The 113,434-nt window shown below is 69.7% G+C and carries 104 protein-coding genes and 2 tRNA genes (2 of these 106 only partly in view); 76 read left to right on the forward strand and 30 right to left on the reverse strand.

All coding sequences use genetic code 11. The features are described 5' to 3' along the window. From ACQQ2N_RS12745 to ACQQ2N_RS12795, 11 genes are all read left to right on the forward strand, one after another. Positions 1–38, forward strand: partial view of a sigma-54-dependent transcriptional regulator gene (locus ACQQ2N_RS12745; protein WP_440221952.1) — the 3' end only. 1,381 nt of this gene lie to the left of the window's left edge; only the last 38 of its 1,419 coding nucleotides appear in the window; the start codon falls outside the window, past its left edge; it ends in the stop codon at positions 36–38. Between the two features lie 56 nt (positions 39–94). Next, positions 95–574, forward strand: coding sequence for a hypothetical protein (locus ACQQ2N_RS12750; protein ID WP_440221953.1), 480 nt, complete (start codon positions 95–97; stop codon positions 572–574). Between the two features lie 35 nt (positions 575–609). Then, a complete protein-coding gene (locus ACQQ2N_RS12755; protein WP_440221954.1) occupies positions 610–1,962 on the forward strand; it encodes a sensor histidine kinase in 1,353 nt (450 codons plus the stop codon). Beyond that, the gene (locus tag ACQQ2N_RS12760; protein WP_440221955.1) at positions 1,959–3,272 is read left to right on the forward strand and encodes a hypothetical protein; all 1,314 of its coding nucleotides are present in this window, start codon (positions 1,959–1,961) and stop codon (positions 3,270–3,272) included. Before ACQQ2N_RS12755 ends, ACQQ2N_RS12760 begins: the two co-directional genes overlap by 4 nt. Then, positions 3,269–3,943: a DUF2238 domain-containing protein gene (locus tag ACQQ2N_RS12765; protein WP_440221956.1), complete on the forward strand. Its 675-nt coding sequence runs from the start codon at positions 3,269–3,271 to the stop codon at positions 3,941–3,943. Before ACQQ2N_RS12760 ends, ACQQ2N_RS12765 begins: the two co-directional genes overlap by 4 nt. 60 nt (positions 3,944–4,003) lie before the next feature. Beyond that, entirely contained in the window at positions 4,004–4,609 is a 606-nt protein-coding gene (locus ACQQ2N_RS12770) for an ECF-type sigma factor (protein WP_440221957.1), read from the forward strand. A 69-nt stretch (positions 4,610–4,678) separates the two neighbouring features. Then, positions 4,679–7,579, forward strand: coding sequence for a protein kinase domain-containing protein (locus ACQQ2N_RS12775; protein ID WP_440221958.1), 2,901 nt, complete (start codon positions 4,679–4,681; stop codon positions 7,577–7,579). A 56-nt stretch (positions 7,580–7,635) separates the two neighbouring features. Further along, entirely contained in the window at positions 7,636–9,759 is a 2,124-nt protein-coding gene (locus ACQQ2N_RS12780) for a S9 family peptidase (RefSeq protein ID WP_440221959.1), read from the forward strand. Positions 9,760–10,087: 328 nt separating this feature from the next. Further along, positions 10,088–10,708 carry an AAA family ATPase gene (locus ACQQ2N_RS12785; protein ID WP_440221960.1) on the forward strand — a complete coding sequence of 207 codons (621 nt, stop codon included), beginning with the start codon at positions 10,088–10,090 and terminating at the stop codon, positions 10,706–10,708. Positions 10,709–10,877: 169 nt separating this feature from the next. After that, positions 10,878–11,600 (forward strand): hypothetical protein, encoded by a 723-nt coding sequence (locus ACQQ2N_RS12790; protein ID WP_440221961.1) that lies wholly within the window; start codon positions 10,878–10,880, stop codon positions 11,598–11,600. A gap of 78 nt (positions 11,601–11,678) precedes the next feature. Next, a complete protein-coding gene (locus ACQQ2N_RS12795) occupies positions 11,679–13,211 on the forward strand; it encodes a DUF4080 domain-containing protein (RefSeq protein WP_440221962.1) in 1,533 nt (510 codons plus the stop codon). A gap of 13 nt (positions 13,212–13,224) precedes the next feature. Here the strand turns inward: ACQQ2N_RS12795 and ACQQ2N_RS12800 are convergent, their stop codons facing one another. Continuing rightward, the gene (locus ACQQ2N_RS12800; protein WP_440221963.1) at positions 13,225–13,677 is read right to left on the reverse strand and encodes a DUF4442 domain-containing protein; all 453 of its coding nucleotides are present in this window, start codon (positions 13,675–13,677) and stop codon (positions 13,225–13,227) included. Between the two features lie 185 nt (positions 13,678–13,862). On the opposite strand from ACQQ2N_RS12800, the gene ACQQ2N_RS12805 reads away from it, so the two are divergent. Beyond that, on the forward strand, positions 13,863–15,290 hold the full coding sequence (locus tag ACQQ2N_RS12805; protein WP_440221964.1) for a M20/M25/M40 family metallo-hydrolase: 1,428 nt from the start codon (positions 13,863–13,865) through the stop codon (positions 15,288–15,290). Between the two features lie 5 nt (positions 15,291–15,295). Next, positions 15,296–15,628, forward strand: coding sequence for a DMT family transporter (locus ACQQ2N_RS12810; protein WP_440221965.1), 333 nt, complete (start codon positions 15,296–15,298; stop codon positions 15,626–15,628). A 175-nt stretch (positions 15,629–15,803) separates the two neighbouring features. Here the strand turns inward: ACQQ2N_RS12810 and ACQQ2N_RS12815 are convergent, their stop codons facing one another. The 8 genes from ACQQ2N_RS12815 to trxA form a co-directional block, all read right to left on the reverse strand. Then, on the reverse strand, positions 15,804–16,748 hold the full coding sequence (locus ACQQ2N_RS12815) for a TrmH family RNA methyltransferase (RefSeq protein ID WP_440221966.1): 945 nt from the start codon (positions 16,746–16,748) through the stop codon (positions 15,804–15,806). A 403-nt stretch (positions 16,749–17,151) separates the two neighbouring features. After that, positions 17,152–17,709 carry a GNAT family N-acetyltransferase gene (locus ACQQ2N_RS12820; RefSeq protein ID WP_440221967.1) on the reverse strand — a complete coding sequence of 186 codons (558 nt, stop codon included), beginning with the start codon at positions 17,707–17,709 and terminating at the stop codon, positions 17,152–17,154. Beyond that, complete coding sequence (locus tag ACQQ2N_RS12825; RefSeq protein WP_440221968.1) at positions 17,706–20,828, reverse strand: efflux RND transporter permease subunit; 3,123 nt, start codon at positions 20,826–20,828, stop codon at positions 17,706–17,708. Before ACQQ2N_RS12825 ends, ACQQ2N_RS12820 begins: the two co-directional genes overlap by 4 nt. 10 nt (positions 20,829–20,838) lie before the next feature. Continuing rightward, positions 20,839–21,921 (reverse strand): efflux RND transporter periplasmic adaptor subunit, encoded by a 1,083-nt coding sequence (locus ACQQ2N_RS12830; RefSeq protein ID WP_440221969.1) that lies wholly within the window; start codon positions 21,919–21,921, stop codon positions 20,839–20,841. Between the two features lie 207 nt (positions 21,922–22,128). Then, the gene (locus ACQQ2N_RS12835) at positions 22,129–23,664 is read right to left on the reverse strand and encodes a DHA2 family efflux MFS transporter permease subunit (protein ID WP_440221970.1); all 1,536 of its coding nucleotides are present in this window, start codon (positions 23,662–23,664) and stop codon (positions 22,129–22,131) included. An 86-nt stretch (positions 23,665–23,750) separates the two neighbouring features. Continuing rightward, positions 23,751–24,851 (reverse strand): HlyD family secretion protein, encoded by a 1,101-nt coding sequence (locus tag ACQQ2N_RS12840; protein ID WP_440221971.1) that lies wholly within the window; start codon positions 24,849–24,851, stop codon positions 23,751–23,753. After that, positions 24,848–25,321, reverse strand: coding sequence for a MarR family winged helix-turn-helix transcriptional regulator (locus tag ACQQ2N_RS12845; RefSeq protein WP_440221972.1), 474 nt, complete (start codon positions 25,319–25,321; stop codon positions 24,848–24,850). Before ACQQ2N_RS12845 ends, ACQQ2N_RS12840 begins: the two co-directional genes overlap by 4 nt. Before the next feature lie 393 nt (positions 25,322–25,714). Continuing rightward, positions 25,715–26,581 (reverse strand): thioredoxin, encoded by an 867-nt coding sequence (trxA, locus tag ACQQ2N_RS12850; protein WP_440225758.1) that lies wholly within the window; start codon positions 26,579–26,581, stop codon positions 25,715–25,717. Positions 26,582–26,738: 157 nt separating this feature from the next. On the opposite strand from trxA, the gene ACQQ2N_RS12855 reads away from it, so the two are divergent. Beyond that, positions 26,739–27,359, forward strand: coding sequence for a hypothetical protein (locus ACQQ2N_RS12855; RefSeq protein ID WP_440221973.1), 621 nt, complete (start codon positions 26,739–26,741; stop codon positions 27,357–27,359). After that, positions 27,356–27,586: a helix-turn-helix transcriptional regulator gene (locus tag ACQQ2N_RS12860; protein WP_440221974.1), complete on the forward strand. Its 231-nt coding sequence runs from the start codon at positions 27,356–27,358 to the stop codon at positions 27,584–27,586. Before ACQQ2N_RS12855 ends, ACQQ2N_RS12860 begins: the two co-directional genes overlap by 4 nt. A 26-nt stretch (positions 27,587–27,612) precedes the next feature. Here ACQQ2N_RS12860 and ACQQ2N_RS12865 read toward each other — a convergent pair whose 3' ends face one another. Next, entirely contained in the window at positions 27,613–28,086 is a 474-nt protein-coding gene (locus tag ACQQ2N_RS12865) for a phasin family protein (protein WP_440221975.1), read from the reverse strand. Between the two features lie 162 nt (positions 28,087–28,248). Next, positions 28,249–29,559: an amidohydrolase family protein gene (locus ACQQ2N_RS12870; RefSeq protein ID WP_440221976.1), complete on the reverse strand. Its 1,311-nt coding sequence runs from the start codon at positions 29,557–29,559 to the stop codon at positions 28,249–28,251. A gap of 191 nt (positions 29,560–29,750) precedes the next feature. On the opposite strand from ACQQ2N_RS12870, the gene ACQQ2N_RS12875 reads away from it, so the two are divergent. Continuing rightward, positions 29,751–32,804, forward strand: coding sequence for a tetratricopeptide repeat protein (locus tag ACQQ2N_RS12875; protein ID WP_440221977.1), 3,054 nt, complete (start codon positions 29,751–29,753; stop codon positions 32,802–32,804). 69 nt (positions 32,805–32,873) lie between these two features. Here ACQQ2N_RS12875 and ACQQ2N_RS12880 read toward each other — a convergent pair whose 3' ends face one another. Both ACQQ2N_RS12880 and ACQQ2N_RS12885 read right to left on the reverse strand, forming a co-directional pair. Further along, entirely contained in the window at positions 32,874–33,626 is a 753-nt protein-coding gene (locus tag ACQQ2N_RS12880) for a glycosyltransferase family 2 protein (protein WP_440221978.1), read from the reverse strand. 311 nt (positions 33,627–33,937) lie between these two features. Beyond that, positions 33,938–35,086, reverse strand: a complete 1,149-nt coding sequence (locus ACQQ2N_RS12885; protein WP_440221979.1) for a hypothetical protein — start codon at positions 35,084–35,086, stop codon at positions 33,938–33,940. 181 nt (positions 35,087–35,267) lie between these two features. Between ACQQ2N_RS12885 and leuS the strand changes: the two genes are divergently transcribed. From leuS to nadD, 7 genes are all read left to right on the forward strand, one after another. Further along, positions 35,268–37,982, forward strand: a complete 2,715-nt coding sequence (gene leuS, locus ACQQ2N_RS12890; RefSeq protein ID WP_440221980.1) for a leucine--tRNA ligase — start codon at positions 35,268–35,270, stop codon at positions 37,980–37,982. Between the two features lie 72 nt (positions 37,983–38,054). Next, positions 38,055–38,555, forward strand: coding sequence for an LPS-assembly lipoprotein LptE (locus ACQQ2N_RS12895; RefSeq protein ID WP_440221981.1), 501 nt, complete (start codon positions 38,055–38,057; stop codon positions 38,553–38,555). Positions 38,556–38,578: 23 nt separating this feature from the next. After that, positions 38,579–39,736, forward strand: coding sequence for an ABC transporter permease (locus ACQQ2N_RS12900; RefSeq protein WP_440221982.1), 1,158 nt, complete (start codon positions 38,579–38,581; stop codon positions 39,734–39,736). Further along, positions 39,733–40,443: an ABC transporter ATP-binding protein gene (locus tag ACQQ2N_RS12905; RefSeq protein WP_440221983.1), complete on the forward strand. Its 711-nt coding sequence runs from the start codon at positions 39,733–39,735 to the stop codon at positions 40,441–40,443. The genes ACQQ2N_RS12900 and ACQQ2N_RS12905 overlap by 4 nt, the downstream gene beginning before the upstream one ends. Then, positions 40,440–41,480, forward strand: coding sequence for an HlyD family secretion protein (locus ACQQ2N_RS12910; protein WP_440221984.1), 1,041 nt, complete (start codon positions 40,440–40,442; stop codon positions 41,478–41,480). Before ACQQ2N_RS12905 ends, ACQQ2N_RS12910 begins: the two co-directional genes overlap by 4 nt. Positions 41,481–41,519: 39 nt before the next feature. Beyond that, positions 41,520–42,542: a DNA polymerase III subunit delta gene (gene holA, locus ACQQ2N_RS12915; protein WP_440221985.1), complete on the forward strand. Its 1,023-nt coding sequence runs from the start codon at positions 41,520–41,522 to the stop codon at positions 42,540–42,542. Further along, positions 42,539–43,186 carry a nicotinate-nucleotide adenylyltransferase gene (gene nadD, locus ACQQ2N_RS12920; protein WP_440221986.1) on the forward strand — a complete coding sequence of 216 codons (648 nt, stop codon included), beginning with the start codon at positions 42,539–42,541 and terminating at the stop codon, positions 43,184–43,186. Before holA ends, nadD begins: the two co-directional genes overlap by 4 nt. Positions 43,187–43,199: 13 nt before the next feature. Here the strand turns inward: nadD and ACQQ2N_RS12925 are convergent, their stop codons facing one another. Next, positions 43,200–43,961 carry an enoyl-CoA hydratase/isomerase family protein gene (locus ACQQ2N_RS12925; protein WP_440221987.1) on the reverse strand — a complete coding sequence of 254 codons (762 nt, stop codon included), beginning with the start codon at positions 43,959–43,961 and terminating at the stop codon, positions 43,200–43,202. A 130-nt stretch (positions 43,962–44,091) separates the two neighbouring features. On the opposite strand from ACQQ2N_RS12925, the gene ACQQ2N_RS12930 reads away from it, so the two are divergent. Beyond that, entirely contained in the window at positions 44,092–45,486 is a 1,395-nt protein-coding gene (locus ACQQ2N_RS12930) for a class II fumarate hydratase (RefSeq protein ID WP_440221988.1), read from the forward strand. Positions 45,487–45,593: 107 nt separating this feature from the next. Then, the gene (locus ACQQ2N_RS12935) at positions 45,594–46,463 is read left to right on the forward strand and encodes a hypothetical protein (RefSeq protein WP_440221989.1); all 870 of its coding nucleotides are present in this window, start codon (positions 45,594–45,596) and stop codon (positions 46,461–46,463) included. A gap of 341 nt (positions 46,464–46,804) precedes the next feature. On the opposite strand, the gene ACQQ2N_RS12940 is transcribed toward ACQQ2N_RS12935, so the two are convergent. Genes ACQQ2N_RS12940 through ACQQ2N_RS12955 form a run of 4 tightly spaced genes read right to left on the reverse strand, consistent with a single transcriptional unit; the run spans position 46,805 to position 49,356 of the window. Then, on the reverse strand, positions 46,805–47,782 hold the full coding sequence (locus ACQQ2N_RS12940) for a hypothetical protein (RefSeq protein WP_440221990.1): 978 nt from the start codon (positions 47,780–47,782) through the stop codon (positions 46,805–46,807). Further along, entirely contained in the window at positions 47,779–48,636 is an 858-nt protein-coding gene (locus tag ACQQ2N_RS12945; protein WP_440221991.1) for an ABC transporter ATP-binding protein, read from the reverse strand. The genes ACQQ2N_RS12940 and ACQQ2N_RS12945 overlap by 4 nt, the downstream gene beginning before the upstream one ends. Further along, the gene (locus ACQQ2N_RS12950) at positions 48,633–49,004 is read right to left on the reverse strand and encodes a GntR family transcriptional regulator (protein ID WP_440221992.1); all 372 of its coding nucleotides are present in this window, start codon (positions 49,002–49,004) and stop codon (positions 48,633–48,635) included. The genes ACQQ2N_RS12945 and ACQQ2N_RS12950 overlap by 4 nt, the downstream gene beginning before the upstream one ends. Positions 49,005–49,008: 4 nt before the next feature. Further along, the gene (locus ACQQ2N_RS12955) at positions 49,009–49,356 is read right to left on the reverse strand and encodes a hypothetical protein (RefSeq protein ID WP_440221993.1); all 348 of its coding nucleotides are present in this window, start codon (positions 49,354–49,356) and stop codon (positions 49,009–49,011) included. A 160-nt stretch (positions 49,357–49,516) separates the two neighbouring features. On the opposite strand from ACQQ2N_RS12955, the gene ACQQ2N_RS12960 reads away from it, so the two are divergent. The 3 genes from ACQQ2N_RS12960 (at position 49,517) to ACQQ2N_RS12970 (ending at position 54,602) form a co-directional block, all read left to right on the forward strand. Continuing rightward, positions 49,517–50,071, forward strand: a complete 555-nt coding sequence (locus tag ACQQ2N_RS12960; RefSeq protein WP_440221994.1) for a glutathione peroxidase — start codon at positions 49,517–49,519, stop codon at positions 50,069–50,071. Between the two features lie 224 nt (positions 50,072–50,295). Continuing rightward, complete coding sequence (locus ACQQ2N_RS12965; RefSeq protein ID WP_440221995.1) at positions 50,296–53,487, forward strand: efflux RND transporter permease subunit; 3,192 nt, start codon at positions 50,296–50,298, stop codon at positions 53,485–53,487. Beyond that, entirely contained in the window at positions 53,484–54,602 is a 1,119-nt protein-coding gene (locus ACQQ2N_RS12970) for an efflux RND transporter periplasmic adaptor subunit (protein WP_440221996.1), read from the forward strand. The genes ACQQ2N_RS12965 and ACQQ2N_RS12970 overlap by 4 nt, the downstream gene beginning before the upstream one ends. Before the next feature lie 34 nt (positions 54,603–54,636). Here the strand turns inward: ACQQ2N_RS12970 and ACQQ2N_RS12975 are convergent, their stop codons facing one another. Continuing rightward, positions 54,637–56,514: an ATP-binding cassette domain-containing protein gene (locus ACQQ2N_RS12975; protein WP_440221997.1), complete on the reverse strand. Its 1,878-nt coding sequence runs from the start codon at positions 56,512–56,514 to the stop codon at positions 54,637–54,639. Between the two features lie 160 nt (positions 56,515–56,674). Between ACQQ2N_RS12975 and ACQQ2N_RS12980 the strand changes: the two genes are divergently transcribed. The 5 genes from ACQQ2N_RS12980 to ACQQ2N_RS13000 all read left to right on the forward strand — a co-directional run bounded on the left by ACQQ2N_RS12980 (position 56,675) and on the right by ACQQ2N_RS13000 (position 60,938). Next, on the forward strand, positions 56,675–57,412 hold the full coding sequence (locus ACQQ2N_RS12980) for an FKBP-type peptidyl-prolyl cis-trans isomerase (RefSeq protein WP_440221998.1): 738 nt from the start codon (positions 56,675–56,677) through the stop codon (positions 57,410–57,412). A gap of 130 nt (positions 57,413–57,542) precedes the next feature. After that, positions 57,543–58,883: a UDP-glucose dehydrogenase family protein gene (locus ACQQ2N_RS12985; RefSeq protein ID WP_440221999.1), complete on the forward strand. Its 1,341-nt coding sequence runs from the start codon at positions 57,543–57,545 to the stop codon at positions 58,881–58,883. Positions 58,884–58,987: 104 nt separating this feature from the next. Then, complete coding sequence (gene gmd, locus ACQQ2N_RS12990; protein WP_440222000.1) at positions 58,988–60,121, forward strand: GDP-mannose 4,6-dehydratase; 1,134 nt, start codon at positions 58,988–58,990, stop codon at positions 60,119–60,121. Beyond that, on the forward strand, positions 60,118–60,330 hold the full coding sequence (locus ACQQ2N_RS12995; RefSeq protein ID WP_440222001.1) for a SlyX family protein: 213 nt from the start codon (positions 60,118–60,120) through the stop codon (positions 60,328–60,330). Before gmd ends, ACQQ2N_RS12995 begins: the two co-directional genes overlap by 4 nt. A 26-nt stretch (positions 60,331–60,356) precedes the next feature. After that, entirely contained in the window at positions 60,357–60,938 is a 582-nt protein-coding gene (locus tag ACQQ2N_RS13000) for a DUF2058 family protein (protein ID WP_440222002.1), read from the forward strand. Positions 60,939–60,992: 54 nt separating this feature from the next. On the opposite strand, the gene phbB (ACQQ2N_RS13005) is transcribed toward ACQQ2N_RS13000, so the two are convergent. The 4 genes from phbB (ACQQ2N_RS13005) to gluQRS form a co-directional block, all read right to left on the reverse strand. Beyond that, positions 60,993–61,739, reverse strand: coding sequence for an acetoacetyl-CoA reductase (gene phbB, locus ACQQ2N_RS13005; RefSeq protein ID WP_440222003.1), 747 nt, complete (start codon positions 61,737–61,739; stop codon positions 60,993–60,995). A 94-nt stretch (positions 61,740–61,833) separates the two neighbouring features. Beyond that, positions 61,834–62,334: a polyhydroxyalkanoate synthesis repressor PhaR gene (gene phaR / locus ACQQ2N_RS13010; RefSeq protein WP_440222004.1), complete on the reverse strand. Its 501-nt coding sequence runs from the start codon at positions 62,332–62,334 to the stop codon at positions 61,834–61,836. Positions 62,335–62,489: 155 nt separating this feature from the next. Next, positions 62,490–63,230: an acetoacetyl-CoA reductase gene (gene phbB, locus ACQQ2N_RS13015; RefSeq protein ID WP_440222005.1), complete on the reverse strand. Its 741-nt coding sequence runs from the start codon at positions 63,228–63,230 to the stop codon at positions 62,490–62,492. Between the two features lie 62 nt (positions 63,231–63,292). After that, positions 63,293–64,165: a tRNA glutamyl-Q(34) synthetase GluQRS gene (gene gluQRS / locus ACQQ2N_RS13020; protein WP_440222006.1), complete on the reverse strand. Its 873-nt coding sequence runs from the start codon at positions 64,163–64,165 to the stop codon at positions 63,293–63,295. 153 nt (positions 64,166–64,318) lie between these two features. Between gluQRS and htpX the strand changes: the two genes are divergently transcribed. Then, a complete protein-coding gene (gene htpX, locus ACQQ2N_RS13025; protein WP_440222007.1) occupies positions 64,319–65,194 on the forward strand; it encodes a protease HtpX in 876 nt (291 codons plus the stop codon). Positions 65,195–65,291: 97 nt separating this feature from the next. Here htpX and ACQQ2N_RS13030 read toward each other — a convergent pair whose 3' ends face one another. Continuing rightward, the gene (locus tag ACQQ2N_RS13030; protein WP_440222008.1) at positions 65,292–67,364 is read right to left on the reverse strand and encodes an EAL domain-containing protein; all 2,073 of its coding nucleotides are present in this window, start codon (positions 67,362–67,364) and stop codon (positions 65,292–65,294) included. Between the two features lie 122 nt (positions 67,365–67,486). Next, the gene (gene epmB / locus ACQQ2N_RS13035) at positions 67,487–68,518 is read right to left on the reverse strand and encodes an EF-P beta-lysylation protein EpmB (protein WP_440222009.1); all 1,032 of its coding nucleotides are present in this window, start codon (positions 68,516–68,518) and stop codon (positions 67,487–67,489) included. 90 nt (positions 68,519–68,608) lie between these two features. On the opposite strand from epmB, the gene efp reads away from it, so the two are divergent. The 6 genes from efp (at position 68,609) to folE2 (ending at position 73,741) form a co-directional block, all read left to right on the forward strand. Then, positions 68,609–69,175 carry an elongation factor P gene (gene efp / locus ACQQ2N_RS13040; protein WP_440222010.1) on the forward strand — a complete coding sequence of 189 codons (567 nt, stop codon included), beginning with the start codon at positions 68,609–68,611 and terminating at the stop codon, positions 69,173–69,175. A 4-nt stretch (positions 69,176–69,179) separates the two neighbouring features. Continuing rightward, a complete protein-coding gene (locus ACQQ2N_RS13045) occupies positions 69,180–70,511 on the forward strand; it encodes a TRZ/ATZ family hydrolase (RefSeq protein WP_440222011.1) in 1,332 nt (443 codons plus the stop codon). Between the two features lie 14 nt (positions 70,512–70,525). Continuing rightward, positions 70,526–71,230 (forward strand): bifunctional 2-polyprenyl-6-hydroxyphenol methylase/3-demethylubiquinol 3-O-methyltransferase UbiG, encoded by a 705-nt coding sequence (gene ubiG / locus ACQQ2N_RS13050; RefSeq protein ID WP_440222012.1) that lies wholly within the window; start codon positions 70,526–70,528, stop codon positions 71,228–71,230. Positions 71,231–71,238: 8 nt separating this feature from the next. Continuing rightward, positions 71,239–71,886, forward strand: coding sequence for a phosphoglycolate phosphatase (gene gph, locus ACQQ2N_RS13055; protein WP_440222013.1), 648 nt, complete (start codon positions 71,239–71,241; stop codon positions 71,884–71,886). After that, positions 71,886–72,725 (forward strand): hypothetical protein, encoded by an 840-nt coding sequence (locus ACQQ2N_RS13060; RefSeq protein WP_440222014.1) that lies wholly within the window; start codon positions 71,886–71,888, stop codon positions 72,723–72,725. Before gph ends, ACQQ2N_RS13060 begins: the two co-directional genes overlap by 1 nt. Before the next feature lie 71 nt (positions 72,726–72,796). Then, positions 72,797–73,741, forward strand: a complete 945-nt coding sequence (folE2, locus tag ACQQ2N_RS13065; protein WP_440222016.1) for a GTP cyclohydrolase FolE2 — start codon at positions 72,797–72,799, stop codon at positions 73,739–73,741. Between the two features lie 48 nt (positions 73,742–73,789). Here folE2 and ACQQ2N_RS13070 read toward each other — a convergent pair whose 3' ends face one another. From ACQQ2N_RS13070 to yidD, 3 genes are read right to left on the reverse strand one after another with little or no spacing between them, the layout of a single operon-like run. After that, on the reverse strand, positions 73,790–74,608 hold the full coding sequence (locus tag ACQQ2N_RS13070) for a M23 family metallopeptidase (RefSeq protein WP_440225759.1): 819 nt from the start codon (positions 74,606–74,608) through the stop codon (positions 73,790–73,792). 14 nt (positions 74,609–74,622) lie between these two features. Then, positions 74,623–75,957, reverse strand: coding sequence for a dihydroorotase (locus ACQQ2N_RS13075; protein ID WP_440222017.1), 1,335 nt, complete (start codon positions 75,955–75,957; stop codon positions 74,623–74,625). After that, positions 75,950–76,219 carry a membrane protein insertion efficiency factor YidD gene (gene yidD / locus ACQQ2N_RS13080; protein WP_440222018.1) on the reverse strand — a complete coding sequence of 90 codons (270 nt, stop codon included), beginning with the start codon at positions 76,217–76,219 and terminating at the stop codon, positions 75,950–75,952. The genes ACQQ2N_RS13075 and yidD overlap by 8 nt, the downstream gene beginning before the upstream one ends. Positions 76,220–76,335: 116 nt before the next feature. On the opposite strand from yidD, the gene dksA reads away from it, so the two are divergent. The 3 genes from dksA (at position 76,336) to ACQQ2N_RS13095 (ending at position 79,680) form a co-directional block, all read left to right on the forward strand. Further along, positions 76,336–77,235: an RNA polymerase-binding protein DksA gene (gene dksA / locus ACQQ2N_RS13085; RefSeq protein ID WP_440222019.1), complete on the forward strand. Its 900-nt coding sequence runs from the start codon at positions 76,336–76,338 to the stop codon at positions 77,233–77,235. 106 nt (positions 77,236–77,341) lie between these two features. Further along, on the forward strand, positions 77,342–78,697 hold the full coding sequence (gene glmM, locus ACQQ2N_RS13090; RefSeq protein ID WP_440222020.1) for a phosphoglucosamine mutase: 1,356 nt from the start codon (positions 77,342–77,344) through the stop codon (positions 78,695–78,697). 47 nt (positions 78,698–78,744) lie between these two features. Then, a complete protein-coding gene (locus tag ACQQ2N_RS13095) occupies positions 78,745–79,680 on the forward strand; it encodes an isopenicillin N synthase family dioxygenase (protein WP_440222021.1) in 936 nt (311 codons plus the stop codon). A gap of 16 nt (positions 79,681–79,696) precedes the next feature. Here the strand turns inward: ACQQ2N_RS13095 and ACQQ2N_RS13100 are convergent, their stop codons facing one another. Continuing rightward, positions 79,697–80,512: an SDR family NAD(P)-dependent oxidoreductase gene (locus ACQQ2N_RS13100; RefSeq protein ID WP_440222022.1), complete on the reverse strand. Its 816-nt coding sequence runs from the start codon at positions 80,510–80,512 to the stop codon at positions 79,697–79,699. 126 nt (positions 80,513–80,638) lie between these two features. On the opposite strand from ACQQ2N_RS13100, the gene tpiA reads away from it, so the two are divergent. From tpiA to ACQQ2N_RS13260, 32 genes are all read left to right on the forward strand, one after another. Further along, positions 80,639–81,403, forward strand: coding sequence for a triose-phosphate isomerase (gene tpiA, locus ACQQ2N_RS13105; protein WP_440222023.1), 765 nt, complete (start codon positions 80,639–80,641; stop codon positions 81,401–81,403). A gap of 8 nt (positions 81,404–81,411) precedes the next feature. Then, on the forward strand, positions 81,412–81,873 hold the full coding sequence (secG, locus tag ACQQ2N_RS13110; protein WP_440222024.1) for a preprotein translocase subunit SecG: 462 nt from the start codon (positions 81,412–81,414) through the stop codon (positions 81,871–81,873). 8 nt (positions 81,874–81,881) lie between these two features. Next, a tRNA-Leu gene (locus ACQQ2N_RS13115) sits at positions 81,882–81,966 on the forward strand. 73 nt (positions 81,967–82,039) lie between these two features. Continuing rightward, positions 82,040–82,396 carry an NADH-quinone oxidoreductase subunit A gene (locus tag ACQQ2N_RS13120; RefSeq protein ID WP_440225760.1) on the forward strand — a complete coding sequence of 119 codons (357 nt, stop codon included), beginning with the start codon at positions 82,040–82,042 and terminating at the stop codon, positions 82,394–82,396. After that, positions 82,387–82,941, forward strand: coding sequence for a NuoB/complex I 20 kDa subunit family protein (locus ACQQ2N_RS13125; RefSeq protein ID WP_440222025.1), 555 nt, complete (start codon positions 82,387–82,389; stop codon positions 82,939–82,941). Before ACQQ2N_RS13120 ends, ACQQ2N_RS13125 begins: the two co-directional genes overlap by 10 nt. A gap of 8 nt (positions 82,942–82,949) precedes the next feature. Beyond that, the gene (locus ACQQ2N_RS13130) at positions 82,950–83,666 is read left to right on the forward strand and encodes an NADH-quinone oxidoreductase subunit C (protein ID WP_440222026.1); all 717 of its coding nucleotides are present in this window, start codon (positions 82,950–82,952) and stop codon (positions 83,664–83,666) included. A 3-nt stretch (positions 83,667–83,669) separates the two neighbouring features. Then, complete coding sequence (locus tag ACQQ2N_RS13135) at positions 83,670–84,923, forward strand: NADH-quinone oxidoreductase subunit D (RefSeq protein ID WP_440222027.1); 1,254 nt, start codon at positions 83,670–83,672, stop codon at positions 84,921–84,923. Continuing rightward, the gene (gene nuoE, locus ACQQ2N_RS13140) at positions 84,920–85,447 is read left to right on the forward strand and encodes an NADH-quinone oxidoreductase subunit NuoE (RefSeq protein ID WP_440222028.1); all 528 of its coding nucleotides are present in this window, start codon (positions 84,920–84,922) and stop codon (positions 85,445–85,447) included. Before ACQQ2N_RS13135 ends, nuoE begins: the two co-directional genes overlap by 4 nt. A 9-nt stretch (positions 85,448–85,456) precedes the next feature. After that, positions 85,457–86,770: an NADH-quinone oxidoreductase subunit NuoF gene (gene nuoF / locus ACQQ2N_RS13145; protein WP_440222029.1), complete on the forward strand. Its 1,314-nt coding sequence runs from the start codon at positions 85,457–85,459 to the stop codon at positions 86,768–86,770. Then, complete coding sequence (gene nuoG, locus ACQQ2N_RS13150; RefSeq protein WP_440222030.1) at positions 86,767–89,103, forward strand: NADH-quinone oxidoreductase subunit NuoG; 2,337 nt, start codon at positions 86,767–86,769, stop codon at positions 89,101–89,103. The genes nuoF and nuoG overlap by 4 nt, the downstream gene beginning before the upstream one ends. Next, entirely contained in the window at positions 89,100–90,155 is a 1,056-nt protein-coding gene (gene nuoH, locus ACQQ2N_RS13155) for an NADH-quinone oxidoreductase subunit NuoH (RefSeq protein WP_440225761.1), read from the forward strand. The genes nuoG and nuoH overlap by 4 nt, the downstream gene beginning before the upstream one ends. 25 nt (positions 90,156–90,180) lie before the next feature. Next, positions 90,181–90,669: an NADH-quinone oxidoreductase subunit NuoI gene (gene nuoI, locus ACQQ2N_RS13160; protein ID WP_440222031.1), complete on the forward strand. Its 489-nt coding sequence runs from the start codon at positions 90,181–90,183 to the stop codon at positions 90,667–90,669. 19 nt (positions 90,670–90,688) lie between these two features. Next, a complete protein-coding gene (locus ACQQ2N_RS13165; protein ID WP_440222032.1) occupies positions 90,689–91,303 on the forward strand; it encodes an NADH-quinone oxidoreductase subunit J in 615 nt (204 codons plus the stop codon). After that, positions 91,300–91,605: an NADH-quinone oxidoreductase subunit NuoK gene (gene nuoK / locus ACQQ2N_RS13170; RefSeq protein WP_440222033.1), complete on the forward strand. Its 306-nt coding sequence runs from the start codon at positions 91,300–91,302 to the stop codon at positions 91,603–91,605. Before ACQQ2N_RS13165 ends, nuoK begins: the two co-directional genes overlap by 4 nt. Positions 91,606–91,609: 4 nt before the next feature. Beyond that, positions 91,610–93,682 (forward strand): NADH-quinone oxidoreductase subunit L, encoded by a 2,073-nt coding sequence (nuoL, locus tag ACQQ2N_RS13175; protein WP_440222034.1) that lies wholly within the window; start codon positions 91,610–91,612, stop codon positions 93,680–93,682. Positions 93,683–93,704: 22 nt separating this feature from the next. After that, a complete protein-coding gene (locus tag ACQQ2N_RS13180; protein WP_440222035.1) occupies positions 93,705–95,213 on the forward strand; it encodes an NADH-quinone oxidoreductase subunit M in 1,509 nt (502 codons plus the stop codon). A gap of 10 nt (positions 95,214–95,223) precedes the next feature. Next, a complete protein-coding gene (gene nuoN, locus ACQQ2N_RS13185) occupies positions 95,224–96,669 on the forward strand; it encodes an NADH-quinone oxidoreductase subunit NuoN (RefSeq protein ID WP_440222036.1) in 1,446 nt (481 codons plus the stop codon). A 160-nt stretch (positions 96,670–96,829) separates the two neighbouring features. Continuing rightward, positions 96,830–96,906: transfer RNA gene (locus ACQQ2N_RS13190), tRNA-Met, on the forward strand. A gap of 148 nt (positions 96,907–97,054) precedes the next feature. Continuing rightward, positions 97,055–97,582, forward strand: coding sequence for a ribosome maturation factor RimP (gene rimP / locus ACQQ2N_RS13195; RefSeq protein ID WP_440222037.1), 528 nt, complete (start codon positions 97,055–97,057; stop codon positions 97,580–97,582). A gap of 34 nt (positions 97,583–97,616) precedes the next feature. Next, on the forward strand, positions 97,617–99,101 hold the full coding sequence (gene nusA, locus ACQQ2N_RS13200) for a transcription termination factor NusA (RefSeq protein ID WP_440222038.1): 1,485 nt from the start codon (positions 97,617–97,619) through the stop codon (positions 99,099–99,101). Between the two features lie 94 nt (positions 99,102–99,195). Next, positions 99,196–101,940 (forward strand): translation initiation factor IF-2, encoded by a 2,745-nt coding sequence (gene infB, locus ACQQ2N_RS13205; protein ID WP_440222039.1) that lies wholly within the window; start codon positions 99,196–99,198, stop codon positions 101,938–101,940. Between the two features lie 62 nt (positions 101,941–102,002). After that, complete coding sequence (gene rbfA, locus ACQQ2N_RS13210; protein ID WP_440225762.1) at positions 102,003–102,344, forward strand: 30S ribosome-binding factor RbfA; 342 nt, start codon at positions 102,003–102,005, stop codon at positions 102,342–102,344. 143 nt (positions 102,345–102,487) lie between these two features. Continuing rightward, entirely contained in the window at positions 102,488–102,964 is a 477-nt protein-coding gene (locus tag ACQQ2N_RS13215) for a hypothetical protein (protein WP_440222040.1), read from the forward strand. Next, positions 102,964–103,665 (forward strand): OmpA family protein, encoded by a 702-nt coding sequence (locus tag ACQQ2N_RS13220; protein ID WP_440222041.1) that lies wholly within the window; start codon positions 102,964–102,966, stop codon positions 103,663–103,665. The genes ACQQ2N_RS13215 and ACQQ2N_RS13220 overlap by 1 nt, the downstream gene beginning before the upstream one ends. Before the next feature lie 10 nt (positions 103,666–103,675). Next, entirely contained in the window at positions 103,676–103,924 is a 249-nt protein-coding gene (locus ACQQ2N_RS13225; RefSeq protein WP_440222042.1) for a hypothetical protein, read from the forward strand. Between the two features lie 9 nt (positions 103,925–103,933). Beyond that, positions 103,934–104,914, forward strand: a complete 981-nt coding sequence (gene truB / locus ACQQ2N_RS13230; RefSeq protein WP_440222043.1) for a tRNA pseudouridine(55) synthase TruB — start codon at positions 103,934–103,936, stop codon at positions 104,912–104,914. A 329-nt stretch (positions 104,915–105,243) separates the two neighbouring features. After that, entirely contained in the window at positions 105,244–105,513 is a 270-nt protein-coding gene (rpsO, locus tag ACQQ2N_RS13235; protein ID WP_440222044.1) for a 30S ribosomal protein S15, read from the forward strand. A gap of 23 nt (positions 105,514–105,536) precedes the next feature. Next, a complete protein-coding gene (gene pnp / locus ACQQ2N_RS13240) occupies positions 105,537–107,633 on the forward strand; it encodes a polyribonucleotide nucleotidyltransferase (protein WP_440222045.1) in 2,097 nt (698 codons plus the stop codon). A gap of 204 nt (positions 107,634–107,837) precedes the next feature. Beyond that, positions 107,838–108,254: a hypothetical protein gene (locus tag ACQQ2N_RS13245; protein WP_440222046.1), complete on the forward strand. Its 417-nt coding sequence runs from the start codon at positions 107,838–107,840 to the stop codon at positions 108,252–108,254. A 148-nt stretch (positions 108,255–108,402) separates the two neighbouring features. Next, positions 108,403–108,726 carry a hypothetical protein gene (locus ACQQ2N_RS13250; RefSeq protein WP_440222047.1) on the forward strand — a complete coding sequence of 108 codons (324 nt, stop codon included), beginning with the start codon at positions 108,403–108,405 and terminating at the stop codon, positions 108,724–108,726. A gap of 316 nt (positions 108,727–109,042) precedes the next feature. Continuing rightward, the gene (locus ACQQ2N_RS13255) at positions 109,043–109,939 is read left to right on the forward strand and encodes a phosphate/phosphite/phosphonate ABC transporter substrate-binding protein (protein WP_440222048.1); all 897 of its coding nucleotides are present in this window, start codon (positions 109,043–109,045) and stop codon (positions 109,937–109,939) included. Beyond that, positions 109,936–111,348, forward strand: a complete 1,413-nt coding sequence (locus ACQQ2N_RS13260; RefSeq protein WP_440222049.1) for a diguanylate cyclase domain-containing protein — start codon at positions 109,936–109,938, stop codon at positions 111,346–111,348. Before ACQQ2N_RS13255 ends, ACQQ2N_RS13260 begins: the two co-directional genes overlap by 4 nt. Positions 111,349–111,352: 4 nt before the next feature. Here the strand turns inward: ACQQ2N_RS13260 and ACQQ2N_RS13265 are convergent, their stop codons facing one another. Beyond that, positions 111,353–112,750, reverse strand: a complete 1,398-nt coding sequence (locus ACQQ2N_RS13265; protein ID WP_440222050.1) for a GntP family permease — start codon at positions 112,748–112,750, stop codon at positions 111,353–111,355. 192 nt (positions 112,751–112,942) lie between these two features. Between ACQQ2N_RS13265 and ACQQ2N_RS13270 the strand changes: the two genes are divergently transcribed. After that, on the forward strand, positions 112,943–113,434 hold the beginning of the coding sequence (locus ACQQ2N_RS13270; protein WP_440222051.1) for a TonB-dependent receptor. It continues 1,755 nt past the right edge of the window; the window shows 492 of its 2,247 coding nt (coding positions 1–492); the start codon lies at positions 112,943–112,945; the stop codon falls past the right edge of the window.

Raw genomic sequence — 113,434 nt, forward strand, 5'->3', positions numbered from 1 at the left:
GGCGCATGGAGAAGTACGGCATCGCGTCCGGCGCGTGACAGCTTCCGTCACCGCGCTGCGTCCTCGTTCGCGACCCCACCGAACGAGGGCGCCGATGGGCGCACGTCTTTCCGCTCCGACGGCACCCCGGCGCTACCGCTGGGGCGCCTACCGCATCGACGTCGCAGCCCGGCTGCTGACCTTCGACGGCGTGCCGATCGCGCTCGCCGACGACGCGTTCGCGGTGATCGCCTGCCTCGTCGCGCGGCGTGGCGCGACGGTCGACGTGGCCGGGCTCGCACGGGCGATCGATCCGGCACGCTCGGTGGCGGCCCCGCGCGTGCACGCCGCGGTGCGTGCCGCACGCCGTGCGCTCAACGACCGCACGCGCCCGCCCGGTGTGATCCTCGGCGCGCCGGCCAGCGGTTACGCCTGGGGCGTGCCGGTGCGTCGTGAGCGGCCACGTGCCGTCGTTCTCCATGCGAGTGCCGACGAGGCTCCGACCGATGCGACCGCGCGTGAGGCGTACGAGGCCGGTGCGGCCTTCGGTGCCGCGCTCGTGCTCGCCGCGGCAGCCTGGTTCGCGTGGCCGTGACGCGTCATCCGCGCACGCCGGCTATGCTTGGCGGCATGGCGTCCACGCGTCCCGTCGTCCGATCCGAATCCGCCGCCACGCGGCTGACCTACGAGGCCCGCCTGCTCGCGGGCGCCCTGCTCGTCGCGTTGCCGGCGCTGCTCGCGCTCGGCATCGTGCTGTGGCGCGACGAGACCACGCACGACTATGCCCCCGCGCTCGTCGGCGGCGTCGTGCTGCTGACCCTCGTGCTCGCGTTCGAGCTGCGCCGGCGTGCCGTGTATCCGCTGCGCACCCTGTCCAACCTGCTCGAGGCGCTGCGCGAGGGCGATTACAGCCTGCGCGGCTCGCGCGCGCGCCGCGGCGACGCGATCGGCGAGGTCGTCGTCGAGATCAACACCTTGTCGCAGACGCTGCGCGAGCAGCGCCTCGCGCTCGAGGAGAAGAGCGCGCTGCTGGCCAAGGTCATCGCCGCGCTCGACATCGCCGTGCTCGCGTTCGATGCCGACGGTTTCCTCAAGCTCGCCAACCCGGCCGCCGAGCGCCTGCTCGGTGCGCCGTTCATCAAGCTCAACGGCCGTTCCGCGAAGGCGCTCGGTCTCGACGACTGGCTCGGTGCTGGTGGCTCGCCGATCCGCGAGCGCAGCTTCGCGGGCGGCAGCGGTCGCTGGGACGTACGCCGCGCGACGTTCCGCGAGGACGGTCGTCCGCACGAGCTGCTCGTGATCACCGACCTCAGCCGTGCGCTGCGCGAGGAGGAACGCCTCGCCTGGCAGCGCCTGCTGCGCGTGCTCGGCCACGAACTCAACAACTCGCTCGCGCCGATCCGTTCGATGGCCGCGACGCTGGCCAAGCTGCTCGCGGTCGAGCCGCCGCCCGAAGACCTGCGCGAGGATGCGACGAGCGCGCTCGAGGTCATCGGTGATCGCGCCGAGGCTCTCGCGCGCTTCATGGCACGCTACACCGCGTTCGCGCGGCTGCCGCCGCCGAGCCCGCGCACGTTCGCGTTCGGCGAGCTCGCGCGCCGCGTCGCCCACCTCGAGCAGCGCCTCGCGGTGCGCGTCGACGCCGGCGAGGACCTCGTGCTCGAGGCCGATCCGGACCAGATCGAGCAGGCGCTCATCAACCTCGTCAAGAACGCCGCCGACGCGGCGCTGTCGACCGGCGGCGGCGTGCGCCTGCGCTGGCATCGTCGCGGTGACTGCCTCGACATCGAGATCCTCGACGAAGGCCCGGGCCTGCCGCCGAGCGAGAACCTGTTCGTGCCGTTCTTCACGACCAAGCCCGGCGGCTCGGGCATCGGCCTCGTGCTCGCGCGGCAGATCGCCGAGGCGCACGGCGGTTCCCTGACACTCGAGAACCGCGACGACACGCGTGGCTGCATCGCCTGCATGAGGCTTCCGGCATGACCGCATCGAACCGGCTCGCGGCGACGCTCGCCATGGGCTCCGCGCTGGCGTTCACGTCGGCCGTAGCCGCGCCCGCGGCTTCCGTGGACGCCTCGTCGCATGTCACTGCCGATGCGGCGCTCGCACGCTGGTGCACCGCATTGCGCCTGCGCGTCGACGTGTTCCCGGGCGACGGGCCGCTGCTGCTGCGCAGCTACGACGCGCCAGCCGAGGGAGTCGGCGAGCCCGCACTCGCGACAGCGGCGTTCACCTACGACAACGCGCTCGCCGTCATGGCACTGCTCGCCTGCGACGCCCCCGCGCAGGCGCGCCGCATCGGTGAAGCGCTGCGTCTCGCCGCAAACGCGACGCGCGACGGTCAGCCGCAGCGCCTGCGCAATACCTACCGTGCAGGCCCGGTGCGCGAGTCGCCGCTGCCGAACGGCTGGTGGGACGACGCGTCGCAGCGCTGGGTCGAGGATGCGTACCAGGTCGGCACCGCGACCGGCAACGTCGCATGGGCCGGCCTTGCGCTCGCGGCACTCGGCCATGCGGACGCCTCGTCGCCGTGGTCGTCGGCGGCGACGCGCCTCGCGGGCTGGGCCGTCGAGCACACACGCGACACGCGTGGCGACGGCGGCTTCGCGGGCGGCCTGCACGGCTTCGACGATGCGCCGCAACGGCTCGCGTGGAAGTCGACCGAGCACAACGTCGACCTGGTCGCGCTGTTCGATGCACTCGATGCCGCGGGCGACGCGGCATGGCGGACGCCACGTGCCGAAGCATGGCGTTTCGTCGAGGCCCAATGGCAGACCGCCGAAGGACATTTCCTCACCGGCACGCTGCCCGATGGCGTGACACCGAACCATGCGACCTCCGGTCTCGATGCGCAGCTGTGGCCGCTGCTGCTGCGCGAGCCGCCGGCCGACTGGCGGCGCACACTGGCTTGGGCCGAAAAAGCGCACGGCGTCGACGGCGGCTTCGATTTCAACAACGACCGCGACGGCGTGTGGATCGAAGGTACGGCGCAGGCCGCGCTCGTGTACCGAGTGCTCGGTGACGATGCCAAGGCACGTCGCGCCCTCGCGCTCGTCGCCGAGGCGACCAGTCCCGGCGGCTTCGTGTACGCGACGCGCGAGGCGAGCCTGACGACCGGGCTCGCGATCGGCCCCGACAGCACGACGGCCGATTTCCTCTACTACCGACGTCCGCATCTCGGTGCGACCGCGTGGGCGATCCTCGCGGCGACGGGTTCGAATCCGTTCGCGTTGCGTGTTCCTACATCGGCGGCCCGCGAAGGCGCGCCTTCGAACGGACGGGACGCACGATGAGCACGGCGGCCTTCGCGCTGCCGCAACCCGCCTCCCGCGCGACGCTGCCGTTCACGCTGCTTGCCATATTCGCGATCGTCTTAGTCGCGCTCGGCCTCTCGCCGGCCATACGCGAGGACTGGCTGCTCGAGAATGCGCTCGTCGTGGTCGCGCTGGCCTGGCTTGCATGGGGGTGGCGACACCAGCGCCTGTCGAACGGTGCCTACGTGCTGCTGTTCGCGTTCGCGCTGTTCCACGAGGTCGGCGCGCACTACCAGTATTCCGACGTGCCCTACGATGCGTGGTTCGCGGCGGTGAGCGGCGGCCGCTCGCTCGACGCGATGCTCGGCTTCGAACGCAACCACTATGACCGCCTCGTGCATTTTCTCTATGGCCTGCTGCTGACGCCGGTCGCGGCCGAGGTGATCCTGCGCCGCGTGGCGATGCCGCCGGCCTGGCGCTTCGTGCTGCCGGTCACGTTCATGATGTCGCATGCGCTGGTCTACGAACTCGTCGAGTGGGCCGCCGCGAGCGTGTTCTCGGAAGGCCTCGGCGAGGCCTATCTCGGCACCCAGGGCGACACCTGGGACGCGCAGAAGGACATGGCACTGGCGACGCTCGGCTCGCTGATCGTCCACCCGCTGTGGCTGTGGCGCCGCGGACATGCCACAGGCGGTCGTGGCCGCCGCTGAGACGCGTCCCGCGCCGGGCGCCGCCGCAGGTATGATCGCGGCTTCGGCGGGGAGTCGCGCATGGCGGAAATCACCGAACTGATCGGCCTGGCCCGCGACGGCGACCGCCATGCGTCCGAGCGCCTGTTCGCCGCGCTGTACGCCGAGCTCAAGCGCGTCGCGCGTGGCCAGCTCGCCGGTGGCGACGCGCCGCTGCACGCTACCTCGCTCGTGCACGAGGCCTACATGAAGCTCGCGCGCGGCGCCGAGGTCGCGGTACGCGACCGCGAGCATTTCTACGCGATCGCCGCACGCGTGATGCGCCAGATCATCATCGACCACGTGCGCGCACGCGATGCCCAGCGTCGCGGTGCCGGCGTGCGCCCCGAGGCGCTCGACAGCCACGCGTTCGCGGTCGCGGCCGAGGAGCGTGGCGACGACGTGCTCGCGCTCGATGCCGCGCTGGAGTCGCTCGCGGCGATGGATCCCGCGCTCGCGCGGCTCGTCGAGCTGCGCTTCTACGCAGGACTCGAACTCGACGAGATCGCCGCGCTGGTCGGTCGCTCGGAGCGCTCGCTCAAGCGCGACTGGCGGCGTGCGCGTGCCTATCTGTATGCGGAGGTCGGCGATGCCGCCGGAGCGCGCATCGCACCGGCCGATGGCCCCGCCGACGACCATCCTGCGTGATCGATGAGGTCCGGCCTCGCCGGACGCATCGCTTCACCCTTGTTTCCGCCACGTCGACACGAGCGCGCGATGACACCTGCCGATCCCGGACGCTGGAGCGAACTCGCCGACCTCTTCGACGAGCTCAGCGAGCTCGATGCAGACGAGCGCGCGAGCCGGCTCGAGTCGCTGCGCGGGCGAGACGCCGCGCTCGCGGCGAAGGTCGAGGCGATGCTGGTCGCGGACGCGGCGACGCAAGGCCTGCTCGAAAGGCCTGTCGATGCGCCTGGCGGTGCCGGGTCCGCCCCGGCTTGGGAGACGCGTGCCGGCGCCGACATCGGGCGCTATCGGCTCGTCGCACCGCTCGGCAGCGGCGGCATGGGCGAGGTCTGGCGTGCCGTGCGTGCCGACGGCGCATTCGATCACGACGTCGCGATCAAGCTGCTCAAGCGCGGCATGGACACGCAGGCGATCCTGCGCCGCTTCCTGCAGGAACGCGCGATCCTCGCGCGGCTGCAGCACCCGCGCATCGTGCGCCTGCTCGACGGCGGCATGAGCACGGACGGTCGGCCGTACTACGTCATGGAGCACGTCGCCGGCGAGCCCGTGACCGCGCACGCCTCGCGGCTCGGCCTCGACGTGCGTGCGCGCGTCGAGCTCGTCGTGGCGATCGCCGAGGCGGTCGGTTACGCGCACGCGCAGCTCGTCGTGCATCGCGACATCAAGCCCTCGAACGTGCTCGTCGATGCCGACGGCGAGCCGCACCTGCTCGACTTCGGTATCGCCAAACTGCTCGAAGACAGCAGTGCGGACACCTTGACCGAGACCGGCGTGCGCGTGCTGTCGCCGGCCTATGCCGCACCCGAGCAGATCCTCGGCGAGCCGGTCGGAACCGCCACCGACGTCTACGCCCTCGGTGTGCTGCTGTACGAGCTGCTGACCGGACGCCTGCCGCACCGGCGCGCGTCGCGTGATCCCCACGTGCTCGCGGCGACGCTCGACGACGAGTCGGTCGAGAAGCCGAGCGCGGTGGTCGCGCGCGACACGGCGACGACGATCTACGCCGTGAACGATCGCACGCGGGCTTCGCGCGAGATCGCGGGTGACCTCGATCTGGTCACGGCGGTCGCGATGCGACGCGAGCCTGCCCGCCGCTACGCGACCGTCGCGGCGTTCGCCGACGATCTGCGGCGCTGGCTCGATGGCCTCCCGATCGCCGTGCGCGGTGACGGGGCGCGCTACCGCATGGGCCGCTTCGTGCGGCGCCACCGCGTCGGTGTCGCCGCGGCCGTCGCGATCGTGCTCGCACTGGTCGCCGGCCTCGGTGTCGCGCTGTGGCAGGCCGGTGTCGCGCACGAGGCGGCGATGCGCGCCGATGCCGACCGCGACCTCGCGCGTCAGCAGCTCGCGCGTGCCGAACGCGTCAAGGAGTTCGTGCTGACGCTGTTCCGCGAACAGGATCCGGCGAGCCGTGCCAGGGTGCTCGCACGCACGCCGCCCGAGCTGATCCGCGACGGCATCGCACAGGTCGACGACACGCTGGCCGGCGATCCCGCGCTGCGGGCCGAACTGTTGCGCGACCTCGGCGAGATCCAGTCCAGCCTCGGCGAGCGTGAGGCGGCCGTCGCGACGCTCGAGCGGGCATGGACGCTGCAGAAGTCGCTCGAAGGGGACCACACCGCAGCGACCGCCGAGGCGCACGCCGCCTATGCGATGGCCGTGCTTGCCGCCGGCGACGGCAAGGCCGCGGAGCCGTTGCTGCGCGATGCGCTGGAGGATCTTCGCGCGACACGTGGCCCCGACCATCCGAAGACGCTCGCGGCCGCGATGGCGCTCGCGCGCATCGATCTCGTGCAAGGCCGCTACGACGATGCGCTCGCATCGATCCGGCACGCGCTCGACGTAAGCATCGCGACACTCGGCGAGCAGCATGTCGAGGTCGCCTCGCGCCTGTACCTGCTCGGTGTCGCCGAGGGCATGATGTCGCGCTACGACGATGGCGTGGCGACGCTGCGCAAGGCGCTCGCGATCGTCGAGGCACGGCTCGGCGCGGACCATGTGCGCACGATCCAGTTCCACACCCAGCTGGGTGACCTGCTGCGCTTCCAGCGCCGCTTCGACGAATCGCTCGTTCACGTCGACGCGGCGCTGCGCATCGCGCGTGCGCAGCTGCCGGCCGGCCATCCGATCATCGGCAGCATGCTCATGCGGCGCGGCGAACAGCTGCGCCGGCTCGGTCGTTTCGACGAGGCCGAGGCACCGTTCGCCGAAGCGGCCACGCTGCTCGGCGATGCGCCCACGCCCGAGCTCGCGCAGCTGCAGCAGGCGCGCGCGCAGCTCGCGATCTCGCAGGGCCGTTTCCCGCTCGCGATCGATCATCTGCGCGGCTGCGTCGCGACGTTCCGCGCGACCACCGGCGAGAGTTCGCACACCTGGCTCGCGACGTTGCTCATGGTCGATGCCATGACCTCGGCAGGGCGTCTCGACGACGCCGAGCGGCTCGGCGCGGAGTCGCTCGCCGCGATCGCGCGCATCGCGGGTCCGGACTCCTACGAACGCACGTTCGCGGCAGGCGTGATCGCGCGCCTGCGCTACGAGCAGGGGCGTTTCGCCGATGCCGTGCCGCTGCACCGCGAGGGTATCGCGTTCCTGTCGAAACTCTACGGCGACGACCATTTCGACACCGCGCAGGAACGCGTGATGCTCGCGCGTGCGCTCGTCGCGGTGGGCGATGCCGCCGGTCTCGACGAGGCCGATGCGCTGCTCGCGCAGGCACAGCCGGTCGTCGAGGCCGCGCAGCGGCCCGGCATGCAGGCCGAGATCCGGCTCGTGCGCGCGCAAGCCCACCTGCTGCGTCGCGAGCCCGCCGAGGCGCGCCGCGAGCTCGATCTCGCCGCCGCGGACGCGACACGTGAGGCCTCCACACGGGCGAGCCTCGAGCGCCGCATCGCCGTGACGCGGCGTCGCGCGGGCATGCCTCCTGTCACTTGATCGCCCCGGCCCGCTCGCGTATCACCGGTCGTTCGATCAATCCGGGGAGCGAACCCATGAAGCGATGGCTGGTGGCACTGGCCTGCGTCGGCGCGGCGAGTGCGCATGCGCAGACGGTCAGGACGATCACGCACGAAGACCTCTGGCAGATGCCGCGTGTCGGTACGCCGACGACGAGTCCCGACGGCCGCCTCGCGGTGTTCCCGGTCACCGAGCCTTCGTACAAGAAGGACGAGTCGGTCAGCGACCTGTGGATCGTGCCGACCGACGGCAGCACCGGCGCGCGCCGCATCACCGCCGACAAGGGCGGTGAGAGCGGTCCGTCGTGGAGCCCGGACAGCCGCCGGATCGCGTTCGCGGCCAAGCGCGGCGACGACAAGCAGGCACAGCTCTACGTGCTCGACCTCGCCTCGGGCGGTGAAGCCCAGCGTGTGACGAAGCTCTCCACCGGTGCCGGCGCGCCGCAGTTCTCGCCGGACGGACGCCAGCTGCTGTTCTCGAGCCGCGTGTTCCCCGACAGCCGCACCGACGCCGACAACGAGCGCCTCGCCAAGGAAGAGGAGGAGCGCAAGTACAAGGCGCGCGTCTACACGGGCTTCCCGATCCGCTACTGGGACAAGTGGCTCGACGACAAGCAGGGCCGCCTGTTCGTGCAGGCGGTCGGGCAGGGCGAGGCACGCGACCTGCTCGCGGGCAGTGCGCTCGTCAAGCTGCCCGGTTACTCGCTCGGCGAAGGTGGCTCTGTGTGGTCGCCGGACGGCCAGTCGGTCGTGTTCGTGGCCAGCCGCAACCGCGACCGTGCGGCGTGGTCGTTCACGAACGCCGACCTGTGGCAGGTGCCGCTCGCGGGCGGCGAACCGCGTCGCCTGACCGGTGCCGAATCGGCGGATGCGGGCGATTCGTACGGCAGTCCGCGCTTCAGCGCCGACGGCAAGACCTTGTTCGCGACGATCACGCCGCGCGACGGCGACCGCGTCTACAACGCGAGCCGCATCGTCGCGTTCGACTGGCCGTCGCTGCGCGAGCGCGGCCGCATCACGCTGCCCGACGACCGTGATGTCGCCGGTTTCGACGTCTCGCCGGATGGCCGCACGGTCTACCTGACCGCCGAGGACGCGGGTCAGGAGAAGCTCTACGCGGCACCCGCGAACGGCGGCCTGGCCAAGCTCGTCGCCGCGCCGAAGCACGGCGTCTACACGGGCCTGAGCATCGGCGGCACGCGCGCGCCGGTGCTCGTCGCGAGCTACGAGAGTGCGACCGAGCCGCCCGAAGTCGTGCGCCTCGACGCCGCCGGCAAGCCGCATCGCCGCCTGACCACGTTCACGACCGCGAAGGCCGCCCAGCTCGACCTCGCGCCGCTGGAGACGTTCTGGTTCGACAACGATCGCGGCCAGCGCATCCACAACATGATGCTGCGCCCGCCGGCATTCGATCCGTCGAAGAAGTACCCGCTGTTCGTGGTCATGCACGGCGGTCCGCACACGCAGTGGCGCGACCAGTGGGTGCTGCGCTGGAACTACCACCTGCTCGCCGCCCAAGGCCACGTCGTGCTGCTGACCAATTACGTCGGCTCGACCGGCTTCGGCGAAACGTTCGCGCAGGCCATCCAGGGCGATCCGCTCAAGGGTCCGGCCGACGACATCAACCAGGCTGCCGACGAGGCGATCAAGCGCTACGCGTTCATCGATGCCACGCGCCAGTGCGCAGGCGGCGCGAGCTACGGTGGCCATCTCGCCAACTGGCTGCAGGGCACGACGACGCGCTACCGCTGCCTCGTCAGCCATGCCGGCCTCGTCAACCTCGAGTCGCAGTGGGGCACGAGCGACGTGTCCTACAGCCGCGAGGTCGCCAACGGCGGTCCGGTCTGGGAGCAGGGCGCCGTGTGGCGCGAGCAGAACCCGATCCGCCTTGCCGCGAACTTCCGCACGCCCGTGCTCGTGACGTTCGGCGAGAAGGACTACCGCGTGCCGATCAACAACGGCCTCGAGTACTGGGCCGCGCTGCAGCGCCAGAAGGTCGAGAGCCGCCTCGTCGTGTTCCCCGAGGAGAACCACTGGGTGCTCAACGGCGAGAACAGCCGCTTCTTCTACAAGGAAGTGCAGGACTGGCTCGGCCGCTGGCTCGGCACGACCCCGCCTGCGGCACCTGCCGAAAAGGCCAGGGACGCGAAGGCGCCCTGATCGGCGTCGACCAGGCGATCGAATCGCCCTCCTTTCCCGCCGTCATCCCGGCGGCTTTCAACAGCCGAATGGCTGGTCAGGCCGGGATGACGCAGCAGAAGGGGGCTGCGCACCCGGGGTCAGGTTCATTTTTCCGCACCGGGGTCAGGTTCATTTTTCCGTAGTGCCGTGTCGAGGATCGGAACCCTTCCGGAAAAATGAACCTGACCCCGGGTCGTGGACCCCGGGTCGTGACCCCAGGCCGTGGTTGCGACGCCGTCGCTGGCGCGGTGGCGCCGCCTCGTGGCAAGGTGCCGTCGCCGGGCGTGGTGCCGGTGCAGGACACGCGATGACCGATGCCCACGAGCCGCTCCACGACCCCGCCATCCCCGCGCCGCGTGCGCCGGAGGCCCAGGTGCTGCCGCCGATCGTCGTCGCCGTGATGGGGTTGCCGGGAGCCGGCAAGAGCCTCGTCGCGCGCGCGATCGAGGATCAGCTCGGCCTGCGCCGCGTCTGCCGCGATGCGATCCGCGCGGCGATGTTCTCGCGCTGCGACTACAGTTTCCTCGAGAAGCGCGCGGCCTACCGCAGCCTGCAGCTCGCACTCGAGATCAACTGCATGCTGCGCGTCGGCAGCGTCATCGACGGCATGACGTTCTCGCGCCGCGACGAACTCGAGCGCATTGCCGAGATCGCCGCCGCGCACCGCATCGTCACGATCCCGCTGCTGGTCGACTGTCCCGTCGACATCGCGCGCGACCGCGTCGCGCGTGACCTGCGCATCGCGAGCCACCTCGCGCGCGACCGCACGCCGGACCTCGTCACCGAGGTGCAGGCGCGACGCGATCCTCCACCCGACGGCACGCTGCGCGTCGACGCCACGTTGCCGGCCGCGCAGATGTGCCGCGAGGCGGTCGCGACGATCACGCGTGCGACCGCCGCGGTCGCGGGATCCGCCGCGAGAGCGTGAGCGTGCTCACGCGCGTGACGAACGAGGGTTCCCATCCTTCGTCGCGTGCGGCATGCTCGGCGACGCGGCCCGACCTTTCGGGATTCCCGCCTCCGCTGCGGCTTCGCCGCTGAAACACCGCTCGCCACGCTCCGTCGTCGCGGGCCTTCCCCATTGCAGGATCTCCATGATGAAGAAGACGTTGCTCGTTGCCTCGCTGTTGCTCGCGTTCTGCGCCACCGCGCAGGCGGAAACCACGTTCAAGCGAGGCGCCGCGCGCTCCGCCGTGCCTGCCGGCACGGTCGGCCAGTCGCTGCCCGAGCGTGGCGGCACGACGATCACGCAGAACACGAGCCTCGCGGCCGTCGCCGATACGGGTGCCGCATGCGCCGACCCGGATGGTTTCACGACCGAGAACAGCTTCTATCGCCGTTTCAACCTCGCCGCCCTCGGTGCGAGCGGCGCGGCGAGCGTGACCAACGTCGACATCGCGATCGAAGCGGCCGACTCGGCGTCGGGCGGCTCGCAGCCGCTGCAGGTCCGCCTCTACACGATTCCGGCCGCGGCGCCGCTGACGCTCGCGAACCTGACGCAGATCGGCACCGCGACCGCTCAGGTGTCCGACCAGTCGCTCGCGGCGCTGTCGGTGCCGATCAGCGGCTCGATCGCCGATGCGGCCGCCACCCACCTGGTCGTCGAGATCCACACGGCCGACGGCACCGCGGCCGGCGACGTCCTCATGCCGGGCTTCAACAGTGCCGGCCAGAGCGCGCCGACCTACGCGTTCGCCGAAGACTGCGGTGACACCGAGATCACCGACCTCGCCGCAGTCGGCTTCGGCCCGTCGCACATCATCATGGCCGTGACGGGTTCGGGTCTTCCGGTCAGCCTGCAGTCGTTCGACATCGACTGATGCACGAGGGCACGGTGCGGGCCGATGCCCGTGCCGTGCCCGCGAGCGCTGGACGCACGCGCGGGCGATAATCGCCACATGCCCGACATCGTCCTCGCCACGCTCAATGCCCGCTACGCGCACGCCGCGCTCGGCCTGCGCTACCTGCGCGCCAACCTCGGCGCGTGGCGCGAGGCGAGCGCGATCCGCGAGTTCGTGATCGGCCAGAAGACCGAGGAGATCCTCGAGAAGCTGCTCGAAGGCTCGCCGCGCATCGTCGGCCTCGCGGTCTACATCTGGAACGTCGAGGAGACGACGCGGCTCGTCGCGCAGCTCAAGGTGGTCGCGCCCGAGGTGGTCGTCGTGCTCGGCGGCCCCGAGGTCAGCCACGAGACCGCCGAGCAGCGCATCTGCGCACTCGCCGATTACGTCGTCACGGGCTGGGGCGACGTGAGTTTCGCGAAACTCGTCGCCGAGCTCATGGCCGGCACGCGTCCGGAGGCGAAGATCATCGCCGGCGTGCAACCGCCGCTCGCGGCGATCGCGTCGCCGTACGCCGAGTACACCGACGAGGACGTGCGCCAGCGGCACCTCTACGTCGAGGCCTCGCGTGGTTGCCCGTTCACCTGCGAGTTCTGCCTGTCCGCGCTCGACAAGACCGCCTGGGCGTTTCCGCTCGACGCGTTCCTCGCCGACCTCGAAAGCCTGTACGCGCGCGGTGCGCGGCGCTTCAAGTTCGTCGACCGCACGTTCAACCTCAAGGTCGACACCTCGCTCGCGATCCTCGGCTTCTTCCTCGGCAAGCTCGAGGCCGCGCCCGACGATCCCGTGTTCGTGCACTTCGAGCTGATCCCGGACCATCTGCCCGAGCGCCTCAAGGAGGCGATCGCACGCTTCCCCGACGGCGCACTGCAGTTCGAGATCGGCATCCAGACCTTCGATCCTGCCGTGCAGGCGCGCGTGTCGCGGCGCCAGAAGAACGAGGTCGCGCAGGCGAATCTCGCCTGGCTGCGTGCGAACACGCGCGCGCACCTGCACGTCGACCTCATCGCGGGTCTGCCCGGAGAGGGCGTCGACAGCTTTGCCGCAGGCTTCGACAAGCTCGTCGCACTCGCGCCGCACGAGATCCAGTTCGGGATCCTCAAGCGCCTGCGTGGTGCGCCGATCGCGCGTCACACCGAGACGTTCGGGTTGCGCTTCAGCCCCGATCCGCCGTACACGATCCTCGCCAGCGACGCGATCGACTTCACGACCATGCAGCGCCTCGTGCGCTTCTCGCGCTACTGGGACATCGTCGCCAATTCCGGACGCTACACGCGCACCCTGCCCGTCCTGCTCGGCGACGCGCCGTTCGCGAACTTCCTCGCGCTGTCGGACTGGCTGCACGCGCGCACGGGCCAGGCGCACGCACTTGCACGCGAACGCCTCGTCGGCCTGCTGCACGCGTTCCTCGTCGAGGTGCGCGGGCTCGATGCGGGCGAGGCCGGCGCGGTGCTGGTCGAGGATTACCGCGCGACCGGCGGGCGCACGCGCTTCGAGTTCGAGCCGCCCGATGCGCCGCGTGCACCGTCGCCGCGCGCACGCGTGGCCGGCGCGACACCGCCGCGCCAGGCGCGCCACCTGCGTTCGTGACGCACCACGCGGATCAGGTCTCGTCGCGCTTGCGACGCACGTAGAGCTGCTTGCGCACGCGCGCGACCACCTCGCCTTCGGCGGTGACCACGTCGACCGGCAGCCAGCGCAACACCTTGGTGCCGTCCGCGGCGCCGGCACGCAGCTCGTCGAGCAGCATGTCGTCGACGCGGAACCAGGCGAACACGTCGGCGCGTCCCGGTGCGACGAACTCGATCTCGGCGGCCTTGTCCCAGACCATGTACTCGCGGCCGAGGCATTCCTTGACGAGGATCATCCAGAACGGATCGGTCATCGCGAACAGGCTGCCGCCGAAGTGCACGCCGACGTAGTTGAGGTTGTACCAGCGCCGCCGCAGTGCGACGCGCGCGCTGCGCCAGTCGTCGCCGACCTCGAGCACACGGATGCCCGTGAACAGGAACGGCGGCCACAGGTTCATGAGGCGGCGCAGGCGCTTGGGCGTCATCGTCGGGGCATCGCGGAAGGGCGGCCAGCGTAGCGTGTCGCCGCGGTGACCGGAATCCAGCAGCGCAGCGTGCTGCACGCGACCGTATCGCACGGAAGGCTGGACGGCCGGAGCATGACGATCGCCACGGCAAGCGCGGCAAGGGCTCTGGCATGATCGATGGCCTCTTCCACGGGAATCCGTCCATGCGCCTGCTGCCGCTCGCGTTCGCATTGTTCGCCACCACCGCCTTCGCCGCGGACAAGCCGACGACGATTCCCGCCACCGCACTCGAGACCGCCGTGCAGCTGCGCGAACGCGGCCTCGCCGACACGCTGGCATGGGACATCACCGAAGGCCTCACGACCGAGATCGGTCCGCGACTCGCCGGCAGCCCGGCCGATGCGGCATCGGTGGAATGGATGGTCGCGAAGTTCAAGGCGCTCGGCTTCGACAAGGTCTGGACCGAGCCCGTGACATACCCGAAGTGGGTGCGCCGCAGCGAGAGCGCCGCGCTCGTCGCGCCGTTCGCGCAGCCGCTGTACGTGACCGCGCTCGGCAACTCGGCCGGCACGCCGGCAGGCGGATTGACCGCCGAGGTCGTGCGCTTCGAGTCGCTCGAGGCGCTCGAAGCCGCCGATGCGGCGACCCTGAAGGGACGCATCGTCTACGTCGCAAACCCGCGCATGCGCGCGCTGGTCACGGGTGAGGACTACGGCAAGGGTTCGCGCGTGCGCACGCGCGGACCGTCGCTCGCCTCGCAGAAGGGTGCCGCCGCGTTCCTGCTGCGCTCGGTCGGTTCGGACAACAACCGCACGCCGCATACGGGCGTCACCACGTTCGCCGAGGGCGTGCAGGCGATCCCGGCTGCCGCGCTGTCGAATCCCGATGCCGACCTGCTCGAGGCTGCGTTCAGGCGCGGCAAGCCGGTCAGCGTGCGCCTCGCGCTCGACTGCGGCACCGAGGGCACGTACACGGGCGCGAATGTGATCGCCGAGATCACGGGCCGCGGCAAGGGCAAGGACTACGTGTTGACCGGTGGCCACCTCGATTCGTGGGATCTCGGTACCGGCGCGATCGACGATGCTTCGGGCGTCGCGATCACGACGGCGGCCGCCCACCTCGTCGGCCAGCTGCCGAATCGCCCGAAGCGCAGCATCCGTGTCGTCGCGTTCGCGAACGAGGAGGCCGGCCTGTTCGGCGGCAAGGCCTACGCCGAGACGCATCGCAAGGACATCGCGCACACGATCCTCGGTGCCGAATCCGACGCCGGCGCCGACCGCATCGTCAAGCTCACGGCGACCGTGAAGCCGTCCGCGCGCGGTGCGATCGACGCGATCGCGAAGGCGCTCGAACCGCTCGGCGTCGCCTACGACGCGGCCGCGCCGGGCAGCGGCGGCTCGGACCTCTCGGCGGTCCACGCGGTCGGCATGGCCGGTCTCTCGCTGCACCAGGACACGTCGCGCTATTTCGAATGGCACCACACGGCCAACGACACGCTCGACAAGGTCGATCCCGAGCAGCTGCGCCAGAACGTCGCCGTCTACGCGGTCGCGCTGTACCTTGCCGCGGAAGCGGAAGGCGACTTCGGCTCGAAGCCCGGCGCGTTCGCCAAAGAGCTCGGCGCGCACTGACACCGATGGGCAACGGCGCCTTCCTCGCGATCGCGATCGCCGCCGAGGTGATCGCGACCTCGGCGCTCAAGGCCAGCGAGGGCTTCACGCGCCTCGTGCCGTCGGTCGTCGTGGTCGCCGGCTACGGCGTCGCGTTCTACTTCCTTTCGCTCGCGCTGCGCACGATCCCGGTCGGCATCGCCTACGCGGTGTGGTCCGGCGTCGGCATCGTGCTCGTCGCGGCGATCGCGTGGATCGTGCACGGCCAGGCCCTCGACGCCTGGGCCATCCTCGGCATCACGCTCATCGTCGCGGGCGTGGCGGTGCTGAACCTGCTGTCGAAGGCTGGCGCGCATTGAGGCGCGTGGGTCGAAGAGGGCGGCAGCACGCGCGAGAGGGCGGTGCTTTCACAAGGCACGGCGGAATCACCTGCGGTGGTTCCGCCCTACGCGTGGCGCTGTCGTAGGGCGGAACCCGCGCAGCGGATTCCGCCATGGAGCCGTGCCGACGGTCGTCCGGGCGGCGAAGCGCGGCTCAACCGCGCGCGTGGCGGCGCCAGTGTTCGCCGAACGCGATCGCCGCGCTCGCGGCGATGTTGAGGCTCTCGACCGTGCCGCTGCCCGGGATCGTCAGGCGCAGGTCGGCCGCGGCGGCGAGGGCTTCGTCCATGCCTTCGCCTTCGGCGCCGAACACGAGCACGAGTCGGGACGGCAGCTCGGCGTGGTAGAGCGCGGTGCCGTCGCGCGGCACGGTCGCGGCGATCGTGTAATCGGCCTCGCGCAAGGCGTCGAGTGCGTCGTGGGTGGCCTCGATGCGCGCGAGCGAGACGGCTTCGGCGCCGCCTTCGGCGACGCGCGCCGCGGCGCCCGAGAGGTCGAGCGATGACGAGGCCGGCACGATCACGCCGGCGACGCCGAAATGCGCGGCGCTGCGCAGCAGCGCGCCGAGGTTGTGCGGGTTGCCGACGCCGTCGAGCCAGACCAGCAGCGACGAGGCATTCCCGGCCTGCGTCGCGAGCAGCTCCGTCAGCGCGAGCGGCGCACGGCGCACGATGTCGAAGCACACGCCTTCGTGGTGGCGTGACGCGGTGAGCTTGTCGAGGTCGCCGGCTTCGACGACGCGGTAGCCGAGGCGCTGCTGCACGCACCATGCGAGCACGGCCTTGAAGGCCGGGATGCGGCTCTCGACGAGGTAGACCTTGCGCACGTCCCGCGGACGTTTCGCGAACGCGGCGAGGCAGGCGTTGACGCCGTACAGGCGCTGCTCGTTGCCGGGACGCGGCGGGCGCGTCGGCGCGTCGGCGGACGCGTGGGTCGATTCGTCGCGTGGAGGCGCCGGGCGTTGCGCACGCGTGTCGTCCCGCGAGTAAGTGGAACGCGAAGGACGTGTGTCTTCCCGCGGAGGCGAGGAGCGCGCAGGTCGTGCGTCGTCGCGCGACGACACGGGGCGCGTCGGGCGGGCGTCATCGCGTGACGACATGGGGCGTGCCGGGCGGGCGTCATCACGCGGAGGCGTGAAGCGCTGCGGTCGTGCGCCATCGCGTGAAGGCGCGGGGCGGAACGGACGTGCGTCGTCGCGGGGCGTCACCGGGGCCGGCGTCTTCCGGCGCGGCGTGTCGGCCGGGTGGGGCCGATCCTGTGCGGCGTCGTGTGCGGCGACGGGGGCAGCCGACTCGGGACGCGTCGGACGATCTTCCTCGCGGGTACGCGCCGGCGCGGAGGTCTTCCACGGCCCATCCCTCTCCTGGCGCGGCGGCCGCGAGAACACGTCGTCGACGTCGTCCGCGGGCGCGCGTTCGCGCCGCGTGTCGTCGTTTGGGCGTGGCGACGACGGCGTCTTCCACGGCGAGGCGCCGGGCGGCTTGCCGGGGCGGGTGGGGCGGTCACTCATCATCGTCTTCCGGATCGGGCTCGACGAACGGCGGCTTGTCGCGCAGGCGGGCGTACATCGCGATGTCGTGGATCTCGTCGCGCTTGATGAGCGCGCGGCGATGCACGCCCTCGAGCACGAAGCCCGACTTCTCGAGCACGCGTGCCGAGGCCATGTTGCCGCTCAGCACGAAGGCCTGCAGGCGCTCGTAGGCGGAATGTTCGAGCAGGTGGTCGCAGAACACCGGCACGATGCGGCTCATGAGGCCGCGGCCCCACAGCGAGCGGCCGAGCCAGTAGCCGATCTGCGAGCGGATGCGGTACTCGTTGTCGCCGGGGGTCTGGCCGATGCCGCCGACGGCTTCGCCGTCGACCTCGATCGCGAACGCGAAACCCTCGCGTGCGACCGGGCCGACAACGAAGGCTTCGGCGTCGGCACGCGTGTACGGGAACGGGAACCGGTCCGACAGCGCGCGCGAGACCGCTTCGTCGTTGGCGTGGCGCGCGAGCGCTTCGGCGTCTTCGGCGCGCCAGGGGCGCAGCGTGAAGCCGTCGCCGGTGATCGTCGTCATGCATGTCCTCCCACGGCTGGGGTGCTGGCTTCGAGTTCCTCGAGCTTGCGCGCGAGGGCTTCCGGCGAACGCGTGAACGGTGCGAGCAGGGCGTAGAACGACGGCACGACGTACAGCGAAAGCAGGGTCGAGAATGCCACGCCGAAGATCACCACAACGCCGATCGTCGCACGGCTTGCGGATCCCGGGCCGCCGGCGACCACCAGCGGGATCGCGCCCGCGATCGTCGCGACCGAGGTCATGAGGATCGGGCGCAGGCGCACGGCCGAGGCTTCCGCGATCGCCTCGGCGATGCTGCGACCCTCGTCACGCAACTGGTTGGCGAACTCGACGATGAGGATGCCGTTCTTCGCGGCGAGGCCGATCAGCATGACGATGCCGATCTGGCTGAACAGGTTGAGCGTGCCGCCGGTCAGCCACAGGCCGATCAGCGCGCCGAGCACGGCCAACGGCACGGTCAGCATGATCACGAGCGGGTGGATGAAGCTCTCGAACTGCGCGGCGAGCACGAGGTAGACGATCAGCAACGCCATCGCGAACGTCAGCAGCACCGCGCCACCGGCCTTCTTGTACTCGCGCGAATCGCCCTTGTAGTCGATCTGCGCGGTGCCGGGCAGTTCCTCGGCGGCGGTCTGCTCCATCCAGGTGAGCGCCTCGCCGAGCGAGTAGCCCGGCGCGAGGCCGGCCGAGAGCGTGATCGCGCGCAGGCGGTTGAAGCGGTTGAGCTGGCCCGGTTCGGCGACTTCGCCGAGCGTGACGAGATTGGACAGCGGGATCAGCTGGCCGCTGCGCTGCGAGCGCACGTAGAGGTTGTCGAGGTCGGCCGGCGAGGCGCGGCCGTCGCGCTGCGCCTGCAGCATGACCTCGTACTCCTCGCCGTCCTGCACGTAGGTGGTGACGCGGCGCGAGCCCATCATCGTCTCGAGCGTGCGGCCGATCTCCTGTGCGGACACGCCGAGGTCCGACGCGCGTGCATGGTCGATCTCGACGCGCAGCTGCGGGCGCGTCTCCTTGTAGTCGGAATCGACCGCGAACAGCTTCGGGTTCTGCTCCATGCGCACGAGCATGCGGTCGCGCCACTCGGCGAGCTCGGTGTAGTCGGGACCGCCGAGCACGACGCGCAACGGCTGGCCGCCGCTGCGCACGAGGCCGGTGCGCACCGACGGCAGTGCACGCACGCCGGGCAGGTCGAGAAGGTCCTGGCGCAGCTGGTTGGCGACGTCGGTGGTCGACTCCTTGCGATCGCCCCAGTCCTTGAGGAACACGGTCGCCTGGGCGCTGTGCATCTCCTCGCCGGCGCCCCAGTTGCCGGGCACGCGGGTGTTGACGCGCTCGATCGGGCCCTTGTCGCCGATCAGTCCGAGCAGCTTCTGCTCGACCTCGTGGATCTGGCCGACGGTGTAGTCGAAGCCGGCGCCTTCGGGGCCGGTCACCGAGATCTGGAACACGCCGCGATCCTCGGTCGGCGCGAGTTCGGTCGGCACGACGCGCAGCAGCAGCGCACTCGCGCCGAACGCGAGCAGCATGAGCACGCCGAACACGATCGGCTTGCCGCTCGTGCGTTCGACCTGGCGGCGGTAGCGGTTCGTGAGGGCGTCGAGGCGGCGGTTCACGAAGGCGTTGAAGCCCTTGGGTTCGGTGTGCGGGCGCACGAGCTTGGAGGCCATCATCGGCGTCAGCGTCAGCGCGACGAACGCCGACAGCGCGACCGCGCCCGCGAGCGTGACCGAGAGTTCGCGGAACAGGCGGCCCGTGTTGCCCTCCATGAAACCGACCGGCAGGAACACCGCGACGAGCACGGCGGTGGTCGCGATGACCGCGAACGCGACCTGTTGGGTGCCGCGCTTGGCCGCGACGAGCGTCGGTTCGCCGAGGTCGGCGCGGCGCTGGATGTTCTCGAGTACGACGATCGCGTCGTCGACGACGAGCCCGATGCACAGCACGAGCGCGAGCAGGGTGAGCAAGTTGATCGTGTAGCCGAACGCGTACAGCGCGATGAACGCGGCGATCAGGCACACCGGTACCGTCACGGCGGGGATCAGCGCCGAGCGCAGGCTGCCGAGGAACAGCAGGATCACGATGACGACGAGCACGCTGGCCTCGATCAGCGTCGCGTAGACGCGTTCGACTGCGGCTTCGATGAACAGCGTCGTGTCGTAGGCGACGAAGATGTCGGTGCCTTCGGGCAGCGAGGCACGGATGCGCTCGATCTCCTCGCGGCCGGCGCGCGCGACGTCGAGGCTGTTCGCGGTCGAGGTCTTGACGAGGCCGAGGCCGAGATTGGGCTGGCCGTTGCTGCGCAGGTAGGAGCGGCGCTCCTCGGCGGCGCGTTCGACGCGCGCGACGTCGCCGAGGCGGATCACGTAGCCGTCGCTGCCCTTGGCGATCGCGAGGCGGGTGAAATCCTCGGGTGTCTGGTAGCTGCGCTGCACGCGCAGCGTGAAGTCGCGCGTGTCGGATTCGATGCGCCCGGCGGGCAGTTCGACGTTCTCGTTGCGCAACGCGGTCTCGACATCGGACACCGCGAGGCCGCGTGCGGCGAGCGCCTCGCGGTCGAGCCAGATGCGCATCGCATAGCGCTGGTTGCCGCCCATCTGCACGCGTGCGACGCCGTCGAGCGCGGACATGCGGTCGACCACGTAGCGCTCGGCGTAATCGGTCAGCTCGAGCGCGTCGAGCCGGTCGGAGCGCATGTTGAACCAGATGATGACGTCGGCGTCACTCTCGACCTTGGCGACCTGCGCGGGGTCGGCCTCTTCGGGCATGCGGTCCTGCACGCGGCTGACCGCGTCGCGCACGTCGTTCGCCGCGGCCTCGATGTCGCGCGACAGGTTGAACTCCATCGACACGCTGGCGCGGCCGTTCTGGCTGCGCGACTCGATGAGGTCGACGCCCTCGATGCCGGCGAGCGCATCCTCGAGGATCTGGGTCACGCGCGTCTCGACCACGGCGGCCGACGCGCCCGGGTAGTTCACGTCGACCGACACGATCGGCGGATCGATCGCGGGCAGTTCGCGCAGGGTCAGGCGCGTGAACGACATGACGCCGAGCACGATCAGCAGCAGGCTGACGACCGCGGCGAAAACCGGGCGCTTGATCGAGATGTCGGAGAGGTTCATCGGCGTGCTCCTACTCCTGCGGCGCGGCGGGCGCTGCGGCAGGCGCCTTCGGCGGGGCCTCGGCGATCCTGGCGCCTTCGCGCAGTTTCACGGTGCCGTCGATGACGATGCGGTCGCCTGCGGCGAGGCCTTCGACGACCTCGACCGATCCGCGGCGGCGTGCACCGGCCTTCACCGCGACGCGCTCGACGGTCTCGTCGGCCTTGACGCGGAACACGAACGCGTTCGCGGCGACCTGCACGATCGCGATCTCGGGTATCGCGAGCGCCTCGCGCTCGGGGCGCAGCACGTTGACGATGAGCAGCATGCCGCCGCGCAGGGCGTGGTCGGCGTTCGGGATCTCGGCGCGCACCTGCACGGCGCGCGTGACCGGGTCGACGCGTGAGTCGAGCGAAACGATCTTCCCGGCGAACTCGCGGCCCGGGAATGCCGTGCTGCGCGCGGTCATGGCCTGGTTAGGTGCGACCATCGCGAGGTAGCGCTCGGGCATCGCGAAGTCGACCTTGATCGTCGAGATGTCGTCGAGCGTCGTGATCACCGTGCCGGGCGCGACGAGTGCGCCTTGGCTGACCTGGCGCAGGCCGAGCACGCCCGCGAACGGCGCGGTGACGACGCGATCGGACAGCTGCGCGCGCAGCAGGTCGACGCGTGCCTTGCTCGAATCGTGGGTCGCCTGGGCGGTGTCGAACACCTGCCTCGAGACCGTGCCCTGGGCGACGAGGTCGCGGTTGCGGCCGAGCAGGCGCTCGGCGTCGCGGTAGGTGGCCTGCGCCTCGGCGAGCCCGGCGACCTGCTGGCCGGAGGTGAGTTCGACGAGCACGTCGCCCGCGGCGACGCTCTGGCCGTCGCTGAAGTTCACCTTGCGCACGGTCTCGGTGATCTTCGCGGTCAGGGTGACCGATTCGCGCGCCATGCTCGTGCCGACCGCCTCGATCGTGTCGACCCAGGGGGCCGGTTTCACGGTCGCGGTGGTCACGACGATCGCGGGCGTTTCACCGGCGTTCGCAGCGGGTGCGGGGGCGCGCGAGCACGCGGCGAGCACGGCTAGGGTGCTGGCGAGGACGAGGACGGAGGCTTTCGGCAGTCTCGGCATGGGCTTGCGGCTTGGAAGGAAGGGCGCGCCGCGCCTCGGGGAGACCTGCTGCGCGGGCGTGCAGCGCGCTCCCGCGTGGAAGGGAGTGCGGCCCGGCCGGGAGCCGGACGATGCCGGTGGTGGTCACCGGCCCTGCGCGTGGCACGCGATTCTAGTCGCTGGACCTGACATCCGCCTTACGACACGCGGTGTCGAGGGGCATCCCGTTCAGTGATCGACCGCGGCCATCGCCGGCGCGGCCACGCTCCCTCGACGCGGCACACGGAACAGCAACAGCAAGGGTAGCGCAGCGAGGGTCAGCCACATCATCAGCCAGAAGTCATTGAGGTAGGCGATCGCGGCGGCCTGGCGCGTCACTTCGGCGTTCAGCATGGCCAGGCCGGTCGCCGAATCCGGGCTCAGCGCGGGCGGCAGCACGGCCGGCGAGTACGGCGTGATGCGCGACGCGAGCTCGGCATGGTTGATCTGGGTGCCGCGCGCGACCAGCGTGAACACGATCGAGATGCCCACGCTCGAACCGATGTTGCGCGCGAGACTGAAGATGCCAGCCGCTTCGGTACGCGCGTATCCCGGCAGCGTCGCGTAGGCCAGCGTCGTCACGGGCACGAACACGAGGCCGAGGCCGAGGCCTTGCACGATGCCGGTCCAGACGATCGGCGCCATCGGCATGTCGGCCGTGAACTGCGCCGACAGGTACAGCGAGAACGCGATCAGCAGCAGGCCCGTGGCCATCGGCGCGCGCGGATCGACGCCGCGCGCGAGCAGGCGTCCGACCATCGTCATCGCGATCAGCGTGCCGACGCCGCGCGGCGCGAGCAGGATGCCCGTGGTCACGACCGGATAGTTCATGAGGCCCTGCAGGAACGGCGGCATCAGCGCCATCGTCGCGAACAGCAGCACGCCGACGATGAAGATGAACAGCGTGGCGATGCCGAAGTTGCGGTCGCGCAGCAGCGAGAGGTCGACGAACGGCTTGCCGCCCGTGCGCCAGTGCACCCAGTAGAGGTAGAAGCCGAGGAACGCGAGGGCGGCCTCGACCTGGGTCTCGATCGACTGGAACCAGTCGTTCTCGTTGCCGCGGTCGAGCGCGAGCTGCAGCGCGGCGATGCCGACCGCGAGGAACAGGAAGCCGCGCCAGTCGAAGCGTGTCTCGCGCGTGTCGTCGGCGGGCACGCTCGCGAGCACGCCGAGCAGCGCGACGATGCCGACCGGCACGTTGATCAGGAACACCCAGTGCCAGCTGTAGTGGTCGGTCAGCCAGCCGCCGAGCGGCGGGCCGACGATCGGGCCGACCATGACGCCCATGCCCCACAGCGCCATCGCGCCGCCGTGCTTCTCGGGCGGGAACGCGTCGAGCAGCGAGGACTGCGAGATCGGCACGAGCGCGGCGCCGAACAGGCCTTGCAGCACGCGGAACACGACCATCTCGCCGATGTTCGTGGCGATGCCGCAGAGGATCGAGGCGATCGTGAAGCCCGCGATCGAGACCACGAGCAGGTGACGGCGCCCGAAGCGCGAGGCGAGCCAACCCGTGGCCGGCGTCGCGATCGCCGCGGCGACGATGTAGGAGGTCAGGATCCACGAGGCCTGGTCCTGGGTCGCCGACAGCGAGCCCTGCATGTCGGGCAGGGCGACGTTGGCGATCGTCGAATCGATGACCTGCATGAGCGTCGCGAGCATGATCGAGACGACCAGCAGCGGCAGGTTGGGAACCTCGCGGTGCGAGGCGACGGTGGCGTTCACGGTGTCCTCCGCGCCCGCGCGTCGTGGCGCGGGCAGGATGGGAATCCCGCGCAGCGTGATGCCGCGCGGGAGGGGCGATCAGTCGTTCAGTGCGCGGCGGCGACCGTCGCGTCGGTCGTGGCGGGACGCGTCCAGCGCCCGATCGCGGAATGCTCGGCACCGGTGTCGATCTCGACGTCGGCGCTCATGCCCGCGCGCAGGATCATGCCGTCCTGCTCGGCGGCGTCGAGGCTCAGGCGCAGCGGGATGCGCTGCACGATCTTGACCCAGTTGCCGGTCGCGTTCTGCGCCGGCAGCACCGAGAACTGCGAGCCCGAGGCCGGGCTGATCGAACTCACGTGGGCCTTCCACTTGCGGCCCGGGAACGTGTCGACCTCGATCGTCGCGGCCTGGCCCACGCGCACGTTCGTGAGATCGGTCTCCTTGAAGTTGGCCTCGACCCACAGCGTCGTCGCGACCAGCGGCATCGCGGCCTGGCCGACATTGAGGTAATCGCCGGCCTGAAGGTGCGTCTTGCCGATGATGCCGTCGATCGGCGCGCGCACTTCCGAGTGGGAGAGATCCAGGCGCGCCTTGGCGAGCTGCGCGGTCGCGACCTTGTAGCCCGACAGGTTCGCGAGCGGCGTGTCGACCGCGCCGCCGAGCATGGTCTTGGTCTTGGCGAGGGCGGCGGCATTCGCGTCGCGCTTGCCGCGCGCGGTGTCGACGTCGTTGAGTGCGTCGTCGAGCGCCTTCTGCGCGACGAGGCCCTTGGCGCGCAGTTCCTTCATGCGCGCGAGCTGCGCCTCGTTGGTGCGCAGCGTCGCGTCCGACGATCGCAGGTCGGCGCCGGCAGAGCGGTACGAATCACGCGAGGCGTTGAGGTAGTCGCCGGTCGCGGCGATCTGGGCCTCCATCTGGTCGACTGCGATCTGCAGCGGTTCGGGATCGATGCGGAACAGCAGATCGCCCTGCTTGACGGCCTGGTTCTCGCGCACGGCGACCTCGACGACACGACCGCCGACCTGCGGCGCGATCGTGACGAGATCGGCCTGCACATAGGCGTTGTCGGTCGACGCGTAGCGTCCCGAGTGGAGGTAGAACCAGCCCGCGACCACCGCGACCGCGAGCGGTCCGGCGATCCACAGCAGGCGGTTGCCGCGACGCTTCGCGGCGGGGGCGGTGTCGTTCTGGGTACGGTCGTTCATGACGCGTCTCGGGGCTCGTGGTCGTGGGAATCGGGGGTGTCGAGGGCGGCGAGGTTCGCGCGGACCTGCTCGAGCACGCGCAGGAACGCGGCGAAATCGCTGGCGTCCACGCCGGCGAGGCTCTCGCCGCGCAGGCCGGTCGCGATCACTTCCATGTCGTCGGTGACGGCATCGGCCTTCGGGGTCAGGTGCAGGCGCCAGCGGCGGCGATCGGCCGGATCGGCACGACGCTCGACGAAGCCGGCCTGGACGAGGCGGTCGAGCACGCGACCGACCGCGATCGGCTCCATGTCGATGAATTCGGCGAGCTCGACCTGGCTCAGGCCTTCACGGTGGCGCAGCGCCTTGAGCGCACGCCACTGCGCGCGCGTCAGACCGAACTGCACGGCGCGGCGATCGAAGTGCTTGCGGAACAGCCGCGTCACGTCGTGCAGCTGGTACGCGAACGAGGGGAAGGGGGTCGGTTTCATGGCTGCCGGGGATATTATGTCCTAGGCAGTTATATTTCAATACTCACGGGTTCAATTTTTCGGCGCGAGGCGACGGACGCGGTGTGCGCCTCGGTGTTCGTTCAGTTTCGTGGGGGCTGCGCAGTCGCGTGTGGTGTCACCGCGCTTGCTTTCGCGCGGGAGGCGCTGGGCCCCGGCCTGCGCCGGGGCGACGTTGCGAGTCATCGCGCGCCGCTAACGGCGTCCATCGTCCACGGGACGCATCGTGCGGATCGGCTTCGCCGTGGAGCGTGGCGTGCTTTTTACCTGCGGTGGAATCCGCTACGCGGGTTCCACCCTACGCGAGCATGGACCGGGCGTCGCGTTCGTGTAGGGTGGAACCGCCGCAGGCGATTCCGCCGAAAACGTCGCGCGTCAGAACAGCAGCGACGACATGCGGCGGCGGTAGGTGCCGACGAGGTCTTCGTCCTCGATCACGCTGAATGCGGCGATGAGGCGCTTCTTCGCCTGACTGTCGTTCCAGCCGCGATCGGCCTTGAGGATCGCGAGGAACTGCTCGAGGGCTTCGTCGGTGCGTCCGTCGATGAGCGCGCGCACGCCGAGCAGGTCGCGTGCGGCGTGGTCGGCGGGATCCTGATCGAGGCGTGCCTGAAGCACCTGTGCGGTCGGGGCGTCCTTGAGCGCATCGGCGAAGGCGAGCTGGTTGCGCAGGCGGCGTGCGCGGTCGTCCTCGGCGAGGTTGGCCGGCAGCGCATCGAGTTCGGCGCGTGCACCGGCGGCGTTGCCGGCCTGCATGAACGCGACGGCGAGGTCGAGCTTGAGCTCGGGCTTGTCGGCATCGGTGGCGATCGCCTGCTGCAGGCGTGCGATGGCCTGTTCGGGCGTCTCGGCGATGGCCGGCGCTTCGGCGGGTTCGTCGTCGGCCGGCGGCAGCGCCTGCACGTGGCGGTCGAGGAACTCGCGCAGCTGGCCTTCCGGCAGCGCGCCGGCGAAGCCGTCGGCGATCTGGCCGTCGCGCACGAGTACGACGGTCGGAATGCTGCGGATGCCGAACATGCCGGCGAGCTGCTTCTCGGCGTCGACGTCGACCTTGGCCAGCTTCACGGCACCGTGGTAGCTCGCGACGACCTTCTCGAGCAGCGGCCCGAGCGTCTTGCACGGCCCGCACCATTCGGCCCAGAAGTCGACCAGGATCGGCTGTTCGAGCGAGGCCTGCAGCACGTCCTGTTCGAACGTCGCGGTGGTGGTGTCGAAGACGTGCGGCGAAGCGGTGGCGGGCAGGGCTGACACGGGCGGTTCCTGTGCGTGGGATCGGAGGCAGGTGGGCTGCACAGCCCAGCATATCAAGCGGCGCGAGGATGCCTCGAGGACAGGCTTGCAAAACCAAGAGGACAAAATGTAATGTATCAGTTACATTATGTCTGTCGAGGATGACACCGTGGCCCGCCTCAAGCCCTCCCTGTTCTGGCTCGTCGCGCCGGCGTCGCTGGCGTTGTGGCTGCTGGTCGCGATGCCGTCGCGCTGGCTCGGCATCGACACCGGCGCGACCGGTGCGGCGCTGCTGCTGACGCTCGCATGGATAGGCTTCTGGATCGCCGGACGCACGCCCGACGATCAGGACGCCGCGGCCTCGCCGGGCGAACAGCAGCGCTGGATCGCGCTCGCCTTCACGGTTGGCATCGGTGCATGGATGGTCTCGAAGGCCGAGGTGTTCATCGCCGCGCGCAGCGTCGCCGACCTGCAAGGCATCGGTCGCCCGATCGGCGTGCTCGTGGTCGGCTGGATCATCTTCGATGCACTGCTGCGCGCCCGTGCCAAGGGACGCGTGCAGCGCGACGAGCGCGACGAGGCGGTGGTGCATGCCGCCGACGGGGCCTCGCACACGACACTCGCGATCGCCGTGTTCGCGGTCGCGATCACGCTCGGGTTCACGCCACCCGACCGCCTCGGCTGGGCGAGCCCGATCGCGCTCGCGAACCTGCTCGTGTTCACGCTCGTCCTGTCGAGCGCGGCCGGCCACGTCACCGCGATCCTGCGCTACCGGCGCGATCGCGCATGAGCGGGACGCCGGTCGGCAACCACATCCGTCGCCTGCGCTTCGACGCGGGCGAATGGACCCAGGGCGATCTCGCCGAGCGCGTCGGCATCACGCGCCAGACCGTGATCGCGCTCGAGGCCGGCAAGTACGCGCCGTCGCTCGAGCTGGCCTTTCGCATTGCACGCGCGTTCGGCAAGGAGATCGGCGAGGTGTTCCACTGGAATGACGAGGCGGACGCCGGGCGCTGAACCGGCGGCGCCCCGGGACGAACGGCTCAGCGCTTGCGCGAGGCCTTCTTCGGTTCCGGATCCGCAGCCTCGGCAGGCTGGCCGCCGGCCGTCCGGAACGCCTTCACGAACTCCTCGAAGCTCGCGCCGGTGGGCAGCTTGGCCGCGCCCTGCATCGCGTCGGCGCACTGCTGCTGCCAGGCCGCGAAGGCTTCCTGCATGCCGGTCATGAAGCTCGACTGGTTGGCAACGGCGGCACCGACCGTTCCCTGTGTCTGGCTCGCCTCGGCCTGCAGGGATTTCCAGAACGCGTCGCCGGGCAGCGCCGCGAGCGAGGTCCAGTCGTTGCTCGTGAGCAGGCGCTCGGTCTGCGACAGCGTGCGCGTGAGCGCCTCGTCGGCGTGCGACAGGCCGAGTCGCGTCCAGTTGCGGCGGTTCTCCTGCAGCAGCGCGCCGAGGCGCATGACGAGTTCGAGGTTGGCCTTGTACAGGGCGAGGGGCGTCTTGGTGTCCGCGCTCATGGCGTGCTCCGTGGTCCGCGAAAGGCCGCCCGTGGTCGCGGCGGCAGGTGCGCGACATCATGCCGCAGATTCCTTGCGGCGACGTGAAGAAGCCGTGTCGACGCGCGGTGCGGTGTGGCGTGGCGCCGCGTCGGCGCGTCGACTTGGAGCGCGTCCGCGCGATCAGGGGGCCGTCGCGATGCCGCCCTGCTTGTAGACGACGCCGTTCTTCATGACGAACGCGACCTTCTCCATGACCGCGATGTCGCGAACCGGATCGCCCGCCACGGCGACGATGTCGGCATACGCGCCGGCACGCAGGTGGCCGATGTCGTCGCCCTGGTCGAGCAGTTCGGCCGCACGCACCGTTGCCGCCTGCAGGGCCACGTTCGCGGGCATGCCGGCATCGACCATGAGCACGAACTCGTGTGCGTTGCCGCCGTGCGGGTACACGGACGAATCGGTGCCGAACGCGATCTTCACGCCGGCCTTGTAGGCCTTCGCGAACGTCGCGCTGATCTGCGGGCCGATCGCGAGCGCCTTCGGGCGCACGATCTCGGGGTAGTAGCCCGGCGTCTTCGCCTTGTCGGCCACGAACGCACCCGCGCTCAGTGTGGGCACGTACCAGGTGCCGTGCTTCTTCATGAGCGCCATCGTCGCGTCGCTCATGTAGGTGCCGTGCTCGATCGAATCGACGCCGCCGAGGATCGCGCGGCGCATGCCCTCGTCGCCGTGCGCATGGGCGGCGACGCGCAGGCCGTAGTCCTTCGCGGTCGAGGTGATCGCCTGGATCTCCTCGATCGTGAACTGCGGGTTCTGGCCGTTCTTCGCGTACGACAGCACGCCGCCGGTCGAGGTGATCTTGATGAGGTCGGCGCCGTCCTTGTAGCGCTGGCGCACGGCCTTGCGCGCGTCGTCGACGCTGTTGACCACGCCTTCCTTCGGGCCCGGATCGCCGGTCAGTTCCCAGTTGCGGCCGTTGGTGGGATCGGCGTGGCCGCCCGTCGTCGCGATCGACTTGCCGGCCGTGAAGATGCGCGGCCCGGCGACGTAGCCCTGGTCGATCGCGTTGCGCAGCGCGATCGACACGTTGCCCGCGTCGCCGAGATTGCGCACGGTCGTGAAGCCCGCGAGCAGCGTGCGGCGCGCGTAGGTCGTGCCGCGCAGCGCGTAGTCGGCCGGATTGAGGCGGAAGCCTTCCTCGTAGCCGCGCGGGCTCGTTTCCGAGGTGATGTGCGTGTGCATGTCGACGAGGCCGGGCAGGCAGGTGTGGCCGGCGAGGTCGATGATGGTCGCGCCGGCCGGCGACGTGCGGCCGGCGTCGATCGCCTTGATGCGGTTGCCTTCGATCGTGATCGTGGTCGCGCCGATGAGCTTGCCGGTCGACGCGTCGAACGCGTCCGCGCACTGCAGGGCGACACGGGCCTCTTCGGCGACGGCGAGCGACGGAAGGCACAGGGCCGCGCACAGCGCGGTCACGGTGGAAAGGCGCATGATCGATGTCCCCGGTGGATGTCCGGCCGATGGTAGCGGGTCCGTGGCGCGCGAGGGTGCCCATGACGTGGACGCGTCGGGCTCAGGCCGACGATCGGCCATCCGCTGGCGGGTGCGCAGCAGCCGTTCTAGAGTCGGCGGCGGAGGGACGTGCGATGGAGCATGAGACGGATTCCGGATCCGGTGCTGGCGTGGACGACACCGATCCCGTCGGCGACCCGGGCGGCGACAAGGCCCGCTGGAAACGCGTGGGCGAGTGCTTCGACGCGATCGTCGAGCTCGAGGGGGCTGCACGCGACGCAGCCCTGGCGGCCATCGCGGACGCGCGCGTGCGCGACGAGGTGCTGCGCCTGCTCGCCGGCGACGCCGCCCTCGAGAACGGTGCGCGTGATCCGGTCGCCGATCCGCTTGCATTCGCGATGGCCGGCGACCGCTCGCCGGACGCGCACGCCGGGGTGCTCGTCGGTCCCTGGCGCATCCTGCGCGAGCTCGGGCGTGGCGGCATGGGCGTCGTGTACCTGGCCGAACGTGCCGATGGCCAGTACGAGCAATACGCCGCGCTCAAGCTCATGCGTGCGAGTGGCGATGCAGCGGCATTGCGGCGCCGGTTCCTGCGCGAGCGGCAGATCCTCGCGCGGCTCGAGCATCCGCATATCGCCCGCCTGCTCGATGGCGGTATCAGCACGGCGGGCGAGCCCTGGTTCGCGCTCGAGTACATCGACGGCGAGCCGCTGACGACGTTCGTCGCGCGCCGCCCGGTCGATGCACGCGTGCGGCTGCAGCTTTTCCTCGATGTCTGCGCCGCCGTGCAGTTCGCGCATCGGCAGCTCGTCGTCCACTGCGACATCAAGCCGACCAACGTGCTCGTCAATGCCGACGGCATGGTGAAGCTGCTGGATTTCGGCATCGCCAACGTGATGGCGGGCGACGAGTCCGGCGTGGCGGAGACGCAGATGCACGCGCTGACGCCCGCCTACGCGTCACCGGAACAGTTGCGCGGCGATCCGGTCACCACCGCGTCCGACGTGTACGGACTCGGCGCCGTGCTGCACGAACTCCTGACCGGCGTGCGCGCGCACGGACTCTCCGCGGGCGCTTCGCTGACGGAGCGGCTCGCGGCGATCGGCGATGCGCGTCGTGCGCTGCCGAGTCGCGCGGTCGAGAAGACGGCTGCCTGCGATGCATCGCGTGACGGCGGGCTCGCAGGCCTGCCCGCGCGCACGCTGCGTGGTGATCTCGACGTCATCACGTCGACGGCCTTGCACGCCGATCCCGACAGGCGCTACGCGAGCGTGGACGCGCTCGCCGACGACGTGCGTCGTCACCTCGCGGGCGCGCCAATCGCGATGCGTGCGCCGAGCGTGGGCTACCGCGTGGGCAAGTTCGTGGCGAGGCATCGTGCCGGTGTGGCGCTCGCCATCCTTGCCGTCGCCGCGCTGTTCGTGGCGCTGGGCGCGGCAATCGTGCAGGCAGGGCGTGCGCGTGAGCAGGCCGAGGAGGCGCGGCAGGCTGCGGTGCGCGCGCTCGAGCAGGGCGAGCGTGCCGAGGCGGTGCGTCGCATCCTCGTCGGCGTATTCGAGCAGGCCGCGCCGGACGCGCACGACGGCCAGCCGATCACGGCGCGGCAACTGCTCGAACAGGGCGAGCGGCAGATCGAGGGCGCGATCGCAGCGCAGCCCGCTGTCGAGGCCGAGGCGGCCACGTTGATCGCCGAGCTCTACGTGCAGATCGGCGTGCTCGATCGTGCCGAAGGCCTGTTGCAACGCGCCCTCGAGGCGACCGACGATCCCCGCGTGCCCGACGACGTCAAGGCACGCGTGCTCGTCGGCATAGCGGCGATCTTCGACGAGAAGGCGCAGCCCGAGGATGCGATCGACCATGCGCGTCGCGGCCTGGCGCTCCTCGGCGACGGTGGGCGTGGTGTCGCGCCGACGGTGGCCAAGGCGCATTACGTCGTTGCGCACGGTCTCGTCGTGCTCGGACGCCACGACGAGGCCGAAGCGATGCTGCGAGCGTCGATCCTGCGGGATCGCAGCGTGCTGGGTCCGCACAGCGACGCCGTCGCCGACAGTCTCGTCCAGCTCGGCAACGTCTACGGCGCGACCGATCGCTTCGACGAATCGGAAGCGGCGTTCCGCGAGGCGATCGCGATCTTCACGCAGACCTACGGCGAGGACAGCTACCACGTTGCGCATGTGCTCAACGAGCTCAGCAACATGCTGCAGGACAAGCCCGACCTCGCCGGCGCCGAGGCGGCCTTGCGCGAGTCGCTCGCGATCCGGCTGCGCACGGTCGGTCCCGATCATCGCGACACGCTCATCGTCCGCCACAACCTGCTCGTGCTGCTCGAGACCGACGGACGACTTCGCGAGGCTCTCCCGCAGCGGCTCGAGGCCGTCGAGCGGTTGCGCGGCAGCGGCAGGCTGCATGCGCGCGACCTCGCGTCGTACCACCTCGCGCTCGGGCGAGCGCAGCGCGATACCGGAGACTTCGACGCCGCTGCGAAGCATCTGCGCGTGGCGATCGAGCAATTCTCGGGCTCGCTCGGCGAGGACAGCGACCCGGCAATCACGGCCTGGCGTGCGCTGGGCCATTCGCTCGGGCTGGCGGGGCGCGTGGGCGAGGCCCGCGACGCCTTGCTGCGGGCCGTCGCGCTTCAACGCGGGCGCGACCCACCCGATGCCGGACGCATCGCGGCCGCCGAAGCGGACCTCGCCCATCTCGAGCGCCTCGAGGGGCGGCCACGCGAGGCGTTGGCGCGCCTCGAGGGGGCCGTCGCAGGGCTCGTGGCCTACGGGCGTGAGCGAACGAGCCTGCAGCCGTCCGCACTCGTCGCGTTCGCCGAAGCGAAGCTCGCGCTCGGCGACGTGGACGGCGCACGCGAAGATGCCGCTGCTGCCCTGCAGGCCGTGCGCGCCTCGACTCGCCCGCTGCACTTCCATCTCGGCACGCCGCTGCTCACGCTTGCACGCGCGCACCTCTCGCGTGGCGACGCGGACACGGCACTTCCGCTTCTCGACGAAGCGCTGCAGTCGCGGTCGACCGTGCAGGAACCGGGAGACGTACGCATCGTCGAGATCGAGGTCGAGCGTGTGCGCGCACTGGAGGCGCTTGGTCGGCACGACGACGCGGCGGTGCTGCGCGCCGTCGTGTCGCCGCGGGTCGCGGCGCTGCCGCGCGTGCATGCCGTGATCCTGCAGGAACGACTCGACCAGCCAGTGCCGAAGCCTCCGTCCGGCAGCTGACGACGATCGTGCGTGGCGTCGCGAGCGGCGATGGATTCGATGGCCACGACGACACCTCCGCGAAGTCCCTCAGCGGTGTTCGAGCCAGCGCTTCTCGAGGTGCTTGGCCACGCGCAGGTGGCGGAAGATCGCGTAGTTCATCGCGGTGACGTAGCCGAGGCCACCGCGCAGCGCGTGCCGGCGGATCACGAAGGCCTTGAGGAACGCGAGCGGGAACTCGGTGGCGAGACGCCATGCGGGCAGGGCACGGCCGCCGGCCTCGAGATCGAGAACGAGCGCATCGGAGTAGCGGTTGAACTTGTCGATCTGGCGAGCCGTGTCGCGGAAGCTGTGGTGGTGCACGCGGCCTGCGAGGCGTCGCTGCACGGCGCCCTCCGCGAGTTCGACACCGTCGTGGACGGTCGAGGCGCGGAAGCGGCCGACGTCCTCGTGATAGAGCCGCACGTAGTCGTGACACGGTGCGAACATGCGCGGGCGGGTCTCGCCGGGCAGCACCTCGACGATGCGCATGCGATACGCCGCGGCCGCTGGCGGACCGTCGCGGAACAGCGCACGCAACGCGTGCGCGAGTGTCGGGCCGACGACTTCGTCGGCGTCGAGGTTGAGTCGCCAGGCGTGGCGGCACAGCGATTCCGCGTCACGTTTCTGGTGGCCGTACCCCTGCCAGTCGCGATGCACGACACGCGCGCCGAACGCTGCGGCGATATCCCTGGTGCGGTCGAGCGATCCCGAATCGACCACGATGATCTCGTCGACCAGGTCGACGATCGAGCCGAGCGTCGCGCCGATGCGCTCGGCTTCATTGCAGGCGACGATGAACACCGATATCGGAAGGCGTATGCAGGCATGTCGCGAGGGTGGCATGCCGGCCGCCCGCGTGACGGCTTCGCACGGCGGCGCGAGCACCTGTTCGAGGCGCGGAGATCGTGCGGGGTTTCCGTTCGTGTCCGGCATCGTGCATCCGTGCGCGAGCGCGCCGCGGCATGCGCGGGCGGCTCGGGTCGAGGTCGCTGGGAGTCTCGTCGAGAAGGCCTCAACGAGGTGCGACGACATGGACACGCGCCTTCACGGAAAGTTTCGCTTTCGCGCGGACGATCGCGCGTCCACGCGATACCGCTGTTGCCCGGTGCGCTTCAGCGCCGCGCTTTCGCCCACGCCTTGAACGCGGGTTCGTCGGCGAGCCAGCGGTACTCGTCGAGTGCGACCAGTTTGGCGGGCTCGAAACGCGTACCGAACTGGCGCTCGTAGCCTTCGAGCGTGCGCAGCACGAGTCCCGCGTCGCGCGCGCCGTGCCCGACCGTGACGAGCATCCACCACGCGTTCTCGACATCGGGCTCGATCTCGATGCTGCGCGCGCAGAAGCGGCCGGCGTCGTCGTAGGCCTTCAAGGTGTTGGCGCTGATGCACTTGAGCAGGTTGGTCGCGCCGTCCTCGACGACGCCGCGCTCGAACGCCTCGACCGTGCGGATCACCTGCGCATGACGATCCTCGAAGAAGTAGTGGTCGATCAGCATGAACTGCAGGCCCGGCGCGTCCGCGTGGTGCGCGGCGATGTGCTGAAGGCTCGCGCGGTAGCGCGTGTCGTCGAGCTGCGAGGCGAGGTTGACGCGCAGCGCGGCCCAGTCCTTCGTCGCCTTGTAGGCCTCGGGCATGCGCGCGAGCGTCGTGTAGGCGCCGTCGAAGTCCATCGCCGCCATCTGTTTCGCCAGCGCCTGCGTCGTGGCGAGCGTGGCCTCGTCGACGCGCGTGATGCCGAACGCGCGTGCGATCGCGCCGCGGTCCTGGATCATCGCGAGGCTCAGGCGGCGCATCACGTCGCTCGTTCGCGCGCCCTGCGAGTGTGCGGTCCAGTCGACGATGCGTCCCTTCGCGTCGAGCTCGAACGCGAGGTACTCCATGCCGGCCGGGTCGCCCTCCGCATCGGACATGTCGATGCGCACGATCTGCACGCTGCCGCCGGCCGTCGCCGTCGAGCGGACCAGCCGCGCCTTGCCACGGTTGAGCTCCACGCGCGCGAGCATCGTCTCGGCCATGCGCTGCTTCGCGCCGGTCATGCCCTTGATGAAGCCGCGTCGCGTGGCGTCGTCGAGGTCGAGCCCGCTGGCCGTGCGGGCGGCGAGGGCGTCGATGTCGATGCGCGCGGCGAAGGCTGCGCCGTCGCGGCGGTCGATGATGTCGGCGAGCCACAGGCCGTGCTTGTTCTCGGCGGTCATCGGCACCGCGGGAGCGGCGGCGAGCGACGGCGCCGACACGGCCGGCACGAGCAGCAGGGTGAGGCCCAACAGGGAAATCCGCAGGTCCATGTCGCGGCACGGCTCGTCGTGATCGGGCGCGCAGCTTAGCAGCCGGCGCCTGCGCCTCCGGGCGACGGCGGCCTCCGCAGCTTGGTCCGCGCGGGCCTCTGCGCTAGTCTGGCGCACTTTTTCCAGCCCCCTGGCGCCCCTCCGGCGCAACTCCGACACCATGACGCACGAAACCTACGAGCCGCAGGCGACCGAAGCCGCCGCGCAGACCTACTGGACCACCACGCGCGCCTTCGAGGTGAAGGAAGACGACACGCGCGAGAAGTTCTACTGCCTGTCGATGTTCATGTACCCGAGCGGCTCGATGCACATGGGCCACGTGCGCAACTACACGATCGGCGACGTGATCAGCCGCTACCAGCGCATGCTCGGCAGGAACGTGCTGCAGCCGATGGGCTGGGACGCGTTCGGCCTGCCGGCCGAGAACGCCGCGATCAAGAACAAGGTCGCGCCGGCACAGTGGACCTACGCCAACATCGACCACATGCGCGGCCAGCTCAAGCGCCTCGGCTTCGTCTACGACTGGTCGCGCGAGGTCACGACCTGCCGGCCCGAGTACTACGTGCACGAGCAGCGCATGTTCACGCGCCTCATGCGCAAGGGCCTGGCCTACCGCAAGAACTCGGTCGTCAACTGGGATCCGGTCGACCAGACCGTGCTCGCCAACGAGCAGGTCATCGACGGTCGCGGCTGGCGCTCGGGCGCCATCGTCGAGAAGCGCGAGATCCCGCAGTGGTTCCTGCGCATCACCGACTACGCGCAGCAGCTGCTCGACGGCCTCGACACGCTGCCGGGCTGGCCGGATTCGGTCAAGACCATGCAGCGCAACTGGATCGGCCGCTCGGAAGGCCTCGAGATCGCGTTCGCGGTGCCGGGTCGCGATCCGGTCACGGTGTTCACGACGCGTCCCGACACGCTCATGGGCGTGAGCTTCCTGTCCGTGGCCGCCGAGCATCCGCTCGCGCTCGAGGCCGCGAAGACGCGCCCGGAAGTGGCCGCGTTCATCGAGGAATGCCGCCGCGGCGGCACCGCCGAGGCCGACATCGAAACGCAGGAGAAGAAGGGCGTCGACACGGGCTTCGTCGCCGTGCACCCGGTCACCGGCGAGAACGTGCCCGTGTGGGTCGCCAACTTCGTGCTCATGAACTACGGCACCGGCGCGGTCATGGCCGTGCCCGCGCACGACCAGCGCGACTGGGAGTTCGCGACGAAGTACGACCTGCTGATCCGCATCGTCGTCGTGCCGCCCGGCGTGCGCGACGCGATCCGCGAGCTCGGCCGCGACGCGCGCGAGAACACCGACCCGATGAGCGCCGCGCTCGGCGAATCGCGCGCGATCGACGTGGTCGAACCGGCCGGCGCGGTCGACGTGCTCGCCGAGTTCGAGAACCAGGTGATCACGGGCGGCGCGTACACCGAGTACGGCACGCTGATCAACTCGGGCGACTACGACGGCCTCGATTTCCGCGGCGCGTTCGACGCGCTCGCGGCGCGCTTCGAGAAGGACGGCATCGGCACGCGCCGCGTCAATTTCCGCCTGCGCGACTGGGGCGTCTCGCGCCAGCGCTACTGGGGTTGCCCGATCCCGGTGATCTACTGCCCGACCTGCGACGCCGTGCCGGTGCCCGAGGACCAGCTGCCGGTCGTGCTGCCCGAGGACGTCGCGTTCTCGGGCGTGCAGTCGCCGATCAAGGCCGATGCCGAATGGCGCAAGTGCGCATGCCCGCAATGCGGCGGTCCGGCCGAGCGCGAGACCGACACGTTCGACACGTTCATGGAGTCGAGCTGGTACTACGCGCGCTACGCCTCGCCCGGCGCGGCCGACATCGTCGACGGCCGCGCGAACTACTGGGCGCCGGTCGACCAGTACATCGGCGGCATCGAGCACGCGATCCTGCACCTGCTGTACTTCCGCTTCTATCACAAGCTGCTGCGCGACGAAGGCCTGCTCGCGACCGACGAGCCCGCGACGAGCCTGCTGTGCCAGGGCATGGTCGTGGCCGAGACCTATTACCGCGACACCGCCGACGGCGGCAAGGAGTGGTTCAACCCGGCCGATGTCGACATCACGCGCGACGACAAGGGCCGCGTGGTCGGCGCGGCGCTGCGCGCCGATGGCCAGCCCGTGTCGATCGGCGGCATCGAAAAGATGTCCAAGTCCAAGAACAACGGCGTCGATCCGCAGGCGATGGTGGACAAGTACGGCGCCGACACGGTGCGCCTGTTCTCGATGTTCGCGGCGCCGCCGGACCAGTCGCTCGAGTGGAACGAGGCCGGCGTCGAAGGCATGTCGCGCTTCCTCAAGCGCCTGTGGCGCGAGCTGCACGCGCACGTCGCCCAGCCCGACCACCCGGTCGTCGACGCGGCCGCGCTCACGCCCGCGCAGAAGACGCTGCGCCGCCAGGTGCACGAGACGATCGCCAAGGTCGGCGACGATTTCGGCCGCCGCCAGTCGTTCAACACGGCGATCGCCGCGCTCATGGAGCTGCTCAACGCGCTCGCGAAGTTCGACGACGCGAGCGACCAGGGCCGCGCGGTGCGCCACGAGGCGTTCGAGGCGATCGTGCTGCTGCTCAACCCGATCACGCCGCACGCCTGCCACGCGCTGTGGAAGGCGCTCGGCCACGCCGAGACGCTGGTCGACGACCAGCCGTGGCCGAAGGCCGATCCGGCCGCGCTCGTGCGCGACGCGGTCACGCTCGCGGTGCAGGTCAACGGCAAGCTGCGCGGCACGATCGAGCTGCCCGTGTCGGCCTCGAAGGAGGATGCCGAGAAGGCCGCGCTGGCCGAGCCGTCGGTGGTGCCGCACCTCGAGGGCAAGCCGATCCGCAAGGTCGTCGTCGTGCCCGGCAAGATCGTCAACATCGTCGTCTGAGCCTAGGGCCGCGCGGGGACCGTCCCGCGCGGCTTCCGCTATGCTTGGCGCTTTCCCACGCCCCGGTCGTCCATGAACATGCCGCGCCTCGCCCTCGTCGCCGTCCTCGTCGTGCTGCTCGCGGCCTGCGGGTTCCGGCCGCGTGCTGAGGCGCAGCTGCCGGCGTCGATGAAGACGCTGACCATCGTCGGTGCCGATCCGGTCAGTCCGCTCGGGCGCGACCTGCGCCGCGCGCTGTCGCGTACGGGCACGGTGGTCGTCGACGGTACCCAGGCTGGTGCGGCCGTGCTGCGCATCCCGGTCAACCGCATCGGTACGGATGTTCTGTCGGTCGGTGGCAACGCGCGCGCCAACGAGTACACGATGCGCTACACGGTCGAGTTCGACGTCGTCGCCGCGGGCGGTGACGTCGTCGTGCCGCGCCAGGCGATCGAGCTCACGCGCGAGTTCACGTTCGATGCGACCCAGGCCCTCGGCGTCGCCGCCGAACAGGACCTGCTCACCAAGGAGCTGCAGCGCGAGATGGTGCAGGTGATCCTGCGCCGCATCGAGGCGGCCGCCGGGGCGCACTGACGCGGCACCGCCGCGCGCGGCGCATGGCCGGGACGCCTCCACGCCACCCGCTGCACGGCACCACGCTGCTCGCGTGGCGCAACCTCACGCACGACCGCCCGCGCTTCGTCGTCACGCTGATCGGCGTCGTCTTCGCGGTGCTGCTCATGGGCGTCGAGCTCGGCCTGCTGGTCGGCTTCGCGCGCACCACCTCGGGCATCGTCGACCATTCCGGCGCCGACCTCTGGATCGTGCCGGCCGGCACCACCAACGTCGACATCGCGGGCCGCCTCGACGAGCGCCGGCGCTTCCAGGCGCTGGCCGTGCCCGGCGTCGCCGCGGTCGATCCGCTCATGATGCAGTTCGGCTTCTGGAAGAAGCCCGACGGCGGCAACGAGAGCGTCGCGCTGGTCGGCGTCGACATCGCCTCGCGACGCGGCGGGCCATGGAACCTCGTCGAAGGCCGCGTCGAGGACCTGCAGCAGCAGGACGCCGTGATCATCGACCGCCTCTACGCCGCCAAGCTCGGCGTGCAGCGCCTCGGCGACACGATCGAGATCAACGCGAAGCGCGCGCGCGTGGTCGGCTTCACGCAGGGCCTGCGCACGTTCACGCAGAGCCCGTACGTGTTCATGACCCATCGCAACGCGCTCGCGTACTCGAACTACCGGCCCGACCAGACCACCTACCTGCTGGTCACGCTCGCGCCGGGCGCCGATGCCGAAGGCGTGCGCCGCGCGATCCGCGAGCGCCTCGTCACGGTCGACGTCTGGCACACGGCCGCGTTCGCCCGGCAGGCGCAGAAGTACTGGCTGATCACCACCGGCGCGGGCTCGGCGCTGCTGCTGTCGGCGCTGCTCGGCCTCGTCGTCGGTGTCGTCATCGTCGGCCAGACCCTGTACGCGACCACGGTCGACCGCCTGCCCGAGTACGCGACGCTGCGCGCGATCGGCGCACCGGCGGGTTATCTCAATCGCGTGATCCTCAAGCAGGCCGGCATCAGCGCCGCGCTCGGCTTCGGCGTCGGCACGCTCGCGGTCTACGCGGTGGTCGCGATCACCGCGTTCGGCAACGTCGCCGTGATCATGCCGGCGTGGCTCGTGCTCGTGCTCGCGCTGCTCACCGTGGTCATGTGCGCGTTCGGCGCGCTGATCTCGATCCGCCGGCTCGTGCGCATCGACCCGACGAGCGTGTTCGCGTGAGTGCCGCGCCGACCGTGCGCCTCGAGGGCGTCGGCGTCACCTACGGCGAAGGCGCCGCCGCGCTGCGCGCGCTGGCCGGCGTCACCCTCGACATCGCGGCCGGCGAGGTCACGCTGCTGCTGGGACCCAGCGGCTCCGGCAAGACCACGCTGCTGCAGGTCATGGGCTGCCTGCTGCGGCCCACGCATGGCCGCGTGCAGCTGTTCGGACGCGCGCTCGACGGCGCCACGCCCGAGGCACTCGCGGCGCTGCGGCTCGCTCATGTCGGCTTCGTGTTCCAGCACTACAACCTGTTCCCGACGTTGCGCGCGTGGGAGAACGTCGCGATCGCGCTCGATCTCAAGGGACGCACGCCGGCCGAGCAGCGCGAAGAAGCTCTGGCGTTGCTCGAGCGCCTCGGCCTCGGCGACCGTGCGACGCATTTCCCGTCGGAGCTCTCGGGCGGGCAGAAGCAGCGCGTCGCGATCGCACGCGCGCTGGCCGGCACGCCTGGCCTCATCCTCGCCGACGAGCCCACGGCCGCGCTCGACAGCCGCACCGGGCAGGGCGTCGTCGCGACGCTGCGCGAGCTCGCCACGCGCGAAGGCTGTGCGGTCGTGATCGTGAGCCACGATCCGCGCGTCGAACCGTTCGCTGACCGCGTGCTGCACCTCGAGGACGGGCGCGTGCTCGACGACCGCCGCGTGCGGCACGATGAGGCATCATGACGGCCATGCGACGTTCCGTTCCGATGTTCCTCGCCGTGTCGACGCTCGTGCTCGGGCTGGCGGCGTGCTCGTCCTCGACGGATGGTCCTGCGGCGACGGCGCAGGCTGCGCCCGCGAGCGGCGTGTCGACCCTCGCCGCGGGTGGTCTCGTCGAACCCGCGAGCGAGGAACGCATCATCATCCCGCAGTTGTCCGGGCGTCTCTCGCGTGTGCTGATCGAGGAGGGCGACACGGTCACGGCCGGCCAGCTGATCGCCGAGATCGAGAACGCCGAGTACCGCGCCGCACTCGCCGCGGCTGCGGCGCAGGTCGGCTTGCGCGAGGCCGAGCTCGCGCGCCTGCGCAACGGCGCGCGCCGCGAGGAACTCGACGAAGCCGCCGCGACGCTTGCCGCCGCCAAGGCACGCGAGGCGCTCGCCCGCGCCGACCGCGAACGCATCGAACCGCTGCTCGCGCGCAAGCTCGCGAGCCAGGCCCAGATCGACGCCGCGCGTGCGCAGGCCGAGGCCGCGATCGCCGAGCGCGAACGTGCGGCGGCGTCGCTCGCGCTGCTGCGCGCCGGTGCGCGCGCCGAGGATCTCGCCGCGGCCGAAGCCGGCCTCGAGGCCGCGCGCGCCGAGCGTGATCGAGCCCAGGCACTGTTCGACAAGTCGCAGATCCGCTCGCCGATCGACGGTCGCGTGCTCAAGCGCGACCTGCGCGAGGGCGAGACCGTGGTCGCGCTGTCACCGTTGCCCCTCGCACGCCTCGGCGACCTCGCGCGGCGCACCGTGCGTGCCGACATCGAGGAGCTGGACATCGGCCGCATCGCGGTGGGCCAGCGTGCGAGCGTGGCCAGCGACGCGTTCCCGGGCCAGCGCTTCGAGGGCAAGGTGACGCGCGTGAGCCAGCGCATGGGCCGGCGCAACCAGACCTCAGGCGATCCGGCCGAGAAGCAGGACGCCAAGATCCTCGAAGCGCTCGTCGAACTCGACGGCGAGCCGCCGCTGCCGGTCGGCCTGCGCGTCGACGTGTTCATCGACGCGCCCGCGCGCTGACGCCGGCACGTTCCCCCCGCCCGCGATTACACTGCACGCATGCCCGCACGCCTTTCCGATCTCACGCGCCTGCTGTCGGGGCCCGACCTCGCGCCGGTGTGGCTCATCGCCGGCGCCGAACACCTGCTCGTGCTCGAGGCCGCCGATCGCGTGCGCGCGCGTGCGAAGGAACTCGGCTACCTCGAGCGCGAGGTGTTCGATGCCGATGCGCGCTTCGACTGGAACGAGGTCGCTGCCTCGGGCAGCGCGATGTCGCTGTTCGCGTCGCGTCGTGTCATCGACGTGCGCCTGCCGACCGGCAAACCCGGCAAGGAAGGCGGTGCGACGCTCGCGGCGTGGTGTGCGTCACCGCCGCCCGACACGCTGCTGATCGTGACCGCGCAGGAATGGAGCAAGCAGCACGAAGGCGCGTGGGCCACGGCGTTCGACCGTGTCGGCGTCATGATGCCGGTATGGGCGCTGCGTCGCGACGAGCTGCCGGGCTGGATCGGCGCGCGGCTGGCCTCGCGCAAGGTCGAGGCGACGCGCGATGCGGTCGAGCTGCTCGCCGAGCGCGTCGAGGGCAACCTGCTTGCGGCCGCGCAGGAAGTGGACAAGCTCGCGCTGCTGGTCGGCAGCGGCACGCTCGACGTCGAGACGCTCGAGGCGAGCGTCGCCGACGACGCGCGTTTCGACGCGTTCCGCCTCACCGACGCCGCGCTCGGCGGCGACGGCGTGCGCGCGCTGCGCATCGTCGAGGGCCTGCGCGCCGAAGGCGAGGAGGCGATCCCGCTGCTCGGCTGGATCCTCAACCAGCTGCGTGCGCTGCAGCGCCTGTCACTGGCCGGCAACGACCTCGGCCAGGCGTTCCGCAATGAGCGTGTCTACGACGCGCGCCAGGCGATCTTCCGCCGCGCGCTCAAGGCCGGCGACACCGCGCACTGGGAGCGCTGCATCGTGCACGCGGGCCGCATCGACCGCATCGCCAAGGGGCGAGGCGACGGCGACGTCTGGCGCGAGATCGAACGCCTCGTCACGGCGATCGCGTCGCCGCGTCGCGGTGCCGACCTGATCACCCCGTGACGCGTCCGCTCGCGCTCTTCGGCGGCACCTTCGATCCGGTCCACGTGGGCCACCTGCGCGTGGCCTGGGAAGCCGCCGAGGCGCTCGACGCCGACGTGCGCCTCGTGCCCGCCAACGTGCCGCCGCACCGTCCGCAACCGGTCGCGTCCGCCGCACAGCGGCTCGCGCTGCTCGAGCGCGCGCTGGCGGGTCAGTCGCGACTCGTCGCCGACGACCGCGAACTGCGCCGCGACGGACCTTCGTGGACGATCGACACGCTGCTCGACCTGCGTGCCGAGCTCGGTGCGGCGCAGCCGCTGGTGCTGCTGGTCGGTGCCGACGCCTGGGCCGGCCTGCCGACATGGCGGCGCTGGCGCGAGCTGTTCGAGGTCGCGCACCTGGGCGTACTGACGCGGGCGGGGCAGCGTGCGGTCGAGTCCGACGAACTCGCGCATGAAGCTGCGCCGCGTCGTGTCGCCGACGCGCGCGCGCTGCATGCGGCGCCGGCCGGCCACGTCGTCGACATCGCGGTGTCCGCACTCGATGTCTCGGCCACGCGCATCCGTGCCGAACTCACCGCCGGGCGCGAGCCGCGCTGGCTCGTCGCCGAGGCGCTGCTCGCCGATCCGGCGCTGCTCGCGCCGTACCGCACGTCGGGAGCCTGACGCGCGCGGGCGATCAGCCCGCCGATTTGGCCTTGAGCTTCGCGACCATCGCCTTGAGTACGCCCTGCGCCTCGTCCGAGAACCACTGGTCGACGAAGCGCTCGTCGGGCGCCGCGGCATCCCGGTCGAAGATCGCGGCGAGTTCGGCGCGCGCGAGGCGGCGCGTTTCGGCCATCGCGGCCGGCGGCAGCTTGAGCAGGTCCTGCAGCCACGCGATCGCGCGGCCGACGACGAGGTCGGTCTCGATGAGTTCGTCGACGAGGCCGACCGCGAGCGCCTGTTCGGATTCGACCAGCGCGCCGGCGACTATGAGGCGTTCGGCGCGATGGCTGCCGACGAGGCGGCGCAGCGTGGCCTGGATCACCTCGGGCACGACGAGGCCGACCTGCACCTCGTTGAGGCCGATGCGGAACGCGCCGCGCGCCATGACGCGGTAGTCGCAGAACAGCGACACGACCGTGCCGCCGGCCGGGCTGTGGCCCGTGATCGCGGCGACGGTCGGCACCGGCGAGGTCGCCAGCGCGCGCCACAGCGCGAGGAAGTCACGCCACAGCGCGGTCATGCCGGCGCGGTCGAGCGTGAGCAGGGAAGGGACGTCGAGTCCACCCGAGAACATGCCGGGGCGGCCCGACAGCACGATGCCGCGCGCGCCGTTGCCGGGCGCGGCCTCGATCGCACGGCGCAGCGTGGCGATGAGCTCGCCGTCGAACGCGTTGACGGGCGGGCGCGCGAGGCGCAGTTCGTGGATCGCATCGTGTTCGAGGATGTCGAGCATGGTCGGCCTGCGGCGTGGGCGGACCGGAACTTTACACGCTCGCCGGACCCTGCCGGCGTGCACGGGCCGGCGGTGTGGCGGGAACGCTATAATCGCGACCCCCTCTTTCCCTCCTCCCCAGGAATCCACGATGAGCGATTTCCGCATCGAACGCGACAGCATGGGCGAACTCAAGGTGCCCGCCGACGCGCTCTACGGCGCACAGACGCAGCGCGCCGTGCAGAACTTCCCGATCTCGGGCCTGACCATGCCGCGCGAGTTCATCCGTGCGCTCGGCCTCATCAAGTCGGCGGCCGCGCAGGCCAACGCCGACCTCGGCCACCTCAAGAAGACCTCGGCGCGCGCGATCCGCAAGGCTGCCGAGCGCGTCGCCAGGGGCGAGTTCGATGCGCATTTCCCGATCGACGTGTTCCAGACCGGCTCGGGCACCTCGAGCAACATGAACGCGAACGAGGTCATCGCGCACGTGGCCGCGCTGGCCGGCACCAAGGTGCACCCGAACGACGACGTCAACAACGGCCAGTCGTCCAACGACGTGATCCCGACCGCGATCCAGGTCAGCGCCGTGCTCACCACGAGCGAGAAGCTGCTGCCCGCGCTGGCGCACCTCAAGGCCGTGCTCGACAAGCGCGCCAAGGAGCTGCGCAAGGTTCCCAAGACCGGCCGCACCCACCTCATGGACGCGATGCCGGTGACGTTCGGCCAGGAACTCGGCGCGTGGTCGGCGCAGGTCCGCTCGAACATCGAGCGCATCACCGACACGCTCAAGCGCGTGCGTCGCCTGCCGCAGGGCGGCACCGCGGTCGGCACCGGCATCAACGCCGACGCCGAGCTCGGCCCGCGCGTCGCCGCCGAGCTGACCAAGCTCACCAAGGTGAAGTTCGAGGCCGCCGACAACTACTTCGAAGGCATCGGTTCGCAGGACGCCGCGGTGGAACTGTCGGGCCAGCTCAAGACCCTCGCCGTCGGTCTGACCAAGATCGCCAACGACCTGCGCTGGATGAACTCGGGCCCGCTCGCCGGCCTCGGCGAGATCGAGCTGCCGGCGCTGCAGCCGGGCTCGTCGATCATGCCGGGCAAGGTCAATCCGGTGATCCCCGAGGCGATGGCGATGGTGGCCGCGCAGGTCATCGGCAACGACCTCACGATCACGATCGGCGGCCAGAGCGGCAACTTCCAGCTCAACGTGCAGCTGCCGGTGATCGCCTACAACCTGCTGCAGTCGATCGAGATCCTCGCCAACGCCGTCGTCGCGCTGGCCGACAAGGCGATCGCGGGCTTCAAGGTGCGCGAGGACAACATCAAGGAAGCGCTCGCGAGGAACCCGATCCTCGTGACCGCGCTCAACTCGGTCATCGGCTACGACAAGGGTGCGGCGACGGCCAAGCAGGCCTACAAGGAAGGTCGCCCGATCATCGACGTGGCCCTCGAGACGACCGGCCTGTCGCGCAAGGAGCTCGAGCAGCTGCTCGATCCGACCGCGCTGACCAAGGGCGGCATCCACGGCGGCTCCGCCGGCGGCTGATGCCGTCCGCGCGGCGTACCGGCGCGTGCCGTCTGGCACATGCCGGTGCGCCCGCGCGCATGACAATGCTTCGCAATTGATCGCAACGTTTTCCGGAGTCGGCAGCAATGAAGTGGGGCGTTTTCGTGTTGGCTTTCGTGCTCGCGGGTTCCGCGCACGCGCAGAACAGCGACATCAGCGGTGCGGATTTCACGAGCGGCAAGGCCAACGGCCGCCTCGCCGGCCTCGGCCGGCAGGCGCAGGTCGCCGACAAGCGGCTGGTCATCACGGCGCCGCAGCACTGGCACGCGCAGATCGCCGCGGCGGTGAAGGCAGGCGGCAACGCCGAGATCGTGCTGCGCGACGGGTTCTACGAGAACGTGCTCGTGCGCGTCGAGGACAAGGCCCCCGAACCGGCCAAGCCCGAAGTCGCCGCGGCCCCGGCTGCCGCAACGGCACCGCGTGTCGAACGCCCGTCCGACCCGGTGCGTGCGCCGACGCCGGTCACCCAGGCACCGCCTGCTGCAACGCCCGCCCCGCGTGCACCGGTGGCGCCGCCGCCCGCACCCGTACCTGCACCGGCTCCGGCGCCTGCACCGGTCGCCGCCGCTCCGGTCGCCACGCCGCCGCCATCGCCTCCGGTTGCTGCACCTGCGGCACCGGTTGCCGAGGAAGCCGAGCCCGAGGCGGACGCGGCACCCGCCACGGCGGCTCCCGCCGGGCCGTTCATCGCCACCGAGCCCGGCGATCTGAGTCCCGTCCGCACGTTCCTCGAGAAGCAGTACAACGGTGGTCGCCGCATCAGCGAACGCGTCGAGCCGAACGCGCTCGAGATCGGTGACCTGATCTACACGGGCGACGGCGCTGCCGTCGTCGTGCGCCGCGATCGCGGCACGTTGCGTCGCTTCTGGCTGGAAGGTCCGATCGACCTCAAGCAGTCCGGCATCAGTGCCGAGGGCCGCAACAAGTACCGCCTGCATCGCGCGTCGATGCGCTGAGCGTCGGTCCCGCGCGCACGGCGCGCCATGATGCGGCACGTTCTGGCGTGCGGCGTTCCGGCGTGGTGCCGAGGGGCGGGCCAACCGCATCACGAGTGCGGCGCATGGTCCACGTCGCCAGGGGCCATGCTCCGGTGCCGTTCGCGGTCTTCCGCGCGATGCCCCCGCCGGGGTGTGGTCATTCCTTCGTGTCCTGGCAGGCTCGTCGGGCGCGACGTGGCTCATCCAGCGCTCGGGGCGTCGATCCGGGCGACCAGCCCGTGGACCGTTTGCTTTCGAGCAAAAGAAAACGCCCCGCACATGTCGTGCGAGGCGTTTCCCGGTGAACCTGCGACCGGGGATCAGGTCGAGGTTTCGATGCGGCGCCGGCGCAGCCAGATCGAGGCGGCGATGAGGGCGACACCGACGACCACGCCGATCCACAGCTCGGGCTTGGCGAGCAGGCCGTAGACGACGGCGGGATCGAGCTTGTCGAGGGCCAGCGTGTTGCTGCCGCTCCCGAGTCGCATCTTGCTCGAGAACGTGAGTGCGCCGTCGTCGAGCCATGCACCGGGCATGATGCTCAGCAGCAGGCGGAACAGGACGTCCTTGAGCAGGAAATCGCGATCGATGCTGGGACCGCCGAGCAGGCCGATCCAGGCGTTGGCGACGTAGGCGAGCACCGGGACCAGCACCGCCCACAGGAACGGCTTGCTGCGTGCGAACGCCGACCAGAACAGCAGCCAGCCGACCGTCGGCAGCGCCCACAGCGCGTCGACCGGGATCGTCAGCAGCATGCGCCAGAACAGCCCGATCGGATGCGAGGCGCCTATCGCGGGCAGGGGATTGATGCCGTGCAGGAGCGCCCAGACGCAGACGATCACGAGCAGGCCGAGGTAGGCGATCGACGCGACCACGAACGCGACCAGCGGAGCGAGCAGCACGGCCGCGGCGACCTTCGACAGCACGGTCGACATGTCGGTCACCGGCAACGACTTCCAGAACAGCACGCTGCGGTCGCGGCGGTCGTCGTACAGCGCGCCGAGCAGATAGAAGAACAGGACGAAGAACAGCGGGATGCACAGCACCATCGCGACCGCGAGGTAGGCCACGTCGAGGCCGATGCCGGCCTGGGCGATGTCGCCGGCCGTCAGTCGATCGGCGATGCTGTTCCACGGCACGCCGACCTGCACGTTGAGCCGGGCACCGATGACCTCCGCCGAGATGATGCCGAGCAGTGTCAGGATGAGCATGACGCCGCCGACCCACACCGGCGTCCACAGGAAGCCGCCGCGGTGTTCCCAGTATTCGCGCCGGACCAGCCAACCGAACGTCTTCATGCGTAGGTCCCCTTCATGGTGGCGACGAACAGGTCGGCGATGCTCGGCTTGTGCAGTTCGCCGAGCGTGGCGAGGTGCGTGCGGTCGGCGCCGTCGAACAGGAAGATCGACTTGCCGAAGATCTGGCGCTCGTTGAGCGGACCGAGCGCTCGCGCGGCGTCGGCGCGGTCCGGGTTCACCATCACCTCGACATAGCGCTCGGCGACCGCGTCCATGGTCGCGTTGAGCACGATGCGGCCGTCGCGGATGAACACGAGGTCGGTGAGGATGTGCTCGATCTCCTCGACCTGGTGGGTCGTCACGATGATCGTCTTGTCCTCGTCGAAGTAGTCGCTCAGCAGGGCTTCGTAGAAGGTCTTGCGGTAGAGGATGTCGAGGCCCAGCGTCGGCTCGTCGAGCACGAGGATGCGCGCGTCGATCGCCATGACGAGGGCGAGGTGCAGCTGCACGATCATGCCCTTGGACATCTCGCGCACGCGCATCGTCGGCTTGAGCTTGGTGCGCGCGAGGAACGCCTCGCACTTGGCGCGCGAGAAGCGCGGATGCACGCCGGCGACGAAATCGATCGCCTCGCCGACGCGGATCCAGCGCGGCAGCACGGCGACGTCGGCGATGAAGCAGACCTGCTCCATGAGCTCGCGGCGCTGGCTGCGCGGGTCGAGTCCGAGCACGCGCAGCTCGCCGTCGTACTCGCTCAGGCCGAGCATGGCCTTGAGCGCGGTGGTCTTGCCGGCGCCGTTGGGGCCGATGAAGCCGACGATGCGGCCGGATTCGATGTCGAGGTCGACCGCGTCGAGCGCGACCTGGCTGCCGTAGCGCTTGGCGAGCCTGCGGGCCTGGATGACGGCACTCATCGCGAACCTCCTTCCTTGTGGGCGGCGCGCATGAGCGCATCGAGATCCAGGCCCATGCGCTCGAGGCGCGCGTAGAGGGCGGGCCACTCGTCGTTGAGGAAGCGCTCGCGCTCGGAAGTCAGCAGCGCCGCGCGGGCGCCTTCGGTCACGTACATGCCAAGTCCCCGTCGTTTCTCGACCAGGTTCTCGTCCACCAGCTCCTGGTAGGCCTTCGAGACCGTGATCGGGTTGATCTGGAAGTCCGCGGCCACCTGGCGTACCGATGGCAGCGCGTCCCCCTGCTTGAGCACACCATCGAGGATCATCGCCACCACGCGGTCGCGCAGCTGGCGGTAGATCGGTGTGTTGTCGTTCCACGCCGTGGTCATGGGCTCAATCCTTGGTCGTGCGCGGCATCATTCGGCCAAACGAATAGTAGGGCATGTCCAGACGCGCCCTGGGCAGCATCTCCTCGACGAGCGAGGGCTCGCCGCCGTGCGCGAGGGCCTGCTGTGCCTGCGCTCCGGCGAGCGCGTCGGCGATCTCCTGCGCGCTCGGCACGACGACGACCACCGGCAGTTCGTCGGGCGCGATCGTGGCGCTGACGACGACGGCGGGCAGGACCGGGATCGCGTCCTCGTCGACCGCGGGCGACGCGATCGCGGATCCTGCCGTCGCGACGAGGATGCCGAGCGTGAGGACCAGGGCGACGACGAGGCGGATCGGAATGAGGCGGTCCATGGTGGTCTCCGTGGGTGGTTGATGAAGTAGTGTTGTAGTCAACTATAACACTAGATTCCACCGTGTCAACGGTCTTCTTGAAATCGTCATGCCCGACGGCGCAAGGTGGCGACCCGTGCCGTACCCGGCGGCACGACGTCCTGTCCTGCGAGGTTGTCCGATGCGCCGTTCCCTGTTCGCCGCTGCTGTCCTGTTCCTTTCCGCCACGGCTGCCCACGCCTGCGGCGACCTGCTCAAGGCGGAGTTCCGTCCGCTCGCCGGCAAGGAGAAGGTCGATCTGTGCTCGACCTACGGCGGCAAGGTGCTGCTCGTCGTGAACACGGCGAGCAAATGCGGTTTCACCAAGCAGTACGACGCGCTGGAGGCGCTCAACGCGAAGTACGCCGATCGCGGATTCGCGGTGCTCGGTTTCCCCTCGAACGATTTCAAGGGCCAGGAGCCCGGCACCGAGGAGGAGATCAAGGAGTTCTGCACGCTGACCTACGGCGTGAAGTTCCCGATGTTCGAGAAGGTGCAGGTCAAGGAAGGTGCGGCCGATCCGTTCTACCAGCGACTCGCCGCCGCGTCGGAAGGGCGCTACCCGAGCTGGAACTTCTACAAGTACCTCGTCGACCGCGACGGCAACGTGGTCGCGGATTTCCCGAGCAAGGTCACGCCGGACGATCCGGAACTCGTCGCGAAGCTCGAGTCGCTGCTCGCCGCGAAGGCGAAGTGACCGCACCGCGGCACGCGATCTGCGGCGTCATTGTTTAGACGTCCTTACTGCTCTGTGTACGTGGCACGGCAAACGCCGTGTCAAACCATCGTGAAATCAGCGTGATGCGTGGCGACGCCCCGGCGCGTCGCACGCATCGCGCCGGGCGGAGCGCGCGCCGGCCCTGAACTTGCTGCGCCGCAGTATGTTCAGATGGGCTTCAGTCCCGCCAACGTTGCCCGCCCATGTGGATCGTCGCCTACGCCCTCAGCCGCCGCTACACGATCGGAGTCATGGCGATCCTCATGCTGCTGTTCGGCGTGCTCGCCGTGAAGCGCATGGCGACCGACATCCTGCCCGAGGTCGGCATCCCGTCGGTCAACCTGATCTGGACCTACGCCGGCCTGCCGGCGTCGGAGATGACCTCGAAGATCACCTCGTTCTCGGAGATCTCGGTCCTCAACAACGTCGATGACCTCAAGGAGGTGCGTTCCGAGTCGCTGGCCGGCATCGGCATCGTGCGCATCGACTTCCAGCCCGGCGTGAACCTGGAGCGCGCGCTCGCGCAGCTCACCGCGGTGTCGCAGACCATCCTGCGCCGCATGCCGCCGGGCACCTCGCCGCCGCTGGTCGTGCGCAATAACGTCTCGAGCACGCCGGTGATCCAGCTCGTGCTGTCCTCGGATTCGATGACCGAGGCGCAGCTGTACGACTACGCGCGCCTGCAGTTGCGCTCGCAGATCCAGACGATCCCGGGCATCCGCATGACGCTGCCGTACGGCGGCGCGGCGCGCCAGGTCATGGTCGACCTCGATCCGGCTGCGCTGCAGACCTACGGCCTCACGCCGGCCGACGTGACCACGGCGCTCGAGCGCGGCAGCCCGACGCTGCCGTCGGGCACGATCCGCGAGGGCACGCGTGAACTGCAGATCGCGCTCGACACGAGCCCCGAGTCGGCGACGGCCTTCCTCGACATGCCGATCGTCGCGCGTGGCGGCAACGTCATCTACGTGCGCGACGTCGCCTCGGTGCGCGACGGCGGCGCGCTGCAGACCAATGTCGCGCGCATGGACGGTGCGACGGCCGTTTCGGTCGCGCTGATCAAGCTCGGCGGCGCCTCGGCGGTCGAGATCGTGCACGCGGTGCGCGCGCGCCTGCCCGAGATCATGGCCTCGGCGCCGCCCGGCACGCGCATCGAGCCGATCTTCGACCAGAGCATCTTCGTCGACAACGCGATCAGCTCGATCCAGCACGAGGCCATCCTCGTCGGCCTGCTCGTCGCGTTCGTCGTGCTCGTCTTCATCGGCTCGTGGCGCTCGAGCGTGATCGTGCTCACCGCGATCCCGCTCGCGCTGCTGAGCTCGATCGCGACGCTGCAGCTGCTCGGCTACACGTTCAACGTGATGACGCTCGGCGGTCTCGCGCTCGCGATCGGCATCCTCGTCGACAATGCGGTCGTCGACGTCGAGAACACCAACCGCAACCTCGCGCTCGGCAAGGACGTGCCGACCGCGATCCTCGACAGTGCGCGCGAGGTCGTGTTCCCCGAGTTCGTCTCGACGATCTCGATCTGCATCGTGCTTACGCCGATCCTGCTGCTGAGCGGCCTGTCGGCCTGGGTGTTCACGCCGCTCGCGCTCGCGGTGATCTTCGCGATGATCGCGTCGTTCATCCTGTCGCGCACGCTGATCCCGGTGCTGTGCTACCTGATGCTGCCGGCCGACATCGAGGCGCGCCGCAATCCGCGCACCTGGCCCGAGAAGGTCCTGCTCAAGATCAACCACACGTTCGAGCACACGCTCGACAGCCTGCGCGACCGCCACCACGCGCTGCTCGAGCGCCTCGCGCGCCACGGCCTGCTGCTCGCGCTCGGTGCCGCGATCGTGGTCGGTGCGGGCGTCGCGGCGGTCACGTCGCTCGGCCGCGAGTACTTCCCGTCGGTCGACGCGGGCCAGCTGCGCCTGCAGGTGCGCCTGCCCACCGGCACGCGCCTGGAGGAAACCTCCGATCGCCTCGCCGAGGTCCAGCGCGAGATCCGCGCGATCATCCCGGCGTCCGAGCTGCAGACCGTCTACGAGCAGATCGGCATCCCCGACGCGGTCAACCTGGCCTGGGTCGACAGTGCCGTGGTCGGCTCGTTCGAGGCCGAGATCATGCTGCAGCTGCGCAGCCCGCATGCGCCGAGCGCGGATTACCTCGCGCAGATCCGCGAGCGCGTCGCGCAGAAATTTCCGGACATGAAACTGTTCGTGCGCCCACCCGATGCGACCAGCCGCACGCTGGCCGGTTCGGCCGTCGCGGCGTTCGAGGTGCGCGTCAACGGCCGCGACGGCACCGGCAACCTCGCCATCGCGCGCGAGATCGAGAAGCGCCTGCGCGACGTGCCCGGTGCGGTCGACGTCGCGCTGCGCCAGGTGCTCGACCTCCCCGAATACCGCGTCAGCATCGATCGCACGCGCGCCGCGCAGCTCGGCCTCAGCGTGCAGGACGCGAGCCGCGCCGTACTCGCCGTGCTCGGCTCGGCCGGCACGATCACGCCCGTGTACTGGGTCGACCGCGCGACCGCGACCTCGTACACGGTGCAGGTGCAGGCACCGCCCGCGCAGCTGTCGAACCTCGATACCCTGCTCAACACACCGCTGCGCATCGCCGGCGCCGAGGCCGTCCTGCTGCGCAACATCGCGACGGTCACGCCGGGCACCGCGCCCGCCAGCCTCGGCCGCACGATGATGGCGCCGACGGTGAGCGTGCTCGCGAACGTGCAGGGCACCGACCTCGGCGCGGTCTACGACCGCCTCGTCGCGATCACCGACGACCTCAAGCCGCAGCTCAAGCCCGGCAACCGCATCGAGATCGCGGGCCAGGCCGAGGCGATGCAGAGCGCCTACGGCGAACTCGCCGGTGGCCTTGTCATGTCGGCGATCCTCGTGTTCCTCGTGCTGGTCGTGAACTTCCAGTCGTGGCTCATGCCGCTGGTCGCGATGTCGGGCCTGCCGATCGCGATCGCGGGTGCCGCGGTCGGCCTGTGGGCCACCGGCACGCCGCTCAGCGTGCCCGCGCTCATGGGCGTCATGATGGTGATCGGCGTGTCGACCGCGAACAGCGTGCTCGTGACGAGCTTCGCGCGCGACCTCATCGCGAAAGGCCACACCGAGGTCGAAGCCGCGTTCGAATCGGCCGCCGTGCGCCTGCGCCCGGTGCTCATGACCGCGAGCGCGATGATCCTCGGCATCATCCCGATGGCGCTCGGCGTGGGCGACGGTGGCGAGCAGAACGCACCGCTCGGCCGCGCCGTCATCGGCGGCCTGCTGTTCGGCACGCCGGCCACGCTGATCCTTCTGCCCACGATCCTCGCCATCGTCGGCCGGCGCCGTGCGCGCAAGGCCGCTTCCACGAACACCGTCGGCCCCGTTGCCGACGCAGGAGTCCGCGCATGACCCGCAACGCCATTCCCCGACGTGCCGTGATCGCGTCGTCGATCGCCGCGTGCCTCGTGCTGCTGCAGGGCTGCGCCGAGACCTCCGCGCAGGAAACGCCGGCCGCCGCGGCCGTTCCGGAAGTCACGACCGTCAAGGCGACTGCGGCCGGCGCCGACAACGAACTGCGCCTGCCCGCACGCGCCGAAGCCGGCGAGAGCGCGCGCCTGTTCGCACGCGCGACCGGCATTCTCGCCGAGCGCCTCGTCGACCTCGGCGACAGCGTCGAGAAAGGCCAGGTGCTCGCGCGGATTTCCGCACCCGAGATCGACCAGTCGTTGCGCGAGGCCGAGGCCGGATTGATCCAGGCCAAGGCCGACGAGGAACTCGCGCGCGTCAACTTCGAGCGCGCGCAGTCACTGATCGGCAGCGGCGCGATCCCGAAGGAACTGCACAGCGAGCGCGAGGCGGCCTACGCGGTCGCCAAGGCCTCGCGTGCCGCCGCCACCGCGCGTGTCGCCGGCGCACGCGAGCGCCAGTCGTTCCAGGTCGTGCGCGCGCCGTTCGCGGGCGTGATCTCGGCGCGCAACGTCGAGCGCGGCGATCGCGTCGTGGGCGATTCGGCCGCGGCGGCGACGCCACTGTTCGAACTCGTCGCGCTCGACCCGCTGCGCGTCGTCGTCGACGTGCCGCAGAGCGCGGTGCTGCAGGTCGCGCCGGGCCTGCGCGCCGAGGTGCGCTTCCCCGAACTGGCGGAGACGGTCGAGGCCGAGGTCGTGCGCACGTCGCGGCGCATCTCGGGCACCGCGGGCGGCATGCGCGTCGAACTGCGCCTTCCCAACGCCGACGGACGCCTGCCCGACGGCATGGTCGGCGAGGTCGTGCTGCGCGTGCCGCGCGCGCAGGCCGTCGCGCTCGTGCCGATCAGCGCGGTCATGCAGGGCGCGGGCGGCGCGCAGGTCGCGACGATCGATGCCGACGTGCTGGCTCACCGCAAGGTCGTGACCGGTCGCAACCTCGGCTCGACGATCGAGATCCTCAAGGGCGTGGCGCCCGGCGACACGGTCATCGTGAGCCCGAACGCGCTGCTGCAGCCCGGCACGCGCGTCGTCGCGAAGGCGGCCGCGGGCAGCTGACGGTCGTCGCCGCATCGCGCGGCGACGGCACGACTCAGGCGTGTGCCTCGAGCGCGCCCTGGGTCTCGAGCCAGGCCTCCTCGAGCGGTTCGAGCTCGACCGCGATCGCGCCGTTGCGCGCGGTCAGCTCGGCCACGCGCGAGGTGCGCGGACCTTCGTAGAGCGCCGGATCGGCGAGCTGGCGCGCGATGTCGGCGCGTTCGGCCTCGAGCGTCGCGATGCGTTTCTCGAGCCGCTGCAGCTCCTTGCGCAGCGGAGCGAGCTGCTGGCGCAGTTCGGCGCGGTCGCGGCGTTCTTCGCGGCGCGACGGTGCCGTGCGTGCGTCGTCGCCGGTGGATGGATCACTGCGGCGCAGGACGAGCTTCGCGTAGTCCTCGAGGTCGCCGTCGAACGGTGCGGCCCTGCCGTCCTGGACGAGGCGGAACTCGTCGCAGCACGCGCGCAGCAGCGCACGGTCGTGGGCGACGATGACGACCGCGCCGGCGAAATCCTGCAGGGCTTCGGCGAGCGCCTCGCGCGTATCGATGTCCAGGTGGTTGGTCGGTTCGTCGAGCAGCAGCAGGTTGGGGCGCTTCCACACGACGAGAGCGAGCGACAGGCGCGCCTTCTCGCCGCCCGAGAACGGTGCAACGGGTTCCAGCGCGCGCTCGCCGTTGAAGCCGAAGCCGCCGAGGAAGTCGCGCGCGGCCTGTTCGCCGATGTCGGGCGACAGCCGCAGCACGTGCTGCACGGGCGTGGCCTCCGGGTCGAGTTGCTCGAGCTGGTGCTGCGCGAAGTAGCCGACCGACAGGCCCTTGTTCTCGCGGCGCTCGCCGCGCAGCGGCGCGAGCGTGCCGGCGATGATCTTGACCAGCGTCGACTTGCCCGCGCCGTTAGCGCCGAGCAGGCCGATGCGCTCGCCCGCGCGCAGGCCGAACGTGATGCCGTCGAGCACGGTGCGTTCGCCATAGCCGGCCGCGACGTCGTCGAGTACGAGCAGCGGATCGGGCAGGGCCGCCGGCTCGCGGAACGCGAACGTGATGCCCGACTCGACGCGCACCGGCGCGATCTCGGTCATGCGCTCGAGCGCCTTGAGGCGGCTCTGCGCCTGGCGGGCCTTGGTCGCCTTGGCGCGGAAGCGGTCGACGAACGACTGCATGTGCGCGCGCTCGCGCTGCTGGCGCTCGTGCAGCGCCTGCTGCTGGGCGAGGCGTTCGGCGCGCTTGCGCTCGAACGCCGACACCGTGCCGGCGAAGATCTCGGCGTCGGCATCCGCGATGTGCACGACGTGGGTGACCACCGCATCGAGGAACTCGCGGTCGTGCGAGACGACGACGAGCGTGCCCGGGTAGCGGCGCAGCCAGGTCTCGAGCCAGACCACGGCGTCGAGGTCGAGGTGGTTGGTCGGTTCGTCGAGCAGGAGCAGGTCGGAGCGGCACATGAGCGCCTGGGCGAGGTTCAGGCGCATGCGCCAACCGCCCGAGAACGAGGCCACCGGGCGTGCCGCGTCGCCGGGCGCGAAGCCGAGGCCGTGCAGCAGTTCGCCCGCCCGGGCCGGCGCCGCGTAGCCGCCGATCGCCTCGAGGCGGTCGTGCAGCCCGGCCTGGCGCGCGGCGTCGTGGGCGGCTTCGGCCTCGCGCAACGCGGTCTCGAGGCGGCGGTACTCGGCGTCGCCGTCGAGCACCCAGTCGAGTGCGCTGGATGGCGAAGAGGGCGTTTCCTGGCGCACGTGGGCCAGCGTCCAGTCGCGCGGGGCGTGGAAATCGCCTGCGTCGAGGCCGAGTTCGCCGCCGATCACGGCGAGCAGGCTCGATTTGCCGGCGCCGTTGCGGCCGGTCAGGCCGACGCGCCAGCCCGGATGAATGGAAAGGCTCGTGCCGTTCAGCAGGATGCGGGAACCACGGCGTACGGTGGCGTTGTCGAAGCGCAGCATGACCGCCAGTGTAACGGCGGCGTGAAGCCGTTCACACCGGTGTTTGCCATCATTCCCAAGCCTCGCCACAATACGCGGCCCGTCTGAAAGCCGGACCCGCATCCGCCGGCACCGCGGCATCACCGCCAGCCCCGGCATCCCCTATCCCAGGAGTTGTTACATGACCCGTTTCGTGCGCAAGAGTCTCGTTGCCGTCGCGCTGACCGCGGCGTTCGGTGCCGGCATCGCTTCGGCGGCCGACGCCTCGCTCAAGACCGAGAAGGACAAGGTCAGCTACATGGTCGGCATGGACATCGGCAAGGGCCTCGGCCAGATCAAGGACGAGCTCGACCTCGCCGTCGTCATCCAGGCGCTGCAGGACGAGTTCAAGGGCGGCAAGACGCTCCTGACCCAGGAAGAGGGCCAGCAGGTCCGCCAGCAGTTCATGGAGAAGCTGCAGGCCAAGCGTGTCGCCGACGAGAAGGCCTCGGCCGACAAGAACAAGACCGAGGGCGCCGCGTTCCTCGCCAAGAACAAGTCGAAATCGGGCGTGAAGACGACCGCTTCGGGCCTGCAGTACGAAGTCGTCAAGGAAGGCAAGGGCAAGAAGCCGAAGGCCACCGACACGGTCAAGGTCGACTACACGGGCACCAAGATCGACGGCACCAAGTTCGACAGCTCGATCGATCGCGGCCAGCCGGCGACGTTCCCGCTCAACGGCGTGATCAAGGGCTGGACCGAAGGCCTGCAGCTCATGACCGAAGGCTCCGAGTACAAGCTGTACATCCCGGCCGAGCTCGCCTATGGCGAGAACGCGCCGCCGACCATCGGCCCGAACGCGACGCTGATCTTCGACGTCAAGCTGATCTCGATCGAGGCCGCCGAGGCGACCACGCCGGCAGCGGCCGACAAGAAGTAAGCCGCCGCGCCATCACGGTGCCTGGAAAGGGCGCGCCTCGTGGCGCGCCCTTTTCGTTTCCGGCCACGTCGCTTGGCCGAATCCCTATAATCGCCGGCGGTGCACGCCCGCACCCACGCCAAGGACCTCCATGCGCGTCACGATCTTCGGGACCGGCTACGTCGGACTCGTCACCGGTACCTGCCTCGCCGAGGTCGGCAACGATGTGGTCTGTGTCGACGTGGACGCCGACAAGGTCGCGAGGCTCGAACGTGGCGAGATCCCGATCTTCGAGCCCGGCCTCGAGCCGCTCGTGCGCGCCAACCATGTCGCGGGGCGCCTGCGCTTCACGACCGATGCCGAGTCCGCGATCGCGCACGCGCAGGTCGTGTTCATCGCGGTCGGCACGCCGCCCGACGAGGACGGCAGTGCCGACCTGCGCCACGTGCTCGCGGTCGCGCGCACGCTCGGACGGTCGATCGGTGACGGCGTGGTCGTCGTCAACAAGTCGACCGTGCCGGTCGGCACCGCCGACCGCGTGCGCGAGACGATCGCGGCCGAGCTCGCCGCACGCGGCGTCGAGGTCTCGTTCGACGTCGCGTCGAATCCCGAATTCCTCAAGGAAGGCGATGCGGTCAAGGACTGCATGCGCCCCGACCGCATCGTCCTCGGCAGCGACAGTGCACGCGCGGTGGACCTGCTGCGCACGCTCTACGCGCCGTTCAACCGCAACCACGAGCGCATCGTGGTCATGGACGTGCGCTCGGCCGAGCTGACCAAGTACGCGGCCAACGCGATGCTCGCGACCAAGATCAGTTTCATGAACGAGATCGCGAACATCGCCGAGCGTGTCGGTGCGGACGTCGAGCAGGTCCGCCTCGGCATCGGCTCGGATCCGCGCATCGGCTACCACTTCATCTACCCGGGCGCGGGCTACGGCGGCTCGTGCTTTCCGAAGGACGTCAAGGCGCTCGAGCACATCGCGCGCGACCACGGCTACGAGCCGCGCGTGCTGACGGCGGTCGAAGCCACCAACGCGAGCCAGAAGGAGCACCTGCACGCCCTCGTGTCGCGGCATTTCGACGGCGCCCTCGCCGGACTCACGATCGCGGTGTGGGGACTCGCGTTCAAGCCCAACACCGACGACATGCGCGAGGCGCCGAGCCTGACGCTGCTGTCGCAGCTGTGGGCCTCGGGCGCACGCGTGCGCGCCCACGATCCCGAAGCGCACGACGAGGTCCGTCGCATCCTCGGCACGCGCGACGACCTCGTGCTCTGCGAGTCGCACTACGACGCACTCGACGGTGCCGACGCACTGGTCATCGTGACCGAGTGGAAGGCCTTCCGCAGCCCCGACTTCGAGCGCATCCGCGCCGCGCTGCGCACGCCGGTGGTGTTCGACGGGCGCAACATCTTCGAGCCGCGCGCGGTCGAGTCCGCCGGACTGGCCTACTACGGCATCGGTCGCGGGCGCAGCGTCGCGGCCCGCTGAGCCGGGGCAGGGCTGTACCTCGGTCCGGGGCACGGCTACCATCCCGCTTCTTTGTGCCGGCGCTCCGCGCGCCAACGCCCCCGTTTTCCGCGCAGGACGTCACGATGGAAAAGAAGCGTGCCCTGGTCACCGGCGTCACCGGTCAGGATGGTGCCTACCTCGCCGAACTGCTGATCGCCAAAGGCTACGAGCTGCACGGCCTCAAGCGTCGTGCCTCGTCGTTCAACACCGAGCGCATCGACCACCTGTACAGTGAGCTCGACGACGCGAATCCCGCGTTGAAGCTGCACTACGGCGACCTGACCGACGCGACGAGCCTGACGCGCGTGATCCAGGAGATCGAGCCGCACGAGATCTACAACCTCGCTGCGCAGAGCCATGTCGCGGTGTCGTTCGAGGAGCCCGAGTACACGGCCAATGCCGACGGTCTCGGCACGCTGCGCCTGCTCGAGGCGATGCGCATCCTCGGCCTCAAGGACCGTTGCCGCATCTACCAGGCCTCGACCTCTGAGCTCTACGGCCTCGTGCAGGAGACGCCGCAGCGCGAGACGACGCCGTTCTACCCGCGCTCGCCGTATGGCGTCGCCAAGCTCTACGCGTACTGGATCACGGTGAACTACCGCGAGTCGTACGGGATGTTCGCGTGCAACGGCATCCTGTTCAACCACGAGTCGCCGATCCGCGGCGAGACCTTCGTGACCCGCAAGATCACGCGCGGCCTCGCCCGCGTGTTCCAGGGCCTGCAGCAGTGTCTGTACATGGGCAACCTCGATGCACGCCGCGACTGGGGCCACGCGCGCGACTACGTCGAGGCGCAGTGGATGATCCTGCAGCAGGACACGCCGCACGACTACGTGATCGCGACGGGCATCCAGCATTCGGTGCGCGATTTCGTCGTGCTGGCCGCACGCGAGATGGGCGTCGAACTCGAGTTCCGCGGTGAGGGTGTCGACGAGCATGCCGTGGTCGCCGACGTGCGCGGCGACGCGCTCAAGGTCGCGCGTGGCGCGACCATCCTGCGCATCCACCCGCAGTACTACCGCCCGGCCGAGGTCGAGACGCTGCTCGGCGATCCGACCTTCGCGCGCGAAAAGCTCGGCTGGACGCCGAAGACCAGCTTCGCCGAGCTCGTGCGCGAGATGGCCGCGGCCGACCTCGCGCTCGCCGCGAGCGAGGCCGGTGGCTCGGTGGGCGCACGCCACGGCCGTCATCTCATCGAGGCGCTGCCGCGCGCATGAACGCGCTCGAGGACCGCCTGACCGAACTCGAGGTGCGACTGTCGTTCCTCGACGAGACCGTGGCCGCCTTGAACGCGGCCGTGGCAGCGCAGGACCGCACGAACCTGCGCATGACCGTCGAGCTCGAGCGCATGCGCGCGGAACTCGTCGCGTTGCGCACCGGTCTCTCCCACGATGCGGCATCCGAGCCGCCACCCCCGCACTATTGAATCCCGCCGCTCCGGGGATCACGACGATGGCCGATTCACTCCGCGACCAGTTGCTCAAGACCGGGCTCGTGCAGAAGCTCAAGGCGGAGGCGCGCGACGCGCGCCCGCCCGAGCCGCGCAAGCCGCCGCGCGACGCGCGCAAGCCCGATGGCCGCCCGGGCGGCAAGGGCGCGCCGCCCGCACAGCGCCCGCGTGGCGGTGGTGGCGGCGAGATGGACCTCGCCAGGGCCTACGCGCTGCGCGACCGCTCCGAGCGCGAGCAGCGCGACCAGGAGAAGCGCGCGGCCGAGCAGAAGGCGCGCGAGAAGGCCGAGCGCAAGCGCAAGCTCGCGGCCCTGCTCGAGGGCAAGGCGCTCAACGTCGCCGACGCCGACGTCGCGCGGCATTTCCCGCACGGCGACAAGATCCGCCGCGTCTACTGCACGGCCGAACAACTCGCCGCGGTCAACGCGGGCGAGATCGCCGTCGTCCAGCACCTCGGCCGCTACCTGCTCGTGGCGCGCGAGGTCGGCGAGGCCGTGCGCGAGGCGAGTCCCGAGGCGCTCGTGCTGCTCAGTGATCCGGGTGCGGTCGCCGAGGACGGCGTGCCGGACGATCTGGTCTGGTGACGGCACGCGCGAGCGCGTGCCTGCAGACGTCTCGTCCTGCGGCGGGGACGCCGCTCAGAACGACATGTAGTACCCGCCGTTGACCGGGATGTTCGCGCCCGTGATGTAGGCCGAATCGGGACTGCACAGGAAATCGACCACGCGTGCGATCTCGTCGGGACGGCCCAGGCGCCCGACCGGAATGCCGGCGACGATGCGCTCGCGCACCGCCTCGGGCACGGCCATGACCAGTGCGGTTTCGCAGTAGCCCGGCGACACGCTGTTGACGGTGACGCCCTTCGAGGCGACCTCGCGCGCGAGCGCCATCGTGAAGCCGTGCAGGCCGGCTTTCGCGGCCGAGTAGTTGGCCTGGCCAAACTGGCCTGTCTGGCCGTTCACCGACGACACGTTGATGATGCGGCCGAAGCCACGCGCGGTCATGCCGTCGACGACCGCACGGGTCATGTGGAAGGCGCCGTCGAGGTTGACGCGCAGCACGTCGTCCCATTGTGCGAGGCTCATCTTGCGCAGCGTCGTGTCGCGCGTGATGCCGGCGGCATTGACGAGCACCGACACGCCGCCATGCGAGGCGTCGACGCGCGCGGCCAGCGCCGTGCAGGCCTCGGGATCGGCCACGTCGACCGCTTCGAGGCCGATCGCGCCGTCGGTGTCGGCCACCGACGCGAGGAACGCCTCCACGCGTTCGCGGTTCGTGCCGAGGTCGGCGGCGATCACGCGATGGCCGGACCGGGCGAGGTGGCGGCAGATCGCGACGCCGAGGCCGCCGATGCCGCCGGTGACGAGTGCGACGCGGGTCTGCATCGGGCGATTCCTGGCATGCGGCGCGTGTCGCGATGGCGACACGGCATCGGAACGGGGAGGGTGGGCCGGATCCATGCGGGATCCGGCGCCGGGCTTACTTGCCGCCTTCCTTCTTGGCCTTGGCGGCCGTGTCGGCGGTTTCGCGCACGCGCGTGGCGGCGGCGTTGAGGAAGCCCTGCTGCAGCGACTTCCACATGTCCATGTTGCGCTCGGTCATGTCGTTGAGCATCGACCAGGGCGTGCGGCCCATGATGTTGTTGAGCTGGCTGCGGAACTGCTGCTGCTGGTCGAGGAAGACCTGCAGGCTCTTCTCGAGGTAGCTGCCCATGAAACCCTGCAGCGAGTCGCCGTAGAAGCGGATCACCTGCGAGAGCAGCTGGGTCGTGAACATCGGCTGCCCGCGTTCCTCGTGCTCGGAGATGATCTGCAGGAGCACGGAGCGGGTCAGGTCCTCGCCGGTCTTGGCGTCGCGGACCTCGAAGACTTCGCCGTCGACGACGAGCTGGCGGACCTCTTCCAGCGTGATGTAGCTCGAGATCTCGGTGTCGTAGAGACGCCGGTTCGGATACTTCTTGATGATGCGGATGTCGGTCATGAACGCAACGCTAACAGAACGTGTTGCGCGGCACCAGTTTCATCGTCCGTGGTTGGCCCACTCCGTCGCCGGAGCGTGGGCCGATGCGGGGTTGCGGGCTGCAACCCCTTGCCGCGGTTCGGTTTGCTGCGCAGCATGGGCCGTGGCCCACCTGCTCACCAGCCCATGTAGTGGCCGCCGTTGATCGACAGGTTGGCGCCGGTGATCCACGAGGCCTGCTCGGCGACGAGGAAGCCGACCGCGTAGGCGATCTCGTCGGGCTCGCCGAGGCGGCCGACCGGGATCTGCGCCGCGATCTTGGCGCGCACGTCCTCGGGCACGGCGCGCACCATCTCGGTGAGCACGTAGCCCGGCGACACCGTGTTGACGGTGATGCCGAACTTCGCGTTCTCCTGCGCGAGCGAGATCGTGAAGCCGTGCATGCCGGCCTTCGAGGCCGCGTAGTTGGCCTGGCCGTACTGGCCCTTCTGGCCGTTGATCGAGCTGATCTGCACGATGCGGCCCCACTTGGCCGCGCGCATGCCGTCGATGACCGGGCGCGTGACGTTGAAGCACGAGTTGAGGTTGGTGTTGATGACCTCCTGCCACTGCAGCGCGGTCATCTTGTGGAACGTCGTGTCGCGCGTGATGCCGGCATTGTTGACGAGGATCTCGACCGGGCCGAGCGCCGCGACCACGGCCTCGACCATCGCCTGCGCGGACGCCGCGTCGGAGACGTCGCCGGGCACGATCGTGAAGTCGAAACCGTCGGCCTTCTGCGCCGCCTTCCACGCCTCGGCCTTGGCCGCGTCGCGGTAATTCGTGGCCACCTTGTGCCCTGCCTGGGCGAGGCTCCTGCAGATGGCGGTGCCGATACCGCCGATGCCGCCGGTGACGAGTGCGACGCGTGCCGTCATGGTGTTCCTCCTACAGGGTGGGTGGTGCGGGCGATCGCGCGATTGTGCCCGGACACGGCCGCTTAGTCCTTCCGCAATGCCGCATCCGCGGGCAGGCGCGCCGGGATCGCGTCGACCCGGAACGCGGCGACGGCATCGTGGAGCAGCTCGGTGACGGTCGTGCGGCACGGCACCGGCTGGCCGAGGAACACGAGCGCGTCGCGCAGCGCCGGCAGCGGATCGCCCGCGTCGACGGGGCGCGCGAGGTCGTGCTTGCTGAGCTTGCGACCTTGCGCGTCGAGGGCGAGCGGCAGATGCATCCATGCCGGCGTCGGCAGCCCGAGCGCGCGCTGCAAGGCGATCTGGCGCGGCGTCGAATCGAGCAGGTCCGCACCGCGCACGACCTCGGTGATGCCTTGCGCGGCATCGTCGACGACGACCGCGAGCTGGTACGCCCAGCAGCCGTCGGCGCGGCGCAGCACGACGTCACCGGCGGCGAGCGACGGATCCTGCGCGAGGCGCCCGAACACCGCGTCGTCGAACGTGATCGTCCCCGTCGGCATGCGCATCCGCCACGCGGGCGTGCGCGTCGCATCGCCTGCGGTCACGCAGTCGCCGCGATGGAGCCCGCCATGCGCCGCGAGGTCGCCGCGCGTGCATCGGCATGCGAACGCGAGGCCCGTGTCGACGAGCCGCTGCAGTGCGTCGTCGTAGAACGTGCCGCGATCGCTCTGGCGCACGACCGGTTCGTCCGAGACCAGTCCGAACGCCGCGAGCGTCACGAGGATGTCATCGGCCGAACCCGGTATCTCGCGCGTACGGTCGACGTCCTCGATGCGCACGATCCACGTGCCGTCCTCGGCGCGTGCGCGCAGCCAGCTGCCGAGTGCCGCGACCAGCGATCCGAAGTGCAGGCGGCCGGTGGGCGAAGGCGCGAAGCGTCCGTGGTATGTCACGTCGCGGCAGCGTCGGTTAGGCTAGGAGAGAACTTGCGCCGCGTGCGATGGTCGAAGCTCTCCACGATCGCCATCCGCTTGAAAAGGCGGGAGTTTACCCAAACTCCGCAAGGCGTCACCGGACCGACACCCCAGCCCTCCAGCGAGGAAACCATGCGCCGCATCATCCTTTTCGTCATGACCAACCTGGCCGTGATCGCGCTTCTGACGATCATCGTCAAGCTGTTCGGCATCGACACGTACACCTACCGCAACGGCGGCATCAACTTCCAGGGCCTGCTGATCCTGTCGGCGATCGTCGGCTTCAGCGGCTCGCTGATCTCGCTCGCGATCTCCAAGTGGGTCGCCAAGTGGCAGACCGGCGCACACGTCATCGACAAGCCGTCCAACCCGACCGAGGCGTGGCTCGTCGACACGGTGCGCCGCCAGGCCGAGGCGTCGGGCATCCGCATGCCGGAAGTCGCGATCTACGATGCGCCCGAGATGAACGCGTTCGCGACCGGCCCGACGCGCAACAACGCGCTCGTCGCGGTCAGCACGGGCCTGCTGCAGCAGATGAGCCGTGACGAGGTCGAGGCCGTGCTCGCGCACGAGGTCAGCCACGTCGCCAACGGCGACATGGTCACGATGACGCTGATCCAGGGCGTCGTGAACACGTTCGTGATCTTCCTCGCGCGCGTCATCGGTGCGGTCATCGACCGTGCGATCAGCGGCAACCGCGAGGGCGGCAACGGCATCGCCTACTTCGCGATCGTGCTGATCCTGCAGTTCGTGCTCGGCATCTTCGCGTCGATGATCGTCATGGCGTTCTCGCGCTGGCGCGAGTACCGCGCCGACGCGGGCGGCGCTCGCCTGGCCGGCCGCGACAAGATGATCGGCGCGCTCGCGCGCCTGCAGCAGAACCATGGCGAGAACACGCTACCGCAGGCCGTGCAGGCTTTCGGCATTTCGGGCGGTGGCATGCGCAAGCTGTTCTCGAGCCACCCGCCGCTCGAGGAGCGCATCGCCGCGCTGCGCAACGCGGCCTGATCGTTCCGCAGCGCTGCAACGAAAAAGCCCCGCGAAAGCGGGGCTTTTTTTCGTTCCGGGCCCTTGGCGGCCCGGATGCGGGGCCGACGTGTCGGCGTCAAGTGAACTCGTAGCTCATGACCTGCTCGGGCTCCTGCAGGAAGTTGCCCTGCACGAAGTTGACGCCGCACGAGAACAGGATCGACATGCTCGCCGCGTCCTCGACGAACTCGGCGATCGTGAGCTTGCCGGCGGCGCGCGCCTGCTCGCAGATCGCGCGCACGCGCTCCTGGTTCTCCTTCTGGCGCGGCAGGTCGGCCATGAAGCTGCGGTCGACCTTGAGGTAGTGCGCCTGGATGTGCTTGAGCAGCTGGAACGAGTTGAGGCCCGAGCCGAACTGTTCGAGCGCGAAGCCGCAATGCAGCTGCTCGAGTCCCTTGGCGAATGCGCGTGCGGGCTTGAGGTTGGTGACGACTTTGCTTTCGGGCATCTCGAACACGAGCGCATCGCCGCGCAGGCGCGCGTTCTTGAGCTGCAGCGCGACCCACGGCAGCAGGCCCTGGTCGTCGAGCGACTGCGGCGCGAGCTTGATGAAGAACGTCGTGCGGCGGTTGGCGTGCTCGCGCTCGGCGAGCGCGCGGATCGCGTTGCCGATGACCCAGCGGTCGATGCGCGCGGACAGGCCGTGCTGCTCGGCGATCGGCAGGAAATGGCCGGGCAGGATCTCGCCCTTCGGCCCGTTCATGCGCAGCAGGATCTCGTAGAACTCGCCTTCGGCACCCTGCAGGCTGATGATCGGCTGGTAGTACAGCAGGAACTCGTCGCGGGTCAGCGCATCCTCGATGAGCTTGATCCAGTGGCGGTGCTTCTCGGCGTCGGCACGGTCCTGCGCCGAGGGATCGAACACGCGCGTGCGGTTGCCGCCCTCGGCCTGCGCTGCGCGCAGCGCGGCGCTGGACTGGTCGACGACCGTATTGCCGTTGGCGTTCTTCTCGGTGAGCAGGCTGCCGCCCACGCTCACGGTCAGACTGATCGACTGCTTGCCGACCTCGAAGATGCGCTCCTCGAAGGCCTTGCGCAGCGTCTCGGCGAGCTGGCGCACGTCGTCGCCGTTGCGCTGGCCGAGCAGGATGCCGAACGTGTGCTCGCCGACGCGCCCGGGCACGTCGGACTCGGCGAGGTGGCGGCGCATGAGATTGGCCATGTCGCCGAGCAGCAGGTCGGTGTTGCCGAGGCCGATGCCGTCGAGCACGGTCTTGAAGTTGTCGGGCTCGAGCAGCAGCAGGGCCTGGTCGGCCTTGCCCTCGGACGCGGCCGTCGCGGCGCGGTCGAGCTCGGTGAGCAGGTAGGTGCGGTTGAAGAGCTCGGTGATGAGGTCCTTCGAACGCAGCGCGTCGAGCTCCATGGCCAGGTTCGGGTCGACCGCCTGCTGGCGGAAGATGATCTGCTGGCAGGGCTCGCCCTCGTAGTTGGCTTCCGAGAACTCCATGACCGCGTCGAACGTGGTGCCGTCGCTGCGCTGTGCCTTGAGGTTGAGCTTCTGCGGCGGCTTCTCGCCCTTGGAAAGGCGCTTGAGCAGCGACTTGAAGTCCTCCGCGTCGTCCGGCGCGATCAGGTCGAGGATCGACATGCTCTCGATGTCCTCGAATTCCTCGAAGCCGAACGTGTCGAGGTAGGCCTTGTTGGCGCGGACGTGCATGCCCTCGTGCACGTAGGCGACCGGATCGCGCGAGGAGTCGAGCAGCACGCCGCAGCGGCGCTCGGCCTCGCGCAGCGCGTTCTCGAGGCGTCGCACGCTGCGCCGCATCGTCAGCGATTCGAATTCGCGGCGCACGATCATCTGCATGTGCTCGCCGCGGCTGCGCAGCGCGAACGCGCGTGCGCCGGCACGGAACGCGTCGACGATGACGTCGTCGCCGAGCTGCTCGCCGTAGGCGACCGTGGCGATGTCCTTGCCGGTGCGGCCGACCGCGGCCATCGCGCGATCGAGGCGCAGTTCGCGTGCGCCGAGGTTGACGAGGATGAGGTCGGGCGGCTGGCGTTCGAGCTGGTCCTCGAGCTCCGCGTCGTTGGTCGCGCGGGCCGGGCGCACGCCGATGCCGCCGTTGCGCAGGATGCCGATCAGCTGTTCGGCCTCCTCGGCCGAATCCTCGATCAGCAGGAGCTTGATGACGTGGTCGTTCTTGGTCATGGATTCGCGCGGTCAGGGGACGCAGCGTCGCCCGCCGGTGCGAGCCGGAGGGGCGACAGGGTTGTACCGGAATCCCCACGCCTTTTCCATACGACGGCAGGACAGGCGTGCGGCATCGAGGGTCACACGGGCAGCTTGCTCGCGGCTCCGGCGACCTCGCGCACGAGGCGTGGCACGAGGTAGCCCGGGAGGCTGTCGCGCAGCGCGTCGACGAGTGCGAGCGCGCGGGCGTCGTCGACCTCGAAATGCGCCGCGCCGTCGACGCGGTCGAGCTGGTGCAGGTAGTACGGCAGCACGCCGGCCTCGAACAGGCGCTCCGACAGCGCGGCCAGCGTCGTCGCGTCGTCGTTGACGCCGCGCAGCAGCACCGACTGGTTGAGCAGTGTCGCGCCGGCGTCGCGCAGCGCGCGGCAGGCGGCATCGACGCCCGCGTCGAACTCGGCGGCGTGGTTGGCGTGGACGACGACGACCTTCTGCAGCGGCAGCGCGGCGAACCAGTCGGTGAATTCGGCGTCGATGCGCTCGGGCAGCACGACCGGCAGGCGCGTGTGCAGGCGCAGGCGCGCGACGTGCGGTACCTCGGCGAGGGCGTCGCCGAGTTCGCGCAGGCGCGCGGTCGACAGCGACAGCGGATCGCCGCCCGACAGGATCACCTCGCGGATCGAGGTGTCGCCGCGCAGGTGGGCGACCGCCTCGCGCCAGCGACCGGCAGCGGCGGTCTGCTCGGCGTACGGGAAATGGCGGCGGAAGCAGTAGCGGCAGTTGACCGCGCACGAGCCGGTCGCGACCAGCAGCGCGCGGCCGTCGTACTTGTGCAGCACGCCATGGGCCGCGCGTGCGGCGAGATCGCCGACCGCATCGGTGCCGAACCCGGGCACGCGCTCGAGCTCGGCCGCGGCCGGCAGCACCTGCAGCAGCAACGGGTCGCGCGCGTCGCCGTGGCGCATGCGCGCGACGAAGCCGCGCGGCACCCGCATCGCGAAGCCGGTGTCGCGTGCCGGCAGCAGGTCGCCCGCGCGGTCCTCGAGGCCGACCAGGCGCAGCAGCTCGAGCGGGTCGGTGACCGCGTCGCGCCAGAGCTGCTGCCAGCGCGTGCCGGCGGCCGCGATCGGGGCGACGCCGTTTTGTGGGGAATGCGGGCTTGCAGGTATCATTGCCGATCGGTTCCGGGGACACCCCGGGCAACGGATCCACCATTCTAGCCGCTTCCACGGGCGGCTTTCTTTCAGCGACAGGAGCGATCCATGGCTTCGCATGGGATGAACGACGTCAAGAACGGCATGAAGATCATCGTGGACGGTTACCCGTGCACGATCGTCGACACCGAGTACGTGAAGCCGGGCAAGGGCCAGGCCTTCACGCGCGTGAAGTATCGCAACCTCAAGACCGGCCGCGTCGTCGAACTGACGATGAAGTCCACCGATTCGCTCGAGTCGGCCGACGTCGTCGACACCGACATGGAGTTCCTCTACTCGGACGGCGAGTTCTGGCACTTCATGGACCCGAGCAACCACGAGCAGATCGCCGCCGACGAGAAGGCGATGGCCGACGCCGCGAAGTGGCTCAAGGGCAACGAGATGGTCATCGTGACGCTGTGGAACGGCGCACCGCTCAGCGTGACGCCGCCGAACTTCGTCGAGCTCACGATCACCGAGACCGACCCCGGCGTGCGCGGTGACACCTCGGGTGGCGGCGGCAAGCCGGCCAAGCTCGAGACCGGCGCCGTCGTGCGCGTGCCGCTGTTCGTGAACCAGGGCGAAGTGATCAAGGTCGACACGCGCACCGGCGAATACGCCAGCCGCGTGAAGTGACGCCGTGACGACGACCGCCCCGCTGGCCGCCGACCTCCTCGTCGAGGCGCGCTGGATCGTCCCGGTGCAGCCGCACGGCGTGGTCCTCGAAGGCCATGCCGTGGTGGTCGACGCCGACCGCATCGTCGCGGTGCTGCCGGCGGCCGAGGCTCGCGCGCGCTACGCGCCGCGCGAGCACGTCGTGCTCGGCGAGCACGCGCTGATCCCGGGCCTCGTCAACGCGCACACGCACAACCCGATGACGCTGATGCGCGGGCTGGCCGACGACGTGCCGTTCATGCGCTGGCTCAAGGAGTACGTGTGGCCTGCCGAGGCCAGGGTCATGGGCGGCGAGTTCGTGCGCGACGGCGTCGAGCTCGCGATCGCCGAGATGATCCGCGGCGGCACCACCTGCTGCAACGAGAACTACTTCTTCCCGGACGTGCAGGCGGCGACCTACCGCCGCCACGGCTTCCGCGCGCTGGTCGGCCTGCCGGTCATCGAGTTCCCGACGCCGTGGGCGGCGAGCCCGGACGAGTACTTCGACAAGGCGCTCGCGGTGCACGACACGCTGCGCGACGACCCTCTCGTCGGCACCAGCCTCGCGCCGCACGCGCCGTATACGGTGTCGGACGCGAGCTTCGAGCGCGTGCGCATGCTGTCGGACCAGCTCGAGCTGCCTGTGCACCTGCACCTGCACGAGACCGCCGACGAGGTCGAGGAGAGCCGCCGCGACCACGGCGTGCGTCCGTTTGCGCGCATCAAGCGCCTTGGCCTGGTCAACGACCACCTCATCGCCGTGCACATGACGCAGCTGACCGAGGGCGAGATCGCCGACTGCGCCGAACACGGCGTATCGGTCGTGCACAACGTCGAATCCAACCTCAAGCTCATCAGCGGATTCTGCCCGGCCGAGGCGCTGCGCCAGGCCGGCGTGAACCTCGCGATCGGCACCGACGGCTGCGCCTCGAACAACGACCTCGACCTGTTCGGCGAGATGCGCACGGCCGCGCTGGTCGGCAAGATGGTCGCGCGTGACGCGGCCGCGCTCGACGCGGCCAGCGTGCTGCGCGCGGCGACGATGGGTTCGGCGACCGCGCTCGGCTGGGGCGACCGCATCGGCTCGATCGAGCCGGGCAAGCAGGCCGACCTCGTCGCGGTGCGACTCGACGAGATCGAGACGCAGCCGATCTACAACGTGGTCTCGCAGCTCATCTACGTCGCCGGCCGCCACAACGTCAGCGACGTGTGGATCGCCGGCGTGCGCAAGCTCGCCGCGCGCGTGCTCGTCGATGTCGACACCGGTGCGATCCTCGAGAAGACGCGGCGCTGGCGCGAACGCATCGCGAGCGCGTGACCGGAGCCGATGCGATGAATGCCGTCAACGTCGATCCGGCCGAGACCGCCAAGTTCGAACGCCTCGCCAGCCGCTGGTGGGATCCGGACGGCGAGTCGCGCCCGCTGCACGATCTCAACCCGGTGCGCTACGGCTACGTCGCCGCGCGCGCCACGGTGCGCGGTGCGCGCGCGCTCGATGTCGGTTGCGGCGGCGGCCTGCTCAGCGAGGCGCTCGCGAAGGGCGGTGCCGACGTCGTCGGCATCGACCTCGCGCCGGCCGTGCTCGAGGTCGCGCGCCTGCACCTGTTCGAGAGCGGCCAGCGCGTCGACTACCGCGACATCAGCGTCGAGGCGCTCGCCGCGGCCGAGCCGGGCACGTACGACCTCGTCACCTGCATGGAGATGCTCGAGCACGTGCCCGATCCGGCCAGCGTGCTCGCCGCGTGCGCGAGCTTGCTCAAGCCGGGTGGCCGCCTTTTCCTGTCGACGCTCAACCGCACGCCGCAGGCCTTCGCGACCGCGATCGTCGGCGCCGAGCACGTGCTGCGCCTGCTGCCGCGCGGCACCCATCACTATGCACAGTTCCTCAAGCCCTCCGAGATCGCCGGTGCCCTGCGCGCGGCCGGTCTCGTGCTCGAGGACGTGCGCGGCATCGCCTACAACCCGTTCACGCGCCGCGCGCGCCTGACGGAGTCGGTGTCGGTCAACTACCTCGCCTGCGCGGCCAAGCCCGCCTGAGGATCCGCGTGAACGCAGTCCTGTTCGACCTCGACGGCACGCTCGCCGATTCCGCGCCCGACCTCGTCGCCGCGATGGCGACGCTGTGCCACGAACTCGGCGAGCCGCCACCCGATGCCGCGGCGGTCACGCGCGTCGTCTCGGCCGGCGGCAAGGCGATCCTGCGCCAGGGCCTGCCGGGCGCCGACGCCCCGCGCATCGATGCGCTGCTGCCGCGTTACCTCGAACTCTACGCGACGCGTGGCAACCATTCGACGCGTCTCTACGACGGCGTCGACGCGATGCTGCGCGGCCTCGAGGCGCGTGGCGTGCCGTGGGGCATCGTCACCAACAAGGCCGGCTGGCTGGCCGGTCCCGTGGTCGAGCACCTCGGCCTCGCCGCACGCTGCGCGGTGCTCGTCGCGGGCGACACGCTGCCGCAACGCAAGCCCGATCCGGCGCCCGTGCACCACGCCTGCGCGCAGATCGGCGTCGCGGCCGCGAACACGATCTTCGTCGGCGACGACCTGCGCGATGTCGAGGCCGGGCGAGCCGCCGGCGCTCGCACGATCGCGGCTGCCTGGGGCTACCTCAACGGCGGCGACCCGTACGCCTGGGGCGCCGACGTCGTCGTCGCGCGCGTCGACGACCTGCCGCCCGTCCTGCATTTCACGTGATGGCCGCGCCGGTCGCCACGGCGAGCTTCGAGACCAAGTGGGCCACGGCGCATCCCGAGTTCGCGCTCGCCCTGCGTTTCGTCGAACCCGCGCAGCGCGAGGCGCGGTCGGCGCTGGCCTGCATCGGCTTCGAGGTCGCCCACTGCGCGTACCGCATCGGTGAATCACACGTCGCGGCGGCCAAGCTGCACTGGTGGGCCGACGAGATCGCCGCGTTGCAGGCCGGTTCGGCCCGCCATCCGCTGACGACCGTGCTCGCGGCGCATGCGCCGCGCGATCCGGCCGCGTGGAGCGCCTGGCGCGACGCGATCGCGGCCGCGTTCGTGCAGCGCGAGCCCGCACCGGCGTCGACGCTCGATGCGCTCGTGAGCGCCTACGCCGGGTTCGAGCGTCCGCTCGCGACCGTCGAGCAGGCCTGGTTCGGCGACCTCGACGTCGACGCTTCGGCGGAGCTCGCGGCGGCCTCGCGTGCGTTCCGCGAACTCGTCGCGCTCGAGGAGGCGCTGGCCGTCGATCGCCTCGCGCTGCCGCTGGACCTGCTCGCGCGCCACGTGCTCGCACGCGGCGACGTCGCCACCGCGTCACCGGCACGCGATACCGCCGTGCGCGAAGGCTTCGGCCTGCTCGCGGCACGCCTCGCCACGCCGCCGCGCGGGCGTGTGTCGCCGCTTGTGCTGGCCGCGGCGGTCGCCGATGCGCGACGCGCGGCGCGCGCCGTACGCGCCGACGATCCGCTCGCGCGTGCGCGCGCCGACGCGGCCCGCCTCGATGCCGGCACGGTCTGGGTGACCTGGCGTGCGATGCGGCGCCAGCGCGCGCTGGCCCGCGCCGGGGCTTGATGCCCGGCGATGATCCCCCACATGCTCCGAATCACGCCGCGTGCGCGTCCCGAGTGTTGCAGCGAGTCCCGATGACCACGAACCCGGCCCGCGTCATGCCCGATGTCGCCAACGTCGCCGAAGCCGCCGCCGGCCGCCTCGACTGGGTCGGCATGGACGAGATCGCGGTGCCCGTGCGCGTGGCCGCGCCCGACGGCAGCCTCGTGCAGGCGCCTGCGCGTGTCGCGGCCTGGGTCGATCTCGCGCGCGCGGACGTGCGCGGCATCCACATGTCGCGGCTGTACCTGCACGTCGATCGCCACCTGTCGTCCGAGCCCCTGACGCCGTGCTCGCTGCGCCGCCTGCTGCGCGACTTCCTCGATTCGCACGCCGAGCTGTCGACGCGCGCGCGCGTGTCGGTGCGCTTCGACCATCTCGTGCGCCGTCCCGCGCTGAGCAGCGCCAACAGTGGCTGGAAGACCTATCCGGTCGAACTGCACGCGCGCCTGGACGGCGGCGAGTTCACGCTCGAGCTCGTGACCGAGATCGCCTACTCGAGCACGTGCCCGGCGTCGGCCGCACTCGCGCGCCAGCTCATCCAGGAGCAGTTCGCGCGCACGTTCCCGGCCGGCGGGCCGACCGATCGCGACGCCGTACTCGCGTGGCTCGGCAGCACCGACGGCATCGTCGCGACGCCGCATGCCCAGCGCAGCAGCGCGCGCGTGCGCGTGCGCCTCGCCCCCGGCTTCGACCTGCCGATCCTCGATCTCGTCGACCTCGTCGAAGGCGCGCTCAAGACGCCGGTGCAGACCGCGGTCAAGCGCGAGGACGAGCAGGCCTTTGCGCTGCTCAACGGGCAGAACCTCATGTTCTGCGAGGACGCCGCGCGGCGCATGCAGTCCGCGCTCGAGGGCGACGAACGCATCGCCGATTTCTGGCTCCGTGCCAGCCATTTCGAGAGCCTGCACCCGCACGACGCGGTCGCGGTCGCGACCAAGGGCGTCGCCGGCGGCTACGGCGCGGCTTCGTTCGACTGACGTTCCGAGCCGCGCACACGCGCCTCCGTACCTGATCCGATCGCCCCTTCAGCGCGTGCGTTCGAGCACGAGCTGCGGATCGATGCGCACGTCGAACCAGTTCATGCCCCAGTGCAGGTGCGGACCGGTCGCGCGCCCGGTGGCACCGACCGCGGCGATCGTCGCGCCCTGTTCGACGCGGTCACCGACCTTCACGTCGATGCGCGACAGGTGCAGGAAATTCGAGCTGATGCCGTGGCCGTGGTCGAGCACGAGGGTGCCGCCCGTGAGGTAAAGGTCCGGATCGGCGAACGTGACGACGCCGGCTGCGGGCGCGCGCACGGGCGTGCCGGTCGAGGCCGCGATGTCCCAGCCCGAATGCGGCGTGCCGGGCTTGCCGTTGTAGACGCGCTGGCGGCCGAAGCGTCCGCTGGTGCGGCCCTCGACCGGACGCTGGAAGGCCTGCGTGAAATCGGTGCGCGCCTCGTCGCGGTCGCGCACCGCGGCGACGCGTGCCTGCTCGCGGCGGATGCGTTCGGCGATCGCGGGTGGCGGATCGACCGTGGCCGGCGGCACGCCGTCGACACGCTCGATGGGCCAGTCGCGCGCCGTCACGGCGATGCGCGACTGCTCCTTCGAGCCGTCGGCATGGCGCACGTCGACCGTAAGCGCGCCCTCCGCGTCGCGGCCGACACCGAACACGACCGTGCCGTAGGCGGTGACGCGCAGCATGCGTCCGGCGTAGCGGACCTCGCTGCCGGGCTCGACCTTGCCGACGACCATCGCGCCCTGAGATGCGGTTGCCGGGAACACGGCCGGCGTCGCCGCACCGGCGGACGACACGAGTGCGGCGAGGCCCGCGAGCGCGCCGGCGAGGGCGCGCGCGATCCCGTGGCCTCGCTTCAACGTGCGAACACCAGACGACGGCCGCGCACGCTGTCGTCGAGACGGCCTTCGCTCCATCCGAGCTCGCCGTTGACGAACGTCGCCGCGATGCTGCTGCGGAACGTCGTGCCTTCGAACGGCGACCAGCCGCACTTGGACAGCACCTCGTCGGCGACCACCGTGTGCGGCGTGTTCGGATCGACGATGACGAGATCGGCGTGGTAGCCCTCGCGCAGGAAGCCGCGCTCGTGCACGTCGAACAGCAGCGCCGGCGCGTGGCTGGTCGTCTCGACGACGCGCTCGAGCGTGAGTTCGCCGTCGAACACGCGTTCGAGCGCGGCCTGCAGCGCGTACTGCACGAGCGGCAGGCCCGACGGCGCGCTCGTGTACGGATTGGCCTTCTCGGACGCGAGGTGCGGCGCGTGGTCGGTCGCGAGCACGTCCAGGCGCGTCTCGGCGAGCGCACGCACGATCGCCTCGCGGTCGGCCGCGGTCTTGATCGCCGGATTGCACTTGATGCGGTGGCCGAGGCGGTCGTAGTCGGCGTCGCTGAAGTGCAGGAAGTGCACGCAGGTCTCGGCGGTGATGCGCTTGCCGGTGATCGGGCCGGGCTCGAACAGCGCGAGCTCGTCGGCCGTGGAGATGTGCAGCACGTGCAGGCGCGTGCCGTGGCGGCGCGCGAGCGAGATCGCGAGAAGTGTCGACTTCATGCAGGCTTCGCGGGAGCGGATCAGGCCGTGCTGGTTGGCCGGGATGTCGTCGCCCCAGCGTTCGCGTGCGGCGGCCTCGTTCGCCGAGATCATCGGCGTGTCCTCGCAGTGCGTGATGATCGGCGTCGGTGCGTCGCGGAAGATCGCATCGAGCGTGGCGGGGTTGTCGACGAGCATGTTGCCTGTCGAGGCGCCCATGAACACCTTGATGCCGGGCGCGCTGCGCGGATCGAGGCGCTGGATGTCGGCGAGGTTGTCGTTGGTCGCGCCGAGGTAGAACGCATAGTTCACGCGCGAGCTGCGCGCGCCGCGCGCGTACTTGTCGGCGAGGGCCTCCGCGTTCACCGCGGGCGGCTTGGTGTTGGGCATCTCCATGAAGCTCGTGATGCCGCCGGCGAGGCAGGCACGCGACTCGCTCTCGATGTTGGCCTTGTGCTCGAGGCCCGGCTCGCGGAAGTGCACCTGGTCGTCGATCATGCCGGGCAGCAGCCAGCGCCCGCGGGCGTCGTAGACCTTCTCGTTGGCGCCCGCGGCGAGGCTGCCGGCGATCGCCTCGATGCGGCCGTCGCGCACGCGCACGTCGCCGTGGAAGCGTTTGCCTTCGTTGACGATCTCGGCGTTGGTGATGAGCCAGTCAGTCATGGGGGAGTCCGGGGGCAGGGTGGCGGCATCCTCGCGGATGCCATCGGAATGTCTCGGGAACGGGATCGAGCCCACCGTCGCAGAGGGGTTGGCAGCGCAACAGGCGATGCATGGCGAGCCAGCTGCCGCGCAGCGTGCCGAAGCGCGCGACCGCGACGCGTGCGTAATCCGAGCAGCTCGGATGGAAGCGGCAGCGCGAGCCCAGCAGCGGGCTGATCCAGCGCTTGTACGAGGCGAGCAGGAAGAGGATCGGGCGGGACACGGAAGGCCAGGCTCGTCGTGCGCCGCGACGGGGGCGCAGCCGCCGGAGGCGCGGTTGCCGGGGCAGGGGACTTAGGCTATAACACCCGGCCGCCGGGTCACAAGGCTAGGACTGATATGGCGAAGACGACGCAGAAGACTGGTAAAACCACCGCCGCGACCAAGACGGCCACGCGCTCGAAGACCGCCGCCAAGCCGGCTCCGAAAACCGCCGCGAAGCCGACCCGCTCGACGCCCGTGGCGGCCTCGAAGACCAAGCGACCGCTGGTCGACAAGACGCCGCCCGCGAAGAAGGCCGAACCCAAGAAGGTGTCGCGCGTCGTCCCGGCCAAGACCGCCGCCACGCCGGCCCCGAAGACCGCCGCGAAGCCGTCCGCGAAAAGCGCCGGCCACGCGACCGCAACACCGGCGTCACCTGCGCCGCGCAGCGTGGCAGCTCCGGCGCCGCCTCCCTCGAAGCCCTCGAAGCCCACCGTGATCGATACCAAGTCCAATTCTTCCAGCGCCAAGCCGACCGCCTCCAAGGCGCGTGCGGTCGCCGCCCCCTCCGCCGGCACCGACGGCGTGACCATGCAGGACGGCCGCTACGCGCTGCCGACCACCACGCGCATCGACCTGCCGAAAGGCTACAAGCCCTCCGCCAAGGAGGAATACATGAGCCCGATGCACCTCGAGTTCTTCCGCCGCAAGCTGCAGACGTGGCGCGAGGACCTCGTGGAGGAGTCCAAGCAGACGATCGAGAACCTGCGTGACGAGGTCCGCGATGTCGGCGACGAGGCCGAGCGTGCCACGCGCGAGACCGAGAACTCGCTCGAACTGCGCACGCGCGATCGCTACCGCAAGCTGATCGCCAAGATCGACAAGGCGCTCAAGCGGATCGAGGAAGGCCGCTACGGCTACTGCGAGGAAACCGACGAGGAGATCGGCATCGACCGCCTCGAGGCGCGCCCGATCGCCACGCTCTGCCTCGACGCGCAGGAGCGCTGGGAGCACCGCCAGAAGCAGATGGGCGACTGAGTCGCCCGGGGCCCGGCCCCCGCGGACCGCGCCTGCGGTCCGCCGTCCGGCACGGCACACGCCGACGCGGCGGTGCCCCGATCCCGATCCCCTTTCGAGCCGGCCCATGTCCGACCGCAAGTACTTCGGCACCGACGGCATCCGTGGCCATGTCGGCCAGTGGCCGATCACCGCCGACTTCATGCTCCGCCTCGGCCGCGCCGCGGGTGCGGTATTCGCACGCGGCGGCGAGAAGCCCGTCGTGCTGATCGGCAAGGACACTCGCGTGTCCGGCTACATGTTCGAGTCCGCGCTCGAGGCCGGCCTGCTCGCCTCGGGTACCGACGTGCGCCTGCTCGGGCCGATGCCCACCCCCGGCGTGGCCTATCTCGTGCGCTCGCTGCGTGCCGATGCGGGCATCGTCATCAGTGCCTCGCACAACCCGCACCAGGACAACGGCGTCAAGTTCTTCTCGGCGATCGGCGAGAAGCTCGACGACGAAGTCGAACTCGCGATCGAGGCCGAACTCGACGCCGAGTTCTCGACGGTCGGCTCGGCGACGATCGGCAAGGCCATGCGCATCGACGACGCCTCGGCGCGCTACCTCGAGTTCTGCAAGTCGACCGTGTCGCGCGCGTTCCACCTGCACGGTCTGCACGTCGTGCTCGACTGCGCGCACGGCGCCACCTACCAGATCGCACCGAAGATGTTTGCCGAACTCGGCGCGCGCGTGACCGCGATCGGAAACCGCCCCGACGGCCTCAACATCAACCGCGAGGTCGGTTCCACGAGCCCCGCCGCGCTGCAGCGCGCGGTGGTCGAGCACGGCGCCGACATCGGCATCGCGTTCGACGGTGACGGCGATCGCCTGCAGATGGTCGATTCGACCGGACGTCTCGTCGACGGTGACGAACTGCTGTGCATCCTCGCCCACGACTGGCATGCGCAGGGTCGCCTGCGCGGCCCGGTGGTCGGCACGCTCATGAGCAACTTCGGCCTCGAACGCGCGATGGCCGACCTCGGCGTCCCGTTCGAGCGCGCGCGCGTCGGCGACCGCTACGTCATGCAGGTGCTGCGCGACAAGGGCGGCGTGCTTGGTGGCGAGACCTCCGGTCACCTGTTGTGCCTGGACCGTGTCAGCACCGGTGACGCGATCGTCGCCGCGCTGCAGGTGCTCGAGGCACTCGCGCGCGCCGGCCACGGACTCGCCGATGCGACCGCGCGCATGCGCAAGATCCCGCAGACCACCGTCAACATCCGTGCCGCCGGTGGCGCCGCGCTCGTCTCGGACGCGAAGGTGCAGGCCGCACTCGCGCACGTGCAGGGCGAACTCGCCGGCATCGGCCGCGTGGTGCTGCGCCCCTCCGGGACCGAGCCGCTCGTGCGCGTGACCGTCGAAGCCGAGGATGCCGATCTCGTCGCGCGCCTCGTCGACGGCCTCGCCGACGCCGTGCGTGCCGCCGCGGCCTCGCGCGCGGCCTGAGCATTCCCGTTCCGCCCGATCGACCGCTCCCGAAGGATGGCAGCCCGATGAAGAAGGTCCCCACGCTCGACATCCGTCGCTACGACAGCGACCGCGAGGCATTCGTCGCCGAGATCGGCGCGGCCTACCGCGAGTTTGGCTTCTGCTGCATCAGCGGCCACGGCATCGCGCGCGAGGCGATCGACGGCGCCTACGACGCGTTCCAGCGCTTCTTCGCGCTGCCGCCCGAGGTCAAGATCAGGTACCACGTGCCCGGCAGCGGCGGCGCGCGCGGCTACACGCCGTTCGGCATCGAGACGGCGAAGGATTCGCGCCATCCCGACCTCAAGGAGTTCTGGCACGTCGGCCGCGAGATCCCGCGCGACTCGCGCTTCGCCGACGTCATGCCGCCGAACCTGTGGCCCGACGAGGTGCCCGGCTTCCGCGAGTACGGCTACGGCCTCTACGAGGCGCTCGACGATCTCGGCACGCGCGTCCTGCGTGCGCTCGCGCTGCACATCGGCCTGGCCGAGAACTTCTTCGAGGACAAGACCAACGTCGGCAACTCGATCCTGCGCCCGATCCACTACCCGCCGATCACCGCGACCGACATCCCCAACGTGCGCGCCGGCGCGCACGAGGACATCAACTTCATCACGCTGCTGGTCGGCGCGAGCGCCGAAGGTCTCGAGGTGCTCACGCGCGAAGGCAGCTGGCTGCCGATCACGACCGAGGGCGACGCGATCGTCGTCAACATCGGCGACATGCTGCAGCGCCTGACCAACCACGTGTACCCGTCGACCACGCACCGCGTGGTCAATCCGCAGAACGACAATGCGCGCAAGCCGCGTTATTCGGTGCCGTTCTTCCTGCATCCGAACCCCGACGTCGTGCTCGACGTGCTGCCGTCGTGCGTCGACGCCGACAACCCGAAGCGCTACGACACCTCGATCACGGCGCACGAGTACCTCATGCAGCGCCTGCGCGAGATCAAGCTGATCTGATCGCGCACGCCCGTGCTCAGTCGGGCGCCGCCTTGCGGAACTGCCGCGAGCGGCGCCCGATCATGCGCAGTGCCATGCGGTCGGGCAGCAGCTTGAACATCGTCTTGATGAGGCGGTTCACGCGCCCGTTCACGAGCACCGCCTCGCCGCGCTCGACCGCGTCGAGGCCTTGCGCGACGACCGTGTCGGCATCCATCCACATCCAGCGCGGCATCTTCGACATCAGCTCGCGCGAGCCGGTCACGTCGTGGAACTCCGACCACGTGAAGCCCGGGCACAGTGCGCAGGTGTGCACGCCTTCGTCACCGTACTCGAGCGTGAGCGCCTGCGAGAGCTTGACGAGGTAGGCCTTGGTGCCCGCGTAGAGCGTCTGGCCCGCCGATCCCGGTACGTGCCCGGCCAGCGACGCGACGTTGACGATGCGGCCGAAGCCGCGCTCGCGCATCGCGGGCAGGAAGCGGTGGCAGAGTTCCGTCGGCGCCGTGAGCAGCACCTGCAGGAACGCCGCATGGGTCTCCCACGGCTGCGACAGCAGGTAACCGGTGACCCCGTAGCCGGCATTGTTGACCAGCGTGCCGACGAAGATCCCGCTCGCCTCGAGTTCGGCCTGCAGCGTCGCGGGGGCGTGCGGATCGGCGAGGTCGCAGGGCAGCACGACGACCTCGATGCCGTGCGCCGTGCGCAGCTCGGCAGCGAGCGATTCGAGCCGGTCGGCACGGCGCGCGACGAGCACGAGCGGCGTGCCGCGCGAGGCGAGGGCGCGTGCGAACGCGGCGCCGATGCCGGCCGACGCGCCGGTGACGAGGGCATGGCCTCGGGAAGGGGCGGGCATCGTGGCTCCTCGGGCGGTGGAGCCGCGAGCGTACCGAAAAAACCGCAGGCCACGCCGGCGGTTTGCGGGCGCGCGGCACGGTCGCTATCCTTCGCGACCCTTTTTCGAACCGTGCAGGTCCCCGACATGCGCCGCAAGCTCGTCGCCGGAAACTGGAAGCTGCACGGTTCGCGCGCGCTCGCCGCGGAGCTGTGCGGCGCGCTCGCCGCGCATCCCGCCGGCATCGACATCGCCGTGATGCCGCCGTTCCCGTACCTCGGCGAACTCGTCGCCGCGCACGGCGGTGGTCGCCTCGCGTTCGGCGCGCAGGACGTCAGCGAGCATGCGCAGGGCGCGTTCACGGGCGAGGTCGCCGCGGCGATGCTGCGCGAGGTCGGTTGCCGCTACGTGCTGGTCGGCCATTCCGAGCGCCGCCAGCTGCACGGCGAGACCGACGCGGTCGTCGCGCGCAAGTTCATCGCCGCGCAGGCTGCCGGCCTGGTGCCGGTGCTGTGCGTGGGCGAGCTGCTCGAGCATCGCGACGCGGGCGAGACCGAGGCCGTCGTGGCGCGCCAGGTCGAGGCCGTCGTCGAGGCGGCGGGCATCGCCGCGTTCGCGGATGCCGTGGTCGCCTACGAGCCGGTCTGGGCGATCGGCACGGGCCGGACGGCCACGCCGGGGCAGGCCCAGGAGGTTCATGCATTCGTGCGTGACAAACTGGGGAGACTCGATGCTAGAATAGCGAGCTCGCTGACCATCCTTTACGGGGGAAGCGTGAAGGCCGCCAACGCAGCCGAGCTGTTCGCCGCACCCGACATCGATGGCGGGTTGATCGGCGGAGCCTCGCTGGTGGTGTCCGAAATCCTTGCGATCTGCGACGCCGCTTCCGCGGTGGCGCGACAGGTGTCCTGAAGATCCACATGATCACGATCGTTGCCCAAGTCTTCTATGTCCTCATCGCCATCGCGATGATCGCGCTGATCCTCATGCAGCGCGGCGCGGGCGCCAATGCCGGTTCCGGCTTCGGCGGCGGCGCGTCGGCGACCGTCTTCGGTGCCCGTGGCTCCGCGAACTTCCTTTCGCGCAGCACGGCGGTACTTGCCAGTTTGTTCTTCCTGCTCAGCCTCGGCATGGGCATTTATCATGGTCGTCCCGGTGCGGTAAGCTCCACGGATGATCTCGGTGTGATGTCCGGTGCGGTGGCGCCCGCGGCATCCGAGGTTCCGGCTCCAGCCCCCACGGGCGACGTGCCGGCACCTGCGGCGACTCCGGCAACGGATGTCCCGGCACCGGAGCCTGCCGATTCGGCGGTCACGCCGGCCCCCAAGGCCGACGAGCCCGCCCCATCGAAGTCCGATGAGAAGGGGAAGGACGGAGCTTGACAGGCGTTGCCCAGGTGGCGGAATTGGTAGACGCACTACCTTGAGGTGGTAGCGGCGAAAGCTGTGGGGGTTCGAGTCCCCCCTTGGGCACCAAATTGCAGGTAACCGTCGTTGCCACCCCAGGTGGGGTGGCAACCGCTGATGCGCGACGAGCGCGGAGGTGCGTGTGATATCCGAGTATTTTCCCGTACTGCTGTTCCTTGCAGTCGCCGCCGTCATCGGCATCGCCCTCCTGGTCCTCGGCAACGTGCTCGGCCCCAAGAAGGCCGTGGCCGAGAAGCTCGCGCCGTACGAATGCGGCTTCGAGGCGTTCGAGGACGCCCGCATGCGTTTCGACGTGCGGTATTACCTTGTCGCGATCCTGTTCATCCTGTTCGATCTGGAAGTCGCCTTCCTGATCCCGTGGGCCGTCGTCTTCGAGGACGTCGGTCTGCCGGCGCTCGTCGCGATGGGCATCTTCCTGCTGATCCTCACGGTCGGCTTCATCTACGAATGGAAGAAGGGGGCTCTCGAATGGGAGTGATCGACACCGTCAGCCGGGTGATGCACAACCCGGACCCCGTCAGCCTCGTCGACGACATCCTGCGTCCCGGTGACGACAACCCGCTGCTCGAGCGCGGCTTCGTCACGGCGCGCGTCGACGACCTCGTCAACTGGGCACGCACCGGTTCGATGTGGCCGATGACGTTCGGCCTGGCCTGCTGCGCCGTCGAGATGATGCACGCGGGCGCCGCGCGCCTCGATCTCGACCGCAACGGCGTGATCTTCCGCCCGTCGCCGCGCCAGTCCGACGTCATGATCGTGGCCGGCACGCTGGTCAACAAGATGGCCCCCGCGCTGCGCAAGGTCTACGACCAGATGCCCGAGCCGAAGTGGGTCATCTCGATGGGGTCGTGCGCGAACGGCGGCGGCTATTACCACTATTCCTACTCGGTGGTGCGCGGCTGCGACCGCATCGTGCCCGTCGATGTCTACGTTCCCGGTTGCCCGCCGACCGCGGAAGCGCTGATCCACGGGATCCTGCAGCTGCAGAAGAAGATCCGTCGTACCAACACGATCGCACGCTGAGCACCGGCATGAGCGAACCGACTTCCCTTGCCCGCCTGCTCGCGGAGCGTTTCGGCGACCAGCTCGTCTCGGTCACCGAGTCCGTGGGTGAAACCACCATCGAAGTGCTGCCCGGGCACTGGCTCGCGGTCGCGCGCACGCTGCGCGACGACGCCGCGTTCGCGTTCGACGTGCCGATCGACGTCAGCGGCGTCGATTACCTGAGCTACGGCGACACCGAGTGGGACACCAGCGACGTGTCCTCGCAGGGCTTCTCGCGTGGCGTCGAGGGCGAAGGCCCGGGCCGCTTCCGCTGGGACGACCGCCCGCGCGACACCGCGATCCCGCGCCGCTTCGCCGTCGTGGTACACCTGCTCTCGCTCGAGCGCAACGCGCGCCTGCGCATGCGCGCGTTCTGCGCCGACGACGAGCTGCCCGCGGTGCCCTCGCTCGTCGAGGTGTGGCCCGGTGTGGACTGGTTCGAGCGTGAGGCGTTCGACCTGTTCGGCATCGTCTTCGAAGGCCATCCGGACCTGCGCCGCATCCTCACCGACTACGGTTTCGTCGGCCACGCGTTCCGCAAGGACTTCCCGCTCATCGGCAACGTCGAGATGCGCTACGACCCCGACAAGAAGCGCGTCGTCTACGAACCCGTGTCGATCGAGCCGCGCGTGCTCGTGCCGCGCACGATCCGCGACGATTCGCGTTACGAACAGGCTGCGGCCGAACGCAAGGCGGGGAAGTAGGCCATGCAGGAAATCCGCAACTACACGATGAACTTCGGGCCGCAGCATCCCGCGGCCCACGGCGTGCTGCGCCTCGTGCTCGAGATGGACGGCGAGACCGTCGTGCGCGCCGATCCCCACGTCGGCCTGCTGCACCGTGGCACCGAGAAGCTCGCCGAGTCCAAGCCGTTCAACCAGTCGATCGGCTACATGGATCGCCTGGACTACGTCTCGATGATGTGCAACGAGCACGCCTACGTGCGTGCCATCGAGAACCTGCTCGGTCTTGAGGTGCCCGAACGCGCGCAGTGGATCCGCACGATGTTCGACGAGATCACGCGCATCCTCAACCACCTGATGTGGGTGGGCACGAACGGCCTCGACCTCGGCGCGATGGCGCTGTTCCTGTACGCGTTCCGCGAGCGCGAGGAACTCATGGACTGCTACGAGGCGGTGTCGGGCGCGCGCATGCACGCGACCTACTACCGTCCCGGCGGCGTCTACCGCGACCTGCCCGAGCAGATGCCGAAGTACAAGGAATCGCGCTGGCACAAGGGCAAGGACCTCGCCCAGCGCAACGCCTGGCGCGAAGGCTCGATGCTCGACTACCTCGACGCGTTCTGCGCGGACTTCCCGACCAAGGTCGACGAGTACGAAGAGCTGCTGACCGGCAACCGCATCTGGAAGCAGCGCACGGTCGACATCGGCGTCATCTCGCCCGAGCACGCCAAGGCCTGGGGCATGACGGGCCCGATGCTGCGTGGCTCCGGCATCGCCTGGGACCTGCGCAAGAAGCAGCCGTACGCGAAGTACGCCGAGGTCGATTTCGACATTCCGGTGGGCGTCAACGGCGACTGCTACGACCGCTACCTCGTGCGCGTCGAGGAGATGCGCCAGTCCAACCGCATCATCCAGCAGTGCGTGGCCTGGCTGCGCGCGAATCCGGGTCCCGTGATCGTCCAGAACTACAAGGTCGCCCCGCCGAAGCGCGAGGAGATGAAGGACGACATGGAAGCCCTCATCCACCACTTCAAGCTGTTCACCGAAGGCTACTGCGTCCCGGCCGGCGAGACCTACGCCGCGGTCGAGGCGCCGAAGGGCGAGTTCGGCTGCTACCTCGTCTCGGACGGCGCCAACAAGCCGTTCCGCGTCAAGCTGCGCGCGCCGGGCTTCGCCCACCTGTCGTCGATGGATTCGATCGTGCGCGGGCACATGCTCGGCGACGTCGTCGCGATGATCGGCACCTACGACGTGGTCTTCGGGGAGATCGACCGATGAAACCGACCGGTACCTGGAACGAGATCCGCGACATCGACCCGATGGCGCTGCTCAGCGAGCACACCCGCGAGCACATCGAGCACTGGATCGCCAAGTTCCCGCCCGACCGCAAGCGTTCGGCGCTGATCCAGTCGCTGTTCGCGGCGCAGGAGCAGAACAACGGCTTCCTGACCGACGAGCTCATCGTCGCGGTCGCGAAGTACCTCGACCTGCCGCAGGTGTGGGCGTTCGAGGTCGCGAGCTTCTACTCGATGTTCGAGACCAAGCCGGTCGGCCGCAACAACGTCGCGATCTGCACGAACATCTCGTGCTGGCTCAACGGCGCCGAGGACCTCGTGCGCCACTGCGAGAAGAAGCTCGGAACGAAGCTCGGCGAGTCCACCGCCGACGGCCGCATCTACCTCAAGCGCGAGGAAGAGTGCCTGGCCGCGTGCTGCGGCGCGCCGATGATGGTCGTCAACGGCCACTACCACGAGAACCTCGACACCGCGAAGGTGGACGAGATCCTCGAAAAGCTGAAGTGAGCACCTGAGATGGCCGTCGGTCCCGCCCCGCAGGAACACCAGGTCGTCTACACGACCCTGCATTTCGACACGCCGTGGTCGCTGGAAAGCTACCTCAAGGTGGACGGCTACAAGGCCTGGAAGAAGATCCTCGCCGAGAAACCCGACCCGGCGACGCTCATCGACGAGATCAAGAAGAGCTCGCTGCGCGGCCGTGGCGGCGCCGGTTTCCCGACCGGCCTGAAATGGTCGTTCATGCCGCGCACCGCGCCGGGCCAGAAGTACATCCTGTGCAACTCGGACGAGTCCGAGCCGGGCACCTGCAAGGACCGCGACATCCTGCGCTTCAACCCGCATGCGGTGGTCGAAGGCCTCGCGATCGCGTGCTACTGCACGGGTTCGACGGTGGCCTACAACTACCTGCGCGGCGAGTTCCACCACGAGCCGTTCGAGCACTTCGAGCTTGCGCTCAAGGAAGCCTACGCGGCAGGCCTGCTCGGCAAGGACATCGGCGGTTCGGGCATCGACGTCGACATCCACACTGCGCTCGGCGCAGGCGCCTACATCTGCGGCGAAGAGACCGCGCTGATGGAGTCGCTCGAGGGCAAGAAGGGCCAGCCGCGCTTCAAGCCGCCGTTCCCGGCGAACTTCGGCCTGTACGGCCGCCCGACGACGATCAACAACACCGAGACCTACGCCTCGGTGCCGGCGATCCTCAACAAGGGCGCCGACTGGTTCCTCAACCTCGGCAAGCCGAACAACGGCGGCCCGAAGATCTTCTCGGTGTCGGGCCACGTCAACAAGCCCGGCAACTACGAGATCCGCCTCGGCACGCCGTTCTCCGAGCTGCTCGAGATGGCCGGTGGCGTGCGCAACGGCAACAAGCTCAAGGCGGTGATCCCGGGCGGCTCGTCGATGCCGGTGCTGCCGGCCGAGACGATGCTCGCGACCACGATGGACTACGACGCGATCCAGAAGGCCGGCTCCGGCCTCGGCTCGGGCGCGGTCATCGTCATGGACGAGACCACCTGCATGGTGCGCGCCTGCCAGCGCATCGCGCGCTTCTACTACGCCGAGTCGTGCGGCCAGTGCACGCCGTGCCGCGAAGGCACCGGCTGGATGTACCGCATGCTCACGCGCATCGCCGAGGGCAAGGCCGAACACGGCGATCTCGAGATGCTCAAGCAGGCCGCCGGCCAGATCGAGGGCCACACGATCTGCGCGTTCGGCGAGGCCGCCGCGTGGCCCGTGCAGGGCTTCCTGCGCCACTACTGGCACGAGTTCGAGTACTTCATCGAGCACAAGCGTTCGATCGTCGACGCGCAGATCGGAGTCGCCGCATGAGCGCGCAGCCGGCCAACCCGAACACGCCGCCCGACCACGTCGCGATCGAGATCAACGGCCGCGAGACGTTCGCGCCTAAGGGCTCGATGATCATCCAGGCGGCCGACAAGCTCGGCATCTCGATCCCGCGTTTCTGCTACCACGAGAAGCTGCCGATCGCCGCCAACTGCCGCATGTGCATGGTCGAGGTCGAGATGGGCGGCCGGCCGATGCCCAAGCCGCAGCCGGCCTGCGCGACCCCGGTCGCCGACGGCATGAAGATCTTCACGCAGTCGCAGCGCGCCCTGTCCGCGCAGCGCAACGTGATGGAGTTCCTGCTCATCAACCATCCGCTCGACTGCCCGATCTGCGACCAGGGCGGCGAGTGCGAGCTGCAGGACCTCTCGATGGGCTACGGCCGCTCGGTGAGCCGCTTCGTCGAGCGCAAGCGCACGATCCCCGACGAGGACCTCGGTCCGCTCGTCGAGACCGAGATGACGCGCTGCATCCAGTGCACGCGCTGCGTGCGCGTCATGGCCGAGGTCGCGGGCACCTACGAGCTCGGCGGCATGGAGCGCGGCGAGCGCCTGCAGATCGGCACCTACGTCGGCAAGCCGCTCATGAGCGAGCTGTCGGGCAACGTCATCGACGTGTGCCCGGTCGGCGCGCTGACCAACAAGGCGTTCCGCTTCAAGGCACGCGCGTGGGAGCTGCTCGCGCGCGAATCGATCGGCTACCACGACGCGCTCGGCTCGAACCTGTGGCTGCACACGCGCCGCGGCGAAGTGCTGCGCACGGTGCCGCGCGACAACGAGGCGATCAACGAGTGCTGGCTGTCGGACCGCGACCGCTACAGCCACGAGGGCGTCTACGCCACCGATCGTGCGAAGCGTCCCCTGGTCAAGCGCGACGGCACCTGGCACGAGGTCGACTGGGACGAAGGCCTGCGCGCGGCCAGCGAGGCGCTGCGCGGCGTGCCGCGCGGTGCGCTCGGCACGCTCGTGCAAGGCGCCACGTCGACCGAAGAGGGCGCGCTCGTCGCGCAGCTCGTGCGCGCGCTCGGCCACGACGCGATCGACCATCGCCTGCGTCAGCTCGACCTGTCCGACGGCGCCGCCGCGACCGCGTTCGAGATGCCGTTCGCCGAGATCGAGAAGGCCGACGTGGTCGTGCTGGTCGGCTGCCAGCCGCGCCGTGAACTGCCGCTGCTCAACGTGCGCCTGCGCAAGGCGGTCAAGCACGGCGCGAAGGTCTACACGGTCAACGTGCTCGACGGCGACGCGACGTTCCCGCTCGCCGGCAAGCGCATCGTCGCGCCGCAGGCGTTCGTCGACGCGTTGCTGTCGCTCGGTCGCGCCGCCGGTGCGGCATCGACGGGCGGTGCGTTCGCCGATGCGCTCGCGCAGGCCGGTGACGACGAGGCTTCGGAGGCGATCGCCGCCGCGCTTGCGGGCGCCGGTTCGTCGGTCGTGATCCTCGGCGAAGCCGCCACGACGCATCCGCAGGCCGCCTGGCTGCGCGCTGCCGCACGCCACGTCGCGACCGCGACGAACAGCGCGTTCGACGAGATCCCGCTGGCCGCCAACGCCGTCGGCCTCGCCCGCGCCGGCGTGCTGCCGCGTGGCGAAGGCGGCGACGTGCGCGCCCAGCTCGCCGCGCCGCGTGACGGCTACCTGCTCTACAACGTCGACGCGCCGGCCGATTTCGCCGACGGCGCGCAGGCCTGGTCCGCGCTCGCCGCGGCCCCGACCGTGGTCGCGTTCTCGGCCTACGCCGGAAGCGCGCTGCGCGAGGTCGCCGACGTGATCCTGCCGATCGGCCTGCTGCCCGAGATCGATGCCACGCTGACCAACCTCGACGGCATCACCCAGGTCGTGCGTCCCGGCACGAAGCTGCCGGGCGATGCACGTCCGGGCTGGCGCGTGCTGCGCGCGCTCGGTGCGGCGCTCGCGCTCGACGGCTTCGACTTCGTCGAGATCGCCGAGGCGCGTGCGCGCATCGCCGACGTCGCCGCGACGCCGCTGCGTGCGCCGGGTGCGCGTGCAACGACCGACGCCGCGGCTGGCCTCGTGCGCATCGCGACGAGTGCGATCTACCGCACCGACGCCGTGCTGCGCCGTTCGCCCGCGCTCGCCGCGCATCCGCTCAACCGCGGCGCGCGCCTCGTGCTGCATCCGCAGGACGGCCTCGCGCTCGGCATCGGGCAGGGCGGTTCGGCGCGCATCGGTGAAGCCGCGTTCGCGGTCGAGCTCAGCACCGAGGTTCCGGCCGGCGCGGCCTGGCTCGAGGCCGGTTACGACGACACCGCCCTGTTGCCGCCGTACGGCGCGACACTGACGATTGCGAGGTCCTGAGCGTGTTCGATCCCCTGCGCGACATCCTGCTCGGGTACGGCAACACGGGTCTCACCGTGTGGGTGCTCCTGAAGATCCTCGCCATCGCCGTGCCGGTGATCATCACCGTGGCGATGTTCGTGTACTGGGAGCGCAAGGTCATCGGCTGGATGCACGCGCGCATGGGGCCGAACCAGATCGGCCCGCTCGGTCTGCTGCAGGCCTTCGCCGACGTCTTCAAGCTGCTGTTCAAGGAAGTCCTGCGCCCGGACGCCGCGAACAAGACGATGTTCTTCCTCGCGCCGCTGATCGCGCTCGTGCCGGCACTCGCCGCGTGGGCCGTGGTGCCGTTCGACGCGGGCGTCGTGCTGTCGAACCTCAACGTGGGCCTGCTGTTCCTGCTCGCGATGACCTCGATGGGCGTGTACGGCATCATCCTCGCCGGCTGGGCCTCGAACTCGCGCTACGCGATGCTCGGTGCGATGCGCGCGGCCGCGCAGACGGTCTCCTACGAGATCGCGATGGGCTTCGCGCTGGTCAGCGTGCTGATCCTCTCGGGCAGCCTCAACCTGTCCGAGATCGTGCTCGCGCAGAAGGGCAGCAAGGGCCTGTTCGACTGGTTCTGGCTGCCGCTGCTGCCGATGTTCGTCATCTACTTCGTGTCGGGCGTGGCCGAGACCAACCGCGCGCCGTTCGACGTCGCCGAAGGCGAGTCGGAGATCGTCGCGGGCTTCCACGTCGAATACTCGGGTTCCGCGTTCGCGATCTTCTTCCTCGCCGAATACGCGAACATGATCCTGATCGCGTTCCTCGCGTCGGTCCTGTTCCTCGGCGGCTGGCTGAGCCCGTTCCCGGAATCGTGGGGCTTCCTCGGCGCGCCGGGCTGGTGGTGGACGTTCGCCAAGGCCTTCTTCTTCTCGTTCTTCTACCTGTGGTTCCGCGCGTCGTTCCCGCGCTACCGCTACGACCAGATCATGCGCCTGGGCTGGAAGGTGTTCATCCCGATCACGATCGTGTGGGTCGCCGTCGCGGCCTGCATGAAGTATTTCGGCTGGGTCACCATCGGTGCATGAGCGAGCCAAGGAACCTCAGCAAGCCATGAACAGCGTCGTCCGATACCTCAAGAGCCTGCTCCTGCTCGAGCTCCTCGCGGGCTTGCGCCTGACCTTCGGCTACATGCTCAAGCCGAAGTACACGATGCGCTATCCCGAGGAGCACATCCCGAAGTCGAACCGCTTCCGCGGTCTGCACGCGCTGCGCCGCTACCCGAACGGCGAGGAGCGCTGCATCGCGTGCAAGCTGTGCGAGGCGGTGTGCCCGGCACTCGCGATCACGATCGACTCGGCCGCGCGCGAGGACGGCACGCGGCGCACCACGCGCTACGACATCGACCTCTTCAAGTGCATCTTCTGCGGCTTCTGCGAGGAGTCGTGCCCGGTCGATTCGATCGTCGAGACGCACGTGCACGAGTACCACTTCGAGAAGCGCGGCGAGAACGTCGTGACCAAGCTGCAGCTGCTCGCGATCGGCGACCGCTACGAGGGCGAGATCGCCGCCGCACGCGCGCAGGACGCGGCGTTCCGATGAGCACGAGGGGAGAATCCAGGTGACATTCGAGCTCGTCTGTTTCTACGTGTTCGCGGCGGTCGCCGCGGCGGCCGCGCTCGCGGTCATCAGCGTGAGGAACCCCGTCGTCGCGGCGCTCAGCCTCGTGCTGACGTTCTTCTCCATGGCCTGCGTGTGGCTGCTCGCCGAAGCCGAGTTCCTCGCCGTCGCGCTCGTGCTGGTCTACGTCGGCGCGGTGATGGTGCTGTTCCTGTTCGTGGTCATGATGCTCGACATCGAGCTCGTGCCGCTGCGCGAGAGCGCCTCGCGCTTCCTGCCGATCGGCGTCGCGGTCGCCGCCGTCATGCTCGTCGAGATGCTCATGCTGATCGGCGTGCGCAGCCTCAAGGTCGAGCCGATCGCCGACCCGGCCGCCACCGCAGGGCTGTCGAACATCGAATGGCTCGCGCGCTCGCTGTTCACCGACTACCTGCTGCCGTTCGAGGTCGCCGCGCTGATCCTCACGGTAGGCCTCATCGCCGCGGTGCCGCTCACGCTGCGCCACCGCGTAGGCGTCAAGAAGCAGAACCCGTCCCGCCAGGTGCAGGTGCGCCGCGAGGACCGCCTGCGCATCGTCAAGATGGCGGCCGAGACGAAGCAGGGGGAGTCGCCGTGATCACGCTCGCGCATGTCCTGACGCTCGGCGCGGTGCTGTTCTGCATCGCCGTCGCGGGCATCTTCATCAACCGCAAGAACGTGATCGTGCTGCTCATGTGCATCGAGCTCATGCTGCTCGCGGTCAACACGAACTTCGTCGCGTTCTCGCGCTTCCTCGGCGATCCGGCCGGGCAGGTGTTCGTGTTCTTCATCCTCACCGTGGCCGCTGCCGAAGCGGCGATCGGTCTGGCGATCCTCGTCGTGCTGTTCCGCAACCGCGCGACGATCGACGTCACCGACATCGACCGCCTGAAGGGTTGAGCGCATGACGATCTCCAAGACCCTCCTGCTCGTGATCGTGCTCGCGCCGCTGTTCGGCGCGGTGCTCGCGGGCCTGTTCGGCCGCCAGATCGGCCGTGTCGGCGCGCACACCGTCACGATCGGCGGCGTCGCGCTGAGCTGCGCACTCTCGTTCGTCGTGCTCTACCAGCTCGTCTGGGGCGGTGCGGCGACGTTCAACGAGAACGTCTACACCTGGTTCGAGATCGGCCGCTACTCGGCGCACGTCGGCTTCCTGATCGACAAGCTCACCGCGATGATGATGGTCGTGGTCACGTTCGTGTCGCTGCTCGTGCACCTGTACACGATCGGCTACATGCACGAGGACGACGGCTACCAGCGCTTCTTCAGCTACATCTCGCTGTTCACGTTCTCGATGCTCATGCTGGTCATGGGCAACAACTTCCTGCAGCTGTTCTTCGGCTGGGAAGCGGTGGGCCTCGTCTCGTACCTGCTGATCGGCTTCTGGTTCAAGCGTCCGACCGCGATCTTCGCGAACATGAAGGCGTTCCTGGTCAACCGCGTCGGCGACTTCGGCTTCCTGCTCGGCATCGCCGGCGTGCTGCTGTGGTTCGGCGGCTCGCTCGACTACGCGACCGTCTTCGCCTACGCGCAGGACCCGTCCAACGAGATGGGCGCGCGCACGGTCGAGCTCATCGCGGGCCATCCGTGGCACGTCGCGACGATCGTCGGCATCTGCCTGTTCATCGGCGCGATGGGCAAGTCGGCGCAGGTGCCGCTGCACATCTGGCTGCCCGACTCGATGGAAGGCCCGACGCCGATCTCGGCGCTGATCCACGCCGCGACGATGGTCACGGCCGGCATCTTCATGGTCGCGCGCATGTCGCCGATCTTCGAGCTGTCCGACACGGCGCTCTCGTTCATCCTGATCATCGGCGCGACCGGTGCGCTGTTCACGGGCCTGATCGGCGTCGTGCAGAACGACATCAAGCGCGTCGTCGCGTACTCGACGCTGTCGCAGCTCGGCTACATGACCGTCGCGCTCGGCGCTTCGGCCTACGCGGCCGGCGTGTTCCACCTCATGACGCACGCGTTCTTCAAGGCGCTGCTGTTCCTCGGCGCGGGCTCGGTGATCATCGCGATGCACCACGAGCAGGACATGCGCCACATGGGTGGCCTGCGCAAGTACATGCCGATCACGTGGATCACGATGTGGATCGGCTCGCTGGCGCTCGCCGGTGCACCGGGCTTCGCGGGCTTTTTCTCGAAGGACGCGATCATCGAGGCGGTCGGCGAGTCGCACCGCTTCGGTTCGGGCTATGCCTACGCCTGCGTGCTGATCGGCGTGTTCGTGACCGCGCTGTACACGTTCCGTTCGCTGTACATGACGTTCCACGGCAAGGAGCGCTTCGTCGTCGACGCGCACGATGCGCACGGCCATGGCCACGGGCATGACGACGCGCACCACGACGACCACGGCCACCACGAGCCGGGCCACCTCGCGCACGCGCCGCACGAGTCACCGTGGGTCGTGACCGTTCCGCTCATGCTGCTCGCGATCCCGTCGATCGTGATCGGCTTCCTGACCATCGGCCCGATGCTGTTCGGCAGCTACTTCGATGGCGTGATCTTCGTGCGTGAAGCCAACGACGTGCTCGGCGAGCTCGGTCGGAACTTCCACGGCGCGGGCGGCATGATCCTGCATGGCCTGCAGACCGCGCCTTTCTGGCTCGCGCTGGCCGGCTTCGCGGTGGCGACCTACATCTGGCTGTTCAACCCGTCGATCGCGGCCTGGTTCGCGAAGACGTTCCGCCCGCTGCAGACGCTGCTCATGAACAAGTACTACGCCGACGACGTCTCGCAGGCGGTGTTCTCGAAGGGCGGCATCGCGCTCGGCCGCGGCCTCTGGAAGGCCGGCGACGTCGCCGTCATCGACGGTGCGATCGTCAACGGTTCGGCCGGCCTCGTCGCCCGCCTCGCCGGTGCGGTGCGCCGCCTGCAGTCCGGCTACCTCTACCACTACGCATTCGCGATGATCCTCGGCCTCATCCTGCTGCTCGGCGGGTTGTGGTGGGGCGTGACGCGCATGGCCGCCTGATCGACGGGGAACGACGAACACCATGGCTGACTGGCCCCTCCTCAGCGTCCTCATCTGGCTGCCCCTGCTCGGCGCGGTCGCCGTGCTCGCGCTCGGCCGCAATCCCGGCACCGCGCGCTGGCTGACCCTCGGCATCGCGATCGCGACGTTCGTCGCGAGCATCCCGCTCTACACGGGCTACGACGCGGCCGCCGGCGGCATGCAGTTCATCGAGTCGCATGCGTGGATCGATGCGCTCAAGGTCTACTACGGCCTCGGCGTCGACGGCATCGCGGTCGCGCTGATCGTGCTGACCACGTTCACGAGCGTGCTCGTGATCATCGGCTCGTGGGGCTCGATCGACGAGCGCGTCTCGCAGTACATGGCGGCGATGCTCGCCCTCGTGGGCATGCTGATCGGCGTGTTCGCGGCGACCGACGCGCTGCTGTTCTACGTGTTCTTCGAAGCCATGCTGATCCCGATGTTCATCATCATCGGCATCTGGGGCGGCCCGCGCCGCGTCTACGCGACGCTCAAGTTCTTCATCTACACGTTCCTCGGCTCGATCTTCATGCTGGTCGGCCTGATCTACCTGCACATGAAGACCGGCGAGTTCTCGCTCGCGGCGTTCGCGTCGGCGGGATTGAACAGTACGGAACAGGCCTGGCTGTTCTTCGCGTTCCTGGTCGCGTTCGCGATCAAGGTGCCGATGTGGCCCGTGCACACGTGGCTGCCCGATGCGCACGTCGAGGCGCCGACCGGCGGCTCGGTGATCCTGGCCGCGATCATGCTCAAGGTCGGCGGCTACGGCTTCATCCGCTTCTCGCTGCCGATCACGCCCGACGCCTCGCAGGAGTACGCGTGGGTCGTCATCGCGATGTCGCTCGTCGCGGTGGTCTACATCGGCTACGTCGCCCTCGTGCAGGACGACATGAAGAAGCTCATCGCGTATTCCTCGATCGCCCACATGGCGTTCGTGACGCTCGGCATCTTCATCGCGCTCGCCCTCGTGCGCGACCACCAGAACCCCGACGCGGCGCGCCTCGGCCTGCAGGGCGCGATGGTGCAGATGATCTCGCACGGCTTCGTGTCCGGCGCAATGTTCTCGTGCATCGGCGTGCTCTACGACCGCCTGCACACGCGCATGATCCGTGACTACGGCGGCGTCGCCAACGTGATGCCGTGGTACGCCGCGTTCTTCGTGCTGTTCGCGATGGCCAACTGCGGCCTGCCCGGCACGAGCGGTTTCGTCGGCGAGTTCATGGTCATCCTCGCCGCGTTCCAGGACAACTTCTGGATCGCCGCGGTCGCCGCCTTCACGCTGATCATCGGCGCCGCCTACACGCTGTGGCTGGTCAAGCGCGTCATCTTCGGCGAGATCACCAACCCGAAGGTCGCCGAGCTGACCGATCTGAACGCGCGCGAATGGATCGTGCTCGGCGCGTTCGCCGCCGCAGTGCTGCTCGTGGGCATCTACCCGAAACCGCTGACCGACCTCATGGAGACCTCGGTCCAGCAGATCGTCGGCAGGCTCCTGCTGGCCAAGGTCTGAGAACGCGACGATGACCGAATTCAATACCCGAGACCTCGTCACGATCCTGCCGGAGCTGGTGTTCCTCGGCTCGATCGGCGCGATCCTGATCGTCGACCTGTTCATCAAGCCGTCGCATCGCATCGTCACGCACGTGCTGTCGATCATCGCGCTCGCGGTGACCGCGGGCTTCGTCTGGAGCGCCGCGCCGGCGGAGCGCGTGACCGCGTTCGGCGGCATGTTCGTCGTGGACATGATCGCGACGACGCTCAAGCTCGCCGTGCTGCTGACGACGGCGCTCGCGCTGGTCTACGGCCGCCACTACATGCAGGAACGCAAGCTGCTGGTCGGCGAGTTCTACCTGCTGATCCTGTTCGCGACGCTCGGCATGCTGCTGCTCGTGTCGGCCGGCAACCTCGTCACCGCCTACCTCGGCCTCGAGCTGCTCGCGCTGTCGTCGTACGCGCTCGTCGCGCTCAACCGCGACTCGGCGATCGCCGCCGAAGCGGCGATCAAGTACTTCGTCCTCGGCGCGCTCGCCTCGGGCATGCTGCTGTACGGCATGTCGATGGTGTACGGCGCGACCGGCACGCTCGACCTCGCGCGCATCGTCGCCGCGACGCCGAACGTGCAGCATCCGAACCTGCTCGCGGTCGGCGTCGTGTTCATCGTCGTCGGCGTCGCGTTCAAGCTCGGCGCGGTGCCGTTCCACATGTGGCTGCCGGACGTCTACCACGGTGCGCCCACGGCCGTGACGACGTTCATCGGCTCTGCGCCCAAGCTCGCCGCGTTCGGGCTGGCCTACCGCCTGCTCGAGGACGGTCTCGGCGGCATGAGCGCGCACTGGTCGCAGATGCTCGCGATCCTCGCCGTGCTGTCGCTCGCGGTCGGCAACCTGTTCGCGATCGCGCAGACCAACCTCAAGCGCATGCTCGCGTACTCGACGATCTCGCACGTCGGCTTCCTGCTGCTCGGCTTCGTCGGCGCGACGCCGGCGGGCTACGCCGCGGCGATGTTCTACGCGGTCGCCTACGCGCTGACCGCCGTGGTCGCGTTCGGCATGATCGCGCTGCTCGCGCGCGCCGGCTTCGAGGCCGACGAGATCGACGACTTCAAGGGCCTCAACCAGCGCAGCCCCTGGTACGCCGCGGTCATGGCGACGATCATGTTCTCGCTGGCCGGCGTGCCGCCGCTGTTCGGCTTCTTCGCCAAGCTGCTCGTGCTCAAGTCGGCGGTCGACGCAGGTTACCTGTGGCTCGCGATCGTCGCGATCGTGTTCGCGATCGTCGGCCTGTTCTACTACCTGCGCGTCGTCAAGGTCATGTACTTCGACGATGCGATCGAGGGCGGCACGCTCGTGCTTCCGGCCGACCGCCCGCTGCGCTGGGTGCTCTCGGTCAACGGCATCGCGCTGCTCGGCCTCGGCTTCGCGTCGGGCCCGCTGTTCGCGTGGTGCAACCGCGCGTTCGGCCTCTGACCGCAGGCATGCAGGGGCACCGGCCTTGAAGCCGGTGCCACGCGCCCCATCTCGGGCGTCCATCCTTCCGGCAGCCGCTGCGGAGGGATCGGGAAACGAGGTTTCCGGTGTCATGGTGCTTGCGTGATTCGACGCAAGTCGCTAAGATTGCCGGCTCTGGTGCGGGGTGGAGCAGTCTGGCAGCTCGTCGGGCTCATAACCCGAAGGTCGCAGGTTCAAATCCTGCCCCCGCTACCAACTATTCGGTGAGGGGCCGCTTCGGCGGCCCCTCGGTCCGAGGCGCAGGATGCGCACGTTGCCGATGGTTGGGATGCATGACAACGGCGGACTACGGAATGGGCCTTGTGCCCATTTTTTTTTGGTTTTCTCAGGACGGCGGCCTTACGTGACGAACGAGCAGCTCAACGAACTCCTTGCTCCCCTGGTGGCCGACCTCGGCCTCGAGTTCGTCGGCATCGAGTTCAGTCCGAGCCGTGGCAGCAGCCTCCTGCGCGTCTACATCGACGTGCCGGACCGACCCGTCACGATCGAGGACTGCGAGCGCGTGAGCCGCGAGATCTCCGCGCTCATGGACGTCAACGACCCGATCGAAGGACGCTACACGCTCGAGGTGTCGTCGCCGGGCATCGACCGCCCGCTGTTCACGCCGGAGCAGTTCGCCCGCTTCGTCGGCAGCGAGGCGCGCGTGCACGCGGCGCTGCCGATCGACGGCCGCTCGCGCTTCCACGGCGCGATCCTCGCCGTCGACGCCGAAGGCGTGCACATCGACCAGGATGGCCGCGACGTGCTGATCGCGCACGCCAACATCACCAAGGCGCGCCTCGTGCCCGACTACGAGGCGCTCGGCCTGGCCACGTCGCGCCGCAAGAACGAGGAAGCCGGCTCGCGCAAGCGCGCGCCGAAACAGAAGTGAGGCCGCCGAGGCGGTCGCGCAGGAGTGGACGAGAATGAGCAAAGAACTGTTGCTGGTCGTTGACGCGGTCGCCAACGAGAAGGGCGTGCCGCGTGACGTGATCTTCGAGGCGATGGAGGCCGCACTGGCGTCCGCCGCGAAGAAGCGCTATCCGAACGAGGACGTCGCCGCGCGCGTGTCGATCGACACGAACTCGGGCGAGTACGAGACGTTCCGGCGCTGGGAAGTCGTCGCCGACGACGTCGTCATGGAGTCGCCGGATCGTCAGATCCGCCTCATGGACGCCGTCGACGTGGACGAGGCGATCGAGGTCGGCGAGTACATCGAGGAACAGATCGAGAACCCCGAGTTCGGGCGCATCGCCGCGCAGGCCGCCAAGCAGGTGATCGTGCAGCGCGTGCGCGAGGCCGAGCGCGCGCAGGTCGTCGATGCCTACCGCGACCGGGTCGGCGAGCTCATCACGGGCATCGTCAAGCGCGTCGAGCGCGGCAACATCTACGTCGACCTCGGCGGCAACGCCGAGGCGTTCATCCCGCGCGACAAGGCGATCCCGCGCGAGGTCGTGCGTGCCGGCGACCGCCTGCGCGGCTACCTGCACGAAGTTCGCTCCGAGCCGCGCGGCCCACAGCTGTTCATCTCGCGCACCGCGCCGGAATTCATGATCGAGCTGTTCAAGCTCGAGGTGCCGGAAGTCGGCCAGGGCCTCGTCGAGATCAAGGCTTGCGCACGCGATCCGGGCGACCGCGCCAAGATCGCCGTGCTCGCGCACGACCACCGCACCGATCCGATCGGCGCCTGCATCGGCATGCGCGGTTCGCGCGTGCAGGCGGTGTCGAACGAGCTCAACGGCGAGCGCATCGACATCGTGCTGTGGAACGACAACCACGCGCAGTTCGTCATCAATGCGATGGCGCCTGCCGAGGTGCAGTCGATCATCGTCGACGAGGACAAGCACTCGATGGACATCGCGGTCGCCGAGGACAAGCTGTCCCAGGCGATCGGCCGCGGCGGCCAGAACGTGCGCCTCGCCAGCAAGCTCAGCGGCTGGCAGCTCAACGTCATGACCGCCGACCAGGTGCGCCAGAAGAGCGAAGGCGAGCAGGACGCCGCGCGCCAGCTGTTCATCGATAAGCTCGAGGTCGACAACGAGATCGCGCAGATCCTCGTGCAGGAGGGCTTCTCGACGGTCGAGGAGATCGCCTACGTGCCGACCGCCGAGCTGCTCGCGATCGACGGCTTCGACGAGGACATCGTCGAGGAACTGCGTGCGCGAGCACGCGACGCGCTGCTCACCGACGCGCTCGCGGTCGAGGAGGAGATCGAGGAACACAAGCCGGCCGACGACCTGCTCGCGGTCGAGGGCATCGACGAGGCACTCGCGTACGAACTGGCCGGCCACGGCATCGTCACGCGCGAGAACCTCGCCGACCTCGCCACCGACGAGCTCATCGAGCTCGGCATCCAGGATATCGATGAAACACGTGCGCGCGAGCTGATCATGGCGGCGCGCGCCGACTAGCCCGGTCGGGCACCACCGCATCGCGCCGGGGCCGGCGCGGGCGGGCATTCCGCGGGCGGGCTGCCCAGGCGGGCAGGTCAGGAGTACACAGAGAATGTCGGACGTCACCATCAAGCAACTGGCCACCGTGCTCGGCACGCCGGTCGACAAGCTGCTCTCGCAGCTCGCCGAGGCGGGCATGAAGTTTTCGGATCCGGAACAGTCGATCAGCAGCACCGAGAAGGTGAAGCTGCTCGGCTTCCTGCGCCGCAACCACGGCAAGAGCGAGACCTCGCCCGAGGACAGCGCACCGCGCCAGGTCACCCTCAAGCGCCGCACGGTCAGCGAGCTCACGGTCAACCCGGGCCAGCGCGGCGCAGCGACCAAGACGGTCAACGTCGAAGTCCGCCAGAAGCGCACCTATGTCAAGCGCAGCTCGGTCGACGACCAGGTCCCGGTCGATCCCGAGCGCGAGGACGCGCTGCGCAAGCTGCAGGAATCCCAGCAGAAGCGCGACGCCGAGGAAGTCTCGCGCCAGCAGGTCGTCGACAAGCGTCGCCACGACGAGGAGGCCTCGCGCCAGGCTGTCGAAGACGCCCGTCGTCAGGCCGAAGATGCCGCCGCAGCGGCAGCCGCGGACGCAGCCGCCGCTGCAGCAGCAGCTGCTGCTCCGGCCATCGTCGAGGATTTCGTCGAGGCGCCCGCCCCGCGTGTCGAGACGACGCGCCCGGCACCGCTGGGCCCGATCGGCCCGATCATCGTCGAGCGCAAGCGTTACGCACCACCGGCGCCGGTTCCGCCGCCTGCTCCGGCACCCGCTCCGGCGCCTGCAGCCGCGCCGTCGCCCACCCCGGCTCAGGCCCCGTCCGCGCAGGAGCCTTCGCGCTACGGCAAGCCGCGCCACGGCGCAGGGCAGGGCCATCGCGGCGGTCGCGACGGCGACGGTCCGTCGCAGCCGCGCTATTTCGGCAACGAACTGCATCTCTCGTCGGAAGGCAGCGCGCGTCGCACCGGCCGCAAGAAGCCGCACAAGCGTGCGCCGGAACCGTCGCGCGGCGGCGGTTCGGGTGGTTCGCACGGGTTCTCGCGTCCGACCGCGCCGGTCGTGCGCGACGTGGCGATCGGTGACTCGATCAGCGTCGCCGACCTCGCGCAGAAGATGGCCGTCAAGGGTGCCGAGGTGGTGAAGGCGCTGTTCAAGATGGGCGTCATGACGACGATCAACCAGGTCATCGACCACGACACCGCGGCGCTCGTCGTCGAGGAGCTCGGCCACACCGCGATCCGTGCCACCGACAACGACGCCGAGACCGACCTGCTCGCGCACGTCGATGCGGGCGGCGAGCAGGAGTCGCGTCCGCCCGTCGTCACGATCATGGGCCACGTCGACCACGGCAAGACCTCGCTGCTCGACTACATCCGCCGCACCAAGGTCGCGTCGGGTGAGGCGGGCGGCATCACGCAGCACATCGGCGCCTACCACGTGGAGACGCCGAAGGGCGTCATCACGTTCCTCGACACGCCGGGCCATGCCGCGTTCACCTCGATGCGCCAGCGCGGCGCACAGGCGACCGACATCGTGATCCTCGTGGTCGCGGCGGACGACGGCGTCATGCCGCAGACGGTCGAGGCGATCAAGCATGCGCGCGCCGCGAAGGTGCCGCTGATCGTCGCGATGAACAAGATGGACAAGTCCGAGGCCAATCCGGACAACCTCAAGCAGGGCCTCGCCCAGCACGAGGTGATCCCGGAAGACTGGGGCGGCGACACGCAGTTCGTGCCGCTGTCGGCCAAGACCGGCATGGGCGTCGACGCGCTGCTCGACGCGGTCTCGGTGCAGGCCGAGGTCATGGAGCTCAAGGCGGTCCGCGAAGGCCGCGCCACCGGCGCGGTGATCGAGTCGAGCCTCGACAAGGGCCGCGGCCCGGTCGCGACCGTGCTCGTGCAGCAGGGCACGCTCAAGAAGGGCGACTTCGTCGTCTGCGGCGTCGAGTACGGCCGCGTGCGTGCGCTGTTCGACGAGACCGGCAAGCAGGTCGCCGAAGCGGGTCCCTCGATCCCGGTGCAGGTGCTCGGCCTGTCGGGCGTGCCGGAGGCGGGCGACGATTTCGTCGTCGTCGCCGACGAGCGCCTCGCCAAGGACGTCGCCCAGCAGCGTGACGCGAAGCGTCGCGAGACGCGCCTCGTGCAGAGCGCCGGCAACCGCATGGAAGACGTGCTCGCGCAGATGGGCCAGGGCGAGGGTCAGCAGACGCTCAACCTCGTCGTCAAGGCGGACGTGCAGGGCTCGACCGAGGCGCTGCGCCAGGCGCTCACCGCGCTCAGCAACGAGCTCATCAAGATCAACGTGATCTCGTCGGGCGTCGGCGGCATCACCGAGTCCGACGCGATGCGCGCGGTCTCGGCGAAGGCGACGATCATCGGCTTCAACGTGCGTGCCGATGCCTCGGCCCGCCGCGTCGTCGAATCCAACGGCCTTGACCTGCGCTACTTCTCGATCATCTACGACGTCATCGACCAGGTGAAGCAGGTCGCGACGGGCATGCTCGGCGTGGAAGTGCGCGAGGAGATCATCGGCATCGCGCAGGTGCGCGAGGTGTTCCGCTCGTCGAAGTTCGGCGCGGTCGCGGGCTCGATGGTCATCGAGGGCGTGGTCAAGCGCAACAAGCCGATCCGCGTGCTGCGCGACAACACCGTGATCTTCGAAGGCGAACTCGAATCGCTGCGCCGCTTCAAGGAGCTCGTCGACGAAGTGCGCAACGGCACCGAGTGCGGCATCGCGGTCAAGGCGTACAACGACGTCAAGCCCGGCGACCAGATCGAGTGCTTCGAGCGCATCGAAGTGCAGCGCACGTTCTGATCGCAGTCAGTGCATGCGGCGCAGGATGATTCCCGCGCCGCCACTGGCCCGACACCGAGGGGATTCCGATGGCCGATTTCACCCGCTCCGACCGCGTCGCCGTGCAATTGCGCAAGGAGATCGCCGTGCTCGTGCACCAGTCGGTGCGCGACCATGCGCTGCCGTCCGTGAGCGTGTCCGACGTCGAGGTCACCAAGGACCTCGACGTCGCGCGCGTGTTCGTCACGACGCTGCTGTCCGACCAGTCCAAGGTCGCCGTCAAGGCGCTCAACGAGATGGCCGTGGAGTTTCGCCGCGAGCTGTCGCGCACGCTCAAGATGCGTCGCGTTCCGGAATTGCGCTTCATCTACGACGATTCGGTCGACAACGGCGAGCGCATCGAATCGCTGCTGCGCCAGGGCTGAGCCGCGTGGCTGAACGTCACGCGACCCGCTGCACGCACCACCTGCGCACCACGTCTCGTTTTCACGCGTTCTGAATCCCCGATCCGCGCGCGTCGACTAGCATCGCCGTCGGCGCATTCCCGCGCCGAATCCCCGGAGATGCCATGCGCCCGCGATCGATCGCGCGAGTCCCGTTTGCCGCCCTCATCCTGTGTGCGTCGCTCGCCGCGATGCCCGTCCTCGCTGCCGACCAGGCCGGCACGCCGCGGCCGCTCGTGAAGGCCGTGCAGGCGACGGCGGAATCCGGTGTCGTCGTGCGCGTCAAGGATGTCGTGGTGACCGACGACGTCACGCTCGTCACGATCAGCGCGTCGTACAGCGGTGAATCGATCTTCGTGAACCTCGCCGATTCCGACAGTGGCACCTTCCTGCAGGACGAGGACGGTCAGAAGTACCCGCTGCGCAAGCCGGCCGACAACAAGTGGCTGCGCGTGCAGGCCGGCGACACGATGCAGGGCCGGCTCGTGTTCCTCGGCGTGGTCGCGCCGGGCTCGAAGACGTTCAAGCTGGTCTTCAACGAAGGCAAGCCCGGCAGCGACCGCGATGCGCCGGGCCTCAGCGTCGACGTGCCGTTGTCCTGATGCACGCCGCCATGGTCATGAAGCGCACGCTCGGTATGCTCGCGGCGTCGTCGATCGCGTTCGCCGCGTGCGCGCACGCCGGCGTGCCGTACAAGCGCATCGCCGGCGGCAACCCGGACGAGCCGACCACGTGGACCGTGTCGAAGCAGCCCGAGACTTTGTGGTCGGACAAGCCGCTCGCCAGCGCGCTGGTCGCCGGCGGTCCGGCCTCGACGTTCGGCAGCGGCTCGGCGCCGGCCTCGACGTTCGAACTCGCCGACGTGCCGCCCGACAGGCTCGCCGCGACGCGCGCGATGCTCGACGACCTCGGCGCGCGCTCGTCCGATGGCGCGATCGTCGTCGACCTGCCGGGCGATGTGCTGTTCGATTTCGACAAAGACACGCTGCGTCCCGATGCGGTCGCGGTGCTGTCGCGTGTCGGTGTGCTGCTCGCGGGGTTCCCGCGGCGCGCGGTCGCGATCCAGGGCCATACCGACAGCAAGGGCGACGACGATTACAATGACGCCCTGTCGGAACGCCGTGCGAACCGCGTGCACGCGTTCCTCGCCGAACGCGACACGACATCACGCGAGTACGACGTCGAAGGGTTCGGCGAGCGCCAGCCCGTTGCGCCGAACGCGACGCCCGATGGCCGCGACGATCCGGCGGGTCGGCAGAAGAACCGCCGCGTCGCGATCGTGATCCGGCCACCCGATACCTGAGGAGGACACCATGGCCCTGATGGCATGCCCCGAATGTCGCCGCGAGATCTCCGACCAGGCCCACGCCTGCCCGGGTTGCGGCTATCCGATCCGCGCCGCCGTGACGGGATCGCAGGACACCACCGGCACGGTCGTCAAGACGACCGGCGCCGTCGTCGGCGCATGGCTGACCGCACCGTGGCTCGCGCGCACGATCGTCGGCGTGGTCGCGCTGATCGGCTTCTTCATCTTCATGATCGTCGGCGCGCTCAACAAGTGAGCGTGCGCCTTGGGTGAGACCAAACGACAGCGGCAGCGTCGCGGCTCCGCGCCACGTCTCGCGTGGCGCGACGTCACCGGCATCCTGCTGCTCGACAAGCCCGCCGGCGTCAGTTCGAACACCGCGCTGCAGCACGCGCGGCGCCTGTTCGGTGCGGCCAAGGCCGGCCACACCGGCGCGCTCGATCCGCTCGCGACGGGCCTGCTACCGATCTGTTTCGGCGAGGCGACCAAGATCGCGGGCCTGCTGCTCGGCTCGCGCAAGGCCTACCTCACCGAGGCCTTGCTCGGCGTCACCACCGACAGCGCCGATGCCGACGGCGAAGTGGTCGAGCGGCGCGCGGTGCCGCCGCTCGACGAGGCGACGATCGAGCAGGCACTCGCGACGCTGCGCGGCCGCATCCGCCAGGTGCCGCCGATCTATTCGGCGCTCAAGCGCGACGGCGAACCGCTGTACCGCATCGCGCGCCGCGGCGAGACCGTCGACATCCCCGAACGTGACGCCGAGGTGTTCCGTTTCGAGCTGATCGCGCGCGAGGGTGACCGCCTGCGCCTGCTCGTCGAATGCGGTTCGGGCACGTACGTGCGCAGCCTCGTGCGCGATCTCGGCGAACGGCTCGGCTGCGGTGCCCATGTGACCGTACTGCGTCGTCTGTGGATCGACCCGTTCGAGGCGCCCACGATGCTCACGATCGAGGCGCTCGAGGCGCTCGCTGCGACCGGGGGGCACGCCGCGCTCGACGCGCAGTTGCTGTCGATCGGAGACGGCCTGCGCGGCCATCCGGTCGTCGATCTCGATGCCGATGCGAGCCTGCGCCTGCGCCAGGGACAGGCAATCGCGCTGGGCCATGGTGCGCGCGCCGGCCTCTGCCTGGTGCGTGGGCCGGACGGGAGCGCGCTCGCGCTGGCCGAATGCGGGGACGACGGTGTGCTGCGCACGCTGCGAGGATTCAACACGTCGGCCGTCGCGGAACCGTCCGTCGCGGTCTGATCGGGGCAGATCCGGCGGATTGCCTTCCGGATCACCGGCCCCGCGTCCCGTGGCCCGGACGGGCAGAGGGGTGGCCCGCTCTCGCGGATCGGGCCTGCAGGCAGCGGCAACGCGTCGCGCAAGCCGCCCCGATGGCGGAAAAGCTTTGCCGATCAAACCGTTCGCCCGGCGACAGCGTCACGAAAGTCGTGTGGACAACTTGTGACGACAAGGCTTTGCCCGCTAAAATGGCGAGCTTTCACCCCCAAGAACCTCCACGCGGGGTTTGGAAACCGTCACCGGTGGGTGGCCGTTCCCAAGCCTCGCCCTGCATCGATAGGGTTGCCTACATGTCGCTCAACGTTGAACAGACCAGCAAGATCATCGCCGATTTCGGCCGCGTTCCCAACGACACCGGTTCGCCGGAAGTCCAGGTGGCGCTGCTGTCGGCGCGCATCGAGCACCTCTCCACGCACTTCGCCAGCCACGACAAGGATCACCACTCGCGTCGCGGCCTGCTCAAGATGGTCAACCAGCGCCGCCGGCTGCTGAACTACCTCAAGAGCAAGGACGGCGACCGCTACAAGTCGCTGATCGAACGCCTCGGCCTGCGCCGTTGATCGACCGACCAGGAGAGATGGCAGTGGCGAAAGTAACCAAGACGTTCCAGTACGGCAATCATCAGGTCACGCTGGAAACGGGCGAAATCGCCCGCCAGGCCAGTGGTGCGGTGGTGGTTCGCATCGGCGACACCGTCGTGCTCGTCACGGCGGTCGGCGCCAAGTCGGCGCGCGAGGGGCAGGATTTCTTCCCGCTCACGGTCGACTACCAGGAGAAGTTCTACGCCGGTGGCCGCATCCCGGGCGGCTTCTTCAAGCGTGAAGGCCGCCAGACGGAGAAGGAGACGCTGACCTCGCGCCTCATCGACCGTCCGATCCGCCCGCTCTTTCCGGAAGACTTCAAGAACGAAGTCCAGATCATCGCGACGGTCATGTCGCTGAATCCGGAGATCGACGGTGACGTCCCCGCCATGATCGGTGCCTCGGCCGCGCTCGCGCTGTCGGGCCTGCCGTTCAACGGTCCGATCGCCGCGGCCAAGGTCGGCTACGCGAACGGCCAGTACCTGCTCATGCCGACCGCGACCGAACTCAAGACCTCGGAGCTCGAGCTCGTCGTCGCCGGTACCGCCAACGCGGTGCTGATGGTCGAGTCGGAAGCCAAGCTGCTCAGCGAAGACGTCATGCTCGGTGCCGTCGTGTTCGGCCACAACGCGCTCAAGGGCGCGATCCAGGCCATCAACGAATTCGTCGCCGAAGTCGGCAAGAAGTCGTTCACGTGGGCTGCGCCGGTCAAGAACGAGGCGCTCGTCGGCGCGATCAGGAACGCGGTCGGCGATCGCCTCGCCACGGCCTACGCCGTGCGCGACAAGATCGAGCGCCGCGACGCGATCAGCGCGCTCAAGAAGGACGTGCTGGCCGGCCTCAAGGCCGACGCCGAAGCGAACGCCTGGGCCTCCGCCGACCTCGCCAAGGAGTTCGGCGAGCTCGAGTACAACACGCTGCGCGCTTCGGTGCTCGCCACCAAGGTCCGCATCGACGGCCGCGACCTGACCACGGTCCGCCCGATCACGATCCGCACCGGCGTGCTGCCGCGCACCCACGGCTCGGCGCTGTTCACGCGCGGCGAGACGCAGGCGCTCGTCACGGTCACGCTCGGCACCGGCCGCGACGCGCAGATCATCGACGCGGTCGAGGGCGAGTCGAAGGACACGTTCCTGTTCCACTACAACTTCCCGCCGTACTCGGTCGGTGAAGCGGGCCGCATGATGGGCCCGAAGCGCCGCGAGATCGGCCACGGCCGCCTCGCCAAGCGCGGCGTGCTCGCCGTCAAGCCGACGATCGAGTCGTTCCCGTACGTGCTGCGCGTCGTCTCGGAGATCACCGAGTCGAACGGTTCGTCGTCGATGGCGTCGGTCTGCGGTTCGTCGCTCGCGATGATGGATGCGGGCGTGCCGCTCAAGGCGCCGGTCGCGGGTATCGCGATGGGTCTCGTCAAGGAAGGCGACCAGTTCGTCGTCCTCAGCGACATCCTCGGTGACGAGGACCACCTCGGCGACATGGACTTCAAGGTGGCCGGCAGCGCGGACGGCATCAGCGCCCTGCAGATGGACATCAAGATCGACGGCATCACCGAGGAGATCATGAAGGTCGCACTCGCGCAGGCCAAGCAGGGGCGCCTGCACATCCTCGGCGAGATGAACAAGGCGATCAGCTCCGCGCGCACCGAGATGAGCGAGTACGCGCCGCGCCTGCTCACGATGCGCATCCACCCGGACAAGATCCGCGAAGTGATCGGCAAGGGCGGTTCGGTGATCCGCTCGATCACCGAAGAGACCGGCACGACGATCGACATCACCGACGACGGCACGATCGTGATCGCCTCGGTGAACCGCGCCGCGGCCGACGAGGCCAAGAAGCGCATCGAGATGATCGTCTCGGACGTCGAGCCGGGCCGCATCTACGAGGGCAAGGTCGCCAAGCTCATGGACTTCGGCGCGTTCGTCACGATCCTGCCGGGCAAGGACGGCCTCGTCCACGTCTCGCAGATCTCCAACGAGCGCGTCGAGAAGGTCTCGGACAAGCTCAAGGAAGGCGACATCGTCAAGGTCAAGGTGCTCGAGGTCGACAAGCAGGGCCGCATCCGCCTGTCGATGAAGGCGGTCGAGGAAGGCGAAGGCTGATCCTCCGCGTCATCGCGTGACAAGAGAAAGCGGGCTTCGGCCCGCTTTTTCGTTGTGGGGACACGGCGTGGACACCTGCGCGCACGACGCGCCGCGGGCTGCGGCGCATCGCGGGTTCGACCACCGCGCATCGATCCTTGCCGGCATCACGTCGTCAGCCATCGCCGCCGGCGCATGGGTCACGACATCACGAAGGAGAGCGTCATGCCGCAGCACGCCGTTTCCGTCTCCGACCTCGCGTTCCGCTCGGCCTTCGATGCCGGGCGCATCGCGCCTTCCGCGTTCGATCACCGTGCCCATGTGCGCCTGGCCTACGTGCATCTCGTCGAGCACGGCGTCGCGGGGGCGCCGCAGGCGATGCGCGCCTCGCTGCAGGTGTTCCTCGCCTCGCACGGTATCGCCCCGTCGAAGTACCACGAGACACTCACGCGCGCCTGGACGCTCGCCGTCGCGCACTTCATGGCGCGCCATCCGGGTGGAACGTTCGAGTCCTTCTCGGCGCGCAGTACGCCGCTTTTCGACAGCCGCGTCATGCTCACCCACTACACGCCGGCACGGTTGTTCTCCGATGCGGCGCGCGCTGCCTGGGTCGAGCCCGATCTCGATCCGATCCCGCATTGAGGTTCGCGACCGTCGGTGCGGTGCGTCGGCGGACACACCGCTATGATCGATCCACGAGGCATCAACGCATGCGGGAGGATCGAATGCACGGCGTGATCGACAAGACGGCGCGCGCGTCGCGCACGCAGGGCGCAAGGGCGAACGCCGCATGAGCCGCCTCGGACTCGATCCCCTCGAGCGCGCGCTGGTCGCCCAGCTCGCGGTGGGCGATTCCCGCCTGCATCGGCTCGGGTACTACGCCGCCGCGCTCGTGCCGGCGCTCGGCTTCGGCGCCTGGGGCATCGCGCGTGGCGACGTCGTCGCGCTCGGCCTTGGTTTCGCCGGACTCGTGCTGTTCGTGATCTGGAACCTCGCCGGCGAGTGGCGTCTCGCCCCGGTGTTCGCGTCGCTGTGCGCGAAGGTCGATGCGTTCGAGCGGGGAGAGCCTCGCGGCGCCATGGGCGGAGAGGCTGACGCGGCAACAGGGGAGTGACTCGCGGCGTCGGCTTCGAGCCTGCGAACCGCTGCCGCGGCAAGCTGCACGGGCCCGCGTTGGCAAGGCCATGGCGGGCCGATCGGCTGCACCGGATCGACGTGGCGGGGCAATACGCCTCGGACTCGGCATCAGCAGGTGGAACGGTATTTGCTTCACCACGGCACGCGGTGGTGCCCGTTCCACCCGCGCGGCGTGGCCAGGCAGGCCGCCCGGCCTGTGCGCGGATGCGCGTTTCGGCTAGGCTCGCGGGCCTTGCCGGATGGGGGTGAGCGTGGGCAGCGGGTTCGTGCGTTCGAGGGGGGCGTGGACGGTCATGGCCGTCCTCGTGGCGATGCTCGCCGTGCCGTTTCCCGTGCGTGCCTCGGAGGCGCCGGGTGTGCTCGTGCTCGGCCGCGTCAGCGACGATCCCAAGTCGCAGTACGAGGCGATGAAGGCGCTGCTCGACTACGTCGTGCCGAGGATGGCCGACGTCGGCATCCGCGAAGGCCGCGTGCTCATGGCCAACGATGCGCTGCAGATGGCCAGCTACCTGCGCCGCGGCCGCGTCGACTGGGTGTCGGAGACCGCCGGCGGCGCGATGCTGCTGCAAAGGCGCGCCGGCGCGGAGCCGTTCGTGCTGTCCGAGCGCAACGGCACGCGGCGTTACCACACGATCTATTTCGCGCGGAAGGACGGCGACATCCGTTCGATCGACGACTTGCGCGGCCGTCGCATCGCGTTCCAGAACCGCACGTCGACGAGCGCGTATTTCGTGCCCGCGATGGAGCTGCTCGAACGCGGCATGGCGCTCGATATCCTGACCTCGCCCACCGATGCACCGGCGCCCGGTGCGGTCGGCTTCGTATTCGCGCGCACCGAGCGCAACGTCGCCACCTGGGTGCACAAGCAGCTCGTCGATGTCGGCGCGGTCAGCGACCTCGACTGGAACGATCCGCGCAAGGTGCCGGAATTCTTCCGCAACGATTTCATGATCCTCCGCGAAACGCCGGACGTGCCGCGCGGCGTCGAGATGGTGCGCGGCGATCTCGATGCGAGAGTCGCCGCACGCCTGCGCGACGTGCTGCTCGCCGCAGCCGACGACGTCGAGGCACGCAATGCGCTCGGACGCTTCCACCGTTCGCTGCGCTTCTTCCCGATCGAGCCGCGCGATCGAGCCGACCTCGTGCGCCTGCGTGAAGGCGTGGACCGCGTGAGCAGGGACATCGAATGAGGCTGCGCGGCCTGCAGGCGAAGTTCCTCGCCCTCGTCGCGGTCGCGCTCGTGCTCGCGGTGCTGGCGCTCGGCACGTTGCTGCAGCGGCAGTGGGCGATGCAGCGCGAGATGCTCGAGCTGAGCCAGCAGTCGATCCGCACGCTCGTGCTCGAGCGCCTGCGCGTACAGGCGATCGCGGTCGGCACGGGCGCGGCCGACACGCTGGTCAATCCCCTCTACCACTTCGACCTCGAGGCGATCGGGCGCATCGTGCGCGACCTGCTCTCGCAGCCCGACGTCGCCTCGGTGATCGTCTACGACCCCGATGGCGCGATCGTGCACGACGGCAGCGACGACATCGCGCGCTACGGTCAGGTCATGGACGACGAGGACGCGGCGGCGATCGCGGCCTCGAGGTCCCTCCACCTGCGATCGCGTGGCGACGTGTTCGATGTCGCTGCGCCGATCATGCTCGGCGACCAGCGCCTCGGCGGCGTGCGCGTGGGCTACTCGCTGGCATCGGTGCATCGCTACGAGGAGCGTGCGAATGCGGCGCTGGCCGAGCGCATCGATGCGCTCGGCGAACGCTACCTGGCCGGCATCGCGGGCCTGCTCGCACTCGCGCTCGTGCTCGGCCTCGGCATCAGCGCGATCATGCAGCGCACGATGATCCGTCCGATCCGCAGGCTGGCCCAGGCCGCGCGCGAGATCGAGGCCGGCAACTTCGCCACGGCGCTGCCGGGGCGCGACGGCGGCGACGAGATCGCCGATCTCGTGCAGGCGTTCGCACGCATGACCGAGGGTATCAGCCGGCACGACCGCGACATCCGCCGCATCGCCAACACCGATGCGCTGACTGGCCTGGCCAACCGTCGCGCGTTCCGCGAGCGCCTCGACGCGCTCATCGCCGCGCACCGCGACGGTGGCGACGGCTTCGCGGTGATGTTCGCCGACATGGACGACTTCAAGCGCGTCAACGACAGTTTCGGGCACGACGTCGGTGATGAACTGCTGTGCCGCTTTGCCGAGCGGTTCCGTGCCGCGGTGGAGGCCGACGCCGGCCTCGAATCGATGCTCGCGCGCCTCGGTGGCGACGAATTCGTGCTGCTCGCCCAGGTCGCTCCGGACAGCACGGGCAGCCTGCGCGGCGGCGTGTCGACGTTCGCGACATCGCTGATCGACACGCTCGGCAAGCCGCTCGCGATCGAAGGCCACGCGCTCGCGTTCGGCGTGTCGATCGGCGTCGCACTGTTCCCCGAGGATGCGCGAGACGCGTCGCAGCTCATGAAGAACGGCGACCTCGCGATGTACGAGGCCAAGCGCGCCGGCAAGAACCGTTTCCGCTTCTACGTGCCCGGCATGGAGGACACGCTCTCGCCGCCGCGGCGCCTGCCGGGGACGACGGGTCCGGAGACGCCGAGGGCCTGAGCGATCAGACCAGTCCCGTGGCGTAGTAGAGGCCGATGATCACGAAGACCGCCGCGGTCTTCACGAGCGTGATCGCGAAGATGTCCTTGTAGCTCTGGCGGTGGCTGAGGCCGGTGACGGCGAGCAGCGTGATCACCGCGCCGTTGTGCGGGAGCGTGTCCATGCCGCCCGAGGCCATCGAGGCGACGCGGTGCAGCACCTCCATCGGAATGCCTGCGGCATTCGCGTTCGCGATGAAACTGTCGGCCATCGCCGCGAGCGCGATGCTCATGCCACCCGAGGCGGAGCCGGTGATGCCGGCCAGCGCGGTCACCGAGATCGCCTCGTTGACGAGCGGATCCGGAATCGCCTGCAGCGCCTGCGCGACGAGCAGGAAGCCGGGCAGGGCGGCGATGACGGCGCCGAAGCCGTACTCCGACGCCGTGTTCATCGACGCGAGCAGCGCGCCCGCGACCGCGTTGCGGCTGCCTTCGGCGAACGCGGCCATGACGTTGCGCCACGCGAACACGAGCACGGTCGCGATGCCGACCAGCAGCGCACCGAGCACGGCCCAGATCGCGGCGAGCTTCGGCACCTCCTGCACGACCGGTGCGGGCGAGCCGATCACCGCGGGCACGAACGCGTGGCTCGCGCCGTACAGCGTCGGGATCCACTGCGTGAACGCGTAGTTCGACACGCCGACCAGGATCAGCGGCAGGATCGCGACGAGCGGATGCGCGAGGCGGTCGCCGCGGAACGGTTCGGGTTCGTTGACGAGGCTGGTGCCGTAGCCCTCGCCCGCGCGCGCGGCGCTGCGGCGACGCCACTCGAGGTAGACCATGCCGACGCACAGGATGAACACGCCGCCGAGCGTGCCGAGGATCGGTGCGGCCCAGCCGGTCGTGCCGAAGAACGCGGTCGGGATGATGTTCTGGATCTGCGGCGTACCGGGCAGCGCGTCCATCGTGAACGTGAACGCGCCGAGCGCGATCGTGCCCGGGATGAGGCGCTTGGGGATGTCGCTCTGGCGGAACAGCTCGGCCGCGAACGGGTACACCGCGAACACCACCACGAACAGCGACACGCCGCCGTAGGTGAGCAGCGCGCAGACCAGCACGATCGACAGCATCGCGCGCTGCGCGCCGACCACGCGGATCGTCGCCGCGACGATCGATTTCGAGAAGCCCGAGATCTCGATGAGCTTGCCGAACACCGCGCCGAGCACGAACACGGGGAAGTACAACTTGAGGAAGCCGACCATCTTGTCCATGAACAGGCCGGTGAACATCGGCGCGACCAGCGACGGATCGGTCAGCAGCACGGCACCCAGCGCGGCGATCGGCGCGAACAGGATGACGCTATAGCCGCGGTAGGCCACGAACATGAGGAAGGCCAGGGCGGCCAGCACGATCAACAGGGACATCCGACGCTCCGCGGTGGCCGCGCGCGGCGACCCATGGCCGCGCAGTATCCGCAGCACCCGCGGCGGCGTCCCCTTGTACGAAGGTACAAGTGCCGGCCCGCATCGAACTGCCTAGGCTGCGCCCATTCCGTACGCGGCCGGATCGGTCGCGCGCGTCCACGAGAACGACAGAAAAACACGAGGGGGATCGCGATGAAGCGCACGCACTTGAGTCTGGCCATCGGCCTGTTGCTGGGCGCCTCCGCGCCCTTCGTCCACGCACAGGATGCGGCACCGGCCGCGCCGCAGGACGACGCCACGGAGACGCAGCGCCTCGACGGCGTCGTCGTCACCGCGCGCCGTCGCGAGGAGACGCTGCAGGAAGTGCCGATCGCGGTCAGCGCGTTCGGCGCCGACGACCTCGTCGAGATGCAGGCCAGCAACATCGACGGCCTGCAGGGCTCGGTGCCCAACATGAACATCGTGCAGGGCCGCGGCTCGTCGTCGTCGGTCAACGTGTTCATCCGCGGTATCGGCCAGCCCGATGCGCTGCAGACGTTCGATCCCGGTGTCGGCATGTACGTCGACGACGTCTACTACTCGCGCATCCAGGGCGCGCTGTTCAAGCTGTTCGACGTCGACCACATCGAGGTGCTGCGCGGCCCGCAGGGCACGCTGTACGGCAAGAATTCGACCGGCGGCGCG

The sequence above is a fragment of the Dokdonella aquatica genome (assembly GCF_051987395.1).
Taxonomy (GTDB): domain Bacteria; phylum Pseudomonadota; class Gammaproteobacteria; order Xanthomonadales; family Rhodanobacteraceae; genus Dokdonella.

Bases quoted from the DNA above. Each gene is read 5' to 3' on its own strand.
- ACQQ2N_RS13130 (WP_440222026.1), top strand. From the start codon at position 82,950: ATGAGCGAACCGACTTCCCTTGCCCGCCTGCTCGCGGAGCGTTTCGGC.
- ACQQ2N_RS12840 (WP_440221971.1), bottom strand. From the start codon at position 24,851: ATGAACGACCGTACCCAGAACGACACCGCCCCCGCCGCGAAGCGTCGC.
- ACQQ2N_RS13100 (WP_440222022.1), bottom strand. From the start codon at position 80,512: ATGCCCGCCCCTTCCCGAGGCCATGCCCTCGTCACCGGCGCGTCGGCC.
- nuoN (WP_440222036.1), top strand. From the start codon at position 95,224: ATGACCGAATTCAATACCCGAGACCTCGTCACGATCCTGCCGGAGCTG.
- ACQQ2N_RS12865 (WP_440221975.1), bottom strand. From the start codon at position 28,086: ATGAGCGCGGACACCAAGACGCCCCTCGCCCTGTACAAGGCCAACCTC.
- ACQQ2N_RS13250 (WP_440222047.1), top strand. From the start codon at position 108,403: ATGAGCCGCCTCGGACTCGATCCCCTCGAGCGCGCGCTGGTCGCCCAG.
- ACQQ2N_RS12815 (WP_440221966.1), bottom strand. From the start codon at position 16,748: ATGTCGTCACGCGATGACGCCCGCCCGACGCGCCCCGTGTCGTCGCGC.
- htpX (WP_440222007.1), top strand. From the start codon at position 64,319: ATGCGCCGCATCATCCTTTTCGTCATGACCAACCTGGCCGTGATCGCG.
- ACQQ2N_RS12960 (WP_440221994.1), top strand. From the start codon at position 49,517: ATGCGCCGTTCCCTGTTCGCCGCTGCTGTCCTGTTCCTTTCCGCCACG.
- nusA (WP_440222038.1), top strand. From the start codon at position 97,617: ATGAGCAAAGAACTGTTGCTGGTCGTTGACGCGGTCGCCAACGAGAAG.
- ACQQ2N_RS12770 (WP_440221957.1), top strand. From the start codon at position 4,004: ATGGCGGAAATCACCGAACTGATCGGCCTGGCCCGCGACGGCGACCGC.
- ACQQ2N_RS12930 (WP_440221988.1), top strand. From the start codon at position 44,092: ATGAGCGATTTCCGCATCGAACGCGACAGCATGGGCGAACTCAAGGTG.
- ACQQ2N_RS13220 (WP_440222041.1), top strand. From the start codon at position 102,964: ATGCACGCCGCCATGGTCATGAAGCGCACGCTCGGTATGCTCGCGGCG.
- dksA (WP_440222019.1), top strand. From the start codon at position 76,336: ATGGCGAAGACGACGCAGAAGACTGGTAAAACCACCGCCGCGACCAAG.
- ACQQ2N_RS13095 (WP_440222021.1), top strand. From the start codon at position 78,745: ATGAAGAAGGTCCCCACGCTCGACATCCGTCGCTACGACAGCGACCGC.
- nuoE (WP_440222028.1), top strand. From the start codon at position 84,920: ATGAAACCGACCGGTACCTGGAACGAGATCCGCGACATCGACCCGATG.
- ACQQ2N_RS12935 (WP_440221989.1), top strand. From the start codon at position 45,594: ATGAAGTGGGGCGTTTTCGTGTTGGCTTTCGTGCTCGCGGGTTCCGCG.
- ACQQ2N_RS12940 (WP_440221990.1), bottom strand. From the start codon at position 47,782: ATGAAGACGTTCGGTTGGCTGGTCCGGCGCGAATACTGGGAACACCGC.
- ACQQ2N_RS12790 (WP_440221961.1), top strand. From the start codon at position 10,878: ATGAAGAAGACGTTGCTCGTTGCCTCGCTGTTGCTCGCGTTCTGCGCC.
- ACQQ2N_RS12830 (WP_440221969.1), bottom strand. From the start codon at position 21,921: ATGCCGAGACTGCCGAAAGCCTCCGTCCTCGTCCTCGCCAGCACCCTA.
- ACQQ2N_RS13245 (WP_440222046.1), top strand. From the start codon at position 107,838: ATGCCGCAGCACGCCGTTTCCGTCTCCGACCTCGCGTTCCGCTCGGCC.
- phaR (WP_440222004.1), bottom strand. From the start codon at position 62,334: ATGACCGACATCCGCATCATCAAGAAGTATCCGAACCGGCGTCTCTAC.
- ACQQ2N_RS12995 (WP_440222001.1), top strand. From the start codon at position 60,118: ATGAACGCGCTCGAGGACCGCCTGACCGAACTCGAGGTGCGACTGTCG.
- phbB (WP_440222005.1), bottom strand. From the start codon at position 63,230: ATGACGGCACGCGTCGCACTCGTCACCGGCGGCATCGGCGGTATCGGC.
- ACQQ2N_RS12970 (WP_440221996.1), top strand. From the start codon at position 53,484: ATGACCCGCAACGCCATTCCCCGACGTGCCGTGATCGCGTCGTCGATC.
- ACQQ2N_RS12845 (WP_440221972.1), bottom strand. From the start codon at position 25,321: ATGAAACCGACCCCCTTCCCCTCGTTCGCGTACCAGCTGCACGACGTG.
- ACQQ2N_RS12750 (WP_440221953.1), top strand. From the start codon at position 95: ATGGGCGCACGTCTTTCCGCTCCGACGGCACCCCGGCGCTACCGCTGG.
- leuS (WP_440221980.1), top strand. From the start codon at position 35,268: ATGACGCACGAAACCTACGAGCCGCAGGCGACCGAAGCCGCCGCGCAG.
- ACQQ2N_RS12925 (WP_440221987.1), bottom strand. From the start codon at position 43,961: ATGCTCGACATCCTCGAACACGATGCGATCCACGAACTGCGCCTCGCG.
- ACQQ2N_RS13215 (WP_440222040.1), top strand. From the start codon at position 102,488: ATGCGCCCGCGATCGATCGCGCGAGTCCCGTTTGCCGCCCTCATCCTG.
- nuoF (WP_440222029.1), top strand. From the start codon at position 85,457: ATGGCCGTCGGTCCCGCCCCGCAGGAACACCAGGTCGTCTACACGACC.
- ubiG (WP_440222012.1), top strand. From the start codon at position 70,526: ATGAATGCCGTCAACGTCGATCCGGCCGAGACCGCCAAGTTCGAACGC.
- rpsO (WP_440222044.1), top strand. From the start codon at position 105,244: ATGTCGCTCAACGTTGAACAGACCAGCAAGATCATCGCCGATTTCGGC.
- phbB (WP_440222003.1), bottom strand. From the start codon at position 61,739: ATGCAGACCCGCGTCGCACTCGTCACCGGCGGCATCGGCGGCCTCGGC.
- ACQQ2N_RS12980 (WP_440221998.1), top strand. From the start codon at position 56,675: ATGACCCGTTTCGTGCGCAAGAGTCTCGTTGCCGTCGCGCTGACCGCG.
- ACQQ2N_RS12860 (WP_440221974.1), top strand. From the start codon at position 27,356: ATGAGCGGGACGCCGGTCGGCAACCACATCCGTCGCCTGCGCTTCGAC.
- epmB (WP_440222009.1), bottom strand. From the start codon at position 68,518: ATGATACCTGCAAGCCCGCATTCCCCACAAAACGGCGTCGCCCCGATC.
- ACQQ2N_RS12910 (WP_440221984.1), top strand. From the start codon at position 40,440: ATGACGGCCATGCGACGTTCCGTTCCGATGTTCCTCGCCGTGTCGACG.
- ACQQ2N_RS12825 (WP_440221968.1), bottom strand. From the start codon at position 20,828: ATGAACCTCTCCGACATCTCGATCAAGCGCCCGGTTTTCGCCGCGGTC.
- ACQQ2N_RS12950 (WP_440221992.1), bottom strand. From the start codon at position 49,004: ATGACCACGGCGTGGAACGACAACACACCGATCTACCGCCAGCTGCGC.
- infB (WP_440222039.1), top strand. From the start codon at position 99,196: ATGTCGGACGTCACCATCAAGCAACTGGCCACCGTGCTCGGCACGCCG.
- ACQQ2N_RS13255 (WP_440222048.1), top strand. From the start codon at position 109,043: ATGGCCGTCCTCGTGGCGATGCTCGCCGTGCCGTTTCCCGTGCGTGCC.
- ACQQ2N_RS12775 (WP_440221958.1), top strand. From the start codon at position 4,679: ATGACACCTGCCGATCCCGGACGCTGGAGCGAACTCGCCGACCTCTTC.
- ACQQ2N_RS13135 (WP_440222027.1), top strand. From the start codon at position 83,670: ATGCAGGAAATCCGCAACTACACGATGAACTTCGGGCCGCAGCATCCC.
- efp (WP_440222010.1), top strand. From the start codon at position 68,609: ATGGCTTCGCATGGGATGAACGACGTCAAGAACGGCATGAAGATCATC.
- ACQQ2N_RS12800 (WP_440221963.1), bottom strand. From the start codon at position 13,677: ATGACGCCCAAGCGCCTGCGCCGCCTCATGAACCTGTGGCCGCCGTTC.
- ACQQ2N_RS13125 (WP_440222025.1), top strand. From the start codon at position 82,387: ATGGGAGTGATCGACACCGTCAGCCGGGTGATGCACAACCCGGACCCC.
- ACQQ2N_RS12755 (WP_440221954.1), top strand. From the start codon at position 610: ATGGCGTCCACGCGTCCCGTCGTCCGATCCGAATCCGCCGCCACGCGG.
- ACQQ2N_RS13000 (WP_440222002.1), top strand. From the start codon at position 60,357: ATGGCCGATTCACTCCGCGACCAGTTGCTCAAGACCGGGCTCGTGCAG.
- ACQQ2N_RS12765 (WP_440221956.1), top strand. From the start codon at position 3,269: ATGAGCACGGCGGCCTTCGCGCTGCCGCAACCCGCCTCCCGCGCGACG.
- ACQQ2N_RS12955 (WP_440221993.1), bottom strand. From the start codon at position 49,356: ATGGACCGCCTCATTCCGATCCGCCTCGTCGTCGCCCTGGTCCTCACG.
- ACQQ2N_RS12780 (WP_440221959.1), top strand. From the start codon at position 7,636: ATGAAGCGATGGCTGGTGGCACTGGCCTGCGTCGGCGCGGCGAGTGCG.
- ACQQ2N_RS12785 (WP_440221960.1), top strand. From the start codon at position 10,088: ATGACCGATGCCCACGAGCCGCTCCACGACCCCGCCATCCCCGCGCCG.
- holA (WP_440221985.1), top strand. From the start codon at position 41,520: ATGCCCGCACGCCTTTCCGATCTCACGCGCCTGCTGTCGGGGCCCGAC.
- ACQQ2N_RS13265 (WP_440222050.1), bottom strand. From the start codon at position 112,750: ATGTCCCTGTTGATCGTGCTGGCCGCCCTGGCCTTCCTCATGTTCGTG.
- ACQQ2N_RS12870 (WP_440221976.1), bottom strand. From the start codon at position 29,559: ATGCGCCTTTCCACCGTGACCGCGCTGTGCGCGGCCCTGTGCCTTCCG.
- ACQQ2N_RS12795 (WP_440221962.1), top strand. From the start codon at position 11,679: ATGCCCGACATCGTCCTCGCCACGCTCAATGCCCGCTACGCGCACGCC.
- folE2 (WP_440222016.1), top strand. From the start codon at position 72,797: ATGACCACGAACCCGGCCCGCGTCATGCCCGATGTCGCCAACGTCGCC.
- ACQQ2N_RS12820 (WP_440221967.1), bottom strand. From the start codon at position 17,709: ATGACGACGATCACCGGCGACGGCTTCACGCTGCGCCCCTGGCGCGCC.
- ACQQ2N_RS13060 (WP_440222014.1), top strand. From the start codon at position 71,886: ATGGCCGCGCCGGTCGCCACGGCGAGCTTCGAGACCAAGTGGGCCACG.
- ACQQ2N_RS12945 (WP_440221991.1), bottom strand. From the start codon at position 48,636: ATGAGTGCCGTCATCCAGGCCCGCAGGCTCGCCAAGCGCTACGGCAGC.
- ACQQ2N_RS12760 (WP_440221955.1), top strand. From the start codon at position 1,959: ATGACCGCATCGAACCGGCTCGCGGCGACGCTCGCCATGGGCTCCGCG.
- glmM (WP_440222020.1), top strand. From the start codon at position 77,342: ATGTCCGACCGCAAGTACTTCGGCACCGACGGCATCCGTGGCCATGTC.
- nuoI (WP_440222031.1), top strand. From the start codon at position 90,181: ATGAACAGCGTCGTCCGATACCTCAAGAGCCTGCTCCTGCTCGAGCTC.
- gmd (WP_440222000.1), top strand. From the start codon at position 58,988: ATGGAAAAGAAGCGTGCCCTGGTCACCGGCGTCACCGGTCAGGATGGT.
- ACQQ2N_RS12975 (WP_440221997.1), bottom strand. From the start codon at position 56,514: ATGCTGCGCTTCGACAACGCCACCGTACGCCGTGGTTCCCGCATCCTG.
- ACQQ2N_RS13075 (WP_440222017.1), bottom strand. From the start codon at position 75,957: ATGACTGACTGGCTCATCACCAACGCCGAGATCGTCAACGAAGGCAAA.
- nuoL (WP_440222034.1), top strand. From the start codon at position 91,610: ATGACGATCTCCAAGACCCTCCTGCTCGTGATCGTGCTCGCGCCGCTG.
- ACQQ2N_RS13180 (WP_440222035.1), top strand. From the start codon at position 93,705: ATGGCTGACTGGCCCCTCCTCAGCGTCCTCATCTGGCTGCCCCTGCTC.
- secG (WP_440222024.1), top strand. From the start codon at position 81,412: ATGATCACGATCGTTGCCCAAGTCTTCTATGTCCTCATCGCCATCGCG.
- nuoG (WP_440222030.1), top strand. From the start codon at position 86,767: ATGAGCGCGCAGCCGGCCAACCCGAACACGCCGCCCGACCACGTCGCG.
- ACQQ2N_RS12900 (WP_440221982.1), top strand. From the start codon at position 38,579: ATGGCCGGGACGCCTCCACGCCACCCGCTGCACGGCACCACGCTGCTC.
- ACQQ2N_RS12985 (WP_440221999.1), top strand. From the start codon at position 57,543: ATGCGCGTCACGATCTTCGGGACCGGCTACGTCGGACTCGTCACCGGT.
- ACQQ2N_RS13225 (WP_440222042.1), top strand. From the start codon at position 103,676: ATGGCCCTGATGGCATGCCCCGAATGTCGCCGCGAGATCTCCGACCAG.
- tpiA (WP_440222023.1), top strand. From the start codon at position 80,639: ATGCGCCGCAAGCTCGTCGCCGGAAACTGGAAGCTGCACGGTTCGCGC.
- ACQQ2N_RS12810 (WP_440221965.1), top strand. From the start codon at position 15,296: ATGGGCAACGGCGCCTTCCTCGCGATCGCGATCGCCGCCGAGGTGATC.
- ACQQ2N_RS12895 (WP_440221981.1), top strand. From the start codon at position 38,055: ATGAACATGCCGCGCCTCGCCCTCGTCGCCGTCCTCGTCGTGCTGCTC.
- ACQQ2N_RS12805 (WP_440221964.1), top strand. From the start codon at position 13,863: ATGCGCCTGCTGCCGCTCGCGTTCGCATTGTTCGCCACCACCGCCTTC.
- ACQQ2N_RS13030 (WP_440222008.1), bottom strand. From the start codon at position 67,364: ATGACCAAGAACGACCACGTCATCAAGCTCCTGCTGATCGAGGATTCG.
- ACQQ2N_RS13260 (WP_440222049.1), top strand. From the start codon at position 109,936: ATGAGGCTGCGCGGCCTGCAGGCGAAGTTCCTCGCCCTCGTCGCGGTC.
- ACQQ2N_RS12965 (WP_440221995.1), top strand. From the start codon at position 50,296: ATGTGGATCGTCGCCTACGCCCTCAGCCGCCGCTACACGATCGGAGTC.